Below are 115,343 nucleotides of genomic sequence, written 5' to 3' on the forward strand. Positions count from 1 at the left end.
TATTTGATTATAGTTTTATTTAAGAATACCTTGCCGCATATTTTTTACTCCTTTTCTGGATTAAATCATTGTATCACATCAGTTTTAGGAAAGCAAGTACCTAAAAGAAATTTTTCTTCCCCTTATATGTAACAATCATACCGGCTTCCTAGCGTTCAGAATGTTTTCTGCTGTCTGCTGTGGTGTTTGGTTGGAATTGTCCAACCAAAAGCCGATCCGTGGTGTTGTCTGCATTTTACTAAATACAAATTCATTGTATCACATCAGTTTTAGGAAAGCAAGTACCTAAAAGAAATTTTTCTTCCCCTTATATGTAACAATCATACCGGCTTCCTAGCGTTCAGAATGTTTTCTGCTGTCTGCTGTGGTGTTTGGTTGGAATTGTCCAACCAAAAGCCGATCCGTGGTGTTGTCTGCATTTTACTAAATACAAATTCAATGTATACAGAAAGATATAAGGAGTGGGAGGGATTCCGCCGTAGTTGGCATTGTAGGAAAATCCAAAAGTTTAGATTTTCCCACAATGCTTATCTTTTGGTCTTTGGTTCGGAATAGTGTAGTGCTGGCGGTCTATCTCTTGTTTTCGGTTGCTTGCTTCCTTACCGTACATGAGCATTGCGTCAGGGCTTCTCGGTTACATCGGCGGTACTGTGAAGTCCGCCGTTCATCAGAAAGGAGAAGAAAAATCATGAAAGTATTCCTGAATCCCGGTCATGCGCCGGGCGGCTATCCCGACCCGGGAGCTGTCAATAGTGAAAGCGGTCTGCGTGAGTGCGATGTCGCTTTGGCAGTCGGTCAATCTGCGGAAAGTTACCTGAATGCGGCAGGAGTAGCAACAGAACTGCTCCAGTCTGACAGCCTGGAGGAAATCTGCGAAGCCGCCAATGCCAGTGATGCCGACATCTTCGTGTCCATCCACTGCAATGCCGCCGAAGCCGAAGAAGCCAACGGCACGGAAACCTGGGCCTGTGCCGGCAGTTACCGTGGCAGCATGCTGGCGAGTTGCATCCAGAACCAGATTGTCGATGCCCTGGATACGACAGACCGGGGCGTGAAGATTGCCACGCCCGGCGTCAACGGCCTGTATGTCCTCACGAACACGGACATGCCCGCTGTCCTGGTCGAACTGGCCTTCATCACCAATCCTAGTGATGAAGAAATCCTGGCCAATGCCCAGGATGCCCTGGCCAGAGCCGTGGCCAGGGGCGTGACAGATTATGAACAGCTGATTTTAGGAGGTGAATGACCATGAACCGTGAAGAAATCAGAAAAGCTGTCGCCGATGCCGTCGTATCCTTTGCCAGGAGCGAAGCCGAAGCAGCCATCAAGTCCATCGACCTGGATGACGTCCAGAAGATGGTGGAAGCCCAGATGAAGAACCTCACAGACCCGCTGGAAGCGGAAATCCAGACCACTACCAGCTGGTGGGTGAAGATTCGGAACAGGCTGTATATCACCCTGATGCAGCAGGCGGTCAAAGCTATCGTGGCTGATGTAAAACAGAAGATTGCATGAGAAAAGCCGGTATGGAGCATCGGGGAGATGTTCCATACCGGCTTTTTGTGTTATACTAAAGTCATATTATAAGAATCATTAGATAGGAGATTAGCATATGCTCGATAGAAAGTATTTAAGAGATGTCTTATTACCGGAAAACTTAACAAAAGAAAGCATTTTTTTAGCAATGAAAGATACTCAGAATTTTTTTAAGACAATAAATAGTAAGACCGGAATAAAATTATCCCAACTAATACAAAAAAATAATTTTAGTGGCGTAGTTTCAAATCTATTTACTCATTACATGGGTGAACATAGTCTTTACAAGCCATATAGTGACCAAGAATATCCAGATTTAATGTACGCAGAAAAAAATATAGGACTTGAAGTGAAGGCATGTATTAATTATAAAAAAGGTGGAGAAAGCCACAATGGACATACAGGATGGCATATTATAGTTTGCTATACAATCCTGGACGATGGGAACATTGAATTTATACAGGCTTTGATTGCAAATATTAATGGATATGAAATGGGAGAGGGTATTTCAGATTGGGTGTATTGCAAGAGTAAAAGAAATAGTAATAATAGTCAGCGTACCGAAACTTATGTTACTAATTCAATTGGAACTAATAAATTACGCGATGGAGCTGTCTACATAAATACTGACATAATTCAATATAGTAAGCAACTAAAAAGTGCACGTAATAAACTTAAAGACATTTTGCCGATACCCCCGTACTCACCCTTCTTCGAATAATAACTTTTCGCTTTGTGGATAAAGTTGAGATAATTTAGGTACAGCATTCTTAGCCATTTGATAGAAGTCTTTGTCTTGCTCGACGCCTATGCTATTAAAGCCAAGTGCTTCCGCTGCCGCGATAGTGGAGCCCCCACCGCAGAATGGATCTAATATGATCCCTTCTTGCAAAGGTAAAGCAGCCGATACAAGAATCCTCATAAAATCTTGCGGTTTTAAACTAGGATGATTTGAAATTTTACGTTCACATTGGGGAGTCTTTCCACTTTCAATCAAATCACAAAATGGCGTATCAATTGATTTTCGATGTAAAGCGCCAGCCTTCCACCGTTTTAAGTTTTTTGCAACAGTCCTTTCGGAAAGCGGTTTCCTGTAAAGCCCCCACGGTTCCCAACAACCACGAGGAATAACTGTTGTCATAGAAAACTCTTTTTCTGCGCCTTTGGGGCGATCTCCACCTCGAAAAGTTTTTACGACTCTGACAATCTCTCCGCGTCGTTCTAAACCAGCATCTCGTAAAGCCCGACTAACTATGTCAGATAATAAAGGTGTAGATGCAATAAAAATATGTCCACCAGGAACGAGAACCTTAAAGGCAAGCCTGCCCCAATCAATAAAAAAATTATATACATTGTCTCTTTCCAATGGACTGTCATTGATAACAGAAAATCTTGGCAATGGACTTCTTTTTCGGCCATCAAAGGCTGGAGGAATTCGCCATATACCTCCAGATGCATTTCTCTTTTTTTTCAACTCTTCTTCCGTGTATTCTTTTACACCGTATGGCGGGTCTGTAACTATTGCAGTAATAGAATTTTCTTCTCGATTCTTCATCCAATCGAAACAATTATCATTGATTAATTTATAAGTCATTTTTACCATCCTGTTCCATTCGTTTAATTTTTTCGTATATGGCCATATTGATAAAATGATTCAGGCTAGATTTAATATCTAGCCTTTTTATTTTTTCTTTTGTTCCTTTTGGAAGTATGATAGATACTCTATCATACTTTTCCTTATTATGGATTAATAGATAATTTTTTCTTTTTTGCGTATTTTTGTAACGATTATATGACATAGTATAATCTCCCTTTCTGAGGTAGGTTTATTATAGTCATCATATGACTATAATGTCAAGCTTTAGATAAAACTGAAAAGACTATATCTAAAAATAGATAAGTCCTGTTGAATCTTCTTTTGAAGTACTTAACGATAGCTGTTCTGTCCTATTACTCCTGAAAGCTAAATTTTCAGGAGGTGTCCATCATGACGGACGAACAGAAACAACAGATCATTGCCATGCGCCGGGATGGGGCAGGATATGGCAGGATAGCGGCGCGGCTCCAGATTTCCATCAATACAGTGAAGTCGTTCTGCCGGCGGCACAGCCTGGCGGCGAAGTCGGCAGCCTCAGTTTGCGAGCAGTGCGGAAAGCCGATTGAGCAGAATACGGGACGGAAGCGGAAACGGTTCTGCTGCGATGCCTGCCGGAATAAGTGGTGGAACGCACATCTGGAGCTGGTGAAGCGGAAGGCAGTCTACAACTATACCTGTCCGGCTTGCGGGAAGAAATTCACTGTCTACGGCAACAGCCATCGGAAGTTCTGCTCCCACGCATGCTATATTGCATACCGGTTCGGAGGTGTCCGCCATGGATAAGAGGTCGTTTCAAAATGAAACAGCCTTCCAGATGGCGATGTATCTGGCAAGGCGGATGCTGGCCGAAAAGCTCATCACCGGGAAGGAGTACCGGGACTTCGAGCAGGAGATGCTTCGCCGCTATCAGCCTTTTTCCGGGGACTTATACACTTGATAATTGTATCAAACAGAGTGATATATAGTGTCGAAAGGAGCTGATTCTATGCGGACTATCCGTAAGATTGAACGACGCATACCAAATTTGAAGCAAAGAAAGAAAGTCGCAGCCTATGCCCGCGTATCCATGGAATCGGAGCGGATGCACCATTCCCTTTCGGCGCAGGTCAGTTATTACAGCAGCCTCATCCAGAAGAACCCGGACTGGGAATACGCCGGGGTCTATGCCGACTATGGCATCTCTGGGACGGGGATGAAGAAGAGGCAGGAATTCCTGCGGATGCTGGAAGATGCCGAAGCCGGGAAGATAGACATCATCCTGACCAAGTCCATCCAGCGCTTCGCACGCAACACCGTAGACCTTCTGCGTACCGTCCGGCATCTGAAAGAGCTGGGCATCGAAGTTTGGTTTGAAAAAGAGAATATCCATACCATGAGCGGGGACGGCGAGCTTATGATGACCATCCTGGCATCTTTTGCCCAGGAGGAAAGCCGTTCCATTAGTGAAAATATCCGGTGGCGCATCAAGAAACAATTTGAGCAGGGGAATCCTAACGGGCGGTTCCGTGTTTACGGGTATCGCTGGGAAGGGGATAACCTGGTGGTAGTTCCCGAGGAAGCAGCTGTTGTCAGGCGCATCTTCCAGAATTTCCTTGATGGCAAGTCACGTCTTGAAACCGAACGGGAATTTGCTGCCGAAGGCATCACGACCCGGAATGGCTGCCGCTGGATGGATTCCAACATCAGGGTTGTCCTGACCAATGTTACCTATACTGGCAATATGCTTTTCCAGAAGGAATATGTGACGGATCCAATCCTCAAGAAGCGGAAGAAGAACCGGGGCGAACTTCCTAGGTATTATGTTGAAAATACGCATGAGCCTATCATCGACAAGGAAACCTTTGATTACGTGCAGCAGGAGATGGCGCGGCGAAAGGAACTGGGGGCGCTGGCCAATAAGTCCTTGAACACGACCTGCTTCACGGGAAAAATCAAATGCGGCATCTGCGGTCGGAGTTATATGCACAATCGCCGCACAGACCGGGGCTTTGAAGAATTCTGGGATTGCGGCTCCCATAAACTGAAAGGCCGGAATTGCGGCGCAAAAGGCAGTATCCCGCATGCAGTCCTCGTGAAGGAGAGTACAGAAGTCCTAGGCCTGGATGATTTCGATGAGCAGGCGTTTCTTGACCGGGTCGAAAAGATAGTAGTGCCAGAATACCATGTGATGGTTTTCTGTATGAAAAACGGACAGAAACTTATCCGGCACTGGGTATCAACGGCGAAGAAGGATTGCTGGACCGATGAGTATAAGGATCGTCAGAGGGCATGGATGAAAAACTACATGGCCAATGGCAAGGGAACACGGTTCTCCGTCTTTACGACCCGCATCCGGTGCGCCTTGTGCGGATCCTCTTTCCGGCGGTGTAAAACGAAGCATGACAGGCCTGTTTATTGGCGATGCAGCAAAGGCGGCAAATGTGAATCGGTCAGCATCCGGGAAGATGACCTGAAGCGTGTGGCCGCAGAGACCATGGGGTTAGAGGACTTTGATGAGGATAGATTCCGGGGGAAAGTGGAATCTATCGAAGCCGGAAAGCCAGACTGCCTGACTGTCCATTTCAAGAGTGGGAGAACAGAAGAGATTTCTTATACGCCTACGCCATCCAAGCGGCGTCCCAAGGCACGGAGAAAGGAGAGCGGAGAAAAGTGGCAAAGACAGTAAGGGCCATCCCGGCCACCATCAGCCGTTATACGGCGGCTCCGATTAACAGCCGGAAGAAGCGGAGAGTAGCGGGCTATGCCAGGGTTTCCACGGACCATGATGACCAGATCAGCAGCTATGAAGCACAGGTCGATTATTATACGAACTATATCAGGGAACGGGATGACTGGGAATTTGTCGGCATCTACACCGATGAAGGCATCTCGGCGACCAACACGCGTCACCGCAATGGTTTCAAGCGGATGGTCAGGGATGCCATGGATGGGAAAATCGACCTCATCGTCACAAAATCAGTCAGCCGCTTTGCCAGAAATACCGTAGACAGCCTGACAACGGTACGCAAGCTCAAGGATAAGGGCATCGAGATTTATTTCGAGAAGGAAAACATCTGGACGCTCGATGCCAAGGGCGAACTCCTCATCACCATCATGAGTTCCCTGGCGCAGGAAGAAAGCCGGAGCATTTCGGAAAACGTCACCTGGGGTCATCGGAAGCGGTTCGCTGATGGCAAGGTGAGTGTTCCCTACAGGCATTTTCTCGGCTATGACAAAGGGCCTGACGGGAATCTGGCCGTCAACAAGGAACAGGCCAGGACGGTGAAACTGATTTACCGTTTGTTCCTGGACGGGTATACCTTCCACTCCATTGCCAGGGAGCTGACTGCCAGAGGGCTGGAAACCCCGGCGAAAAAGAAACGCTGGTATCCGCGGACGGTAGAGAGCATTCTGACGAATGAGAAATACAAGGGCGATGCCCTGCTGCAGAAGCGGTTCACCGTCAACTTCCTGACCAAAGAAACGAAAGCGAATGAAGGGGAAGTGCCACAGTACTATGTGGAAAATAACCATGAAGCCATTATCAGCCCGCAGGTCTTCGACTGGGTGCAGGAAGAAATCAAGCGGCGGCGTAAAGGCAGGGGACGTTACAGCGGCGTATCCATCTTCTCCAGCAAAATCAAGTGCGGCCAGTGCGGAGGCTGGTACGGGGCCAAGGTCTGGCATTCGACCGACAAGTACCGCAGAACCATCTACCGATGCAACGACAAGTTCAAGAGCCATTGCAAGACACCGCATCTGACAGAGGATGATATCAAGGAAGCCTTCGTCCGGGCCTCCAACCGGCTCATCGAAAACAAAGCGGACGTACTTGACAGCATCACCCTGCTGAAGGAACGGCTCATTGACACAGAAGCCCTGGAAGAGGAGCGGGACAGGCTCAGCACAGATTTGAACCTGCTGGCCGATAAGGTACAGCAACTCATAGCCGAGAATGCGCGGGTGGCACAGAATCAGGATGATTACGACCAGAACTACAACGAACTGGTCAGCCTGTATGAAGCGGTGAAGACGCAGTACGACAAGACCTGTGAAGCTATCCAGTATCGCAAGGCCCGGAGCCGCCAGATGGACAGCTTTATCAAGGAGCTTCGGGAGCAGGAACTCATCAAGGGGTTCGATGCCCGGCTGTGGGGCAGCCTGGTGGACTTCATCACGGTATACAGCAAAGACGATATTCGGGTGACCTTCAAGGACGGGACGGAAATCAGAGCATAAAAAAGTCAGGGCAGTTTGCCAACTGAATGGCAGCTGCCCTGACTTTTTTATATTGCTTTTAACTGGGCGCGCAGTCTGGCTTCCGCTTTGTGATAAATGGTATCCAGAATATCCGCGTCATCTAAGCCCATGATATCAGCTTCTTGTTGTAGATTCCTTTTGTTCCAGTATACTATGATGGCGCAGATTTGTAAGGAAAAGAGTGAACCTGCCTATGCACACGGGGGTGTTCAAAATCCCTGCTATCGTTCGATTGTATCAAATACAGACACCTTTGAGAGGCTGCATGATGCGCTTCATCAATAATGATTACATCAAAACTATCAGGTTTAAACTGAGTATGCCAATCTTCTTTAGAAATAGTTTGTACAGTAGCAAAGAGAAAGTCTGGATCTATATTGTGGCTTGTACCTGATAATAAGCCCATATGACGAGATGTACCGAATACATTCTTATAGGTAGTCATTGCCTGCTTGGCAATTTGCTCGCGATGTACAATAAATAAAATACGCTTAGGCTGTAATTGCTGTACGCCAAATGCTGAGGCGTAAGTTTTGCCTGTACCTGTAGCAGACACTAGTAAGGCTCTACTTTCACCTTCATCAACTAAGTCCTTTAAGCGCCCCATAAATTCTGTTTGCATAGGATTTGGCGTAAGTGGTGGTTTATAGGTAGAGATTTTATTCCATAAATCTTGAGTATAGTTTTGTTTTGATGCTTGATTTAAAGATTTAAATAACTTAAATGTTTCGGTGTATTCTTTAATGTATGTATCATAGGGTTTTGCTGCTGGGTGGGTCCAGAGATCTTCAAATTCTCTTACAATTTGCTTGGCATAGGCGCCTTCAGATGTCGATACAATCTTTGTATTCCATTCTCGGTTTACAGATAATGCTTTTTGTGTCAAATTGGCACTGCCTACAATGATGCGGAGCATTTCATTGTCATGGAAAATATATCCCTTGGTATGGAACCCATTTGCATCTGATTCAGAGGTTTTATATATTTTTAGCTCAATATTTTCAAGAGAGTGAAGTTGTTTGAGTGCTGCTGGTTCGGTAAAAAATAAATAGTCGGTCGTAAGGATTTGTCCTTTTATGCCCTTATTATTTAGCTCCTGTAAAACGCCAGCTAAACCTGCCAGGCCACTTTTGGTAATGAAGGCAACACTAAATTTGAACGATTCACATTTATTTAGCTCATGTTTTAGTGTTTCAATAATTTTTAAATTTTCTTTGGGATTATTAAAAACAAATTGGGGTTGAAAATTAATATCAGACTCTGAATTAGCTTCTATAAAAGCTGTTTCGAGACCTGAACGCAGCTGTGTATGAATCTCTTTTATTTTATCCTCAAACATAAGTGGCTCCCTTGTTATTAATACGGTGGTGCATTTATATGCTCTTTGAATGGCATAATATATAATCATTGTAGCAGCAATAGAAGGGGATGACCAGAGGCGTAAGAAAAATGAAAAAGAACTAGCTATGTAATTAGAAATTTACATAGCTAGTGGTATTGTTTTATATTTGTTCTTATATAGTAGGCGTATGTTGTAAATGTAACTATTTTAATAGGTCGTATGTCTGTATAGCAGTTGCAGCCCATTCTTTATCAATAGTAGGCTTTTGCAGCTCTTCTTTTGGTAGTAAATTAACTATTTGGGAGATTTCCGAATACATTTCCATTGATAGTGTTATGGCAAAATCATCGTGATTTTCACAGACAAAATACAAGGAAGGGCCATGTGTGGACTCATTGATAAAACGAATGTCTGTAAAGTTGATGTTAGGCTGTTCAGCTTCTTGCATGACAGCGTAGATAATTTTTACGATTTCCATAGTACAATCATCAAAGCCAGCATCAAAGATAGTTGCTTTTTCGCGTAATTCTTGGTGAGAGGTTACGATACGTACTTTATAGCCTTGGGTGTCCATAAATTCCTTCACAAATTCATGTCCTTCAAATAAAGAGCGCAAGGCTTCTTCAATATCAGTTGTATCTGTAATGTATCTAACCATTAGGTTATGAGTCATATCATGATAGAGCAAAGGATAGTCTAAGTTACCTGATGTTTTGCAATGAGGGCAGGTAAAGGCAAATAAATGACCATCTATTAATTTATGCTTAGCTTGAGGATCGAGGTCTGCATTCAGACTATCCCAGGCCATGACTTCAAACTCTTTTTGACAGACAGGACAAAAAGAGTGCTTTGATTGGCAAATAGACATAGTAGCCTCCTTGGTAATTAGGGGAGATTCTTCGATAGTTTTATTATAACATGGTGGATAAACACTATGTTGAGGTGCTTGCTGATTAATTTTATATTAAGTGGGGTTTGCTCTAGACCTTCAAAAAACTATAGGAAGGGCGAGCATTGTCTGTTGAAAGTTGTAAAGTTATTATGGAGTAAATTATTTTAATAATTAAGAGCAAATAAAAAGAACGATGGCATAAGGCCATCGTTCTTTGCATATTAGGTATGAGGATGTGCATGTTATACATGCGCCTAATAATAATTTACTTTGTATGCTGTTTTATACGATTAGAAAGTTTTAGACACATTGTCTTTAATCAAACGTTCTTCTACAGCTTTTTTGTCTTCATCTTGAGCTACTGGTGTAGTTGCATCAGTGTTTTCGATGATAACGTCAGTTTTCTTTACTTCAGCATTGCTTTGTTGTTTAGCACCTTGCCAAGTAGCTGCGATTTTAGCATCTTCAGCTTTCTTTTCTTGTTCTTGAGCTGGTGTTAAAACAGTATCAGGTTTTTCTTTAAAACGTTGGTTACGGTCAACCAAGTTAGCTACTACATTGCGAAGAGCAGCGTCAGCTGTGTTAGCTTGGATTACATGACCAGCACCATTAGCTGTGCTTACACTTGTAGCTTGTTCACCATTGTTAGGGTATACAGCTTTGTCAAAAGTGTAAAGTGTATTGTTAGCAAAGTTTAATTTGTAGTTAACTACGTCTGTGAAACCAGTATTTGGGTTTACATAAGCACTTTGCAAATCAGCTGTGTCTGTATTTACATCATATTTTACAGATTCTAAGTTTACGCGGCCAGTTTGCTCAGCGTCGGAATAGAACCAGTACCATTGATTGTCTGGTAAAGTTTTAGCAGATGCTACGCCTGCGATTGTAGAGAAAGCAACACCTAAAATTAATAATTTTTTTAAATTCATAGTAAGCAACTCCCTTTTTTAAAGTTAAATCGAATAATATCAATCTATGTCTATATAATACCACACACTGGGTAGGAATTGCAAGGGTTAAATAAAATTAAGTTGCTTGTGATTTAATTAAGCATGTTTATATTGGGGCTATAAAGTTAGGTGGTAAGGGGCTGATGGAGTTTTGGTGGAGTACAAAAAAATTTTTCTGTATGACACATATTTTAGAGTATATACTACTTGCAAATTTATAGTTATTGAAAGTATTGCATTGATATATACACGTTCATATAGGCCAATATTGTTAAATTTAGATCCTATTCCTGAAGATCAGTTTTTTTTAAAGATAAATGTGTTTCTAAAATAAAACTTGAAGTTTACTATGTATTATTTATTATTAAAAGGATTCATATATTGAGGTGTTTTATGTTAATTAATATGAGAAGCCTCTTGAATGTATCAATTTTTCGATTATTGTTGAGTATTTATTAAGTGCACTTTTTATATTTTTAACATGGTCGTGTGAACTGTTAAATACTAAAAAGCTAACACTGATAGCAGCAATAATTCTCCCATTTAATCTTAATGGCTTAGCAATACATCGTGCATGATTTGTTATTTCTTCTTTCTCATATGTAAAATTATTAATTCCATCTTTATGAATATCTTTATATAAAGCCTCAACTTTAGTAATCGTGTTTTTAGTTAGTGGCATATAAGTTCTTCCTAGAACTATTTCAAGCTCCTGTTGATTATGATCAAATAAAAGTGCTTTTCCTAAAGCTGTAGCATATGCGGGGAGCTTCTTCCCTATGGAAGAGATAAATTGAATAGGTTGAGTCCCTGAGACTTTTTGTATATACATAATTTTGTTTCCTGATAGAATTCCAAGGTGACAAGTTTCATTACAATCATCAACTATATGCATCATTTGTTCTTTTATTAACTCTAATGATGTACTAGTTTCATTATATGTATTTCCTAAGATAAATAATTGACGATCAATGTTATATGTTAAAGTATCTGGATTACAGGATAAATAAGATCTGTTAGTTAGAGTTTTTAAGATTGGCATTAAAGTGCTACGAGGATAGTTTAGCTTTTCTGCGATTTGAGATAGTGTAAGACCTTTAGGTGAACTAGCTATAATTTCAAGTATTTCTATAACTCTAACAGTGGGCATATGCTCCTGTGTATGTGGCATGACTAAATCACGATCCTTTTTTGTCTGTATATACGTAAAAAATCAGCGTTTCGTATATACGGAAATTTAAAGATGACGAAAAGGTTTTATATATTTCTAACTATACGCTTGCCAATTAGATAAGTCAAACTATGCCGGTAAATTTGACCGATGAGAAAGAGTAAGGGTTAATTTAAAAATAATAAATAAGTATTCGTATATACGCAATTTATTGAAGGTAGAATATAGAAGTGATACTATCAAGGCAAGATACGGATATTCGTAATAAAATAATTTAAGTAATGCAAAACTATGCAAGAATAGGAGCGAGTTATGAAGGCGATTCATGTTGGAAGTAGAGACAATGTAGCGACTGCTATTGAACCTTTACATGTAGGCGATATAGTAATGGGGATTAAAATTCTTGAAGAGATTCCTAAAGGACATAAATTTGCTACAGAATCGTTAAAAAAAGGTGAACCTGTTATTAAATATGAAGCTCACATTGGAATAGCATCACAAGATATACCAGTAGGTTCATGGGTACATACACATAATATTGAAGGCGAACGTGGTCGTGGTGATACAGATAATTTAGTTCGTAATATAGAACAAGAGGTAAATCGAGATGTAAAGCCAGCAACTAGTGACTTTCATTATAAATTAAAAGGGTATCGCAGAGCTGATGGTAAATTGGGTTTTAGAAATCATGTTATTGTTATTCCTAGTGTACATTGTGCAAATAAAGTAGTTGAGCGTATTGCACAGACAGTATTGAGAAATATGGACGCATATAGAGAAGATACAAAGCCTATTTATATAACACATCAACATGGATGCAGTGAATTAAGTTATGATGCAGAACAAACTCGTCGTGTTTTGGCGGGCACGGGAGCTAATCCTAATGTGTATGGTGTACTAGTTGTTGGGCTAGGTTGTGAAGTTATTCAAGCTAAGAGCATTGTTGAAGAGATTAAAAAAATTGCACCATATAAAGTAGTAGAATATTTTAATATTCAAGATGAAGGCGGCACATCTAATAGTGTTAAAAAAGGCGTTGGAATTGTTCAAACGATGCTTAAGGAAGCTATGAAAGAAACGAAGAGTGAAGGAACTTTAGCTGACGTTGTTTTAGGCACGGAATGTGGCGGTAGTGATAGCTTTTCTGGGTTGACGGGTAATCCTTCTTTAGGTGTAGTTTCTGATATAGTTGTTCAACAAGGAGGCTCTGTTATTTTAGCAGAAACAACAGAGTTAATTGGTGCTGAACATATTTTAGCAAAGCGAGGGTTAAATCCAGCTGTAAGTCAGCAGATTATTGATACTATAAAAGGGTTCGAACAAACTGTAATAGATTCTCATTCTGATATCCGTGGTGCCAATCCAAGTCCAGGAAATATGGCTGGAGGGCTAAGTTCAATTGAAGAAAAGTCTTTGGGCTGTGTGTATAAAGCAGGAAATACCACAGTAGTAGCGGTTAAAGAATATGCTGAGCAAATTACAGATAAAGGACTAACATTAATGAATACACCTGGTAATGATATTGAACAATTAAGTGGGATGGTTGCTGGTGGCTGTAATGTTTGTGTATTTACTACTGGGTTAGGAACTCCTACAGGCAGTCCAATTACACCAACTATTAAAGTTGCTACTAATACACGGTTGTTTAATAATATGCATGGGGATATTGATGTTAATGCTGGTGCAATTATTGATTTTGGTAGAACGAAATATGATATTGGGATTGAGATCCTTGAACTAATAGTAAAAGCCAGTGAAGGGGAGTTAACAAAGGCTGAAAAAAATGAACAAAATGATTTCTCTATTTGGCGTTTAGCGACAACGGTATAAATCAGAAGTTTAGGTAATAGGTAAGGAGGATATATTATGTCTAATGAGGTTATTAATAGTAATGCAGATAAAATGCAAGAAAAAAATATCTTTAGGCGCAGTGTTGATAAGGTAATAGAATTACTGTCTTCTGTTTTTTTGCCATTTATAGCACTAATGGTATCAGCAGGGATTTTAAAGGGCATTTTTATATTATTAACAACTAATGAATTAGTGAATGCGGATTCAAGTACATATCACATTTTAAATGCCATGAGTGATGCGTTTTTTTACTTTATACCAATTTTCTTAGCATATACTGCTGCGAAACGATTTGAAGTAGAACCATTCACTTCAATTCTGATAGCATGTATTATTCTACATCCCGATATTTCGAGTATTATGCAGCTAGATAGTGGAATTGACTTCTTTGGTATTCCTGTTACACCTGTAATTTACTCTGCATCTGTAATTCCTATCCTATTAACTATTTACTTTATGAAGTTTGTTCAAAAAGCTTGCTATAAGGTAATTCCTGAAACATTTAAAGGATTATTTACACCTCCTATATGTGTTCTTATTATTGTACCTCTTACACTACTTATATTCGGTCCGTTGGGGAAAATTGTAGGGGGGTGGCTAGCTGATGGATATGAATTTCTATATGGCCTAAGCCCGCTTGTAGCAGGTGCATTTATTGGTGCCGTTCAACCATTTATGGTTATATTTGGACTACACTGGGGATTATTTCCAATAGCTTTAAATAATGTAGCTGTATATGGATATGACACGATTATGGCTCTATTTGGTGGAGCTATATTTGCACAAGGCGGTGCTGCTTTAGGCGTTGCTGTTAAAACAAAAAATAAGCGATTTAGATCAGAGGCAATATCTGCTTCATTGACTACATTATTAGGTATAACAGAGCCAGCTATGTTTGGTGTGAATCTTCGATTGAAAAAACCTATGTTTTGTGCGTGTATAGCTGGGGGAATTGGTAGTTCTATTGCTGGATTCTTTGGGGCGCGAGCAATTTCATTTGCCTTACCAGCGCTAACTACTTTACCGGTTTTTATGACTTATTCTTTTATTCCATTTGTCTTATCTTTGGTGGTTGCTTTTGGTTTAGGATTTCTTTTTACTTTGCTTGTTAAATTTGATGATGTAGAAGATGAATCTGAAGCTGTAATTAAATAAATATTTATAGTTTAGAGTAAGAATTAATAAAATTAGATATAATAGGGGGAATGTCAAGATTTACTTTAATAAAATTATTTATAATATTTTTTTGTGAGATTTTGAAAGGCTAGGTAAGTATTATGAAAAAGATTGATGCACATGCCCATATTTTTGAACGTATTTCTAGTTTTGGTAAAGCGGGGGAGTTACGTCCAATTGGAGGGGGCGTTTGTAGATGGGCTAATGGTGATGAAATGGCGATTATACCTAAAGGATATGGTGATAAAGAATTTTTAGCCGAAACACTTTTAGGATTAATGGATGATGAGAAAATTGAAAAGGCCATTTTGCTTCAAGGCAGTTTATATGGGTTTCAAAATGAATATGCTATTGAAATGGCTGAAAAATATCCAGATAAGTTTAAAGCAGCCGTAACACTCGATCCACATTGTAAAGAAGTAGATAGTATTTTAGAGCATTTTATAAATCATTTGAAAGCTAAAATATTTAAGTTTGAAATAAGTGTAGGTGGAGGAATGATGGGGTATCATAATGATTTTATTATTGATGGCCCTATGATGACAAAGATATATGACCGCATTTCAAAAGAAAAAAATATTACTTTAGTTTTAGATATTGGCAGTCCTCATATGGCAAGTTGTCAGCCAGAAGCAGTTGATCGCATAGCTAGAAAATATCCTAATTTAAATATAGTAGTTTGTCACTTGTTAGCGCCATCAGTAAAAGATGGTGATGTATTAAAAAGGGCTTTACCGTATTTGGCTCATGAAAATGTTTGGGTAGATTTATCGGCACTTCCTTGGAATGTTGCACCTGAACAGTATCCTTATCCAACAGCATTAACATATATTAAAATGGCTAAAGAAATAATGGGGGCAGATAAAATTCTTTGGGGAACTGATGCCCCATGCGTTTTAACCAAATTTAAGTTTGCCGATTTCTATAATTTTATTATTGAGTCAGATATATTTAATAAAGATGAATTGCAAGATGTTTTTTATAATAATGCATGTAAAGCATATCATTTAAAGTAGTTTTATGGTAATAGACTCAAGGGGGTTGATTATGTTTACCGGTGTATTTTCACCAGTCATTACCATTATGACCGATGAAGGAAAAATCGATTACATTAATTTCGAGAAGCACATAAATTATCTAGCTGATTCTGGGTTAAATGGCTTATTGTTTTTGGGGAGTATTGGCGAATTTTACGCATTGACTTTTGAAGAAAAAAAAGAACTAATTAAATTCGCTGTAAATACGGTAAATAAGCGTTGTTCTGTTATCATAGGTATCGGTGGTAATAATTTTACAGAAGTAAAAGAGTTGGCGAAATTTAGTGAATCAGTGGGGGCAGATGCTCTTAATATCGTATCACCATATTATTTTGGTATTACTGATATAGCTGCTGAAAGTTATTTTGGTGGTGTGGCGGAGTCAACTACATTACCTATAATGCTTTATAACTTCCCGGATCGTGTAGGAAAAGATTTGACACCTGAATTAGTTTCAAGATTAGCTAAAATGTACAAGAACATTGTGGCTATTAAAGATACTGTTGACACAATTAGTCATACTCGAAAGATGATTACAGCAGTAAGAAGTGTGAAACCTATTTTTAGCGTACTTTCTGGCTATGATGAATATTATATGGTTAACAGATTATCTGGCGGTAATGGTGTTCTTTGTGGATTAACTAATGTGGTGCCAGAATGGTTTGTAGAGCTTCATAAGGCATATGAGGCGGATGATATAATAAATGTAAAATTGTATGGTGAAAAAATATCGAAACTTATGGTTTTATACGATATCACGGATGTTTTTATCGTTGCTATTAAGGAAGCTGTAAAGGCTAAAGGCTTACCTATTTCTAGCTATGCAAGAATTCCAGGAACTCCAATTACTTCTGTAGAGAGTGAGCGAATTCGAAGTATATTAAAACAATTTAATATTATTTAACTCAGTTAAGAACTCTATGCATAAAAAGCTACTAGTTTCCCTTCTTCTATGATAGGGAAACTAGTAGCTTTTTGGCATGGGAGAATAATGCATTGGGCTTTTAAGTGGATTATAAGAGCCAAAATTAATATTAGTTCTTTCCTAGGCGTTATCTCTCCCACTGTGCTAAAATAAACATACTTAGTAAGATAATATTATTTACTACTTATTTGTAAGGTAGTTTTTATTTTAGTGTAGGAGTTTTCTATGTCTAATACAGCATTTATATGGATAAAGCGCCAAGGTACTAATTTGATGGAGCTTTTGTCTTCTTTATTTCTACCGATTATTGCACTTCTTGTATCTACAGGGATTTTAAAAGGTATTTTTATCCTATTAACTGTTAATCATTGGGTGACGGTGGATTCGAGTACGTATATTATTTTAAATGCCATGAGCGATGGTTTTTTCTACTTTATTCCTGTATTCTTGGCTTATACTGCAGCAAAGCGGTTTCAGGTGGATCCATTTACATCGATGCTCTTAGCTTGTGTTATTTTATATCCTGATGTGACTAATATGCTAAAAGGCGAAGGTACTGTGGACTTCTTTGGGATTCCCTTGCTATCTGTATTATATCCTTCCTCAGTAATTCCCATTTTGTTGGCTGTATATGGTATGAAATATGTGGAAAGGCTTTGTTATAAAATATTTCCAGAGTCTTTAAAAGGCTTATTTACACCACCAGTTTGTATTATCGTGATGGCTCCCATTACATTGCTCGTTTTGGGACCTTTGGGGAAGGCTATTGGGGGCTATTTAGGGGCAGGCTACGAAGTGATTTATAACATAAGTCCTTTTATAGCAGGTATCATTGTAGGTATTGTGCAGCCGTTTATTGGCATTCTAGGCCTTCAATGGGGATTTTTCCCTATCGCTATTAATAATGTAGCTGTTTATGGTTTTGATACATTAATGCCTTTATTTGGCAGTGCTATGTTTGCTCAAGCTGGCGCCGCTTTAGCTGTGGCTGTGCGAAGTAAAGATAAATTATTTAAATCAGAAGCGTTGTCTGCTTCCATAACGGCACTTTTGGGTGTAACAGAGCCAGCAGTTTTTGGTGTGACTTTGCGTTTGAAGAAGCCGCTAGTCTGTGCCTGTGTGGCTGGTGGTATAGGCGGTGCTATTGCAGGATTCTTTAAAGTAAGTGCCGCTGCATTTGCCATTCCTGCAGTAACAACTTTGCCCGTGTTTATGGGCCCTTCCTTTACTTGGTATGTTACAGCCTTGGGCGTGAGCTTTACATTAAGTTTTATCTTTACACTCGTTGTTGGGTTTAAGGATGTAGTTAGTAGTGAAGATAATAGCCTCTCAACAGATTAAATACAAGAGCAAAGTATGCAGATAGGACATTATGTGTATTATTATATTGGCTTAATCGAGCAGAGTTTACTTGTATATTACAAGCTGGTATTTCAATGATACAGATATCTGCTTGAATATAACAAAAGGGTAGAACCTAGGTTCTACCCTTTTTTCATGCCCCTTTACACATCAATTGTATGTTCAAAAAATCAATTTCATATAAATAGGCTATATTTATGAATTTGTCACTATATTAAACACCGCGGTTAGCCATGATGATTTCGATTTCATCTTCGTTAATGCCGACCATTGCTTCGCCGAGATCTTCGGAAACCTTGGCGATAATTTCAGGATTCGTATAATTTTTTACTGCTTCTACAACAGCTTTGGCTCGTTTTTGTGGATTGCCAGATTTGAAAATGCCACTGCCTACGAATACTCCATCAGCACCAAGGCGTCTCATTAAAGCAGCATCAGCTGGTGTAGCTACACCGCCAGCAGAGAAGTTTGGCACGGGAAGTTTACCATGGTCATGCACATATTTAACTAAGTCATAAGGAACTTGAAGATCTTTAGCCATTACATAGAGTTCGTCTTCGCGAAGGGCTGTAACAATATTCATCTCCTTGATGATTTGTCGCATGTGAGAGACTGCTTGCACCACATCGCCAGTGCCAGCTTCTCCTTTTGTGCGAATCATCTTAGCACCTTCATTGATGCGGCGAAGGGCTTCGCCTAGATTGCGTGCACCGCACACAAAAGGCGTTTTGAAATCGCGTTTATTTACATGGTAAATAGAGTCAGCAGGGGATAATACTTCAGACTCATCGATAAAATCGACCCCAATAGCCTCTAAAATTTCAGCTTCTACAAAATGGCCTATACGGACTTTGGCCATAACAGGAATTTTGACTGCTTTCATAATTTCGCGAATCATTTTAGGGTCGCTCATGCGTGATACACCACCAGCTGCACGAATATCAGCAGGTACGCGTTCTAGTGCCATCACTGCTACAGCACCGGCTTCTTCTGCAATTTTAGCTTGTTCCACATTGGTTACGTCCATGATTACGCCACCATTAAATTGTAATGCATCCATTATAATAGCCTCCTCTATTAATTTGAATTTGTTGACTTGCTAATAGTATAACTTGTATACTGTCATTAGAAAAAGAGTCAGAAATTATAAAAGTGATGAGGTCAGTTGGGGCTTGATTAGTTGAAGCTTAATTAGTTGGAAGCTTTATCAGTTGAAGATTGGTCGGTTAGAAGCTTAATCAGTTGAAGTGTAATCAGGTAAGGTTTGATTAGATGAATGTTATAACTTTAATAGAAATTATAATATTTGAAATGTTAGACATTTGAAGCATTAGAGTATTAGAAATATTAGGGATATTTAGGGTGAATATATGGAGTTAATCGCATTACAGAGTAAGTCGCAAGAGCCTTTATATATACAATTATATGAAGGAATTAAAGAACGTATCATTACTGGACAAATGAAGGCGAATAGTAAATTGCCATCAAAACGTGAGTTGATGAAAACGTACAATTTGAGTCAAAATACAGTAGAAAATGCGTTGTTTTTACTGCAAGAGGAAGGTTATATTGAGTCACAAGCTCGTCGTGGCTATTATGTGGCTGATAAGGAATTGTTATATAAGGAATCCAGCAAGAAGCGAGCTGTAATGAAAGCAGCTCGAACAGATTTTTTGTATGATTTTACATATTCTGGTGTCGATGTAGACTCTCTTCCAACAAAAATATTACAAAAGCTGGCTAAGGAAGCCTATGAAGAAGATAGTTTTGACTTTGCCCATTCAGGCTCCGTGCAAGGTTACGAGCCGTTACGGGAGAGTATTTGTCAATATTTAGCACAGTCACGAGGCGTTATAGCGCGGCCAGATCAGATTATCATTAGTGCAGGGACTGAGTATTTATTTCACCTTGTATTTAAATTATTGCCTCATCAGTTATATGGCATTGAAAATCCTGGCTATAAAATGTTGCAGCAGCTTTTTACTACAAATGAAGTAAAATATTGCCCGATAGGACTTGATGAGCATGGGATTATGGTCAGAGACTTAGAAGCGCAAGCGGTGCAGGTAGCTTGTATAACGCCATCCCACCAATTTCCTACTGGCCGTATTATGCCAGCTGGGAGACGGCAAGCGTTACTTAATTGGGTCAATGGCGCAGATGATCGGTATATTATAGAGGACGATTATGATAGCGAGTTTAAATACCAAGGCAGGCCAATTCTTGCTTTAAAAGCGCGAGACCATTCTCATGAGTCCGGGCGTATTATTTACATGGGGAGTTTTTCTAAATCCATTAGTCCAGCGTTGCGCGTGAGTTATATGGTATTGCCCGATCGATTGCTTCGAGTATATAAAGAAAAAATGCCTTATTTTGGTTGTGCCGTAGGCATGATAAGTCAAAAAGTATTGCATAAATTCCTGGATAAGGGCCATTTTGTAAAGCATCTTAATCGTATGCGCACTGTATATAAGGAGAAAAGGGCCGCCTTAGTTACTGCCCTTCATGAGGAATCTTATAGTAGGCTTGGTCAGACAGTACAGATAGAAGGGGCTGAAGCAGGACTTCATTTGGTGATTACTATGCCGCAAGCAATGGATGAAGACAAATTTTTAGCGGCTTGTCATAAGGCATCTATTAAAATATATTCTATGCGAAACTACTTTTTGCCCTCTCACGATTCTAATTTACAAGATAATTTGAATTCGGAAGCTTCTCATAGCCATATGGGGCCTACTTTTGTTTTAGGCTATGCGAGTTTGACTCATAGTGACATACGAGACGGTGTAGCTTTGTTGATGAAATGTGCGGCATCGGCTATGTTATAGAGGCGAAGTATAGGTAGGCGAATACGTGTAAGTAGCAAGTAATGAGTAATGAGCAGTGAGTAATAATTAATGATAAATAAATAATTAAGCAAGTAATTAGTAATAAACAATTAAGTAAGTAATGAGTAATGGACTCCTGTTTAATCTTTTATACATAAAAAATAAGTAGAGAGAGCAGACAATATAAAGGGGATAGATAAGATAAAGAGGAATAGATAAAAAAAGGAAAAAGAAATAGGACAAAGAAACAGATAATAAAAGAAATAAATAAATAATAAAAGAAATAAATAATAAAAAGAGGCCTGACCAAAAGTCAGACCTCTTTTTGTTAAATTTAGATATCTTGTATAGAGTTGCCTATCCTATATAGAGCAGTTCGAATCACCTTTAATATATTAGTACCAAATGTAACGAATCAATACGATGATGGCTAATGGGTACATAATCCAATGTACTTCTTTGGAGCGACCAGCGATGATTTTTAAAAGTGGGTACATAATAAGGCCAGCAGCTACGCCATTAGCGATGCTGTAAGTGAAAGGCATAAGAGCGATAACTACAAAGCTAGGGAAGGCTTCTGTCCAATCGGAGAAGTCGATGTCGCGGATTGGTTCCATCATGAGTGCCCCTACAAGGATTAGAATTGGTGCAGTTGCACAGTTTGGCACTAAAGTGATTAATGGTGCAAAGAATAAAGACAAGATAAATAACACACCACAAGTTACAGCTGTTAAACCAGTACGTCCGCCAGCACCAACACCAGCAGCACTTTCTACGAATGCTGTAATGGTGCTCGCCCCGAGTACAGCACCAAAGCTTACGCCTAAGGCATCTACTGTCATGGCTTTGCCAAGACCAGGGAATTTGCCTTCTTTAGGATTGGCAATACCTGCTTTAGTGGCAGTACCGATTAAAGTGCCCATAGAGTCAAATAATTCCACGAAGGTAAAGGAGAAAATAATCGTTACTAGACCTAAATGCATGGCGCTACCAATATCGAGTTGGAAGAAAGCAGCCTTGCTAAAATCAGGAATAGACATAATAGTAAAATGCTCAGGTAATTGGGCATTACCAGTGATATAAGCTAAAATAGTTGTTACTACGGCACCGATAATAAAAGAACCTTGAATATTGCGCGCCATAAGTACAGCAGTAAATAAAAGACCAAATAAAGCAAGGGCTACTTGTGGATCCATGAGATTACCTAAGGTTAAGATAGTCTCGGAGGCACCAGGAGCGCCATGACCATTTGCTTCCACAACTTTAGCTAATGTATCAGGTTGCAATGATAACGCCACGGTCATTAGGCCGGATAATTTTAAACCAATAATAGTAATAAATAAGCCGATACCTACAGTGATGGCAATTTTCATGGATGCAGGAATACCCTCTACAATGTGTTGGCGGACCGTCGTTAATGTTAAAATTAAGAAAACAATACCAGAAATAAATACGGCGCCTAATGCGACTTGCCAAGGAATGCCCATGCCGAGTACAACGGTGAAGGCATAAAAGGCTAAGAGACCTACACCAGGAGCTAAACAGATAGGATAATTAACATATAGCCCCATTACAATGGTTACGATACCGCCGCCAAGAGCAGTGGCGATTAACACGGCGTCTTTATCCATTCCCGCAATGCCTAAGAGATTAGGTGCGAGGAAGAGAATATAGGCCATGGTGATAAAGGTAGTAAGACCAGCGATGATCTCTCCTTTAACAGTTGTGTTCCGCTCTTTGAGAGCGAACAGCTTTTCTAACATATGAACCTCCTCAATTCAAATACAGTTCCCAATTACTTGGATTTGAACTACTTTTTGTAAGGCTAAATGGCTAGTTTACTGCCATCTGCCCTATATATAAAATGACATAAAAATAAGTTCAACCCTATTTTATCATGTAGAATTATAAAAGGGGAGAGCCAAGGGCTCGAAGTTGAATGAATTTTATGCAATCTATAGTTGAAAATTAAGAAAGGACAAAACTTCAGATGTGAAATTCCCCTCTATGATGTGCTTGCCACCTATGTTATAATAACTTTAAGGTAATTCCTACTGTGAAAGAGGTATATGAAAAATGAAGATTTCAACTAAGGGCCGTTATGCTTTGCGCGTATTAGTTGACTTAGCGGAAAACGGTAATAATAAAAATGTGTCAATTCGAGAAATTGCCGAGCGGCAACGAATTTCAGACAAATATTTAGAAGGCATTGTAGCGCGTTTAAGTGCTGCAGGTTATGTAAAAAGTGTGCGCGGCAAATATGGTGGCTATCGCTTAACAAAAGATCCTAAAGACTATACAGTGTACGATATTTTAAGTGCTGCAGAAGATTCCATAGCACTCGTAGCTTGTCTTGAAGATGAAGTTAACCAATGCCCTCGCAGCAAAACCTGTATGACTTTACCTTTGTGGGAGCATATGCAAGCACAGTTTAAAGAATACATGACAGGTGTTACATTACAAGATGTGTTAGACAAAAAGTTTGATATGTAATTATTAATCTTGCATGAGACGCATTATAGAGCTTTTTGCTTATGATGCGTCTTTATTTTCACAAATATATTGTAAACAAATTAATAGCATGTATTGGTTTTTTGTTTATTTTATAGTAAAATTAAAGTCTTAGTAAATAGTTTAGAGAGGAGACGGACGATGAACGATATTACTAATAGAGATGATTTAGCTCTACGCAATCAATTATGTTTTCCTCTATATGCCTGCGCCAAAGAAATTGTACGGGCGTATCAAACATTATTGGATCCTGTGAATCTAACCTATACACAATACATTGTGATGATGGTTATGTGGGAACATAAGGAAATGAATGTAAAATCCTTGGGTGAGTATTTATATCTCGACTCAGGAACATTAACACCTTTACTCCGCAAAATGGAGGCTAAAGGATTTTTAACACGCACTCGTTCGAAAGAGGATGAACGAACTGTGATTATTTCCCTTACAAAAACAGGGGAAGCCTTAAAGGAGCAAGTAGCTCATGTGCCAGGTGAAATGGCAAATATTGTAGAAATTACTGAAGATGAGTATCAAGTGATGTACAAATTATTGTATAAAATGCTCGCGCGTTTAACTGGGCGTGCACAAAAAGTTTAGGGACTTAGGAACTCTCTTCGATTGTAAGAAAGAAGGTATAGAGTGACAACGACTAATACGATGGGTGGTATGAGGAATGTATGGATTCTAACAGCCTGTATGACATCCTTAGCGATTTGTTATACCATGTTAGTACCATTCTTACCTTTGTACTTATTAGAATTAGGTGTAAGTGAAGACAATGTCGCTATGTGGTCGGGGGTAGTATTCTCCATTACCTTTTTAGTGGCTGGGATAATGGCTCCTATTTGGGGCCGTATGGCTGACACGAAGGGCAAGAAAATCATGGCCATTCGGGCCGGTATTTTCATCGGTATTGCCTATGCTTTGACTGGCTTTGTAGAGACTCCTTGGGAGCTCTTTGCAACGCGGGCACTCATGGGCTTTGCCAATGGTTTTATGCCAGCGGCCATGACGATGGTATCTTTAAGTGTGCCAAAGGAAAAAACGGGCACTGCGTTGGGTATTTTCCAGACAGGCCTTATTATCGGCAATGTTATTGGGCCATCCTTAGGTGGCATGATCGAAGCTGTAGTGGGCATGCGTCCTGTATTTGTTATTGCCGGCGTGGTACTATTTATTGCCAGTGCGGTGGTCTATTTCTTTGTTAAAGAGCCTGAAATCCAGGATGCACCATCAGTGGAAACATCGTCCTTTAAGGAGGATTGGGCCTTTGTAAAATCACGTCCTGTATTAGTAGATTTGCTTTGGTTATATTTTATTATGCAGGCCGCGATCTTAATGTTACAGCCAATTTTGGCTCTCTATGTAGGCCATATGCAAGGCACTATGGAAGGGGCTGCCCTATTATCCGGTATGATTCTTAGTATTGGTGGTATAGCCGGTGCTATTACTACTAATATTTGGTCTTTCTTCGGACAGAAAAAAGGCTATTTTAGAGCGGTGTTTTTCGCGCTTTGCGGTACAGGTTTATTCTTATTGATGCAAAGCTTCCCGCTTGGCATTATGTGGTTTGGTAGCTTACAAGTACTAGTAGGCTGCTTTATTGTAGGGGTAAATCCTTTGTTAAGTGCCGCCGTAGCACATTATACAGAGCCATCATTTAGAGGCCGCGTCTTTGGGATGACGACTACGGCCAACCAGTTTGGCTGTATGGTAGGACCATTATTTGCTAGTGGTGTTACTACGATGTTCGGTATTCGCTATGTATTTTTAATTACTGGCGTTTTATTGATGGTAGTGGCTTGGCTAGTGTATAAGCGCCGGGTTCGTACTAGTAGTGAAGCTGTAGCATAGAGCTAAAAGAGCAAATTAAATGAGTAAAAAAAGAGAAATAATTTGAGAGCATAAGGAGGTTTCAAATGAATATTTTATCCGTTGTACCTAATGAAAAAACGATATATGTAGCAGGCGGTTGCTTTTGGGGTGTAGAAGCATATTTTAAACAAATCGCTGGTATTTTGAGCACAGAGGTGGGCTATGCAAATGGTAAAACTGAGCGCCCTACTTATGAGCAAGTATGTCATGAAGATACGGGCCATGCAGAAACAGTGAAGCTTGTATACGATAGTCATCGCATTTCGCTAGAAGAAATTGTACTTCACTTGCTTCGCATTATTGACCCTACATCCTTAAATAAACAAGGTGGCGATGTAGGCACACAATATCGCACTGGTGTATACTATGTAGACGAAGCTGATAAAGCAAAGGTAGAGCGTCTATTTAAAGCAGTTGATCCTAATAATACATTTGTAGTAGAAATCTTGCCATTGGATCAATTCTTTGATGCGGAAACATATCATCAAGATTATTTAGATAAAAATCCGACAGGGTATTGCCATGTGCAACTTCATAAAGCTAAGGAACCATTACTTGGTGTTCCTGCGTATGTGAAAGAAGATGCAGAAGCTCTTAGACAACGCATTGGCGATGAAGCCTATGAAATTACTCAAAATGAAGATACAGAGCGCCCATTTACGGGAGAATATGATGATCATTTTGAACGCGGCATCTATGTAGATATAGTATCTGGTGAACCATTGTTCTTATCTACTCATAAATACAATTCTGGCTGTGGCTGGCCTGCATTTTCTCGCCCTATTGTGGCCAATGCAGTAACTTATGAAAAAGATAATTCCCTTAGCCGTGAACGCATCGAAGTGCGCAGTGCACATGGTGACTCGCATTTAGGTCATGTATTCCCAGACGGCCGTCCTGATATGGGTGGCTTACGCTATTGTATTAATAGTAAATCACTTCGCTTCGTAAAAGCTGAGGATATGGAAAAAGAAGGCTATGGCCATTTGATTCCATTACTTGATGAAGAAGCGTAATGTATTTTTCTAGAGCTTCGCTTGTATAATGAGTTTTATCTTCGCAAAGTAGGCTCGATTTAAGTTAGTTGTGGATACTGGCATTAGCTGTATAGCAAATGACTGATAATGAATATACATACCGAGTTCAGTTATGCGAACTTAGAAATAGCGTAAAATTAATGAAATTTGGTATCTATACCAAAAATGCATATGTTACAAAGAACAAAGTACAAATGTAATTTGTAAAGAGACAAAGAGAAGCCTCTCCAATAAAGCCTTTTGTGGCCTAGTTGGAGAGGCTTTTTATATATTTCAAGTATACTGATTTGGCATGAATACAAAATACTTAGGGTAATTTGATTGATAAATTTTACCAAAGAGCGTATACTCTTATTCATAGGATATAGAAAAATCTCGAACTAGTAATGTAACTAGCTATATAGGCTATACCTATTTTAGAGTATGACTCACAAATAAGAGAAAATGAAGGCTTAAAGATAGCACAATGGGCTGTTACTTTGAGCAAGAACATGCTATTAACCGAAGTATTTTACAGGAGGTAACACTATGGCATTACAATTGAAAGAAAAATACGGCTTACTAATTAACAATGAATGGCGTCCAGCAAGTGATGGACAAGAATATAATGCATATAATCCTGCCACTGGCGATGTACTCGCTATTTGCGCAGAAGCGACTAAAGACGATGTAGATGCAGCAGTAGAAGCAGCGACTGAAGCGTTTAAAACTTGGAAGAAAACTTCCATTCAAGAACGCTCCAGCTATTTATTGAAAATCGCTGATGCACTAGAAGCAAAATTAGAGCATTTTGCTCAAGTAGAAACGTATGACAATGGTAAACCAATTCGCGAAACTCGCGGTATTGATATTCCATTTGCCATCGACCATTTCCGTTATTTTGCAGGCGTAATTCGCGCTGAAGAAGGCTCTGCACAACAATTAGACGGAGATACTTTATCTTTAATTCTCCATGAGCCAATCGGCGTAGTAGGCCAAGTTATTCCTTGGAACTTCCCATTCTTAATGGCTGCTTGGAAATTAGCACCAGCATTAGCAGCAGGCTGTACTGTAGTTATTAAACCATCTAGCCATACGTCCTTAAGCTTACTTGAGTTTGGCGATATTTTAAAAGATATTCTACCAGCTGGCGTAGTTAATATTATTACTGGTAAGGGCTCCAAGTCTGGTCAATTCATTCTTGATCATCCTGGTTTTGCTAAATTAGCTTTCACTGGTTCTACTGATGTAGGTCTTAATGTATATAAAGCAGCAGCTAAACATTTGATTCCAGCTACATTAGAACTTGGTGGTAAATCTGCTAATATCTTCTTTGAAGATGCTAAATGGGATATGGCTATGGAAGGTGCTATGCTTGGTATCTTGTTCAACCAAGGTCAAGTATGTTGTGCTGGTTCCCGTATTTTCGTACAAGATACAATTTATGACAAATTCGTAGCTGATCTTGCGAAACATTTTGAAAAAGTAAAAGTTGGCCTTCCTTGGGAAGATGATACTCAATTAGGGGCTCAAATTTACGAAGGTCAAACTGCTAAAGTATTAGAATATGTAGATATTGCTGAAAAAGAAGGCGCTCGTGTTCTAGCTGGCGGTAAACGCATTACTGAAGGCGAACTTGGTAAAGGCTGCTTCGTACGTCCAACTCTTATTGTAGATGCTACTAACGATATGCGTGTGGCACAAGAGGAAATCTTTGGCCCTGTAGCTGTAGTTATTAAATTCCACAGCGAAGAAGAAGTCATTAAAATGGCTAATGACAGCGAATTCGGTCTTGGCGGCGGCGTATGGACTCGCGATATTAATCGCGCTATCCGCGTGGCTGAAGGCGTTGAAACTGGTCGTATGTGGGTTAACTGCTACAACCAAATCCCAGCAGGGGCTCCATTTGGCGGCGTAAAACAGTCTGGTATTGGCCGTGAAACACACAAAGTGATTCTTGAACATTACAGCCAAAAGAAAAACATCATTATCAACCTTAGCGAAAAACCAACTGGTTTATATGATGTAAAAGACTAATTATATAAGTATTTCTTTTGAAATATAGTATAATAGAGGCAATGAGGATGAAAGTCCTCTTGCCTCTTTTGTATTTAGTCATATTTTAATATAGTTAAAGGAGATTAGGTCATGGCGAATCAACATATAAAACAATTAGTGCGTGTAGCATTAGGAGCCTCTTTGTTGGGGGCGCTTGTAGTAGGCCATACATTAGCAGCCACTGAGTTCACAGAGCTACCTGAGCGTGGACAGATGACGCGGATTATTAAGGCTTATGAGGAACCAGTGACACATGGGACAGCTCAGCTTACACATCCACGAGCTACACAATATAAGGATATTACCCTTAAGATTTTATTCCCTATGAATAATCCTAAAGATTATGATAAAATGCCACAATATGATGGTTTTCCTGTAGAAATTCCTAGTTTTGCTAAGGATGTACAGATTTACTATGTGCCTCAATACTTAAAATCTGGTGCTGTAGGCGAAGTTAGCTTTAGTGGCAGTCGTCAAGATATGGCACCGTATGTAGCAGAAGCTAAGGCTTTGGCCATTGATTCAATGACACTAGGAGAAAGTCGCCACGTATATATTCAATTAGAGCCAGAATCTAATATGGATTATGCTTTAAGCGCACGCGAGTTAGTGTTAGACTATGACATACGCCGCACAGATAGTCTTAAAAATTTAGGTACTGTACCAGAATTTGTAGCGCCATTGACTGAAAAGTTGAGTGCTATGCGGCTTAAAAATGGTGAAGCTTCAGGAACCACTCTTGCTTTATCAGAGAAAGAAAATAGAAAATTGCAAAAACAAGTGTTAGGCTACTACTCCTATGAGTTTAATTCTGTAAAAGTTCCTGATGACTACAATTTGTATATTTTCAATGTCGGTGGTGTGACTGATCATCAAGTCATGACTGGTGCGTTAGTGAGCCCTGACGAAACAAAAATTATTTATTTTTATAATCAGCGCTAAGGCCGCTTTATATGGTTAGCAAGTATAAAATTAAAATAAATATAAATTTAATCAAATACAAAGCTAAGGTAAAGTTAGAGTGTGTCTGAATTGAGCTCTTGTACACAAGAGTTATTGCATACAAGAGTTGCTGCACATAATTAAAAAAAGCGCCTAAGCCATATCTAGAGAACTAGTCTTTAGATAGGCTTAGGCGCCTTTTATTATGGAAACTATTATACACCCTTTGTGTCAGGGTCCCAAATAAATTTGTGAATTTGTAATTGAAGTCGAATCATTTGTAATTGATTCTTCAACAGATAATCGACAATATATTTTGGATCAATTTTGCCGAACACAGGGGATACAAAAATATGTCCCTTTGGCTGCTTGGCTAGGACTAATTGCTTCATTTTATCTAGGTCTTTAGGTGAAGACACAACAAATTTTAGCACATCTTGAGGCTCGATTTGCTCCAATAAGCGCGGATGCATATCTTCCTCGGCAAGTGAATCAGGACATTTGTAATCGAATGTATAGATTACATTATCATAGCGAAAGGGAGCTAAAATAGAGCCATTAGTTTCAATATTAAACTCGTATGGTCCCCACGGCGTTCTATGCTGACTCATTGTTGTAATTAATTCTTCTACGGCTTGTGCTTGTAATAAAGGCTCGCCACCAGTAATGGTAATGTAGCGATTGTTGAAGGCTTTGAGCTGTGTAATTACCTCGTCTAAGCTCATGGTGTCATAGCTTACATCATCGCCGTAGCTATAAGTTGTATCGCAGTATACGCAGCGCAAATTGCAATCATAGAGCCGTAAAAAAGAGCAAGGGAATCCTTGACGAATTCCCTCTCCTTCGATGGAGCTAAATAGCTCAATCACGTTCATAAATAGCCACATTCCCTTCTGACTCTTGCACAACTACTTTGAAACATTTTTCGCCTAATTCGTCAGCAATCCATTTAGCCATATTCTCCGCTGTAGGATTAATATCGCCCATAATATCATTAATGTGACGATGGTCTAAGCGCCCATGGATAGCTTCTTTGATGTGACCGAAGTCAATAACCATGCCATTGTGGTTAAGCTCTTTAGCGCGGGCGTAAATATGCACAATCCAGTTGTGTCCATGAAGGCGTTGACATTTGCTTTCATAGTCGAGTTTTAATTGGTGAGATGCGCTGATTTCTAATTTTTTAACTACTGTAAACATGTATACCTCTTTTATCTTATGAAATAGTATATTATCTTAATTTCATAGTTGTATTCGGTCTTTATAGGCTAGATAGCCCAACCTAATATAACTATAATAATTGCATTGAATACTAAAATCATACCATGTTATAGGGTAGTGGGACAAGAGTTTGAGGTTAACTATATTGAAAAATTTATATATAGATATTGTAGTAGCTTTGTAAACGCTTATACACTAAATATAAACATTGCTTTGTAAAAAGATGTTTTGATAATTACTTGTGTGCTACTAGGTTATCAAGCTATTAAGTTATTAGACTATTAGGCTTGAAACAGAGGCATTAGTGTATTAGAATTGTAGACTTTTTATGCGTTCAATGGCTTTGACAGTGTTTTCACGACTTCCAAAGGCAGTAAGTCTTAAGTAGCCTTCGCCGCAAGGGCCAAAACCAGAGCCTGGAGTACTTACGATGTGAATTTTTTCTAAGAGTAGGTCGAAAAATTCCCAGCTCGTATAACTAGCAGGTACTTTAAGCCAAATATAAGGCGCATCAGTGCCACCAAATACGGTAAGGCCAATAGATTCTAATCCTTCGCGAATGAGGCGCGCATTTTCTTTGTAGTAGGCAATAGCCTCTTTAGTTTGAGTCTGCCCTTCTGGCGTATAAACGGCAGCCGCAGCGCGTTGTACGACATAAGGTACGCCATTAAACTTAGTACTTTGGCGGCGATTCCAAAGTGGATTGAGGGCTACTTGTTCACCAGCTGAATTTTTAATTTTTAACTCTTTAGGAATTACTGTATAGGCGCAGCGAGTGCCAGTAAAGCCTGCCGTTTTAGAGAAGGAGCGAAACTCTAGGGCTACTTCCTTAGCGCCTTCGATTTCAAAGATTGAATGAACTGTATCTTCACTGCTAATAAAGGCCTCATAAGCTGAGTCGAAGAGAAGAACTGCTTCATTAGCTTTGCACCAATCAACCCACTCTTTTAGGCGTGCTTTACTTAATACAGTACCAGTCGGATTATTAGGGCAGCAAAGATATACTAGATCAACTGGCTTAGACGGAAACTCAGGGGAAAAATTATTTTCTGCATGGGTTGGCAAATATACGATGTTTTCAAAAATACCATCTACGGCCTGTCCAGAACGCCCACCCATTACATTGCTGTCTAAATAGACTGGATATACAGGATCTGTAATAGCCACCGTATTTTCAGGGCTGAAGAGCTCTTGGATATTGCCACAGTCGGACTTAGCTCCATCTGAGATAAAGACTTCGTCTAAGTCGATTTGTATGCCACGTGTTTTATAATCATGGTCAACAACGGCTTGGCGTAAAAAATCATAGCCTTGTTCAGGACCATAGCCGCGGAAGGTTTCAATGTGGCCCATTTCGTCCACCGCTTTGTGCATAGCATCAATAACAGCTGGCGCTAATGGCAAGGTAACATCGCCGATGCCTAAGCGAATTATGTCAGCTTGGGGATTGGCCTGTTGGAAATCACTTACTTTGCGAGCGATAGTGGCAAATAAATAGGAACTTTGTAAATTAGAATAATTTTCATTAACTAAGGCCATAGTTATATCCTCCTTTGATTTATGAGAGTATTTTTTAAAAATAAAATAAATATTAATTAATTGATTTTAATGGTCTTGTAGTACCACTTGATTATAGTTTGAATTTGCAGTGATTTTGCTCGTAAAATTCAAGATTGATCTCATTTATATCTAGATGTAGCCTATAATCTATCAATATAAATATTCTATAGAATTTTAACTGTAAATACAATAAAAAGTTTAGCTACATGCATATCAATTTATGATGTTCGTCTTTTTATTTTTGCATAATACTATAGAATTTATAGGCTTAAATAAAAAGAAAAACAGGAATCCGGGGAGGGATTCCTGTTTTTCTTGTAAGGGGAGTGTTAGTGTTAATCAAATGAAAAAATTGACTACCTATATCAGCTGAACAGGGAGAGCTCAGGATTGATATAGTTCCCTGTAATCAATAATAAGAGGTATGCTGAATGGGGTATCAGCGATACCATTCATTTGATAATATCAATATAATCCATCAAGATGAATTCAAAATGAATTACAGGGTAAATTATAAATTATTTTTTTTAAATGGAAAATCGCTAAGAATACAGTTAGTATAATGCTTTATTAAATGCCCTATACAATTAATATACATTAGATTTTATAATATGACCATTAACTCCATCAATAATTAACTCATAGGTTAGGCCGCTGCTTTTTGCGAATATATGATATAAAGGATGCTTTTTAAACTCCCCTGGTGGAGTGCGACTAAAATCATTTTCCGGTAAATGTGGTGGTGGTCCTAAATGGATTTCACCACTAGCCGATGTAGCCCCCGTTTCTTGTTCACTAGCATTTGCCGTGGAGGACATATTATTAGCTTCAGTCGCAGCTGATGTATCGCCAGATGTGGTAGCATCCTTACTGGCCGCCATTTTATGCTGTGCACTTCGACGTATATTTTGTGCGTCTGGCGGCATTTGGATAGGCGGTAAGGATGTATCGCTATTCTTATCTTCTGGCAGATTACTTTGTCCCATATTCTCTGCTGTAGTAGCTTTGTCCTTATTTATAGGCGGTTTGTTAGTAAACATAGGGGGCATTGGTAGGTCTTCAAAGGTGATGAGACCAATTTTAGTAAAGCGTAATTCTTCTAGTGGCACACCCGTATTAATGGCGGCAATTTCTTTGATTTTATCTTCACTAAGTATTGTTAATTGATTATTTTTAGCCTGTGCTCTTACCATTTCGGTCCGCGCATTGACGATGCGCAAGCGCTCTTGGGCTTGGTAATAAGTATATACATTGTATATAGCAACACCAATTAACACAATCACTAATCCAATGCCGATAAGACGATAAAATGGCTTCTTAGGCGAAGTCTCATCATCATGGGGGCGAGAAAAGGGATTAAAGCGAAAAAAAGTCATGTAATATCCTTTCTGTTATTTATGCATCGGCCGCAGGAAAATCTAGGATAAAGCTAGTAGATTCACCTGGAATACTCGTAGCAGTGGCTTTGGCATTGTGTAATTTAACAATATTATGGACGAAGTATAAACCAAGTCCTAAGCCTTGCTCAGAGCTTTTAGTACGGGATGGATCTACTTGGTATAGTCGATCCCAAATCTTATTTAAATCGTCTTGGCTAATACCGGCACCATTATCTGTAACAAGCACTTTGATTCGATCATCTTCTTTTACTAATTGCAAGGAAATGCTATCGTTAGTAAATTTAATGGCATTGTCGATTAAGTTGCCGACGGCGCGTTTTAAAAATGGTAAATTGCCTATTAAGGATAGATTAGGCTCAATATTAGTGGTGAGTTTAATGTTTTTGTCTTCGCAAATACGGACATAGCTTTTGGCTACATCTTCCATAAGCTGACTCATGGAGAGAGGCTCTTTCTTTATGCTCTCCATATTATCTAAGCGGGCAATATCTAAGAGCTGTGTTACCATGGCAGTCATAAAGCGACTTTGCTGGAAAATATGCTCAAAGCTTTCCTTCGCTTCTTCAATAGATGCTATATAAGAGCGGCCATAATCGCTTTCTGCTTGAATGACCGCAATTGGCGTGCGAAGCTCATGAGATACGTCAGAGCTGAACTGTTTCTCTCGTACTGATGAATTTTCTAAGCTAGCCAGCATAGAGTTAAAGGTGCGTGCTAAGGAAGAAATTTCATCATAAGTTTCTATCGGTGGCTTAATGCGCTTCGATAAGTCTTGCTCCTTGCCTATATCAGACGCAGTTTTTGTGAGCAAGCGTATTGGGCCTAAGCCGCGCTTAATAAGCCAATAACCACCAACGGCTCCGACGATGAGGAAGGTCATACCACCTAGTAAGAGGGATATGAGCATAATATTGGTGGTGCGACTCACAGAGGTGGCAGGAAGTACACCGCGTACCCAACCATGGAAGGCAGGATCACTAATAGGTGAGTCATAATAATAGAATGTGGAATTGCGTACGGTCACCTCCGAAATATGATGTGGTGACAGCATGCTTTCTGGCGGGAATCCGTCAGGAATAGCCCCTTTTACAGCGACCCCATTTTCCGTGTAAATAACAGTAAATACACCATCTTGGAAGGGCCTAAAGCGAGATAGATTATCGGCTGAATTGATTACACGAGATTGCAAGGTGCTGCGCATTTCCGAATCCTCCCAAAGTTGAGTGAATTGCAGAATAAATACGCTGAGCATGAGCAACATGAGTAATAAAAAGATAGAATACCAACCGGTAATTTTGATAGATAAAGGCAATCGTTTAAATGGATTAGAATAATTGCCTTTTTCATCCTTGCTAAAAAAAGCTTTGTAAAGCGCTGAATAAGCTGTTTGATGAGGCGCGTCGGATTTTGATTGATTACTCTTCTTCTTCAACTTTGAAAACATAGCCTACGCCTCGAACTGTTTGAATTAGCTTGGACTCATTGGCTACGTCTAACTTTTTACGCAAATCTTTAATGTATACGTCGATCAAGTTGGAATAGCTTTCGTAATCATACTCCCATACATGGTCTAAAATCTGTTGACGTGATAGCACAATGTTTACATTGCTCGCTAAATAATAAAGTAGAGCAAACTCTTTAGCAGTTAAAGTCAATTTGTGACCAGCTAATGTGGCAGTATGACTTTGGCTGTTGATGGTCAATGGACCGGCTACTAAGTCATTGTGTGCGTGATTATTGCTACGGCGAGATAAGGCGTAGATGCGGGCTACTAATTCTTCAAACTCAAATGGTTTTACTAAATAGTCGTCACCGCCAAGATTGAAGCCTTTTAATTTATCTTGAAGGGCATCTTTGGCTGTTAAGAATAAAACAGGCGTTTTATTGCCTTCGTTGCGAAGATGTTTTACTACAGTGAAGCCATCCATCTTTGGCATCATTACGTCCATAACGACTACATCATAGCTAGAGGTATTTAAATAGTCTAATGCTTGCTCCCCATTATAGCAACAGTCAACTGTCATCGCTTCCACGCGAAGGCGTTTGGCGATGATATTATTCAGCATTTCTTCGTCTTCAACAAGTAAAATTTTCATAGAACCACTCCTTAGGAACTCATAATAATGTACATTATACAATAGGGCTATAAACGAATATAACAAATAGATATAGGGGCATATGTACTAATTTTATTTTAGTAATATAAAACCTATATCTACACGTTACTTTATTACTATTATAATATTACGCAAAAAAGTAATAAAGTAGTATCATTAAATTTGTGAGCAAAGTATAACTTAAGGGTATGAACTATATGTGAAGAGATAACTTAAGGGTATTAAAAATTCGATAACTGAATAATTTCAGATGCAAAAAGGGTATACTGGACAAAGAATCTTCGATATAGTTCGGTACTATGAATTAGAATATTGAAATGAATTATCGTTTAAATAGAAGAGACAAATGTATAAATCCTGACAAAAATATTTTCACTTAAGATTATTCATAGAAACTAAGGGGATTTGTCATAAATAATGAATTAAAACCTCCTTCAAAATAGGGGGATTTAGAAAATGATAAAAATTATCAATTATGAACAAACTCTCTAATTATGCAAAATAGATTTTGGACAAAAACCTTATAAAAACGTTATAATTACTGTAACAACTATGGACTTGGTGCTTGTAGGTATAGGCATCAATAATAAGACTGTAGGTAGTAGGTACAATTTTTAGGAGGTAAGTATGGAACAATTTGATGTTCTAGTAATAGGCAGTGGCGGAGCTGGCCAACGTGCAGCTCTTTATGCAGCTCAACAAGAAGGCTTACGTGTCGCTCTTATTACAAAGATTTTCCCAAGTCGTTCGGCTACAGCTATGGCACAGGGCGGTATTAATGGGGCACTTAAAAACGTAGCTAAAGATGATACTGTTGAAGATCATATCTTCGATACCATCAAAGGTAGTGACTATTTAGCTGACCAAGATGCTGTTGAATTCTTCATCAGCCGTTGCCCTGAATGTATTCGTGAACTCGATTACTTTGGCGTACCTTTCTCTCGTACTGAAGAAGGTAAAATTGCACAACGTAATTTCGGCGGCCAAGCGTATCCACGTACTTGTTACAGTGCTGACAAAACAGGCCATGTAATTTTGCATACTTTATACGAACAATGCTTGAAAGAAAATGTATACTTCCTTCAAGATTGGTACTTATTAGACATTGTAAAAGCTGATGATGGTTCTGTAGGCGGCGTTGTAGCGTGGAACATGAAAGAAGGCCGTGTAGAAAAAATCGCAGCTACTGCAGTAGTTATTGCTACTGGTGGGGCTGGTCGTATGTACTGGACTCGTACATCAAATCCATATCTTTCCACTGGTGATGGTATGGCTGCTAGCTTCCGTGCAGGTTGTGCCTTAAAAGACCCTGAAATGGTACAATTCCATCCAACTGGTCTTGGTAAGAGCGGTATTCTTATGTCTGAAGCGGTTCGTGGTGAAGGTGGTTACCTTCTTAACAATAAAGGCGAACGTTTTATGAAAAACTATGCACCTAGCAAAATGGAACTTGCTCCTCGTGACGTAGTAGCAAAAGCTATTGAAACGGAAATCGCTGAAGGCCGTGGCTTCGGTACTGGTCTTGACGCATATGTAGTAGCTGATGTTCGTCATTTATCTAAAGAAACAATTCTTGAAAAACTTCATGGTATCCGCGACTTGGCGATTACATTCGAGCATGCGGATCCATTAAAAGAACCAATTCCAATTCGTCCAACTTGTCACTATTCCATGGGCGGTATTGATGTAACTGACTATAAAACTTGTGGTACTGTAGTACCAGGTTTATTTGCAGCTGGTGAAGCAGCTTGTGTATCTGTGCATGGTGCTAACCGCCTTGGTGGTAACTCCCTTGCAGACGCTGTGGTATTCGGTAAAATCGCTGGTGAAGGTGCTGTTGACTATGTTCAAAATAACAGCGCTAAAGATGCTCAAAAAGCTCTTGATGAAGCTGCCGCAAGCTGGGAAGCTCGCTTCTCAGAAGTAACTGGTCGCAAAACTGGTCGTCCAATTGCTGAAATCCGCGATGAAATGGCTCTTTCCATGTGGAATAATGTAGGTATTTTCCGCGAAGAAGCTAAAATGGAAGTAGCTCTTGAAACCTTGAATCGCTTGATTGAAGAATACAAAACTTGCTATGTTGGTGATACTAGCCGTACGTTCAATATGGCCTTCGTAAACTATCTTGAAGTAGGTAGTTTATTGACAGTAGCTAAAGCGGTAGCGCTTGGTGCTATTCGTCGTAAAGAAAGCCGTGGTAGCCATCTTCGTGAAGACTATACAAAACGTGATGATGCTAACTTCTTAAATCACACTCTTGTAACTTTAAAAGAAGACGGAGAATACGAAGTGGGTCAAAGTGAAGTTGTAATTACCCGCTACGAACCAAAAGAAAGGACGTACTAAGATGAGACAGATTACTTATAAAATCCATCGTTATAACGAAGGTCGCTCCTATGTACAGACCTATTCCTTTGATTATGAACCAGATCGTACAATTCTTTGGGGCCTTCAAAAAATAAAAGATACTATTGATCCAACTTTGACTTTCATCGCTGCTTGCCGTAGTGCTGTATGTGGTGCTTGCTCCATTAAAGTTAATGGTCAAGCTATGCTTGGTTGTGAAAGCAAAATTGACGATATTACAGAACGTTTTGGTAGCGATACAATTGAAATTGCGCCAATTGGCAATTTTGATGTTATCCGCGACCTTGCTGTTGACTGGGAATCTAAAGTAAATCGCCTTAAATCTGTGGCACCTTGGATTTTCATGAAACCTGAATTCAACCGTGAAAGTGGTGCTCGTCAAACTCCAGCTGATTTCAAAAAATTCGTTATGAACACAGAATGTATCCTCTGCGGTTGCTGTGCTTCTGAATGTAATAAATTATCTGCTAATCGCGAAGACTTCCTTGATCCATATGTGTATACTAAAGCGAATCGCTTCGTTGAAGATTCCCGCGATGCAGCACCTATGGCGCATGTGAATCCTGCATTTGAAAATGGCCTTTGGAAATGCGTTCACTGCATGAACTGTATTTCTCGTTGTCCTAAACATTTAAAACCAGCGAAGGATATTTCTGAACTTCGTGCTGTAGCAACTCGCGCTGGTCTTGTTAATAAAGGGACTCGCCATGCCATTGCGTTCAAACAAGATCTTGAAAAAACTGGTCGCTTGAATGAAGTAACAATGAGTTTAAAAACAGATGGTGTAGTGGATTCTGCAAAACAAGCTTTCTACGCAATGCGTTTATTTGCTCATGGCAAAATCAATCCAATGGATATTCTAATCCCTCACAAACCAGTCGATGGTATTAAGGATGTTCGCACCATTATTAAGGCAGCAGAGGAGGCAGAACGATAATGAAATACGCATTTTTCCCTGGTTGCGTACTTGAAGGTGCAGCCAAAGAAGATTTTATAGCCACTGTTGCGGTTGCTAAAAAGTTAGGCATTCAAATTGAAGAATTAGAAGGTTGGACATGCTGCGGTGCATCTCATGTACAAGACATCGATCCGCTCGTAATATTATCTACCAATGCTCGTAATATTGCATTAGCTGAAGCACAAGGTGTGCAGTTAATGACTGTATGTAACACTTGTACTTTAATGCTCCGCGAAGCTAAAAATGAACTTGATCAAGACGAAGTGCAACGCGCACGTGTTAACAATATTTTAGGTCAAGCTGGTTTGCGCTACAAAGGCACTAGCGAAGTAACTCATTTCTTATGGGTATTGATTCGCGATTATGGTTTGAACAACTTAAAAGCTAAAGTTGTTAAACCTCTTCATGGCCTTCGCGTAGCTGAATACTATGGTTGTCATTTACTTCGCCCTGCTGAAGAGCTCGGCTTTGAAGATTTCCAAATTCCAACTAGCCTTGCTGATGTAATTAAAGCTATTGGTGCGACTCCAATCGACTTCTCTCGCAAGCTTGATTGCTGTGGTTTCCATGCTGTATATCCAGCTCATGACTCCGTTATGAAAATGACCGGTACTATCAATGCTGATGCAGCTAAAGAAGGGGCAGATTGCGTAGTAACACCTTGCCCACTTTGCCAAATGCAATTAGATATGTTCCAAAAAGAAGCTAAACAATATGTGCCTAGCGACAAAGATATGCCTATTATTCATATGAGCCAATTAATTGGCCTTGCTTTAGGCATTAGCCCAGACGAACTTGGATTGAATAAACGTCATATGACTAGCACAAAAGAATTAACACGTTTTATCGGCGCTTAATATTTATTTCGCTTACCTAATGGCCCGAAACGTAGTAATTTGTACTGCATAGCTTTATGAGGAGCTGCAATGATTTAGGACTACTACCTATATCGTTGTAGCTCCTTTTTTTGAAAATTAAATACTAATGAAAAAACTGTGGTTCTTAATGTAGTTTTTATACTCATATGATTTAATAGAAGAGTATAGGGGACCATAGTTTTTTTATGAAAGGATGTTTTAATTGATAATGAATTTCAATGATAGAAAAATATAAACATTCATGTTATAATAAATTTGTTATACATAAGCAACTAAAATGCTTTAATTGAGGAGGTTATGTATGAAATTCTCACGTTTATTAATTGCTACTTGTTTTTGTGCCGCATCGTTTATGACTACACAAGCGGCTGGAGATATTTGGGCCGACGTAACACCTAAAGATTGGTCTTATCAGGCATTACAAACTTTAGTTAAGCATGGTGCTATTGAAGACACTAAGGGTATTAGTTTAAATGGACATACTTATACGAAGTATGAATTAACTCCATTAGTAGCGCATGTGGTAGAAAAAAGAGAGTCTATGAATGAGACCGATAAGAATTTAGCAATTCGTCTATATAGTGAGTGGCGTGACGAATTGATGGCTTATAATCGAGACCAAGAGATTCGCGAAAAAGGGCATTCTAAAGAAGATGGAAAGGCATTGTCTGAAGAAGAAATTGCTAAGAAAATTGAAAATTTCACCATTGATGATCGCCGTGTCGCCGTTGGAGGTGACGTACGTGTTCGCACATCTAATCGCGATGGCTCTGATTATAGAACACGTGTTGGCGTCGTATTCTCTTCTAATGGCACAGCAGCGCCAGATGCTTTATACGATAAAGTGGGCCGCCTAGAGATTAAAAAGGCAGATGAAGAAGCCGCTAAATCACGTGAAAAATTTAAGAAAATAAAAGAGCAGCGTGATAAAGAAGATGCTGAAGCGATTGCTAAAGCACAAAAAGAAGCCGCTAAGAAGGATGCTAAGGCGGCTAAAGAGTCAGAGCAACAAGCTGCTGAAGCTAAGCAGGATCCTAAATCAGCTAAAGCAGTAGAACAACAAGCTGAAACGCCTAAGCAAGATGGTAAAACAGCTAAAGAAATAGAACGTCAAAAAGTTGAGGCAGCAATTCAAGCCGCTAGAATGACGACAGATGATGAAACTGGAGAGCCAGCTAATGAGAAGGGAACACAATCTATCTAGTAATGAGAAACAGTAAAGTTTGAATGGCTTTCATTACAGCGTCTAATGCAGATGCTACTGAATCCGTTAAGACAGATGTGCAAACTTCCACTAGTGGCCAATAATTTTTAAAACCCTACAGAAATAAATAGGAGCTTACACAAGGTTGTGTAAATTGTAAAGGGGAATGTAGGGCTCTAAAGATGGGAATGGTGAAGGGAATGTGGCTTACACGTTTGAAAAATAAACTGGATACAGTACACCAAAATAGTCGACAAGTGTCGGAGGTGTTTCGGTATATTGGTCCAGGGATTATTGTTACCGTAGGGTTTATTGACCCTGGTAACTGGGCGGCGAATCTCGCTGCAGGGGCCATGTTTGGCTATGATTTGTTGTGGGTAGTAACATTATCTACCATTATGTTGATTTTATTACAGCACAATGTGGCGCATCTTGGTATTGTAACAGGGCGATGCCTCTCGGAATGTGCTTACGATGCGTTGCCTCGTTGGTTGTCTAGTATTTTATTGAGTACAGCAGGCTTAGCGGCGGCAGCCACTGCCCTAGCAGAGTTTATAGGAGCTGCTATTGCATTAAAGATGCTATTTGGCATTCCTTTATTTATAGGCTCTGTTCTAACTGCTATTATCTGTACTATTATGTTATTGACTAATTCTTACAATAAATTAGAAAAAGTAATTGCCGGGTTTGTTTCGTTAATTGCATTGGCGTATTTATTAGAATTGTCTATGGTGGATGTAAACTGGGCTGAAGCAGGCCTTGGTTGGGTGAATCCGACTTTGCCAAATGAGTCCATGTTAGTCGTACTCAGTATTTTAGGGGCGGTTATTATGCCTCATAATCTATTCCTTCATTCGGAGATTATTCAAAGTCGTGAGTTTAATAAGCAAGATCCGGCGGTAATGAAAAAACGCCTACGCTATGAATTTTTGGACACTATATTCTCCATGGGGATTGGCTGGGCGATTAACTCGGCTATGATTATTTTGGCTGCGGCAACTTTCTTTAACGAAGGCATTATGGTGGAAGAGTTGGAGCAAGCAAAAGAGCTTCTAGTACCACTGATTGGCCCTTCAGCAGGCTTATTATTTGCCTTGGCCTTGCTATTTGCTGGCTTTGCATCGTCCGCTACGGCTGGTATGGCTGGGGCTAGTATATTTGCGGGCATGTTTGGTGAATCTTATGATATGAAGGACATGCATAGTCAAATTGGCTTGGCGTTAACATATATTCCAGCCGTTGTTATGATTTTATTCGTAGAAGACTCCTTCCAGGCATTGTTGATTTCACAAATGTTTTTGAGCCTGCAATTGCCATTTACTATATTCTTGCAATTATATTTAACTGGCTCGGAGAAGGTTATGGGGATTTATAAAAATCGCCCTTCTACCGCTGTTATGTTGTGGGTTATTGGCATTATTGTAACGGCTATGAATTTATATTTACTAGCTGTAGCATAAGTTCTATAGTTAGAGCAGAAGTTTTGCAGTTGGGTATAGGCGTTCAAAGTTGTACAGAAAAGTGTGCACCAAGTATAGTAAATAGTCAAATCAATTTAGAATTAATAAAATTTGGGCATTAATAGATTTAGATATTAATGGATTTAGGCATTAATAGATTGTGCCGTTAATAGATTTAGGAGTTATTATATGAAAATCCTTTTGTCACCTAGTAAGACTAAGGTGTTATATGGCAGTCCTAGTGAGGCTGTTTTCCATGAGCCTACGACTGCGGCTATTGTGGAGCACATTCAAAGTCTCGATGAAGCAACCTTTGCCAAAGCTCTTAAATTAAAGGGAGACAAAGGCGCTGAATGGTACTCCTTTTATCAATCCTTTGCCACTCAGCCTGTGGGGGCTGCAGTGCAGTCTTATTCTGGTTTGGCATTTAAAAATCTTGATTGGGCTGGATTAAATGATGATGCTAAACTCTTTGGGGAAGCACATCTCTGTATTCTTTCTGCTCTTTATGGTTTAGTTCATCCTATGAGCCCTATTGCTGATTATCGCTTAGATTTTGTAGATTCTATTTATAAGGGCTATGATACATCTTTGTATGACTTATGGCGTGAGCGTGTTAATGAGGCTTTAGCGAGTGAAGATTGGCTACTTAATTTAGCATCAAAAGAGTATTCCAAGCTCATTGATCATCCGCGGATGGTGACAGTGGAATTTTTGGAACATAAAAATGATGTATGGAAGCAATTGAGCACCTCGTCTAAGCAAATGCGTGGTCGTTTAGCTCATTATATGCTAAGTAGTCAAGCTGAAAGCTGGAAACAGTTACCTCAAGAGATTGATGAGTTTCATTTAGAGGGTGAAATTCCTAGCTCTATAACTGAAGCTTGTACGATTGTATATAAACGTCAGGCCTGAGAGAAAACAATATATACTAATAAATAAAATATAGATTGATAAAATCGGTGAAAATAGGTAAAAAAGAGTCGCGTGGGCGACTCTTTTTTGTTTTTCTGCTGAATCCTATCAATTTATTCTATATGAATAAATATTGACCTAAAGGGTGCTATATGCTACTATAATAAAAATACAAACAGTTGTACATTCTATAAGGACATAGTGTTTATGCTATATATGGCATCTTTAACTTTGTATTGATAGTACTAGCTTTGAATATGTGTTAGTTGGTAGTGCCAATTTTGTGAAGTCTTAGCTGGAAATATCAGCTTTGAGTGCTTTTATATAGTACTGTCCCATTTGGGAAGGCTAAGTCGATACTTGTTTGACTGTTGTATTACGTGGTTTAATTTGGTGGGAAAACCACAGGAGAGAGAATTGTTGAGAGCTATGTTATTGAGAGAGAAAAGGGGTTTTTCATATGGAGATGTTTATCTCATCACAGATGGGTTTATTAACTATTTTAGTTCTTATGCTATTTATTGGGGAAGTTATATCGATTCGCACTAAAGCGTGGATTCCTTCCGTATTTATTACAGCCGTATTATTTTTATTAGCTTATTGGACTTTCTTACCTAAGGACGCTATTGCTAAGGCAGGGATTCCAGCGGCTACAGCTACGATGCTGATGGGCTTATTAATTACTAATATGGGAACGCTTTTATCGGTTAAAGAGTTGATGAAGCAGTGGAAGATTATTCTTATTGCTCTTGGTGGGATTGCTGGTATTACAGCCTTCTTACTATTCATCGCCGTTCATTTCCTCGATTGGAATACAGTTGTCGTAGCTACACCACCATTGGTAGGGGGCATTGTGTCCTCTATTATTATGAGTAATGGGGCAAAGGAACTAGGTCTTACTAGTTTATCTGTATTGGCCGTGTTGATTTATGTAATACAAGGTTTTGCTGGATATCCTTTGACTTCCGTTATGCTTAAGCGAGAAGGACTGCGCGTCATTAAAGAGTATCGGGCTGGAAAAATAAATAAAGATGCAGACTCTGTTGATCCTACCAATGTATCTGATGAGAAACCAGCACGCATGTTCCAACGGGCGCCACATATTTACAATACAGCGTATTTTAAATTTTTACGCCTCGCTTTCTGTGCTGCCTTAGCCTTTGTTGCGTCATCAGGTTTTGCGCTTATCGGTTTAAAAGTAAATGCCTTTGTTCTATGTTTGCTCTTTGGTATTATTGGTAAATCAGTAGGGTTCTTGGAGACGCATTGCTTGAAGTCAGCTGGGGGCTTTGGTTTTTGTCTATTAGGTTTGATGTTATTTATTTTTGATACATTAAAAGAAGCTACACCAGACATGATTTTAAGCCTTTTATATCCTTTAGTAGTGATTATCGTTATAGGGGTTATTGGCATGTTTGTGTTCTCCATCATTATTGGTCGCTTAGTGGGTGTGTCTAAGGAATTAGCCTTTGCTACTTCTTTAACTGCTTTATATGGTTTCCCAGCAGATTATGTTATTACCATGGAAGTTATTACATCCCTTACTGATGATCAGGATGAGCGCGCTGTATTAACACAGCATATGTTACCGCCTATGTTAGTGGCTGGTTTTATTACAGTTACCATTGTATCTGTAGTATTAGCGGGGATTATGGTTAACTGGTTACAATAAGATAATTTATTGTATGGGGATGTGCTAGTGCCGATATGAGTGTAGAGTCATTGCTCTACAGAGATGAGAAAAAAGTTAGGAGTCTTTTACATGAAACAAAGTGAAGTAAAACAATTAATTTTAGAAAAAGAGCAAGAATTAATTGCTCATCGTCGTTATTTCCATGAAAATCCAGAATTATCCTTGGAAGAATTTGAGACGACTAAAGTATTAGCCAAAGAGCTTGATGCATTGGGGATTTCCTATCGTTTAACGGAGCCAACTGGTATTATTGCTGATATTCCTGGTAAAGGACCAGGCAAGACGGTGGCTTTGCGTGCCGATATGGATGCACTACCAGTAGAAGAGATTACGGAGAATTTACCATATAAATCAAAAGTGCCTGGCAAAATGCATGCCTGTGGTCATGATAGCCATATTGCCATGTTGCTTACAGCCGTAAAAGTGTTGCATTCCTTGCGCGATCAATTTAATGGTACGGTGCGTATCATATTCCAACCAGCAGAAGAAGCTGCTGCTGGCGCTAAATTGATGATGGAGCAAGGCGCTTTAGATGGCGTGGATAGCATCTTTGGGGAACATATTTGGTCGCCTCTACCAGCGGGCTTAGTATCCTGTATTGACGGCCCTTGTATGGCCGCATGCGATGTGTTCTATGCTACCTTTACTGGCAAGGGTGGGCATGGTGCTATGCCTGAAACAGCTGTAGATGCTACTGTAATGGCCGGTAGCTTTGTAGCAAATGTACAGACAATCGTATCTCGTAATATTAATCCATTGGATACGGCAGTGGTAACGGTAGGTAAATTAGAGTCTGGCACGCGTTTCAATGTTATTTCTGGAGAAGCCAAACTAGAAGGTACTGTGCGCACATTTACAGCTCATGACCGCGAATTAGTGGAAACTAAGCTTCGCCGTTTTGCAGAGGATACAGCTCACATGTTTGGAGGCTCTGTAGAATTTACTTATGTATATGGCACTGATGTGGTGGATAATAATCCGACTGAAGCTGCTCGCGTGCGTAAACTGGCTGGTAAAGCCTTTGGTGAAGATAAAGTATTTAGCGAACCTAAGCGTTGCATCGGGGAAGATTTTGCCGCCTATATGACTAAAGTACCAGGTGCTTTTGCTTATGTAGGGGCTGAAAATGAAGCTAAAGGCGCTTGTTGGCCACATCATAATGGACATTTTAATATTGATGAAGAATCTTTAAAAATCGGTGCTGAATTATACGCACTATATGCCTTAGATTTTCTTGGTGCATTAGAAGATTAATACTTAGCTAGCCGGCTCAATCCATGGCTAGAAAACAAATTGTTTTTAGTCATGGATTTATGAGTTTAGGCTAGCTTTTTTCTATTAAATATGTCAAATTATAGGTGAATTTAGGCTTTTTACTAGGAAAAAAGGACCTTTATGATATATAATAATATATATTGGAAACATTAGATGTATAGTGATTAATTATTTGGTTTTGCCTTATAGAGGCTTATTTAATCATTATTTTATAGAGTATTATTGAGTAAAGGCACAAGGGTAGCTATGACAGTACAAGATATTTTAAAGAAAGATTTAGTTGGCGATGAATGGCTCACTGTTGAAGAATTGCGTACGCTTATGCATGTCACTGATGAGGATACGCTGCAGGCGATTTATAAGAAAGCCTATGAAGTTAAGGCTAAATATGTAGATAAGGTTGCGTATTATCGTGGGCTAATTGAGTTCTCTAATCGCTGTATTAAGAATTGTGAATACTGTGGTATTCGCCGTGATAATACAAAAACAGAGCGCTTTGATATGAGCCGTGAAGATATTTTAATGATGGCTAAATGGGCCTATGATCATGAATATGGTTCCATTACTTTGCAATCAGGGGAGCGTAATGATCCAGCGTTCGTAGATTATGTGGTGGATTTAATTCGCGACATAAAAGCCATTGGTGATGGTTCCTTAGGTATTACTATGTGCGTTGGGGAGCAGACCGAAGAGTCCTACCGCCGCATGGTAGAAGCGGGGGCTAGCCGTTATTTACTTCGTATTGAGACGACTAATGGGGAATTATTCCACAAGATTCATCCTAATGATGAATTACATTCCTTTAAAACTCGCGTAGAATGCTTAAAAGCATTGCGTCGCGTAGGCTTCCAAGTTGGCACGGGCGTGATGATTGGTTTACCTGGTCAAACGGAAGATGATTTAGTTAATGATATTTTATTTTATCGCGATATGGATATTGATATGATTGGCATGGGGCCTTATGTAGTGCATCATGATACGCCATTAGGGCAAGAAGCCTTAGCTCTAGGTATCGATAGTGAAGAAGGTAAAAATCGCCGCATTCAGTTGGGCTTAAAAATGATTGCCCTCACTCGATTATTCTTGAAGGATGTAAATATTGCGGCCACTACAGCCTTGCAAGCGTTAGATAAATTAGGACGTGAAAAAGGATTGGCAGCAGGGGCTAATATTTTGATGCCTATTATTACAGTGCCAGAGCATCGCGCTAAGTACTTGCTTTATGATAATAAACCTTGCGTGGATGATAATGCCGATAAATGTAAAGATTGCTTGACGCGCCGCGTTATGTCAATTGGCGATATGGTAGGTTGGAAGCAAAATGGTGATTCCAAGCATTATGGCAAGCGCACAGGCTTGTTTTAAATCGTAAAAATCTTTGGTAATAAAGCTATTAACTAGCTAGAGCAAGCATAAGTTACATTGTTTATAAGAGCAAAAAACGGTTGGAAATATTTCCAACCGTTTCTTTTTATGTTTTTATTTAATTTATGCTGTTTTTGTTTCTGGTTCAATTACAGAAGTACAATGTGGGCAACGAGTTGCATCATCAGCCACTTCTTGTTTACAGAATGGGCATTTACGAGGATCTACTGCAGGCTCTTCTTTTTTAGGAAATAGGCGATTCACTTGTTTGATTACAAGGTAGATAGCAAAGGCAACGATTAAGAATTGAATTAAGGAATTCAAGAAGCTACCATAGGCAATAACAGGAATACCAGCTGCTTTAGCTTCAGCTAAGGAATTAGCTTGTTCGCCATTTAAGCTAATAAAGAAGTCAGTGAAGTCGATACCACCTAATACCATACCAATTGGTGGCATAATGATATCGCTTACTAAGGAAGCAACGATTTTGCCAAAAGCAGCACCAATAACAACGCCGACAGCTAAGTCAATTACATTACCGCGTAGGGCGAATTCTTTAAAGCCCTTTAAAAAATCTTTCATAAATAAGTCCCTCCAATTATGTTGTCATAATTTTATAAAATTTCTTTGGCCCTTATGGCCCGTGATTTTCATAGATAGTATAGCATAGAGAGAAAGAGATGTATACAATTATTTTTAAATAAATCGATATAGATAATTTGCATTGCTAGTCTATCTTAGTCGCCATACGACCGACTATATAGCTTAATAAAGTAATGCAAATCATAACGGGGAAGGTAGTGCCAATCGGAGTTTCAAAAGTAAGTACACTGCGATAGAGCACGAAACCGATAAGCCATAGTATTAAATTACGGATACTAAAGGCTTGTTCAGACACATCTTGTTTTAGCAAGAAATACTGACTAAATAAAATGGCAATCATAGGTGTAAATACAGAGCCAATTAAGAATAGGAACTCTTCATATTCTGTCATAGGGATTACAATGGCTAAGCCTACACTTAAGATAGTGGCACCGATGGAAACGATTTTTTCTGGCGCTTTCGGTACAAGGCTAACTACGCTAACACCTGAAGAATAAGCATCTAAATAGGTTGTAGCAACGGTAGAGAAGATAATGATGAGTAAGGGGAAGAGACCAATTTCAGCTTTTGACATAACCGCTACAATATCGTTTTCACCAGTGTAGAGCGCACAGCTAAGTCCCAAGGTATACATCCAGGCGCTTACTGTACAATATGTTAAGGTGCTAACGCCAGCGGCAGCCACAGGGCGCTTCGCTTTGCGTGTATAGTCTGAAATCAGTGCTAAATAGGAAATAGGCATGGCGGCTGCAAGTTCTACAGCGGCCCCAAAACTTAGATCTTCATTAAAGAAATTGGCGCCTATAGGGCTTGCTAAGGAACTGGCAGGTGTAATAATGATGGAGCTAAGCCAGAGGGCTAATAAAAAGAGCAAGGACATAGCTACAGAATTGAGCTTAGTTAGCGTTTGGGGGCTTACGAAAAGCCAAAGAATGATGATGCATCCCATAATACTGGCCCATAGGGCGGTGCCTAAAGGATAGATACTTTGGGCTGCGGCAGATCCTGCAATGAGGACGACTGTGGCCCAGCCGATGAGCTGCATAATATTCGTTACGGCAAAGAAGGAGGCACCGCGTTTGCCAAAGGCAATGCGAACGGATTCCATAGCGCTACGTCGCGTTTGACCGCCAATTACGCCAGCTAAAAATAAGAGAAAACCACCAATAATATGGCCTAAGATAATAGCTGTAAATGCTTTAGTAAAACCTAGGGGTGCAAAAAGTGTACCTGTAAAAATTTCAGCCATGGAGAGGGCAGCCCCAAACCATATAAGGGAGCAAGAAAATAAACTAGTCTGTTTTTTATCCATAATATATCCTTTCTAAGAAAGCTTAATTTTTTTAGGTTTAATACCATTAATATTATAAATACTATGCTAAGGGTTGAATGCATTAATTTTTTAGCATTCCTTATAAAGTATACGTTAAAATCTTGAAAAAGGGAATAAATAAAGCAGGAATTACAAGTAATTCCTGCTTTATTAGTTATTTTTTATAATATATTGTATTTTATGCTTTGGACTTTGAAGTTAGGCGCCCTACAATATAGGTTAGGCCTGCAATACAAATCATAACAGGCACTGTGGATCCTAAAGGGGTATCCCAAGTTAATAAATTTCTATATAAGATAAAACCGATGATCCAAAGAATCAGGTTAGTATAGTTAAATTTACGCCCAGATGCATCCTGCTTAAGGAGAAAGTATTGGGTAAATAGAATCGCAATCATGGGCGTGAATATAGAACCAATAATATATAAAAATTCTTCATACTGAGTCATAGGCACGAAAATGGCTAGGATAATGCCCAGTATAGTGATGCCAATAGCTGTAGGCTTTTCCGGTAGCTTTGATATGAGACTGGTCGCACTTACACCAGCTGAATAGGCATCTAAATAAGTGGTAGTTACTGTAGAGAAAATTATAATGAGCAAAGGCCATAATCCAAGGCCTGCTTTGAGCATAACGAGGGCAATATCTCCTTCCCCTGTATAGAGCGCTGTGCCTAGGCCGATGAGGTACATCCAGGTACTAATGAGACAATACGTAAAGGTGCTTACCACGGTAGCTGCTAATGGGCGCTTGGCGGTGCGTGTATAGTCTGCCACTAGGGGCAACCAAGATAGGGGCATGACCGTAGCCAATTCGACTGCCGCACCGAAGGAGAGGCTTTGCTCATTCAGGGCCAGGTTACTTAAGTCTGCTGTAGGATTAAAGATTAAGGCACTAAGCCAAAGGGTAAGTAAGAATAAAAGCGCCATAGCCACTAAATTGAGTTTAGTTAGCTGGCTTGGGCCTACTAAAAGCCAGAGGATGATTAAGGCACCAATAATGATAGACCAAAGGGCAGACCCTAAAGGCATGATTGCATCTGCTGCGGCTGCGCCAGTAATGATCATAACCGTAGTCCAGCCTATGAGCTGTAGTACATTGGCTAGGGCGAAAAAGGACGCTCCTTGAGAGCCAAAACCAATGCGCACAGTTTGCATTGCACTTTGTTTAGTATTAGCGCCGATGAGACCGGCCAAGAAGAACAGGCAACCGCCAATGATGTGACCTAAAATAATGGCTAATAGGCCTTGTTCAAAGCCTAGCGGCGCAAATAAGGTGCCTGTAAAAATTTCTGCAATAGATACGGCAGCACCAAACCAAAGAAGACCATGAGATAGTAAATTAGTTTCGTTTGTTTTCATAATAACTCCCCCAACAGCTATCTCTAGGGCTTGCTCAGTTCATTTAGGTAATTGGCACATAGGTATTGGCGAATAGGCTTATGTGCATGTAGACTTCAATTCGCTATACACATAGGTGTATGGACTGATGACCTGGTCTTAGAGATTCTGTTGTATATGAGATAAGGCTCCTGAAGTGCGTAATGCGTATAATAACATTCCTGCCAATAGCGAGCCACCTATGGTAGAAACTAAGAAAGGAATAACATACACATAAAAGGCTGCTTGTCCCGCTGATTGTCCTAAGAATATAACCGCTATGGGATAGGCTGTGAGGCCACCGAGAATTCCTGTGCCGAATACTTCTCCTAGGAGTGTGTAGAAGATATTGTGAGTACGTTTGTAGATATAGGCACTTAAAAAGGCACCCCACATGCTACCAGGAAAGGCGAGTACACTGCCAAGACCTAAGAGATTACGCAGTAGACTCGCTGAGAACGCTGCGCCGACGCCATAATATGAAGAAAGCAGCACAGCGCAGAGCACATTCACCATATGTTGCACTGGTGCACATTTACTAGCGCCTACAGGAAATGAAACGGTGCTACCCACAACAGCTACGGCTACAAGTAGACTTGTGATAGTTAATTTTCTTACATTACTGAATGATGAGTTCATTACAAATACCTTTGCGGTCGAGACTTAATGGTCTCCTCTCACGCCGGAACACGGCTTCCCTTCGCTGTAATGACAAATGTCGGGCGCTCCCCCGCCATTTGGTCTGTTAAGACGGCATAAAAAAACAGAGATACCTAGTACGGTACCTCTGAAAGGTGTTAGAACAATATATAACATCTTCCTACGACGGCATTATCCGCATCAGGTATAAGGGTCGAAGTTAGATGAACTTCCTCTCAGCAATAAGCTCCCCTGAATTTTCTACCGTGATTATAGCACAGTGATACACTAAGTGCAAGGTAAATGAATGAGCGTTAGCGGCAAAATCTGCTCGAAAATAGTGGTTGAGTACATCTTTTATATTAATAAGTGAAGTAATATTTGGCGGCTAGACTAATAATTAAGGCCTATATATACGCTTTACAAGGCAGTAGGGGTGATGCTATGATAAGAAAAGAATTTTATATAGACTATCACGGTTACTTGTGATTGGCATGTTGTGAACATCGTCTATTCTTTGAAGATGTACATAAGATGCTTATTTTTTCGATATGTGTATGTAAGAGAGAGTTAAATGTATAGAGGGGGATTTTATGACATATACAGGTACGAACGAAAAGCCTAAGATTGCAGTCAAACCTATTGCGTTGGAGGATATTCAAGTTCTAAGAGACTTAGCTATAGAGACTTTTAGAGAAACCTTTGGTCATCATAATACAGAGGAAGAGTTACAAGATTATTTTCACACAGCCTATTCCTTAGATACTTTGAAGGCAGAACTTCAGAATCAGGAATCTCAACATGTATTTGTTTTTGTGGACGATGTGTTGGCAGGCTTTTTAAAAGTCAATGTAGGTCAAGCACAGACAGAGCAAGAGTTAGACAATGCGTTCGAAGTGCAACGAATTTATATTTTACGTCAATTCCAAGGTTTGGGGCTGGGGAAGTATTTATTTGAATACGCCCTTTCTTTAGCGGCTAAGACTTCCTGCGATTGGGTCTGGCTTGGTGTATGGGAACATAATGAGAAAGCGCAGCGCTTTTATAGTCACTATGGCTTTGAACGCTTTAGTGAACATCGCTTTGATGTAGGTGGCAAGGTAGATTGTGACTTTTTGCTAAAATGCTCCATGGATACAGTGCGTACTATATTAGCGAGATAATAAAAATAAGAGTGTTTAACTAATTTGTTATCGCGGTGATTTAAAATTTAATAGGCTAGAGATAAAAAATATTTCATATAATAACGAATAAAGCCCATTCCTGAGAAGTGTATGCTAATGCATAACCTTGGGAATGGGCTCTATTTTTTGTTAGCTTGTTGGTTAAATTATGTATTTAGTTTGTTTATTATTGCTCTTTAATTGGCTTTTTCAACACAGCTAAGAGCAAGCAAGTAATGATGGAACCAACTAAAATAGAAAGTAAATACATAAGTGGGTTACCAATGGTTGGCACTACGAAGATGCCGCCATGCGGGGCGCGTAAGGTGCAGTCAAAAATCATGCTCAATGCCCCAGAGGTAGCAGCACCCACTACACAGGCTGGAATAACGCGAAGTGGGTCAGCAGCTGCAAATGGAATAGCTCCTTCAGTGATAAAGGAGAAGCCCATAACATAGTTAGTAATACCGGATTTGCGTTCATTAGCTGTAAAGCGATTGCCGAAGAATGTTGTGCAAAGGGCAATTGCTAATGGCGGTACCATACCACCAGCCATAACAGCGGCCATAACGCCATACTCACCGCTAGCTAGCAAAGCTGTGCCTGTTACATAAGCGGCTTTATTTACAGGGCCACCCATATCTACGGCCATCATGCCAGCAAAGATGAGACCGATTAAGACACGGCTACTGGTGCCCATATTTTGTAAAGAAGAAGTAAGCGCTTCATTGATAGCACCTACTGGTGGGTTAATAGCAAAGGTAATGAGTACACCCATTAGTAATACACCTAGTACAGGATAGAGGAGTACAGGTTTAATACCTTCTAAGGAATCAGGGAGAACGGAGAATACTCGTTTTAGTAATAGCATTAAATACCCTGCTACAAAGCCTGCAATTAAAGCGCCAAGGAAACCAGAACCACCGGTATTTGCTAAATAACCGCCGACGAAACCAACGGCAAGACCTGGGCGATCCGCAATACTCATAGCAATAAAGCCGGCTAGGACTGGCAACATAAAGCTAAAGGAAGCGCCACCAATTTGCATAAAGAACGCAGCTAGTGGTGTACCAGAACCAAATTTACTAGGGTTAGCTGGGTCAAATACATCTAGTAAGAAGGCAATGGCAATTAAGATGCCACCACCAATAACAAATGGAAGCATATGGGATACACCATTCATTAAGTGCTTGTAGATTTGACGACCTAGGCTGTCTTGGGAACTTGCTTCTTGCACTTTACTTTCAGACTGGGAGGATTCATAGCGCGGTACTTGGCCTGAAATGGCTTCAGTTAATAATTCCTTTGCCTTGTTGATGCCAGCGGATACTTTTACTTGGATCACTGGCTTGCCATTAAAACGCGCCATAGGCACATTTTTATCAGCCGCTACAATGATGCATTCAGCGGCTTCAATTTCATGGGTTTGCAAAGGATCCTTTACACCGCTTTGGCCATTTTTTTCTACCTTAATAGAAATTCCCATATCTTGCGCGGTTCGCTCTAGACTTTCGGCGGCCATATAGGTGTGAGCAATTCCCGTAGGGCAAGCTGTAACAGCGAGCACGCGATATGTAGGGGCTACACCCGATGCAGCATTGGCTGCTGTTGTAGTACTAGAGTCCTCTGTTGGGGCTGGATTTTTAGTACTGTTTTCATCATTGGAATTTGCTTGAGCATTAAGTGCGTTAGCTTGCTCTATAGCATCAGCTTCGGTCATGCCTGGCGCAAATTGATTGGCATCTTTTACATCGATAAGAGCTAAGAATCCTTCCACGGTTTGAGCTTTTAGTAAGGCGGCTCTAAAATCGGCATCCATAACTATGGTGGCAAGGCGACTTAATAATTCAATATGAGTATCAGCACCTCCATCAGGAGCAGCAATCATAAAGAATAGATTGGCTGGCTGTCCATCGAGACTTTCAAAGTCCATGCCATTAGGCACTACCATAGCGGCTAAGCCGGCTGTTTTTACGCCAGCACTTTTGGCATGAGGTGTGGCGATGCCATCACTAAGGCCCGTTGTACCAGTGGCTTCGCGAGCTAGTACATCATTTACATATTGTTCTTTATTGCTTAAATGACCGCCTGCTTCCATTAAATCACCGAGTAAGAGGATGGCATCTTTTTTGGTGGCAGGGGCGGCTTGAAGTAAAATAGATTGTTCTTTTAATAAATCAGTGATCTTCATGGAATGACTCCTTTTCTAATAATGATTCAACTTGCTCGCGTGTAGCTAGCCATTCGGTGAATGCAGACGCAGAACCAGCAGCTATGCCAAGGGCTAAGGCTTTTTTGTAATTGCCTTCCGTTTCTAGATAACCAGCAAGAAAACCAGCTACCATAGAATCACCAGCGCCCACTGAATTGACTACCGTTCCTTGTGGGACGTCATGAGTGTGAACAGCTCCATTAGCATCTACTAAAATGGCGCCATCGCCGGCGAGGGATACGAGTACATTCTGAGCACCTTGCGCTTGAAGTTGGCGCGCACCCTCTATGATATCATTCTGGGAGTGTAAGTCCCGTTGGAGCATAGCGGCGAGTTCATGATTATTAGGTTTAACTAAGAAGGGTTTATAGGGGAGGACATTGAGTAACAAATCATTTGTAGCATCTACGATGATGCGGATGGAGCGATTGGCTAGGCGACTCATAATATCCTTATACATAGTATTAGGTAATGTATTAGGAATACTGCCGGAGAGAATTAATGTATCGCCCACTTTTAATTGGTCCAGTTGAAGAAAGAGGGATTCTACCTCTTCTTTACTAATTTTAGGACCTTGCGCATTAATTTCTATTTCGCTTTCGCTCTTTAGTTTTACATTGATGCGAGAGTTGCCTTCTTTTAGGCGAATGAATCGTTCTTCACAGCCTTCAGCTCGTACTTGGCGCACAATTTCGTCGCCTGTAAAGCCGCCGATAAAACCTAGCGCTGTATTGGGATGGCCTAAATGTTGGAGCATAATAGACACATTGATGCCTTTGCCGCCGGCTAAAATGGCGTCTTCATAGGTACGGTTAACTGCTGTAGGGCTAAATTCTTTGAGTCGCATTATATAGTCTAATGATGGATTTACCGTTACCGTGTAAATCATGGTAACACCTCCTTAATCGTTGTTTGGGTGAAATACGCCTTATTAGGTACTTTGGTAGTAATAATAGTAGCGTCTTCTAAATTGGCGAATGTTATAGGTGTAATCGTATCGAATTTTGATGGGTCAGCTACGATATAGGGATGGTGACAGCGATGTAAGGCATTGCGCTTTATGGCTGCCTCCGTTGGATCTGGCGTAGTGAAACCACTTTTTAAGCTAATGCCATTGGTACCAAAGAAGCCTTTTGTAAAGTTAAATGACTCTAGTTGTTGTAGTGCTGTATCGCCTACAATAGCACCTGTAATAGCCTTTACTCTTCCACCCAATAGAATGACTGATGCACTATGGCTAGCTAACCAAGCTGCATGAGCTGTTCCATTTGTTACAAAGGTTACATGCCGAGCAGTAACGAAAGGTAAGATTAATTCCGTGCTAGTACCAGCGTCGATGAATACAAAGTCATTGTCCTCGATTAAGGTCGCCGCATAGCGCGCGATGGATTCTTTTTCAGCTCTAAATAAAGCCGCTTTAGTGGGCAGGTCAGGTTCTGTTGTGAAATAGTGACTGTCATTGCTTACAGCGCCGCCATGGACCTTTTGCAATAAGCCTTGGTTGTGTAATTCGTTGAGGTCGCGGCGAATTGTGGCAGCTGAAGAGTGGAGTGATTCAGTTAAACCTTGTACAGTCACTGATCGTTGCTCTTTTAGCAAATCTAAGATTTGTGCTTGACGTTCTTCTGATAACATAAGCATCCCCTCATTAAAAAATGTGCATTTTCTATGCATTTCTGTATTTATATTTATAATATACGCATTATAAAGAAAGAAGTCAATCATAATCAATCAAAATCAATCAAATATAATCAAAGTGTGAAATATATGGGTAAAATGCTATTTAAGTATGCAGAATTAAAACTTGTCAGGAGTAAAAAATAAGAGTATCCTTTATATAGAAAAATATCAATATAATAATGAGTCTCATTAATAAAGTATATACTTTATTATGATTAGAAAAGGTGTGCTGTGATTTCACATGGCATGGTAGTTTCATCTGTCGCGATAAGTTTATATGGCGTTGTAAGTTTGCTTGTCACGCAAGTTTCATTTGTCATGGTAAGTTCATATGGCGTTGTAAGCTTGCTTATCACTGCAATTTTCACATGTCATTATAAGCTCATATAGGACAGTAATTTATATATTGGTATTTATATTACTATGCATTGGGGCTTAGGCCTTAGTCTTATAAAGAGGAGGTGTCTTATGAAGGACACTCATGTAACAAATGTAACAGAAGAGATTGCTACTTGGTTGGAGGAGCAAAAATCTTGGAATGATCGTTCTGGATTTTTTGTAGAGCTTCATGACCGAGACGATCGACGCGCGCAGGTAGTTCATTTTTTAGCGTATTTAAAAGAACATAAACTATTGCCTGCCTTGCCAGCTAAGACCTTGGATATTGGTTGTGGCGTAGGCGATTATGCACTAGGGCTAGTTAAAGAGGGCTATGATGCGACTGGCATTGACTTATCTGATGGCATGATTGAAGGTGCACGCAGCTTAGCTGTAAAAGAGCATTTGCCTTTAGATTTATATGTGGGGCCATGGAATGAAATTACGCGACTTTCCCTAGGCTGGGATCGTGAGTTTGACTTGGCATATAGTTTCTTCTGTCCCGTTATGTTTGAACCTGACAATATTCGCGCCATGTCTCAAACAAGTAAAGGACACTGCTTATTGGTGGCTTTTGCAGGGCGCAAAGATACTATTGTGGAAGCATTGACTAATCATTTTTATGGACCAGATGATTTTGATTGGCAAGCCAATATTGATGGCGCTTTAGCTGTTGTAAACGAAGTGGGCGAAGCTGTCAATGTAGATTATATTACAACTCCAGAAGAAGAATATTTTACTGAAGAAGAAGCATTGCGCTATTTTACAATGCGTTTGCACAGTGAAACTTGGGGCACAGTCGAGGATATGAAAGCGGAAATTAAACCGCTCTTAGAGCCTTATAGAGAGGCTGATGGACGCATTAAAAACACTACTGAGGATAAAGTAGCGTGGATTTCCTGGGCGCCTAAGCAGTAAAATATACCCTTTTCTTTTTGTTCTCAATACGGTAATATACATAAGTAAATAAAGTCTTATGTATAGATTATGTGTAGAGAGAAGGGTCGTTGTATGGTTTGGCATATATTTTTGACCACGATTATGCCTATTTTATTGCTCGTTTTGTTGGGATATAGTATGGATCGAAAGTTCGGCATGAATCTCGATACGTTGAGTAAGCTGAACTTTTATGTAGTAGCACCAGCCTTTTTATTTTTAAATACCTATAAATATAGGTTTACAGGGGAAAGCTCTCAAATCATTTGGCTCACGCTTATTAGCTTCGTTGTTTTGTGGCTAGGCAGCTTTATTCTTGAACGAGGACTTTCCTTTGAGCCCAGCAAACGTGGAATTTTCCGCAATGCAGTGCTCTTTAATAACTGTGGTAATATTGGGGTGCCATTAATTGTATTCATTTATTCTAATGAGCCCTTTTTAGAGCAAGGTGCGCCTATCTGGCTAGAAGCGGCCATTGCAGTGCAGATTGTAGTATATATTTTTCAGAGTATTGTAACGAATAGTCTAGGCTTTTATTTTGCTGGTGCTGGTAAAATGAGTCGCCAAGATGCGATTTTATTAGTTTTAAAAATGCCCATTATTTATGCTGTAGTAGGAGCGGCCTTACTCAATGTAGGTGAAATCCCCTTGGAGGCTACATTTTTCTGGCCTGTCTTGACGAACATAAGTAATGCGTTGGTACTAGTGGCTTTGTTTACTTTAGGGGTGCAATTAGCGCGCACACCATTTAATTTCTTTACCGGTCAAGTCATGTGGGGAACAGTAACTCGCTTGCTGTTTAGTCCACTGTTAACTTGGTTTTGCATTTTACTCTATGAATTATTTGTGGAGCCTGTAGCACCTTTAGTGAGCCAAGTGCTCATCATTTCTGCAGCTGTCCCTAGTGGCGTGACAACAGCGCTCATTGCAGCCGCTTTGAAGTCTCACTCTGACTATGCGACGCAGGTGGTTGTCAGTACTACTGTATTTTCGGCTATTACCTTACCTTTAGTCATTATGGCTGTTAAAATGATTTGATTCCTTTACTTGTTAGTGTAGGGTATTAATAAATAAATGAGTGATGAAGGTAAACCAGTGAAATAGATTAAACGTTTGGTAGTTTTAAAACGATAGAATAACAATAGATACAATGACAATAAAAGTTAATAAAAATTTAATGACAATAAAAGTTAAAGAATAATAAAAAAACTGAGGTCTCCCTCGTATATGAGAGGAGACCTCAGTTTTTTATAGCTATTTCGTTAGTACCGTAGAAAGTCTACCAAGTCCACGTTGCCATCCAAGTAATCAAGATAGCATTAACAAAGTCGATGAGGAATGCACCAACTAAGGATACAACTAGCCAAGCTTTTGGTGATGGACCATATTTTTCAGCTAAGGATTGCATGTTTGCTAGACCATTGGCTGTAGCACCCATAGCAAAGCCGATACCGCCTACGCCAAGCATTACGCCATCGTAGTTTTTGCCGAATAATAAGAAGTATCCAAGCCAAGCAAAGATAATCATCAAGATAGTTTGAGCAATCAAAATAACTAAAAGTGGTAAAGCAAGATGGATTAATTCATAGAGTTTTAAGCTGTTAATAGCCATAGTAACATATACAGTTAAGGCTACTTCGGACACTACGTTTAATCCGCCCCCTTGCACGCGAGCTATTTTAGTGAAGTCACAGAAGTTACGAACTACTGCAGCTACTAGCATGGAGCCGATATAGGCTGGCAAGGTAATAAATTGATTTAAATAGTCACTCAAGATGGAGCCAAGACCAACTGCTACGAAAACGAAGCCAGCCGCTTTTAATACGCCATCTACATTAGTATGCTCTTCTTCTTCAAGAATAGACATATCATATACATGTGGCTCTAATGGATCGGCGTCAGCTACATGACCTGGAGTGGCAATTTTATAGCGTTTAATTAAGAATTCGCCGAATGGGCCACCAAGAACTAGGGCAATAACCATGCCGAAGGTAGCTGCTGTAATCGCTACTGTTTTAGCACCCATAATGCCATACTGAGTTTCAAATTGTGGGCCGAAGGCTGCTGATGTACCAAGACCACCCATTAAGGATACGGCACCAGCTAAGATACCATAGTGGAAGTCAATACCCATGGCGGTAGCGATGGACATGCCTAGCAAGTTTTGGAAGAAGCCAAGTACAGTGGAGACAACTAGATAAAAAATAAGTGCAAGACCACCATAGCGGACTAATTTAAGACTCGCCATCATACCAATGGTAGTAAAGAATACTAGTAAAGCAACTGTTGACAATGTATTGTCGAAGGTAACTTGAACAATACCCATGTCATATAAACCAGATACAATAAAGGCAAATGGTAGACCGCCGATTACTGCTGCTGGTAAACTAAGTTTTTGTAAAATGCCTACGCGGTTTTTTACGAATAAACCAATGTAGTAAGTTACAAATGCTAGCGCTACAGCTTGAACGCTATTGATATTTATGGTCAACATTTCATTACCCATAAATAACACCCTCCTTTTGATAAAATTAGTGCTAAAAATAAGCTCTATTTGACTTTTTTATTATACTATGACGGTGGTTAATAATACAATATATTTTTCGAAAAATTTCTATGTATACAAAATTCATATAAGTACAAAATCCCTATAAATTGGTTGTAAAGCGGTACTTATAGGGCGAATTCTTTGTGGATACAATATTCTATATATTGAGAAAAGATTCAGTTTATAAGAAATAAATATAAACTTTATAGACTATGATATATTTTGAAAAATAGGAACAAAAAGTAGACATAAGTTGAGCGGTTATTTAGTACATAGGATATTGATTTATGACTGGTATAAAAATATTCTTGTTTGCGTAATTCACATAATTTATATATAATTAAATCATAATTAAAGGTTTTTATATAGTACGACTAGGGCGTATTATTTTTTACATGATGGTTAGAGGCATTAATTATGAATATACTTTGTTGGGATGTGGACGGCACTCTGATTGATACGGGCATAGCAGGCCGGGCTGCATTAGATTCTGTTTTTGACAAGCGCATAGGCATGGAGCGACCAGCCCTAACCATGACTAATGGGGGACGTACTGATCGATATGTAGCGTGGCAGTTTTATATTGCTGCTCATAAAGCGGCACCTACAGAAGCACAATTAAATGATTTTATTAGTGCTTATGAGGATGAACTTTGCCAAGCCCTCAAACGTTATAATAGACAGGTGCTTCCTAATGTTAAAGACATTTTAGAAGCTGTATCTGCTAGTAATCAGTGGGAGAACCGACTCTTCACCGGTAATCGCGAACGAGGAGCAAAAAAGAAGTTGAATTTATATGGTCTTGATGGCTATTTTAATTGGTCACAGAGCGTATTGGCAGATAATTATGTCACAAAATTAGAAGTGGCAAAAGCGATAAAGGGCAAATTAGGACTTTCTTATGCAGACTATATCGAAAAAATTATTTTTATTGGTGATACAATGGCAGATATCAATTTTGCGAACTCTGTAGGTGTTAAATCCATTGCAGTAGCTACTGGTGCATGTTCTAAAAATGCCCTAGAAAAGGCTATTCCCACTATTTTGCTAGATAGTTTGCCTCCAGCAGACGAATTTTTACACTTGATAAACAGTCTGTAAGTTAGTTATATAGTTTTAAGTTTAAATAATATCTATTCATAATAAAAACATGTTTTTCAATAGAAAAATCCCAGGAATCATATCAAATTTGTATAGCAATTTAATTAAATATTAATGATATAGGGCTTATGAATGTGTTATAGTTATCATGTTAAATGGTAATGATGTTTGAATAGATATGTTAAATACATGCAGTACATGAGATAGATTGCATTGTTTAACTAGTAATAAAATTGAAGTTTTATATCAGTAAAAGTGATAACTTAATTGCGTAAAAAGTAGAATTAATTTGCTGGTATATAAGAAAGTATATAAATTAATATAGAGAGTATGTAAAAGTTGTATATGTCTTTTATGTAGAAAAAGTAGTAAGTCACTTATAGGGATTACGAAGAGTAATATGTTACACCATAGTTGCTTTTACTTAGAATAGTTAAATGTAGTAGCCCCGATGTGCTTGCTTTTTTTTAACCAAAAATAAGGCGCATAGTTAATATAACTTTTGGTTATGGTTGAGTTGTTAGGCGTTTATTAGAAGCGAAAACAACCTAATCTATATATTCTGAATATATCGTAAATTTAGCCTAATATATAAGAGGTATTTGAGGAGGGATATGAGTGGAACAATTTAAGTTTACCGGTCAAGTTTTTAGTGGCGATGATAGCTTGTCAGTATTAAATAATCTAAATTGTAAAAGCGCATTAATCGTTACTGACAAATTTATGGTTGAATTTGGATATTTGAAGCCAATCAATGAATTATTAAGTCAAAAAGGGGTGCAAACAACTTGCTTTGATGGTGTATTGCCAGATCCAAGTACAGCAGTTATTGCTGAAGGGGTTAAGGTATATGCAGCCGCAAAACCTGACTTAGTAATCGCTGTAGGCGGTGGCTCCGTTATCGATGCCGCTAAAGGCATCATGTACTTTGAACGAGAAGTGGAAGGTCATGGCAATTGGAAGAAGCCAACCTTTGTAGCAGTGCCAACAACAAGCGGTACAGGTTCTGAATGTACATCCTTTGCTGTTATTACTTCAGAAAAAGGAAAAATTTGTATTATTGAAGACTGGTTAGTGCCTGATATTGCCATTCTTGATGCAAATTACACTATGGGTGTGCCAGAAAAAATTACGTATGATACTGGGATGGACGTTCTCACACATGCTTTAGAGGCTTATGTATCAACAAGTGCTACATCATTTACTGATGGCTTAGCTGAAAAAGCAACTCGCATGGTGCTAGAAAACTTACCTAAATTAAAACGAAATTTAAAAGATAAAGAAGCGCGCAATGAAATGCATAAAGCATCCTGTATTGCAGGGATTGCGTTCTCACAAGCTGGTTTAGGCTTAAATCACAGCTTAGCTCATGCCTTAGGTGGTCGATTCCACGTACCACATGGTCGTGCTAATACAGTTATGATTGAAACGATTATGGATTATAACGTAGGTGAAGGCCAACTTGAGCAAAACTGTGTAGCAAAAAAATATGCTGAACTAGCTAAAGCGGTAGGCTTATCGGCTAGAACAGTGCGCGAAGGGTATATGAACTTAAGAGCGGCTATCGTTGATTTAAAACAAACTTTAGGCGTTCCTAAGAATGTACAAGCCTTAGACATTGATGAAGCTGAATTCACAGCAGCTATCGCTGATATGGCTAAAAATGCACTCGAAGATAGATGTACACCAACAGCACCGCGTCAACCACAGCTAGAAGATATTGTGGGACTCTATAAAATTGCTTATACACAACGATTTTAGGACAAAGTGATTTTGTATAGCGGTGAGACGAAGTTAATCATTAGATAAAACACAGAATGTAACACGCTAGTCAAGCTCTTACGTTACAGATAGATGGGACGTGCTTGGATGAAAAATTTATTTTATGGAAATGGCACTGGCAATGACAAAGCCCGCATAATTCAAGAAATGGTGCCGGGCAAGCAAATTAGTTTAGCACATATCATTGCTTCGCCAAGTCCTGATTTGTATGAACGCCTAGGGATTGACCCTTGTGGGGCCATAGGAATTTTTACAGTCACACCAAAAGAAGCAGCCATTATTTCTGCTGATATTGCTACAAAGGCAGCGAATGTAGAAATTGGCTTCCTCGATAGATTCACAGGATCTTTAGTGATTTATGGTGATGTGTCCAGTGTTGAAGCCGCTTCAGTAGCCATTTTAGATGTGCTGGAAAAAATGCTTGGATTCCCACCAGCTGAGATTACGAGAGCGTAGGTCATATGATAAAGAAACGCATTATGATTGTAGGGCCAGGGCGCAGCGGTAAATCGACATTAGCTAATATTTTTAATGATGTGAATCGGCTGGCGCGACGCACTCAAGACGTAATTTATGGAAAGTATACGATTGATACACCGAGTGTGTATTTAGAAATGCCTTTCAACTATAAATACTTAGTAGCCACTTCGCAAGAAGCTAATGTATTGGTATGTGTAATCGATCCTTTAACGGGAACGACGACCTATCCGCCATTATTTGCTACCTCCTTTAACTGTATTCCAGTAGGGGTGATTTCAAAGGCTGATTTAGCTAATGAAAAGCAAATTGCTAATGCTAAGAAGTATTTATTGGAACTGGGCATTGAAGAAGAGAATATATTTACACTTAATCTGTTGCAGGCCTTAGAAGGTGTTAAGACTGATGAGTTAGAAGCCTTGCTAAGCTTTAGACAGCACTGCCGGATTTAGATGTGTAGGAGGACAGTTTGAAACAGAATATAACTGATTTTTCGTATTGTGATCAATTGGTGGATACCTTTGAAAAAGTAGTAAAGAAGCCAATTAAAAAGAAATCATCAACTTATTATGTAGGGGTGGACCTTGGGACAGCCTTCATAGTGATTGCAGTACTTGATGAAAATAGAGAACCAGTAGCTGGAGCCTATCAATTTGCCAATGTTGTAAAAGATGGCATGGTAGTTGACTATGTAGGCGCTGTGCAGATGGTTCGAGAAATGAAAGAAAAATTAGAAGCTACGCTTGGCACCGAGTTAATCTATGCGGCAGCAGCGATTCCACCAGGCACTGAAGGTGTTGATGGCGGCGCTGTAAAGCATGTGGTGCAAGGGGCTGGCTTTGAAATTACTAAACTATTAGATGAGCCAACAGCCGCTAATGCGGTACTTAAGATAACGAATGGTGCCATTGTAGATATTGGTGGCGGTACTACAGGGATTTCCATCTTCAAAGATGGAAAACAAGTATATGTAGCCGATGAACCTACCGGTGGTACACATTTCTCCTTAGTTATTGCTGGAGCGTATCAAATGGAATTCGATAAGGCGGAAAGCTTTAAGCGCGACCCTAAAAAACATCGCGAATTATTGCCAATCTTAACGCCAGTTATTGATAAAGTAGGCTCTATTATTGAAAAACATATTGCCGGCTATGATATTGATACAATTTATTTAGTTGGCGGTACTTGTTGTTTAACAGGTATTGAAAGTGCATTGGAACGCAAGCTGGGATTGAAAGTAGTAAAACCTAAGAATCCTATGTTTGTTACCCCACTAGGGATTGCCCTAGAATGTACTGATGAAATAATGCCTTAATATGCTAGACAGGGCATGAAGTGATTCTTGTAAATTCGAGCGTTTTGAGGCACGAGGAGTAAATTATGATTGCAGCAAAAGTAATTGACAATATTTGGTCTACACGTAAAGCCGAATCCTTACGAGGCCTCAAGCTTATGATTGTAGAAGTGCTGGATGATAAGGCCGCTGTATCTCGCTTGATTGCAGCCGATGTAATCGGCGCGGGCATCGGTGAACGAGTACTCGTTACGACGGGCTCGGCAGCACGACGTATGGTAGGGGATGACAATATTCCCGTTGATGCAGTTATCGTCGGTATTATCGACGAAGACTGTACCTTCTAATTGGTTTTTCTTAAAACATATATAAATATTATAAGAAAGGAGAAACATCATGGATGCATTAGGGATGATTGAGACAAAGGGCTTAATCGCCGCCATTGAAGCTTGTGACGTAATGTTGAAAACAGCGAATGTATCGCTTGTTGGTAAACGCAAGTCTACAGCTACTTTGGTAACGATTTTGATCACTGGTGATGTGGGTGCTGTTAAGGCTTCAGTAGAAGCTGGGGCAGCAGCGGCTGAAAAAGTGACACCTGGCTCACTTCTATCTGCTCATGTTATTCCAAGGCCTATTCAAAATATTGAAAAAGCTTTTGGACCAGGGGATACACCTAAAAAGCCTTCTGGATCAGGGGAAAAAAGCGTAGAAGAAGTAAGTCCAGAGAGTGAGCTAGATAGTACATCTGAGGAATCATCAGATGAAGTGTTAGAGTCATCTAACTCTGCGTCTGAACCAACTGAATCTACTGCTGAGGCAAAAGCTCAAGTAGAATCCGTTGATGAATCCGAAGGCGAAATATCATTTGATAGCTTACAAAAAATGTCTGTGTCGGAACTTCGCAAATTAGCAAGACGACAACCAGACTTAGGGATTTCTGGTCGAAAGATTTCATCGGCCAATAAACAAATTTTGCTTAGTTATTTACAACCACATTATAAACATTAATCTTTTATAAGGACATTGGAGGAACATGTTATGAAAAACGAAGCACTAGGTTTAGTAGAAACAAAAGGTTTAGTAGGTTCTATCGAAGCAGCTGACGCAATGGTAAAAGCAGCTAATGTGTATTTAATTGGTAAAGAAACTATCGGTGGTGGTTTCGTAACAGTTATGGTTCGTGGTGATGTAGGCGCAGTTAAAGCAGCTACTGATGCTGGTGCAGCAGCAGCGCAACGCGTTGGTGAATTAGTATCCGTACACGTAATTCCTCGCCCACATACTGATGTAGAATTAATCCTTCCTAACACTAAAGCGTAATAAGGACCTATTACTATGAGTATAATGGAGCAAATCAAGGCCGAAGCAAAACCGTGGCGCAAAAATATTGCCATGCTTATTGATGCAGATGCACGTATGCTTCAAGGGGCAGTACAAGTTATGGATGCCGGATTTGCCACGGTTACCTTAATAGGTAAAAAAAGTGAAATTTGCCAGTTAGCGGCCGCTAATAATATCTCTTTACAACACATGCCTATCGTTGATGTGGCTACAGACTATCGCTTACGTCGACTCGTTACTTGCTGCTTAAACAATAAAAGTCAAAGCCAAGCGACCAGTTATGACCGAGCTGTTGAAGTATTGACCACGAATCCAACGATTTTTGCCATGATGTTTGTAGCAGCTGGATATGCGGACGGGCTAATTGTAGGCAATTCGTATCAATATGCAACGATTGCTGAAGTAGCAGCTCAATTGATTGGCCTTAAAAAAGGCAGCAGTGTAGTTGCTTCTACAACAATTATGCATACTAAAACACCGGAATATGGACAGCAAGGCACATTATTCTTTAGTGATTGTGAAATCGTTAAGAATCCAACCGCTGAAGAATTGGCAGACATTGCTGTAAATACTGCTGATTTAGCAGATAAAGTATTTGGAATTGGAGTACCACGGGTCTCCTTACTATCTTTCTCCAGTAAAGGTAGTGCAAAGGATCCGCTTGTAGACAAAGTGGTAGCAGCGTACAATTTGGTAAAAGAAAAACATGTTGTACATAAAATTGATGGTGAGTTGCAGTTAGATGCTTCTATCGTTCCATCAGTTGCTAAAAGTAAGGCGCCACAATCTGACGTAGCAGGGAAAGCAAATGTGTTGATTTTCCCAGATCTTAATGCAGCAAATATTGGGTGTAACTTAGTCAATCTCTTTGGTAGCGCCCAAGCATTTGGACCATTGCTCCTCGGAGTAGCGAAGCCAGTGCAACGCGTACCAGATGAGTATTCAGTAGACGATCTTGTGAACTTAATAGCAATTACTGCTGTTGAGAGTACATTGTAGTATGTATGAGCAGGAGGAAAATATATGAAGTACCAAGGTGATGCGCTTGGTTTAGTAGAAACTCGCGGAATGGTACCAGCTATTGCAGCGGCCGATGTAATGTGTAAAGCGGCTGATGTTGAACTAATCTCTTATGAAAACGTTGGTTCTGGCTTAGTAACTGTTTTAGTATGTGGTGATGTTGCGGCTGTAACAACTGCTGTTGAAGCAGGTGCAAGAGCGGCGGCAGCATGCGGCGAGATGACAGCTAAAAATGTAATGCCTAGACCAATTGGCAAAATTAAACATATTGTAGACGCACATGAGCTTGATGCGGAGGATTAGGAGGTTAGTATGCGACACAATGCATTAGGTTTTATAGAAACATTTGGCCTTGTATCGGTCCTCGAAGCGGCTGATGCAATGTGTAAAGCTGCTGACGTTGAGTTGATCGGTTACGAAAACGTAGCGTCAGGGCTCATTTCCGTAATCATTAGTGGTGATGTGGGCGCTGTACAATCTGCCGTAGAAGCAGGTGTAGCGCGTGCAAAAGAAGTGGGCGAAGTATATTGCCACTTAGTACTTCCAAATCCACATCCAGATATTGAAAAAATTGCAAGAAAATATTCTTTTACACTGTAATTGTCAGTGAATAAGAAGAAGGGAGGTGCACTGTGATACGAATTGATACAGATTTGATGTCGACTCAAGAAGCGCGAATATTGATCGAAAACGCTCGCGAAGGACAGAAAATATTTAGTACATATACGCAAGAACGAATTGATAAAATCGTTGAAGGTATGGCTAAAGATGTAGCCTTACACGCTGAAGAACTTGCTCAATTAGCCGTAGAAGAAACCGGCTTTGGCGTAGTTCATGACAAATGTGTAAAAAACAAATTTGCTTCTGAGTTTTTATACTCTTACATTAAAGATATGAAAACCGTGGGGATTATTAAAGAAGACCCAGTAGCAAAGACTATGGATATTGGCGTTCCTGTAGGGGTTATCGTGGCATTACTGCCATCTACCAATCCAACTTCAACAGCGATTTGTACGACCTTAATTGCAATCAAATCCGGTAATGCCATTGTGTTCTCGCCACATCCAAAAGCGAAGAACTCAATTATCCGCACACTCGATATTTTGATTGAATCTGCTAAGCGACATGGCGCTCCTGAAGATATCATTTCTTATTTGACAGTGCTTTCGCCGCAAGGAACAAAGGCATTAATGTCTCATAAAGATACTTCACTTATTATTTCTAATACCGCAAGACAAATGGCCGATGTAGCCCACTATGCAGGTAAACCTACCATCAACGGTGGTCCGAGCAATGGACCAGCCTTTATTGAGCGTAGTGCAGATGTAAAAAAAGCGATTCATGAAATAGTGAGCAGTAAGACATTTGATAATGGTTTACTTTGCTCTTCGGAACAGTCCATTGTAGCTGAAGAATGTATTGTAGATCAGGTAAAACAAGAATTACTCAATAATGGTGCTTATTTCATGACACAGGCTGAATCGGATATGTTAAGCCCTCTATTTTATACTGTAGATGGCCGTCATAATCCAGAAATCGTAGGCCGCTCTGCTTATGAGATTGCAGCAAAAGCAGGATTTACAGTGCCAAAAGAAACTACTGTATTAATCTCTGAGCAACAATATGTGTCAGGCACTAATCCATATTGTAGAGAAAAATTATGCCCAGTATTGGCATTTTTCGTTGAAAAGAACTGGATGTTCGCTTGTGAAAAATGTATTGAGCTTCTCATTACAGAAGGTAAGGGTCACACCTTAGTGATTCATTCACAAGACGAAGCAGTTATTCGAGAATTTGCGTTAAAGAAACCAGTATCTCGTATGCTAGTTAATACCTCTGGTGCCCTTGGCGGTATCGGTTTAACTACACATTTACCACCAGCTTTAATTTTAAGTACTGGTAGCGTAGGTGGCGGTTTTACATCGGATAATATTTCTCCAACTAATCTAATCAATATTAGAAAAGTTGGTTATGGTGTACGCAAAATTGAAGATGCGTTAGAAAATCCAGGTGCTTGTAGAACAGAACAAGCAGCGCGAATGGCTGCACAAAGTACAGCACAGCCTAGCGTTCCTAGTCCAGTGGCTACAGAGCCGCAGGTAGGGGCTAGCACAACACAACCACAGCGTTGTAAATTAGGCCATTCACTCTTAGAAGGTCAAGACTATAATCTTGAAAACGCTTTAAATGTATTATTGAAGAATTTACAATCCTAACATTCGTAAGGAATCGTCACAATAAATTAACTCGATGAAGGAGGATTTATTTATGAACATTCAGGAATTTACTGATAAATTTTCTGAGGCTACGAAAAACCTATCCAAAGAAGAATCAATTGCATTATTAAAGTTATTCCAAAATTTATCTCAAGATATTAAGACAAATGGTGGAAGCACAACTAGCTATAAAGATTACAAAGCACCTCATTTCGATGGTGATATCAATGAATTAACTCCACGTATGAAACGCCTTCGCGAAGCATACTTAAAAGTTCGTCCTAGCGTAAGCATTCACCGCGCATTAGCTTTTACAGAAGTAACAAAAGCAAATGCAGGCTTACCTAAGAAAGTACTTCGTGCTAAATGTTTCCGTCGCGCTTGTGAAACTGCACCATTATTAATTCAACCTGATGAATTAATCGTAGGTCATCCAGGCGGTAAACCACGTGCTGGTTCCGTATCTCCTGATATTGCATGGCGCTGGGTTCGCGATGAGTTGGACACTATGGCTACTCGCCCTCAAGATCCATTCTTCATTAGCGAAGAAGACAAACGCATTTTACGCGAACAAGTATTCCCATTCTGGGAAAACCGCAGCTTGGACGAAATTTGTGAACAACAATATCGTGATGCTGGCGTGTGGAGCATTTCCGGCGAAAGCGGCGTAAGTGATATGTCCTATCACCAAATCAATGGTGGTGGCGATACTTGCCCTGGTTATGACGTAGTGCTTATTAAAAAAGGTATCAATGGTGTTAAGAAAGAAGCTGAAGAACATTTAGCTAAACTTTCCATGGAACGTCCTGATGACATCGAAAAGATTTACTTCTACAAAGCTTGTATCGAAACTTGTGAAGGTATCTTAACATATGCACGTCGTTTATCCGACTATGCTCGTGAAATGGCTGGTTATGAGTCTGATGCTCAACGTAAACAAGAGTTAATGAAGATTTCTGAAATCTTAACTCGCGTACCTGCTAACCCACCAGAAACATTCCATGAAGCATTACAATCCATCTGGACTGTAGAATCCTTATTCATGGTAGAGGAAAACCAAACTGGTATTTCTTTAGGTCGTCTTGACCAATATATTTACCCAATGTTCAAAGCTGATATGGACGCTGGCCGCATGAACAAATTAGAAGCATTCGAATTATTGAGCTGCTTCATCATTAAATGTTCTGAATTCATGTGGTTATCCTCCGAAGGTGGTTCCACATACTTCGCAGGTTACCAACCATTCATCAACTGTACAATTGGCGGTCAATTACGTAAAGGTGGCGACGCTACTAATGATTTAACATACTTAATCATGGACGCAGTTCGCTTAACTCGTATGTACCAACCATCCTTGGCAGCACGTATTCACAACCGTTCTCCACAAAAATACATGCAAAAAATCGTAGAAGTAGTTAAAGCTGGTCTTGGTTTCCCTGCTTGTCACTTCGATGATTGCCATATTAAGATGATGCTTGCTAAAGGCTTCAGCTTAGAAGATTCCCGCGACTACTGCTTAATGGGTTGCGTAGAGCCTCAAAAATCTGGTCGTATTTACCAATGGACTTCTACTGCGTATACACAATGGCCAATCGCTATTGAGTTCGTATTGAACCGTGGTGTAATGCAACTTAACAATCGTAAAGAAGGCATTGACACTGGCGATATTGAAGCATTCAAAACATATGAAGAATTTGAAGCAGCAGTTAAAGAACAAGTTGCTTACATCATTCGTCAATCCGCTATCGGTACAGTAGTAAGCCAACGCGTACACCGCGATGTAGCTCCAAAACCATTGATGTCCATCATGGTTGAAGGTTGTATGGAATCTGGTAAAGACGTTATGGAAGGCGGCGCTATGGTTAACAGTGGCCCTGGTATCGTATTCTCCGGTCTTGCTACATATGCTGACTCCATGGCAGCGATTAAGAAATTAGTATTTGATGATCGTAAATATACATTGACTCAAATGCGCGATGCTCTTAATGCTAACTTTGAAGGTTTCCAAAGCATTCATACAGATTGTGTAAATGCACCTAAATATGGTAACGATGATCCATATGCAGATAATATTTGCCGCGATATCGTTAACTGGACTGAAGATGAATGTCAAAAATACGACATGTTATACGCTAAGTTCAGCCATGGTACATTATCCATTTCCAATAATACACCAATCGGTGCCTTAACTGCAGCAACAGCTAATGGTCGTAAGGCTTGGACTCCATTGTCTGACGGCATTAGCCCAACTCAAGGGGATGACAAATTAGGACCTACAGCTATTATTAAATCTGTAAGTAAAATGGGTAACGAAGATATGACTATCGGTATGGTTCATAACTTCAAATTACTCAAAGGTATCCTTGAAACTCCAGAAGGTGAAAACGGCTTGATTACATTACTTCGTACAGCATCTATCTTAGGTAACGGGGAAATGCAGTTCAGCTATGTAGACAACGAAGTATTGAAAAAAGCCCAGGTAGAACCTGACAAATATCGTGATTTAATTATCCGCGTGGCTGGTTATAGTGCTTACTTCGTAGAACTTTGTAAAGAAGTACAGGACGAAATTATTAGCCGTACTATGTTAGATCATTTCTAAAAATAGTGCCGATAAGGTGACACGATAGGGGTGGATTTTTTGGAACAAACAATACAGCAACGAGCGCTTGCCCTCAAGGCAAAGCAAGATTCAAAGTTTAATCAAATAGGCCTCTTTATAGGTGTAGGTAGTGGTTTTTTATGGGGCTTAAATAATCTGTTATTCTCCTTGGGATATGGTTTTATACCAGAAGGTACAATAACTAGTATGATGGGAGCAAGTGCAGCGTTATATGCTATACCGCTTGCTTGTGCCGCTATTAATGATATTTGTGCGGCTATTGCAGTACTTTTCTACAATATCATTAATGGTATGGGACAAGAAGTATGGCGTACGTTTAAAACAAAGCCAGGTTTAATTGTGTGTTTGGCTGCTTTATTAGGGGGACCTATTGGACAGTCTACATACTTTATGGGATCGGCCATGGCCGGACCGGCTTATGCGCTTACCATTACCGCATTATATCCTATCTTAGGTTGCTTATTCTCAAGAATTTTCTTGAAACAGCCAATTAATGCGCGTATGTGGGTTGGCATATTTATGTCAGTAATTGGCGCCATCATCGTAAGTTATGCACCACCAGATGGAGATGCTCCTAACTTTACATTAGGGCTTATTATGGCAGGTATAGCAGCATTTTGTTGGGGTACAGAAATCGTACTAGCAACATTTGGTATGTCTATGGTTGACCCTAACATTGCAATTACATTACGCGAAATTACATCGGGTACTGTATTGGCTCTTATAGTCCTTCCTATCGTTGGTGGCTGGACCGCAGTTAGCGTTATTGCAGGGGAAACATCTGCAATTACAACACTTGCCGCAGCAGGTGCTGTTGGTGGTTTCTCTTACTTGTTATGGTATAGTGCTAATAACAAAGTAGGCTGCGCAAAGGGCATGGCAATGAACTCCACATTCGTTGTATGGGGTGTATTATTGAACATTATCTTCGGTAATATTACAGAAATTACAACAAATATGGTAGTAGGATGTATTAGTGTAACTATTGGTGTAATTTTAGTTTCCATGAACCCATTAGATTTCTTTAGAAAAAAATAGGAGGCACATACTTATGGCTCAAGTTTTACCATTACGATTCCGTTTGCTTCACTTTTTTTCTACAGTAGAGAAAGCTAATGTGGATCAAATGATGGAAGGTTTACGCGCTGAATATGGTACAGAAAGCCAATTTAAGCGCAGTAAATTTAAAGATCATGCCTTATCAATGATGGCCAATGGCGTTATTGATGAAGCAGAGCTCGGTATCACTGAAGATGGCGAGTTAGATGTATACTATTGTATTAGCGAAGAAGGTCGTAGATTGTTGAAAAACTATTTGCCAAAATCTTTCCGCTAATAGTCGATACTTATTAAGCACAGTAGGGAGGGCGTTATGTCTGAACAGCTTTGTATAGAGCGTAAGGCACGAATATTTAACGTCCAAAAGTACTCGATTTATGACGGCCCTGGCATACGGACGCTGATATTCTTCAAAGGATGTCCGCTCCGTTGCCGGTGGTGTGCGAATCCAGAGGGATTGGAACGTAAATATCAAGTGATGTTTCAAGATAATTTATGTACACGCTGTGGTCATTGCGTTCCAGTTTGCCCTATGGATATTCACTCCTTAGTGCAAAATGGCGACAAGATTGACCATGTAGTCAATCGGGAAACAAATTGCATCGGTTGTCGTAAATGTGAAAGCGTATGTCCAAGAAAAGCGATACATATTGTAGGGCAAGATAAAACTGTTACTGAACTAGTTGAGACAGTTCAAGAAGACTCCCTCTTCTATCTCAGTTCCGGTGGCGGTGTAACTCTTGGCGGAGGGGAAGTATCTACTCAGCCAGAAGCAGCCACTGATATTTTGCGCGAATGTCAAGCACTTGGAATTCATACAGCAATTGAAACTTGTGGGTATGCAAAATTAGAAAATCTCTTGATGATGGCAGAGCATCTCGATTTGTTCTTGTTTGATATTAAGCAGATTGATTCTGATACACATGCAGAGCTCACAGGGGTGCGCAATGAACTGATTTTAACGAATATCCAAGAGCTCTTAAAGCGTGGATATAATGTTAAAGTTCGTATGCCTCTCATTCGAGGCCTCAATAGTCAGGATGAGACGATTCGAAAGACGATGGAATTCTTATTGCCGTATAAAGATTTACCAAACTTTAAAGGCATTGATATTTTGCCATATCACAAGCTAGGCGTTAACAAATATGCCCAACTTGATAAGGAATACACAATTAAAGAAGATTTGTCTTTCAAACCAGAAGAGCTAGATCATATTGAAGCGATTGTTAAAGAATATGATATGGATGTAAAAGTCGTTAAACACTAGCATTTAGAAAGAGGTTTTCCAATGGATAGATTAAATCAAATACTAACTGAAATAGATAACCTCGGTCGTCAAGGGCGCGACGTAGAAATGTTGCCTTTGTTCGAAGATGCCATTGAAGAAACACGCAGTCGCAATGATAAAGGTTTGCTAGCTCGCATTCTAAATGACTATGGTGGGGTACTGCGAAACACAGGGCAGTACGGTAAAGCGCAAGAGATTTTGAATGAAGCAAAATCATTGGTTGCGAGTACAAGTGGTGTTAAAAGCCAAGCTTATGTAACTACCTTACTTAATGCAGGGACGAATCAGTTAGATTCAAAGAATTTTGATGAAGCTGAAAAGGATTTTACCACGGCATTAAATATAGCGAATCAATTGAATATTCGCAATATTGTGTACGTGTCCTTGTGCAATAATTTAGGTAATTTGCATTTGCAACGCAAAGAATTTGATAAAGCCTATACGTATCAAAAAGAAGCGTTAGGCCTTCTTAGAACTCAAGAAAATAGTCGCGTAAAGCTCGCTATTTCTTGTAGTAATTTTGCAGAGACTTGTCGACTCATGGGCAAGACTGATGAGTACCAAGACTTAATGAATGAGTCGGTAGACTTATTATCTCAAGCTGTAGGGGAGAATCATCCTTTATATGCTACGGTAGTCAATAATATTGCGACTATGTTCTACAATGAAGGTAGCTATGAAAAAGCTTGCTCTTTAATGGAAGATGTGTTGCCGATTATGGAACGCACCTATGGAACAGATAGTAAAGGCTATCGCTTATTAACTCAAAATTTAAAAATAGTTAAAGAAAAACTAGGACAAACTAGTTACAATCCACCGGCTAGCCAGAATTTTCAAGCTCAGCAGACATCAGAGGTAGTACTCGGCAGTGAGGAGTCACTAGATGACTTATTAGCAAAGGCTGGAGCTGCATTGATGGGCGAGAGCAGTGTAGGTAGTGCACCTAACCCTACTGTAGGGGGAGGCAGTACACGCTTGCAAGAAGATTTCTTGACACAAAACTATTGGCCTGGATCAGGGCTTGCCTTATCTCATAGCCTTTTAAAAGAGGAAGTATATCCTATTTTAAAACAATCCTTCCCAGAACTCTTGCCACGTATGGCAGCAGGCTTAGTAGGGAAAGGGTCGGAATGCTTAGGCTATGATGATGAACTTTCTAAAGACCATGACTTCGAGAGTAAAGTACTTTTATTCTTGAGTACAGCTGATTATTTAGCGCATCATGAAGCCTTAGAGAAGGCATTAAGCCATCTAGCTAAGGGCCATGCCTATGTGGTACCAACGCAAGATTTTTATCAAAAATATACCCGCACATCTAAGGGGCCACAGACGCTTAGCGAGTGGCGCGATATACCGGAAGATTTCTTAGCTACGGCTACGACGGGCGAAATATTCTTTGATAATCTTGGCGAATTTACTCAGATTAGAAATCATTTATTAGCCTACTATCCAAAGGATTTATGGCTGAAATACTTAGCTTATGAATGCATTAAGCTCGCGCAATCAGGGCAATATAATTATCCGCGCTGTTTAAAACGCAATGAAATTGTAGCGGCTAATTTAGCCTTAAGTGAAGCGATGAATCATGCCATGGCTATTGTATATATTTTAAATAAAGTGTATATGCCATTTTATAAATGGCGGCATAGAAAGCTTCAATCTTTGCCAATCTTAGGGGCAGAAATTGGACAAATTATCGAGTCAATGGTAAAAACAACTACGATTGACGAGGAAAATACAAATCGTGTAGAACGAATTTGTGAGTATATTATCGATCGGCTTCGCGAAGTAGGCTTAAGTCATTCGCAGGACACATTCTTAGTGGCACATGGGTATGAAATTTTTAAACAGATTTCAGATCCAGCCTTACAGAATGAAAGTCCTTGGTCTAGATAGAGAGGTATATATGCAGGTTATTGATAAGATTGCAAATTATGAATGGGATATGTTGCTAGCAACGCGCAGCAATCAAAAACATTTAGAATGCAAAAATAATAAATATATGTTTCTTCTTATGAGACGAAGTCAATGGAATGTATATCCTTTAGATATTCAAGCTTCCTATCTCAGAGACATTCACAAAGCTCTTAGTGAACGACGCAATCTGATGATTGAAAAGTATGGGTATATGATGGAAGATACAGCGCCAGCGGCGTATGATCAGATTAAGAATGAACTACCTGCAAAAACGCCTAATAAGATAGCTTTAGTAACGGAACTGTTAACATATCATAAGGCATGGTATGAAGAGGCAAAAACGATAGTACCTAAGACGGTAACATTAGGCCGCTCTGTAAGTGCAGATGGCACTAATGATACGTCCATAGATACATATCTAAAAGGTGAGTTCTTTACCTATAGTGAAGATACCTTGCAGCGTTTAGTCGCCTATGCTAAGGAGATGAATCAGGCAGGTATAAATCTTATAGTAGAGACATATAAGCAGTATATAGAGTTACAGTAGTGAGGGAAACTATGGATGTATTAGATACGAATAAGCAACGAATAATTCAAGAACTAGTCCCAGGTAAACAAGTTACGATGGCTCATATTATTGCTTCACCTGATGAAGAGGTGTATCAACGAATCGGTGTTGACCCCGTAGGAGCTATTGGAGTATTGACGATTTCACCAGCTGAAGGCGCTATTATAGCAGGCGATATAGCACGGAAGGCCGCCAATGTACACTTGGGCTTTCTCGATCGGTTTACAGGGTCTTTAGTTATCACTGGTGATGTATCCAGTGTGGAAACAAGTGTTAATGCTATTAATGATACCCTTCATACGCTCTTAGGATTTACACCAGCTACGGTTACAAAGGCTTAATATGAGACTTAAGATTATGATTATTGGCCCTAGGCAGTCTGGTAAGACGACCCTAGCTAATGTAATTGAAGATAAAGTCAACGAACTTAAAGCTACATCAGATATTCGATATGGTGAATATACTATTGATATGCCTAGTGGATATTTGGAAAGTCCGTGGATGTATGATTGTTTAATCGCATCGAATCAAGATGCTAGTGTAGTGTTTTTCCTCGTAGATCCACTACAGCAAAAGCAGGAATATCCGCCTTCTTTCTCGAAATCTTTTCATGGGACGATTTGTGGTATTATTACCAAATGTGATTTAGCTAATGAAGCTCAAATTCAAAAAGCCTACGATACTTTACAGTGGATTGGAATTACTGAACCAGTGATTGAATGGTCTAGTAAAACTGAACAAGGTAAAGAAGACATTTTAGCCTATAAAGAGTTTTGTAAGCTTCTATATTAATACATGGGAGCCAATGTATGAAATTTATTACAGAAGATACGTTGCGATGGCAATATCGGCAAGCACCGTTTGAGTCATTTCACGTAGGCAAGGACACGCGCCTGACGCCAGAAGCGTATCAGTTCCTCGTAGACCGCCGGATAGTAGTCCACTATGAGGATCAAAAGCTTCAACCAAAAACAGGGAACAATAAAATATCTTCTGCAGAGGCATCTCCAAAAGCAACCTCTTTTAATATGGGAGCTCAAGTCGGAGTTTCTATTGAATGGGCCTTAGCACATTTATTTGTGGCTCAAACGACGGTTGCTACCATGTGTCATCGCAGTCTTAGTGATAAACTAAAGAGCATACACGATACATTAGTGGCTGCTCAAGCGGCGATAAAAACACAAAAAGAGATTAGTTTAGCAGCATTAGAGTCTATAAAACATATGGCACCTGATGAAGAATTTGCTATACATCAAATTGCTGTGGAAGCACCTTATGCATTGTTTGTAGGACAGTTAAACTTGGTTAGAGTGAGCTGTTTAACAGCAATTCAGCAGATGAATGCAGATAGAACCTGTTTAACTAGTTATAAACAAGTGATGGCGGCTTGTGTCTGTCAAATAGAAGAAATTATTAAAGAATTAGCGGAGGTTTAATATGGACTACAGAATTATTAAAGCACCAACTTCCGGTGTTAGCTCCATCTTACAGCGCCGCATTGATGCATCTACAAAGCTTGCTGTAAAAGACTATGAAGCGATTGGTCTTATGCAAGGTAAGCTCTGTGATATGGTGTTTGCTGCCGATGTAGCGGAGAAGGCATCAGGTGTTACCGTTGTTGACGTACGAGGGAATTGCCCTCAGAACTTAGTTATGATTGCCGTTTTTGGTGATACTTCTAGCGTTGAGACGGCTATGAAAAAGATAAGTGAAGAAATTGAACAGCAAAAAGTTCTTTTTAGAGCGAATCCAAAGTAAAAGGTGGTGAGACGTGTTGAAAAAATTGATTACTATGTCTGATGTGGAAAGCGCATTGTCAAATAAGCAGACTACAATTGCTATAGATGATAATACACTAATCACACCAGCTGCAAAGGATTTGGCGAAAGCTAAAGGTATTACTTTTACGGAACAAATTTCTTTAAGTGCTACCCCAGTAGGTAGTCAAGCTATAGAAGCAGTAGCAGGCACAGCTCCTTCTACAGGAAATCAAGTGCTGGATTTATTGCAATCTATCTTAATCAATAAAGTGGGCGGCACAGTGGCATCCGATGGTCTCGTTAGGGATAAGGACGCATCGGGCTTACAAATTGTACGCACACAAGATGTTGATTTTGAAGTGTTTGATACAGGCGTGCCTGGCGCGAATGTACAATATAAAGAATTAATTGGTTATAGCGACTCGCCTAATATTAGTGCAGGTCTTTTAAAAATCGTAGGGTCAAAATTCCCTTGGAAATTGCTTTACGATGAAATTGACATTGTCTTAGAAGGCGAATTGAATGTAACTATTAATGGGGTTAAACGCACCGCAAAAGCAGGCGACGTTTTATACGTGCCAAAGAACTCTGATGTTATTTGGGGCGCAGATGAATACGCAAAGGTTTTTTATGTAACCTACCCAGCTAACTGGGCAGAAACGATGGCATAATTAGGTATGGGAAAGGAGGATGTAGAACATTGGAAACTACTTTCGATAAAGATCTACAATCCATACAAGAAGCTCGCTGCTGTGCACGTCGAGCAAAAAAAGCACAACAAGAATTTGCTAATTTTACAGATGAACAAGTGGACCGCATTTTACAAAATATGGTTCGTGTTGCCGAAGAAAATGCTGAGCGCTTAGCTCGCATGGCAGTTGAAGAAACTGGCTTTGGTAAAGTGGTTGATAAAATCACTAAGAACAAACTTGCTTCTACTATCTTATATCGTGATATTAAGGATATGAAAGTAAGTGGGATTATCAATAACGATACAGCTAAACGCGTTATTGAAATCGGTGTACCAGTTGGTTTATTATTTGGTATCATCCCTTCAACAAATCCTACTTCAACAGTTATTTACAAAGCGATTATCGCTTTAAAAGCTAGAAATGGTATTGTGTTCTCCCCGCATCCATCTGCTAAACATGCGACTGGCGAAGCCGCTCGTTTAATGGCTGAAGCAGCTGAAATGGCAGGAGCACCTAAGGATATTATTACTTGGGTAACAATGCCTTCTATGGCAGCAACAAAAGAACTTCTTCATGCGCCAGAAGTTAATATGATTATTGCTACTGGTGGTGAAGCGATGGTTCGCGCTGCCTATAGCTCTGGTAAACCAGCTTTAGGCGTAGGCCCTGGTAACGGTCCATGCTTTATTGAACGCACGGCTGACATTCCAAATGCAGTTCGCCGCATTATTGCTAGTAAAACATTTGACTATGGTACAGTTTGTGCATCTGAACAAAGCATCGTAGTTGAAGAATGCATTAAAGATCAAGTGGAAGCTGAATTTACTCGCCAAGGTTGCTACTTCATGAGCGAAGATGAAACTAAGAAAATCTGCAAGATTCTCTTCAAAAAAGGCTTTGCTATGAATGCGCAATTCGTAGGTCGTCCGCCACAAGTATTAGCTGATGCGGCTGGAATTACAATTCCTGCAGGCACTAAGATTTTAATCGGCAAACAAACTGGTGTAGGTAAAGATAGCCCATTATCCTATGAAAAATTGACAACTGTACTTGGCTACTATGTAGTTAAAGATTGGCATGAAGGCTGTGAACTTTGTATCGAAATCTTAAACAATTGCGGTACAGGTCACACTATGACTCTTCATACTAGCAATCCAGAAATTGCTATGGCCTTCTCGATTAAACCAGTTAACCGTATCCTTGTAAACACTTCTGGTTCTCAAGGTGGTACTGGTGCATGTACTGGTTTATTACCAGCCTTCACACTAGGTTGTGGTACACAAGGTGGCAGCGCTACTTCTGATAACGTATCTCCACTTAACTTAATTAATATTAAGCGTGTGGCTTATGGTTTAGAAGAATGCTACCCAACTGATGAAATCACTGGTGTTAACTGTGGTTGCAGCGCATCTGCTCAAGGTGCTAGCCAAAGTGCTGGTTCTGTAACTACTGATGAAAGCTTGCGTAATGCAGTTGCAGAAGTACTTGCTTTCTTACAAAAACAACAATAATATTATGATAGGGCTATAAGTCCTCACAATAGTTGTTTAGCTCATTTCAATAGTTAAATCGCACCTACAGAAGGCAGAATATAACTATTACAACCGTGAAGTCGGAAAGTTGGTTTGTAGGTAGGATTAGGTGCAAGTTTAATACTTTATATTACTATGTATTGTTAAATTTAGTTTTATGTAATTAGTACATAATTGGAGGTATTCATTATGAAAAACGAAGCATTAGGTTTAGTTGAAACTAAAGGTTTAGTAGGTTCTATCGAAGCAGCTGACGCAATGGTAAAAGCAGCTAATGTATATTTAATCGGTAAAGAAACTATCGGTGGTGGTTTCGTAACAGTTATGGTTCGCGGTGACGTAGGTGCTGTTAAAGCAGCTACTGACGCTGGTGCAGCAGCAGCTCAACGCGTTGGCGAATTAGTATCCGTACACGTAATTCCTCGTCCTCATTCTGACGTGGAAATCATTCTTCCTCAAGTAGATAACCAATAATCTGCCTAGCAAACTGCTACAAACCTGCTTGAATTTGAATAAATAAAAAAGTGGCTTTGCGATTTTATATCTGCAAAGCCCTTTTTTTATATGACTTTATCTGTGAATAATGAGCTTTTATCAATAAACTACGGTATACAATTATTTTAAAGGAGTTTTGTATGAAGAAGAGAATGAATACTAAACGAATGGCGATACTGTTAGCCGCATGTGCCTGCTTATCTTTACCTTATGTTAATGGTGCTGAACCAGTAGAGGTAGTAAAAGGAATCTATGTACAAGAAGGGGCTACTCCCATAGTAAATGGCATGGCCAACCATGAAGATGATTTTACAGTTATTAACAATAAGATTGCAGTATCTTTTGCTGCAGGCTCTAATAATTATTGGAATATGACTAAAGGAAGCATCTTAGATATAGCAGTAGTTGATAAGTCTGGGACAGTAGGAATTGATTTAATAAATGACATTGAGTTTTTAAATAATATGTGGTCTGCCTCTGGTAGTTATGAAGGTAAAGACTTATTGCATCCAGATAGAGAACATATAACATATCGTAAAGATGGAGAGAATGTTATTGTACAAGCTGATACACAGTATTATTCTGAGGGGCATGATAAGCCTTTAGATGTGACCATAGAGTACACAATTAAGCCAGATAGTAATTATATTCCAGTGAAAACAACAGTTACTAATCCGGGAGCTGATGACTATAAGAATATGTATTCGGGATATTCTATTAGTACTTTAGCAGATAGTATGTATGGTCCATTTGGATATTATCCAGATAAAAAAATCACTGGCATCCGAGTAGGCAATGATTCACGTTTAAATGAAGAGCTAGGTAATTATATAGTTAGCTATGGCAAGAATTATGCTATTTCAGTACAGCAAGATGGTGCAGATGCTTATAAGGGATCATCAGGCTATAAGGATTTATACACATTACGAGATATAAAAGCAAAGGAAAGTTATGTATATACAGGTGAAATCCTTATCAACAATAATGGAAGTACTACGCCAATTTTAGAGCGTTACTTACAAAAAAATCAGGCAGCTGAAGTAATTCATATTAAGGGACAAGTAGTAGATAGAGTTGGTAAGCCTGTGGCAGGTGCCTATGTTATTGTATCCAAAGATGGTGCTTATGTAAGAACTCCTAAATCAGATGAAAGCTTAAATGAGGATGTAGTAATACGAAATATGCAGCCTTTAGTATGGCATGTGACCAATGAAAATGGAGAATATGACTTCTCCTTACCTAAAGGTATGTATAATATCCATGCAGAAGCTGAGGGAATGACGCCATCTGCAGCAGTGAATGTAAATAATAATTCGCTAGGAAACCTAAATTTAGTATTGAACGAAGGAGCGTATTTGAATATTCAGCCTGTAGATGAGCAAGGTCGTTCCATCCCAGCGCGAATTACATTCCCAGAAGCTACTATGGGGGTTAAAACGATTGGCAGTACAGTGTACTTTACTAATCCAGAAAATAATATAGCTGAATTTACTTTCCAAGCAGTGGAAGGAAACACAGTTATAGAGTTCGATTATGGGAAAGATTATTTTGCACGTACTACACGAATTGAAGTACCGTTAAAATCTGGTGAACCGTATAGCACGCAAGTTGTAATTCCTACATTGATTGATATTAATTCGAAAAATTGGTACTCTGTCGATAATCATCAGCATTCTAATATTGGCGATGGTGCAACTAGCCCACAAGCCTTATTTAATGCACAAGTAGCAGCTAAATTAGACTTACATGTTATATCTGATCATGACTCTATTAATAATAATGCGGAAATGTATGCTATTACTAATAAAGCTGGTCATAAGTTTTTATCTAGCTTGGAAGTATCGCCAGGTTGGGGACATTGGGGAATCTTAAATGTACCTTATAAGGGTTTAAAGGAGACTCCTATAGCGCCTACTTCAACGCCAAAGGAAATTAATGAATTAGCTCATAAAATGGGCGCAACAGTAGTTTTAAATCATCCATATACTGACTATGGTTTCTATTTAAATCGAGCTGGTGTTATTGGTGGTCAGGAAGATGGCGCTGATGACTATGATTTAGTTGAATTACAAAAGACTATTAATTTGTATGGCAACAACAATGAAAAGAATTGGGATAAACGCACTTTAGATGAAGTGATGACTAAATTCTGGAATAAGGGTGAAAAGAAATATTTATCTGCTGGATCTGATCAACATGATGTAACATCTGCTTTATATCCAGGAATTATTCGGATGATTGCCTATGTACCAGGTGAATTTAACCATGAGTCTTATTTAGCCGCATTAAAAGAAGGACATGCTTATATGTCCATGGGGCCAATTATTTTCCCTGATGTAGATAATGTATTTGGGAATACAGTAGTGGCTAATAAAGATGGTAAGATACATTTAGGCTTTGATCTTCAATCTGTTAATGGATTGGCTTTAGTAAATGTAATAAAAAATGGCGAAATAGTTAAAACAATGCAATTTGACGCGAGTCCTGTGAGCCAATATCGTTTAGACTTTGAGGATATAATTGAAAATAATGGATGGTATAATTTAGTTGTTATGGATGCAAATGATAATTATGCTGTTACTAACCCAATTTGGGTGCAGATTGATAAAAAATAAATAACTTAATATATGTGCAATGTGAGTACATAATAAAAGGATATGCCCAATAGGATTAACCCCATTGGGCATATCTTTTTTATTTTATAAAGAAATGTATTTATTATAAGGTGCTAGATAAAATAAAATTTATAGCCACTCTAAAAAACTTGCATGATAATTTAGTATTTTTAATAGTAATAAAAGTCATAATAATGTAAAATGTTGAGTAAGGTATTAGTGTAAAGATTCTACACTAATGAGGAGGTGAGGCCATGGATGAGGAGCAGAAAATAATAGAAGCTATTGATTCACTACAATGTGAATTGAAAGACATGAGTGACTATATTTTTGATCATCCAGAGTTAGGTCATGAGGAAGTCAAAGCACATAGATTGCTATGTGATTATTTAGAACGACATGGCTTTTCAGTACAAAGAGAGGTAAGTGGTTTAGCTACTGCCTTTAAAGCAGAATATCATATTGACGGTGGAGGTCCTAGGGTTGGATTGCTTTGCGAATATGACGCCTTAGAAGGTTTAGGCCATGCTTGTGGACATCATATGCAAGGACCAGCCATAGTTGGTGCAGCCATAGCATTAAAAAATATTTTAGTTAAGCCTGTGACTCTTTTAGTATATGGAACACCAGCTGAAGAGACCGCAAGTGGCAAGCTTACGATGACTGCAGAGGGAATATTTGATGATTTAGATGTAGTCTTTATGATGCATGGTAGTGATTCGACTACAGTAGATGGTAAGTCCTTAGCATTACATATGATTGATTTTAATTTCTATGGAAAGGCCGCCCATGCAGCGATTGCACCAGAACAGGGGATTAGCGCTTTGGATGGAGTATTGTCATTTTTCAATGGCATGGAGTTTTTAAGAGAGCATGTCCCTGATGACGTACGAATGCATGGAATTATTACTGATGGAGGTAAAGCAGCTAATATTGTGCCAGAATTCGCCTCTACACAGTGGTATATTAGAGCGAATACAAGGGCCGCGCTAGATAAAGTATTAGAACGTGTTAAACAAGTGGCAGAAGGTGCTGCATTACAAACTGGTACGCGTGTTGAGCTAGTGACTAAAAAAGCATATGATAATAAGTTTAATGTGCCGTCCCTAAACGAATTATTGCTTACATATGCAGCTAAAATTGATGCACCTGATATTTCGCCTCCTAGAAAAAAGACGGGGTCTACAGATTTCTCTAGTGTCACTTATAGAGTCCCTGGCGCTTGTATAAGGGTAAAGTATGTTGATCGTGGTGTATCAAGTCATTCGCAAGGTTGGCTGGATTTAGGAAAAAGTAGTCAAGCAAGTGAGACTATAGTAAATGGTGCAAAAATTTTAGCCTTAACAGTACAACATTTAGTCACTCATCCTGAGGTATTAGAACATATTAAAGCTGAATTTAATGCTGAAAGGAGTGGTGAAATTTAGTAACTAAATAAAAAGCATTGCAGGCAAGTACTAGTAAATATATTAAATCTAAGAGTTAAGAGCAGTAAGGAAATATCTTATGTAAGGTGTTAAGAATTTAATTCAAGGGAGGTTATGAGTATGGCAAGTTCAGGAGGTTTACTGGGTACAATTATTGCATTAGTAGTTACATGTTTTACAGGCTATTTTATTTTTAAGAAATACAAGGCACAAGCTGTATTGATTTGCGGTGGCTTTGTTATGATGGCCATTGCCCTTATGATGGGCTTAGGGCCTTTGTTGCCAGCTAAAGAAACGACGGGCAATTTATGGTTTGATATGTTCCGCTTTGTAGATGTATTAGCGAATACGCGTACTGGTAGTTTAGGTCTTATGATTATGGTGTGTGCGGGCTTTGCTAAGTACATGAATGTAATTGGTGCCAGTGAAGCGATGGTAGAAGTAGCAGCTAAGCCTTTACATTTAATTCGCTCTCCTTATGTAGTACTCGGCGCTGGTTTCTTGATTGGGCAGTGTTTGCACCCATTTATTCCTAGTGCTTCAGGCTTTGGGTTATTGTTGATGGTTACTATGTATCCGCTTTATATTTCCCTCGGCGTTAGTCGCACTACCGCAACAGCAGTAATTGCTACGAATGGTTGCTTAGACTTAGGTCCTTCGTCAGGTAATACCATTTTAGCGGCTAAATACTCTGGATTAACACCTGTTGATTACTTTGTTAGTTACCAATTACCAGTGGCTATTGCGATTAGTTTAGTTATGGTAGTAGCGCATTATTTTGTAGGGCAATATTTTGACAAAAAACGCAAGCTTGGATTATTACCTGATGGTGAAACTGTAGTAGAGACTACTGCTAAAGAAGGAAAATCAGTTCCTAAGTTCTATGCTATTTTACCAGCAGTGCCAGTTATTTTAGTACTTCTCTTTGGTTTCTTTAAAGTAGGCGGTATTAAAATGGGTATCAATGTAGCTCTCTATATTGGCTTTGCTGTAGCTTTACTATGTGAATTTATTCGCAGTCGCAATTTAAAAGCTGTATTTAGCAGCATGCAGGGCTTCTTTGATGGCATGGGTGTACAATTTGCTACAGTAGTAACTCTTATTATTGCTGGTGAAACATTTGCTAAAGGGTTGCAACAATTGGGTGCTATTGACTATCTTATTGGTTTAGCTGAAAATGCAGGTTTTGGTACGACTGCCATGATCTTAGTTATGTGTACTATTATCGGTACTGCCACTATCGTTATGGGCTCAGGTAATGCGCCATTCTTTGCATTCTCTGCCTTTGCACCTAATGTAGCCAATAAAGTTGGGATTGAAGCGGTTAATATGTTATTGCCAATGCAGTTAACAGCTGGTATATTCCGCTCCACTTCACCAATTGCAGCCGTTGTAGTAGCCGTATCTGGCGTGGCTGGTGTATCTCCATTTGAAGTGGTTAAACAAACAGCTATTCCATTGATTTTAGGGGCTATTACGATTCAAGTTATGACCTTCTTAATGTTCTAAGCAATACAGTATGTCTATTGCTCTAATGAAACATGCCGTATTGTATACTTAGACGGTGGGCAAGCAATACAGTATGTCTATTATTCTAATAAAAAAACCTTGGACTCTCAAGATAAGAGTCCAAGGTTTTATTTTTATTAATCTTCAATTTCTTGATGTAGCTTGTTTTTGAACTTTAATGTAAAGGTGGTGCCTTCACCAGGTTCACTAGCCACGCTAACAGTGCCTTCATGGATTTCCATAATATGTTTTACTAGTGACAGGCCTAGGCCGCTACCTTCACGTTTGCTATTGCGACTAGGATCGGCTTGATAGAAGCGTTCGAAGATACGAGCTTGCTTGTCTTTTGGAATACCAACGCCTTCGTCGGTCACTGTTACAAGTGTATACATATCATTTGGAATGATTTTAACCGTAATATGATTATCGATCCCACGGCTAAATTTAATGGCATTGTCGAAGAGATTGATGAATACTTCTTCTACTAATTTAGTGCAAAGCGTTAAATTGGCTTCAGGACCAACCACTGAAATTGTTATATTTTTGTTCTGTCGCTTACCTTCTAATAATTGCCAGGCCGTATGGATGATGCGGCGAAGGGCTGCTGTTTCAAAGGTAATTTCAGAATGCTCATCCTCGATGCGGGATAATTTTAAAATCGTATTAATTAAGTCCTGCATATGAAGCGCTGCTGCATGGATATAACCGCCCAGCACAGTGGCTTCCTCTTTTGATGGATGCATACCATTGGCGAGAATTTCAGCATAACCACTGATGGTAGTCAGTGGGGTTTTTAATTCATGACTTACATTCGATGTAAATTCATGGCGTCGTTGCTGTTCAAGATAAGACTGTGTAATGTCTGAAATGATGATGAGCAAACGCCCTTTGTAGCGATCGTCCTCGGTAATGTGGAAGACAATGTGAAAATGCTGCCCATCGCGATGATATATGTAGTCGCCGCCTTGATGCTTTTTGAGGGCATTGATGACATGGCGACGCCATTCAATATCATCAGATAAGAGGAGCAGTGGCTCACCATGTAAAGAGGACTTTGTATTTAAAAAATCTGTCGCATGATTATTATATACAATGATAGTACCATCTAGTTCAGCTAACAGGAGGCCATCATTCATTTCTTCCATGATGGAACGCAAGGTGTTTTTCTCGCCGCGGAGGCGGAAAATCATGGTCTCAAGCTCTTGCCTTTGAAAGGAAAGGCGCGATAAGAGCGGTGTAATTTCATTGTAAGCTTCGTCAATAACCGGCTGTGTGTCAGTATTAGAGGTCCAGGCTTTCACAATTTCCTCAATAGGGTAAATAGCCTCAGAGGTCCAACGACGGGCTACTAAATAGCAGCCACCAGTTAGAATTAAGAATAGGGCCACAAAGCCAGGAGCTGCATCTAAAATTACTTTATAGACGGTCGAACCCGTGCGAGATACGCGCAAAATAGAATTATCTGGCAAGCGTAGCGCCTCGTAATAACTAATTGTATTTAATGTAGAGGAATCGCGAATATCACTACCTTCACCATGTAAAATAGCTTCTTTAATCTCTGGGCGCTGTAGGTGATTGTCCATTTCCTCAGGGTCACTAGCATTGTCATAGAGGACTTTGCCTTCGTAGGAAATCCAGGTAATGCGCAGCGCATTATCTGTAGCCTTGCTAATCGTATCTAGATGGCTCTTAGTTAGTTTTCCCTCAGCTGCTATGATGCGAGTTTCCGTATACAGTACATTTTTAAAGTCTTCTTTCCAGCTATTGTAAAACAGATAGCTCAAGATGATAGTGCTAAAGAGCAAGCTCAGCATGCCAAGCCCAAAGAGGGCTCTAAAAAACTTCTTTCTCATACTTTAGTCTCCCAGCGATAGCCGATGCCGCGCACAGTTTTTAAATGCTTGCCAGCTGCGCCTAATTGCTGTCTAAGGGTTACTATATGCATGTCTACAGTACGAGACTCACCTTCATAGGAAAAGCCCCATACAACTTCCATAATGCGTTCGCGTGATAGGGCGATGCCAGGATTCTCCATAAAGAAGAGGAGTAGTTCATATTCCTTTAGCGTTAAAGGAATCACTGTATCTCCTAAGGTCACGAGGCGACTGCTTTGATCTAGGGATAAATTGTCACATACTAGCACATCAGATTTAGCAGTACTAGGTCCATTGGCCCGGCGGAGGACTGCTTTGATGCGAGAGACGAGTTCTACTACGCCAAAAGGCTTAGAGATGTAGTCATCGGCACCATTGTCTAGGCCTTGGACGATATCAATCTCTGAAGTTTTGGCAGTTAACATAATAATAGGCAGGTCCTTGGTTGCTGGATTATTGCGTAATTTTTGAAGGATGGCCAGTCCATCTTCGCCTTCGAGCATAATATCCAGTAATACAAGTTGAGGCCGGCGCTCTTCGATAGCCTCCCAGAAGGGCTCGCTTGATTCGAAGGTGCCGACCTCAAATCCCTGCCCTTTGAGTACGTATGAGATGAGACCGCGAATGCTGTCCTCATCTTCAACGCAATAAACTAAGGGTGGGGTGGATTTCATGGTTCTCTCCTTTAACTATTCAGTGATGAATAGACTTAATGAGTATCCAATTAACCAAAACGACCGTTGATGTAGTCCGCTGTTTTTGGTTGATGTGGATCGCTGAAAATAACCTTTGTCTTATTATATTCTATCAAATCTCCCATTAAGAAGAAAGCTGTTTTATCAGAAATACGTGCTGCTTGTTGCATATTATGTGTAACGATAACAATAGTGTATTTCTCTTTTAATTCTAAAGCTAATTCTTCAATTTTGGCTGTAGAGATAGGGTCTAGTGCGCTAGTAGGCTCGTCCATTAGGATAACTTCAGGTTTAGTAGCTAAGGTGCGAGCGATGCACAAGCGTTGTTGTTGACCACCGGAGAGACTTACAGCACTTTTTTTGAGGCGATCTTTTACTTCATTCCAAAGGGAGGCGCGTTGTAAGCTTTCCTCAACGATTTGGTCTAAATCAGTTTTGTTAGTGATGCCTTGTAGGCGAGGGCCGAAGGCTACATTGTCATATAAGCTTTGAGGGAATGGATTTGGCTGTTGGAATACCATGCCTACACGGTGGCGAAGCACGATAGGTTCGATATCTTTATAAATATCTTCTCCTTCAAGACAAATGCGACCTTTTACAGTAATATCACCTTCTAAGTCATTCATGCGATTTAAGATACGTAAAAAAGTAGATTTACCACAACCAGAAGGGCCAATGAGTGCAGTGATTTCATTCTTTTTAATTTCCATATTAATGTTTTTTAAGGCATGAAATGAGCCATAAAAGAAGTTTAAATCTTCCACTGTAAAAGCATTGGCGATTGCTTCTTGAGCGGCTACCATACTTTGGACTGCGCTGATAGATTGTGGATTTGTAGATAAAGCCATATTAGACATTTCCATTATTTTGTATCTCCTAAATTTTTACGATTTAAATAACGACTAAGAGCTCGTGCTCCAATACTAAACATAAATACTAAGGCTAAGAGTAGTAAGGCGCTTAAGTTGGCCATAGCACTTGCATGTGGGTCTAAGGATTCACTGCGGGAAGCCCAGATTTGTAAGGATAAGGTTTCACCAGAGCGGAATGGGTTGAACGCATTTGTAGGTGATGTAATATCCGTGCTGTTCCAGTTAATATCGGTACTCATACCGGCGGTGAACATAAGCGCTGCGGCTTCACCGAATACACGACCAGCAGCTAAGATAATCCCCGTAATAATAGCTGGGAAGGCCGCTGGAATTAATACGCGACTGATTGTCTGCCATTTAGTGGCTCCAAGACCATAACTACCTTTAGCATAGGATGCAGGTAGAGCGCGAAGCGCATCTTCTGTAATTGTTGCGATTAAAGGTAGAGTTAAAATAGATACGGTTAAAGCACCAGCAAAGAGATTCCATTGGGAATTTGTCATGATGATGAACACTAAGTAACCGAAGAGACCAACTACGATAGATGGCAATGAAGACAATGTTTCAATGGCGATACGCAATACTTTTTGAATGCGGCCATGAGTGGCATATTCTGCCATGTAGATACCAGCGCCAATGCCAAGCGGCACGCTGATAATTAAAGATAGGAACACGAGATAGACTGTGTTGAATAATTGATTACCAATACCAGTAGGGGAGAACTCCAATAAAGAAGGCTGAAAATCAATCAGCGCAGAGTAGGCGATGTAGCCTACAAAGGAGAGGAGTAATAATAGCGTAGCCCCTGCTAGCACATGAAGTGACAAGGTAACGATTCGATCACTAGTGAGTGCACGACGGCGTGGAGCCGGGATAGCTTTACTTGCTTGCAAGGGACGCGCCTCCTTTACTTGAAATGTAGCGAATCAATAAGATAAAGAATAAGGAAATAATAAAGAGTAAAAGAGCCATGGACCAAAGTGCGAAATTATATTCACTACCTTCCATCGTACCACCCATATCAGCGGCGATAGCGCCTGTTAAGTTAACTGTAGGGGATAGAAGGGACGTTGGTAAGGCTTTCATTTTACCGATTACCATGGCGACTGCTAAGGCTTCGCCGAAGGCACGAGCGAGACCTAAGATAATGCCAGCTAAAATACCATGTTTAGCTACTGGTAAAACGATTTTGTAAATTACTTCCCAGCGAGTAGCTCCTAAGCCGTAAGCGCCTTGGCGATATGTTTTAGGAACACTATTGAGAGCATTCATTGTAACAGATGTAATAGTTGGGAAAATCATAATAGCTAGTACAATAGAAGCTGCTAATATAGAGAAGCCACTATCAGAGCTAGTGTTTCGTTGGATAAATGGAACTAAGATTGTAAGACCTAACCACCCATAAATGATAGATGGAATACCTACGAAAATTTCAATAACTGGTTGCCAGAAACGACGGCCCATGGAAGGGGTAATTTCTGCCATGTAAATAGCAAGACCAATACTTACTGGTGTAGCCATAAGTAAGGCAAGACCACAAGTGATTAAAGAACCAATGATGAAGATGGCAGCGCCTACTTGGCCACCACCATTTAAGGTGTCTTCAGGTTTAAATGTAGTGCTAAATAAGAATTCTGAAATACTATGTCCATATGTTGTGAAGGTGCCAGTACCTCGATAGATTAGGAATACACCTATCGCTATGGTAAGAAGGAGCAGGCAAAAGCCTGCTCCTTGGATCACATGGCGCCAGATTCGATCGTTTCGAAGTGTGCTTTCAATGTTCATCCTTTATTTCCCCGTTTTTACTTTAGCAGCGATACCATAGCCTTTGCCTTCAAGGATTTTACCGAATTCGTCGGACATGATGAAGTCAAGGTATGCTTTTTGAACTGCGTCTGGTTGGCCTTTAGTGTACATGTGTTCGTAGCCCCATACTTTGTAAGTGCCATTGTAAGTGTTTTCTAAGGAAGGTGCTACACCATCAATGGAGATTGGAGTTACGCTTGTGTTGTTTAACAAGTAAGGTAAAGCTACATAACCGATAGCACCTGGTGTGTTAGAGATGCTTTGGATAAGTGCGCCGGAATCATCTGTTTCAAGAGATTTGTTGGACACTTCTTGGTTGTTGTTAAGTGCGAATTCTGTGAAGAGTGCACGTGTACCAGATGTGGAAGGACGAGTTACAAGAACTACGTTTACATCAGGACCGCCAACTTCTTTCCAGTTAGTTACCTTACCAGTGAAGATGTCGATTAATTGTTGTTGTGTAAGACTTGATACAGCGGCGCCAACTTCTTTATTGGCTACAGCTGCTACTGTAACTACAGCTACTTTGTGGTCTACTAGTTCAGCGGCTTTTTCTTTAGGTAATTTTGTTTCTGCTGCTACGTCGGAGTTACCGATGTTTACAGTACCGTCAGAAACTTGTTTTAAACCTGTGCCGGAACCACCACCGTTAAGTACGATAGATACATCAGGGTGTTTCTTTTTAAACTCGGCTGCTGCTTCTTTAGCCAATGGAAGTAAAGCAGAAGAACCGGAAGAAGTAATTGTTCCTTTTAATGCTTGTGCTGCTCCTTGCTTAGCGGAGTCGCCGCTGTTGCCGCAACCCATTAGACCTAAGGTTAATACACCTGCCATGGCTAAGACTGATAATGCTTTCAAGTTGAATTTCATTTGTTGCCTCCTGTAAAATTGAGTGATGTCTTACATTCTTAACTTGTGCATTCAGTATACACAAAGTTTGTAAAGTTTCTACTCCATACTTTGTAAAGCTTTTGTAAAATAATGAAATATCTATAAAAAATAAGGTGCGTATGAGTTTAAGTCATAGATGGTGCTATATATATAATAGGTTAAAATATGATAGGTAATATGGTAGATGTTGTAAATGACTCTTTACAGTATCTTCACAAAGTGCAAAATATACACTGTAGGCGTACATGAAAAGGGCTACCTATGACAAATTGGCAGAAGTATAAAAAAAGAGTTGAGTATTTAATCCTTAGAGGTATACAATAGGAAGGTACGAATAGTTTTAATTAGAGGTGACTTATGAGACCGACTCATTTACGAATAGATACGGCAATTTTGCGCGAGAATTTACGGCGTATAAAAGATAGTTTACCTGAGTGGAGCTCTGCAACAGCCGTAATAAAAGCCAATGGTTATGGCCATGGCAGTGTTATGGTAGGTCGTATTGCAGTGGAAGAAGGCTATGAATCTTTGGCAGTAGCCTTTCCTGAGGAAGCCTTGCCGCTTCGTCGGGCAGGCATTAATTTGCCGATTTACTTGCTGGGGATTACTTTACCTCAATCCTATGATTTAATTGTAGAAGGTCAATCGATTCCGGCAGTTTGTGATTCTACTGATTTAGAGGCGTTAGAAGCTTGTGCGGCGCGTCATGATGTGATTATTGAGTGTTGCATTGCTGTTGATACGGGGATGCATCGCATTGGTATTCACCCAGATAGTGCGTTAGACTTTATGGCTAAAATAGAGAGCTTTCCGCATTTGCGTGTAGATGGATTTTTCTCTCATATGGCAAATGCTGATAGTGCGGATAAAACAAGTGCTCATAAACAAACAGAGGCGTTCCGTCATATGGTGGAAATGGTTAGGGCTCATCGAAGCGAGCCATTTCGTTTCTCCATGGCGAATAGCGCAGGGCTACTTGATGTAAAAGATAGCTTGTTCACGGATGCTAGACCTGGCATCATTCAATATGGTATTATGCCATCTCTTGATGTGCCTAATCGCTTGGGATTAAGGCCAGCCTTGAGTTTTCATAGCAAGGTCGTTCATGTGCAACATTTAAAATCCGGTGAACGCATTGGCTATGGCGGAACCTATATGACTAATCGAGTGACTACGGTGGCTACTGTGCCGGTTGGTTATGGTGATGGCTATCCGAGAAGCTTGTCTAATCGTGGGGCCGTATTAATTAATGGATATCGCTGTCCTATTGTGGGGCGCGTTTGCATGGATCAGCTCATGGTGGCTATGCCTGAGGGCGTGTCGGTGCATCCGGGCGACGAAGTAGTGCTCTTGGGGAAACAAGGGGAAGAAAGTATTACAGCCCTTGAAATTGCTACCTTAGTGGGGACTATACCATATGAAATATTCTGTGGATTCTCTGAACGAGTGCCGCGGATTTATGTGTAACTATAGATAGAATGAATAGCAACTTGTAAAATAGGTGCTATAGTGAAATAAGGCCTATAAAAGAATATGAATTAGTAGGAAAATAAAAAAACTACCTCATCATTGATGGGGTAGTTTTTTTATGGAATATTGAGATAGTTTTTGTATATTGAGAGCTTTTTTATATTGAGAGCTTTTTATAGAATAGTTACATAATTAATTTAGAGGGACTTAGTAATTACCCGTTACCAAGCAAGATAATCATTCTATCTAGTAGTTGAAATTTTTAGTAGCCATTAATTTCTCGATGATTGTACCATAGTGACGAAGATTTGTTTTGATTGTATCAATATGCTCAGGAGAGCCATCAAATATAAGGAAACTAATACTTAAGGCGGCTACAATTTTTTTATTTACTCGTAAAGGCCTTGCAATACAACGGGCGTATTTTGTAATTTCTTCTTCTTCATAAGTGAACTCATCCTGTTTATAAGTGAACTCATCCTGTTTATTCTGATGAATGTTTTGATATAGGGCATTTACTGTAGGTAGAGTTTTCTCTGTTAAGCTAGGCAATGGATCAACAAATAATTGGTGTAATTCTGATTCTGTATGGTCCATTAATAGAGATTTTCCTAGTGCCGTTGCATAGGCTGGAAGTCGCTTGCCTACCGATGAAATAAGCTGCAATGGCTTGGGACTTGTCACTTTTTGTAAGTACATAATTTGATTGCCTTCAAGTACACCTAGATGGACTGTTTCTTTGCAATTTGAAGACATAATTTCCATTTGTTCTTTAATTAAGTCTAATGTATCGGCTTGGTGTTCGTAGGTGTTACCGATGATGAAAGCTTGTTTTCCCATTGTGTAAATTAAACTTTCCTCTTCACAAGCTAAATAATTAGTATCTACTAATGTCTTCAATATAGGTGTTAAGGTACTTTTGGGACACTCAAGAATATCGGCTATTTGTGATAATGTTAAGCCATGGCTGCTAGCTACCGCTTCTAATACTTTGATGACCCGTAGCGTTGGCTTGTGTTGGTTGCTAGTATGTATCAATTTCATAAAATCTCCTAATTCGACTGTACGAAAAATATTCATAAATTCGCATATACGTAAATTTGTTATTATTTTAACATAATAAATTGATTATGCCTACTAGTATGTAAAAAGTGCAAAATCTAAGCTGATATTGATATATATATGCAATATTAGCATTACGCATATACGTATCTTGTTGACTTATACGTATGATAAGTATAATATAAGCTCATAAGATGTTCGAAAAGAAAGTTGTTTTACTTATATACGAAACGTTGTACAGTTTAAATGGAGGTGTAAGTATGAAGGGCATTCATGTGGGTGCAATAGATAATGTAGCAACAGCTATACAACCGCTACATAAAGGCGATGTTGTACTTGATGTAACGATTCAAGAAGATATCCCTAAAGGGCATAAGTTTGCTACAGCACAGATTCCTAAGGGGAGTCCAGTTATTAAGTATGATTCACATATTGGTATTGCTGAGGTCGATATTGAGCCAGGTCAATGGGTTCATGTTCATAATATTGAAGGTGAACGAGGCCGTGGTGATGTAGACTCCTTGGTTCGTAATATTGAACAAGATGGCAGCCGCAATAAAGCGGTGGAACATGTGGATACAAAATATTCACTAACAGGCTATCGCAGAGCTGATGGAAGTTTTGGATTTCGCAATCACATCTTAGTTATTCCGAGTGTACACTGTGCTAATAAAGTAGTAGAGCGCATAGCTAATGGCGTTATGTATAGTGATGCAAATCGTCGTGAGGATACTAAGGTAGTATATGTAAGCCACCAGCATGGCTGTAGTGAATTATCCTATGATGCGGATCAAACTACCGATGTTATCGTAGGTACAGCAGCTAATCCTAATGTGTATGCAGTGTTACTTGTAGGCCTTGGTTGTGAAGTAGTACAAGCTGAAGAGACGGCAAAAAAAATAAAAGCGAGAGCACCATATAAACGAGTTGAATTCTTTAATATTCAAGATTGTGGTGGCACTGATAAAAGCATTAAAAAAGGGATGGAATTAGTAAAAGAAATGCTAGCAGAGGCACTTAAAGAAGAGCGAAGTGCAGGGGACTTAACTGATGTAGTCTTAGGCACTGAGTGTGGTGGCAGTGATAGCTTCTCCGGTCTAAGTGCTAATCCGGCCTTAGGTGTTGCATCTGACATTGTAGTAAGCCAAGGTGGGGCCGTTATACTGGCGGAAACAACAGAACTTATTGGGGCAGAGCATATCTTAGCACAACGAGGTATTAATACTGAGGTAAAACAAGCGATTTTAGATACGATTAAAGGCTATGAAAAAGTTGTACTTGACTCTCATGCCGATATTCGTGGTGCCAATCCAAGTCCAGGTAATATTGAAGGCGGACTTAGCAGTATTGAAGAAAAATCCCTAGGATGTATTTATAAAGCAGGTAACTCAGCGGTAGTAGCAGTTAAACCATATGCAGCACCTATTACTGATAAAGGTCTTACATTTATGAATACACCAGGTAATGATATTGAGCAATTGAGTGGTATGGTAGCAGGGGGTTGTAATATTTGTGTATTTACAACAGGTCGTGGTACACCAACGGGTAGCCCGATTACGCCAACCATTAAAATCGCATCTAACACCTATACATTTGAGAATATGAATGATTCCATTGATCTAAATGGTGGCACCATCATAGATGGTAGCAAAACAATTAAAGATGTAGGTGTTGAAATTGTAGAAGCCATCGTTACATATGGTAATGGCGAGATGACTAAGGCTGAACTTAATGAGCAAAATGACTTCTCAATTTGGCGTTTAGCGACGACTGTTTAAGGCATATATCTTAAGGCTTGAATCTCTAAGTTTCGTGAAAATATTTTGTGAATTTAAAAGAAATTTAAAGATAATAGTTTTAAAATAAGGCAATTTGAAATGTAAGTATTTAATTTATGCGGTTGGTTTTAAATAGTACTTTAGGAGGAATGAATTATGGATTTGCAATTAAAAGGGAAAGTTGTATTTGTTACTGGTGGCAGTAAAGGTATTGGTAGTGGGATTACTCTTTCACTAGCTAGAGAAGGCGCTATTCCTGTAATTTTGACTCGTTCTGCTCTTGATGATGAATTTAAAAGTCAATTAGAAGCTATTACTACAGACTATGATTTTTATCAAGTTGACTTAAATGAAACTGATAAAATCAAAGGCATTGTTGATGAAGTAGCTAAACGTCGCGGTAGCATTTATGGCATTGTAAATAATGCCGGAGCTAATGACAATAAAGATTTAGACTCTACTTCCTGGCGTGAATTTGAAGAGAGCCTTCACGGCAATTTAACTCACTATTATGAATTAGTTCATGCGTCCATAGATTATTTACGTGAGTCCAAAGGTTCCATTTTAAATATTGGCTCTAAAACAGCTTTAACTGGCCAAGGTAAAACAAGTGCTTATGCAGCTGCTAAAGGTGCTATTTTAGGTCTTACTCGCGAATGGGCTGCTGCTCTGTTAGATGATGGTGTGCGAAGCAACTGCATTATTGTAAGTGAATGTTGGACCCCATTATATGCGAACTGGATTAAAACTTTCGATGATCCTGAAGCGCGCAAAAAAGTTATTACCGACAAGATTCCATTTGAACGTCGTTTTACTAGCGTAGAAGAAATTGCTGATACGGCTGTATTTGTTCTTTCTCCAAAATCTTCTCATACTACAGGACAATGGATTTATGTTGATGGTGGTTATGTTCATTTAGATCGTGCCTTAAGCTAGGAGGTAGCACATATGAAGGATGCTAATGTAGCTAATAAATTAGTTACTAGTAGAAATATAAAAATTGCATTTTGGCTAGTAACATCACTTTTCTTCCTCTGGGGTTTTAGTTATGGTCTATTGGACGTAATGAATAAGAACTTCCAAAACCACTTAGGTATTACTAAAGCTGTATCCGGCCTATTGCAGGCAGCTTATTTCGGCGGATACTTTGTTATTGCGATTCCAGCCTCTATGATTGCCACTAAGTTTGGTTATAAAGGCGGGATTATTATGGGGCTTGCTCTCTATGCGATAGGGGCACTATTGATTATTCCGGCAAGTAATGCGCAAAGTTTCAATTTATTCTTGCTAGCCTTCTTTATTATTGCCTGTGGTTTAGGTAGTTTGGAAACCAATGCCAATCCATATATTACTAAACTTGGTAGTGATGATGATGCGGCGTTTCGCATTAACATGGCACAAAGTTTCAATGGTGTAGGCCAGTTCTTAGGACCTATCGTTGGTGGTGCCTTATTCCTATCTTTATCGCATGGTGACGTGGATCAAAACATGTCTAATGTGCAAATGGTTTATGTAGGTATTGCTGTAGTTGTACTGGCTGTATTAGTTCTCTTTGTTCTTGCAAAAATGCCAGAAGGTTCAGAAGTAAGCGAAGCATCTGGAGATAAGGCTGTTGCCGTTGCAGATGGAGACACAGGTTCTTATAGTACTTTATTTAAATATCGCCACTTCCGTTTAGGCGTTGTTGCTGAATTCTTATATATTGCAGCACAAGTAGGTGCAGGGGCATTCTTTATTAACTATTGCGTAGAGCATTGGCATGGTTTGGGAGACCATGAAGCGGCCTACTTCTTTAGTATCGCCTTAGTAGCATTCTTAATTGGCCGTGTAGTAACAACTCCAATTATGAAGAAAGTTAAGAGTAATGTTATTTTATCTGTTTACTCTTTGATTAATGCAGGTATTATGATTGTGTTACAATTTGTTCACGATTTACCAGCTGTTATTGTTTTATGGTTATCCTTCTTCTTTATGTCCATTAGTTTCCCAACAATTTTTGCCCTATCTGTTGTGAAAATTCCGGAAAACTGTGTAAAGAAAGCATCTAGCTTATTGATTATGAGTATCGTAGGTGGTGCATTTATGCCATTCTTCATGGGTTATATTGCTGACCATTGGGGAACAGGCGCGAGCTTCTTGCTCTTAACACCTTGCTTCTTGTATGTAGCGTGGTATGGACTAAAAGGGGTTCACCAAGGTGAGTAATTAGGATGAATCATATTTGATTCACTAGTAAAGGGGAACACCGAGTCGTATACCTCGGTGTGTCCCCTTATTCTATAAGTGGCTAACGAACTCTTGCTACATGAGCTCTACTTAGGTAGTGCTTATTGGTGAGGGAAAGGAGTTATAGCATATGTTAGAAATTGTGGATTCCCATTTTCATATTTGGGACTTAGATGTATTACATTTGCCTTGGCTAAATTCTTGCAAAGGGGTCATTAAACGCAGTTTTTCGATGGATGACCTAGTAAAAGAATATGCTAAGGTAGGTGTTGACTTTAAAGGTGGCATCTATGTTGAAGTAGATTGCGACAATGCGATTAAAGAAGATGAATATATTTTTAATTTAAATAGTCCATATATTTTAGCGAAAACTATGCGCGTACGCAATTTGAGTGGTCATGTACGTTTGCCTTCAGGCATTGTGGGTGTACGGGAACCACTTCATATTGATACATCCCCACGTGGGCGTTGTTTAGAGCGCAGTTTTATTGAAGGCCTTGAAGTCTTGGCAGAAAAAGGATTGATCTTTGAAAGTTGCAACCGCGTAGAGGAATTACTCGATATCTATCAAGCGGCAGCTGAAGTGCCAAGCTTAAAATTAGTAGTCAATCATTGCGGTAATGTGTCAGAATTGACGCCGGCCTATAAAGAGGCTATGACAAAGCTTGCTAGCTTGCCTAATGTGTACTGCAAGGTGTCTGGTTTTGCAACGGAAGATAAAGTATTTGTTAAAGAGCTTTTAGATTTTATCAGTGGAACTTTTGACCATGGTAAGTTGCTTTATGCATCAAATTATCCAGTGGTTGAATTGTATTCATCGTTTGAAGACCATTTGAATACAGTACGCGAATACTTCGGTGATGATCCTGATATTTTCTCAAAAAACACTAAAAAGCTATACAAACTTAATACGCCTCAAGTATTTGCTAGTGTTATTAAATTGCGTCCTGAAAAAGCTGAATATTATAAGGAACTTCATGCGAATCCATTTTCTAGTGTTAATAAAATGATTCGAGAGTGCGGCATTACTAAGTACCAGATTTTTAATCGTGATGATTTGCTGTTTTCTATTATGGTCTATGAAGGCGATGACTTTGCATATGATATGGCTAAAATGGCTAATGATCCAGAAACACAGCGCTGGTGGCGCGAAACAGATCCATGTCAAACAAGAATTGAAGGGGCTTACAAAGATGAGTGGTGGGCTTCCATGGATCTAGTGTATGATTTAAATAAAAAGTAAAAGGGAGTTAGAATAATGAAAGCTAAATATATATGTCCTATCTTGACTTCTATGAATCAAGATGAGTCAGTTAATTACGAGGAAATGCATGCCTTTTATGACCGTTTAATCGCTGATGGATTAGATGGCGTGTTAGTAGGTGGCAGTGCAGGTGAATTTTATGCCTTTTCATATGATGAAATAAAAGAATTTATTTTAGATGCCATTTCGTATACCAAAGGGAAATGGGAAATTATAGCCGGTACTGGGCGCATGGTTAAAGCTGAGACAATTCAATTGTCTAATGAGGTATTAGCTGCTGGTGCTGATGCGGTTATTATTGTAGGACCTTATTATAGTGCTTGTAATGAACAAGATGTACTAGCTTATTATGATGAAGTATTAAGTGCAATCAATGGGCCGGTATACTTGTACAATTATGGTGATCGCACCGGTTATGATGTAAGTGCTGAAATGTTGCTTTCCTTACGTGAAAAACATGATAATTTGGTAGGGGTAAAAGATACGCATCCAGTGCTTCGCCATACACAGCGTTATATTCAAATTGTGAAAGCTAAATTCCCTGATTTTAAAGTGTTCACAGGTTATGATAATAACTGTATTCCATCGGTAATTTCTGGCGGTGATGGTTGTATTGGAGCTCTTTCTAATGTTGATGCACCTATGTGTGCTAAGGTTGTTAAAGCGTTAGATTCAGAAAACCTAAGTGAACTTAAAGAATTGCAACGTCAGATTGATGCGTATTTTGCATTCTATGAAGTTCATACGCCATTTAATCCTGTTATGAAATGGGCTTTAAAAGAAAAAGGCTATCCAATGCAAGAGACATGCAGAGTGCCAATTAAGCCATTAACCGAGGCGGAGAAAAAAGCATTAGAGCCTGTGGCCAATGCATTATGGCGTGGTAAATAGTAGCTTTAAAGGAACTAAGAGTCTAAAAGAAAACATTAACTAGGCAGGGAAATGACGGGCTCAAGTCGAATACTTTATGTATGATGTAAGGGATACTACAAACGGTAATTTATCCAGGTGGTATAGTAAATTTGTGTTACGCAATAGGAGGCATAGCATTATGGTAAACCGTATGATTTTAAACGAAACATCTTATTTTGGTTTTGGTGCCATTCAAAAGATTGTAGGTGAGTTAAAAGCCAATAATTTGAAAAAAGTTCTTGTTACAACTGATAAGGATTTGATTAAATTTGGTGTAGCAACTAAAGTAACAGACTTACTTGATGAAGCTGGTGTAGCTTATGAAATTTTTGACGAACTAAAAGCAAATCCAACGATTAAAAACGTACAAGATGGCGTAGCTGCTTGTAAAAAGGCTGAAGCTGATTGCATCGTGGCTATCGGTGGTGGTAGTACTATTGATACAAGTAAAGCCATTGCAATTATCATGACAAATCCAGAATTTGCCGATGTACGTAGTCTTGAAGGGGTAGCAGACACTAAAAATAAATGCTTGCCAATTATTGCGGTAACTACTACTTCGGGTACAGCCGCAGAAGTAACAATTAACTATGTTATTACAGATGAAGAAAAGCATCGTAAGTTTGTATGTGCTGATCCTCATGATATTCCAATTGTAGCTATCGTTGACCCAGATATGTCTATGGGTATGCCTCGTGGCCTTTGTGCAGCTACTGGCATGGATGCATTAGTACATGCTGTAGAAGGCTTTATTACTAAAGGTGCCTGGGAAATGACAGACATGCTTCATTTGAAAGCGATTGAAATTATTTCTCGCTCCTTACGAGCTGCCGTAGAGGGAGACCCTAAGGCACGTGAACAAATGGCATTAGGTCAATATATTGCAGGCATGGGCTTCTCTAATGTAGGCCTTGGTATCGTTCACTCTATGGCGCATCCATTGAGTGCTTTATATGACATTCCTCATGGCAAAGCTTGCGCTATGATGTTGACGGCAGTACTTAAATTCAATGCGCCAGAAACTGGTGAAAAATATCGTGACTTAGCAAGAGCTATGGGAGTTAAAAATGTGGATGGTATGAGCAAAGAAGAATATCAAAAAGCAGCTATTGAAGCCATTCAACAATTGGCTGATGATGTGGATATTCCTAAGAGCTTACTTGAAGCAGGCGTAAAAGAAGAAGACATTCAATTCTTAGCTGAATCTGCAGCTAAAGATGCTTGTACACCTGGTAACCCTCGCGAAGTAACACAAGCTGAAATTGAAGGTATTTACCGTTCTATTTTATAAGATCTGTGTAATAGTTTTAGATAATTACACAATAATGAGAGCCCCTCGGGGCTCTCATTTAATTTTGTCTAAATTTTTATTACTTCGAGGTAAGTTATAAAATTAAAGGAAGTAAAAGTGTAAAAACTAAAATGTAAATAGAAATGAAAACAAAAAGAATGCAAAAGAAAATAAAGAATAAAGCAAAAATAAAACAAAAATGGAGTTAAATTCGGAAACAAAAAGAGACTGTGACGATTACAGCTTATATCGTCACAGTCTCTTTTTCAGTATTGTGAGGAAGGATTAACATGGCAAGTTAATTATCACAATAGAGTATATAAAATTTTTCTCAACAAAATTAGAGGAGAGTTTTTAATGTGCCCTAGGCTCCTATTGTAAGGTGGTGATACTAGGATTTGAAACGCTATCGTTAGGAATTTTTTGGCGATTTATGTAATGTAGTTAATTAGTATTAGCATGTTCAATCAACTATAAAATGTCTAACGTAACGGGCATGTGTCAAATACATTTTTACGTTAGACCAAAGAAGCCGTTCTATATTAATGAGCCTAACGTGTTAGTACATTAAAAACTCTCTTTGTAAGATTATTATAGCATATGTAATAAGAGAGTCAATTGTGAAGGGACTAAAATACATTACAGTTAAACAAAATGAAGAAAAGTAGTAAAAGAATACTAAGAAACTCTTTGTAAAAGTATATTTTAAGCGTATATTTTAAGAGCATATTAAGCGCATATATTAAACGGATGTTAAGGTGGTGGAGGACCGGAAGGTGGGAGGTCATATAACAGATATTAAGGGACTATAAGAGTATATAAGAAATGTTACATGGAGTTTACATCGAAAGCATGACTTTCAATTTTATATACTTTTTGAGAATAAACTTTCATAACTAAAAGCTATAAATCAAGTAAAACAAGGGCAATTACAAATTATCAATAAAATTAATAACAACCTTCGTCTTTTACTGTTTTACAGATTCAATTCCTATAGATATAATTAGCCACTGTAACAAGGTTTTATTAATAATATTTTATTGAGGAGATGTTATTAGCTATGGAGGCTAAAAAGGAAAAGCTTTGGACATTGCCGTTTATGCTTGATACGGTAATCAATTTGTTGGTGTTTTTGATTTATTATTTATTAATTGTAATTATTGCCGTCGTTGCAAAAGATACATTACATGCTACGTCTAGTCAGGCAGGTCTTGCCGTAGGGATTTATATTATTGGTACTGTAGTGGCGCGTATATTTGCAGGGCGTTTTGTTACCACCTTAGGCAGTCGTAAAGTGCTATATGCAGGACTTTTTATTTATCTTATATCCACAGCACTATATTTTTATATGCCTAATTTGATCGTGCTTGATACAGTTCGCTTTATTAATGGTTTTGCCTATGGTATTACTTCTACAGCGACAAGTACTATTGTAGCCAGTGTTATTCCTAAGTCTCGCCGTGGTGAAGGGATTAATTACTATGGCTTAAGTACAAGCTTAGCCGCTGCTATTGGGCCATTTTTAGGAATTTTCTTATTATCTACTACAAGCTTCAACTTTATTATTGGCCTTTGCGTTGTTTTAGTGGCACTTTGTGTAGTTGGTGCCTTTATGATGAAATACGATGAACCAGTATTTAGTGATGTAGTAATTAAAGAAGAATCGGGTCGTAAAATTTCCGATTATCTTGAACCACGCGTTAATTCCATTACCCTTGTTTCTATTTTAGTTGGTTTTTCTTATTCCGGTATTTTGGGCTTTATGGCTTCCTATACTCGTGAAATTGATATGGTGCAAGCTGGCACTTGGTTCTTCGTTGTGTATGCGGTGATTATTACATTAACTCGTCCATCTTTGGGACTCTTGTTTGACCGTAAAGGGGAAAACTATGTGCTTTACCCTTGCTTTATTTCACTAGCAATTGGCATTTTATTATTAGCCTATGCGACCGCAAGTTGGATGATTTTACTTTCAGCTTTATTTGTAGGTCTTGGTTATGGTACATATATGTCTAATGGTCAAGCTGTGGTTGTCAAAATGGTGCCATTCCATCGCATTGGGATTGCTACTTCCACGTATTTCATTGCCTTAGATTTAGGTCTTGGTTTTGGTCCTTATGCATTGGGCGGTATTAAAGAGCTAATTGGATTTACTAATATGTTCTTATTAACCGCGGCCATTGCTATCGTGGCATTTATATGCTATCACTTCTTATATGGTCGCTTGATTGGCACACCAAATGATCCAGCTCTTAAGGCGCAAAAAGAAGAAATGGAAATTCGCAATCAACAAGGTGAATTTGTTCCAGATATGGAAGTGTCCTCAGCGCATTAAGAAGCGCATTAAGTTTCTCATTAATTTGACATCGCGTGTGAACATTCATTGATTCTAGTCGCATTTATAATCATTTGTTAGCGTTGAGGAATTTGCGACAGAAATAAAAATAGAAAATTAGAATAAATAATTAAGTAAAAAATAAGAAGTCCTATTTACGGCTTTAGATGGCAACAGAAAACTGTATGTTAATCCTGAAAGAAGCCGTAGATAGGGCTTCTTTTCTTAATGATAATAAAAAATTTCACAGCCCTTGTAAGAGATTGTTCTTCTTTTATGAGGGCTATTTGTTTATTATAAAGACAAGGATATAAAAAGTGACATATAATTATGCGATTTAATCATAAAGGAGGGGCTATGAACCATAGACAAGTTCAAATACTGCAACGTATTTTAGTAGACCCACAATTTTATACGATTAAAAAGTTGGCTACCTTGATGGGGCGGACGGAACGCACTGTATATAATGATTTGCTTGAAATTAACGATTTCTTGACTTCCTATCAATTGGAACCTATCGAGCTTAGTGAAGATAAAAATATTTCGTTAGAGCAACGAGAGATTTTAGACAATTTTTTAAAAAATCAATTGAGCTATAAGGATTATGAATTAACTAGTGATGAGCGATTAGTCTTAGTGTTTTGGTCCCTTTTGGTGACGCCAGAAATTACTATAGACCGGCTAGCAGAAATCCTTTCTGTATCGCGCTCTACCTTGTTAAAAGATTTAAAAGTTTTACGGCAAAAATTAGAACCTTTTGAGATAGCTGTAGTATCTAAATCAGGTAAGGGCATTGCTGTTGAAGGTGATGAACTAGCCATACGAAAGGCTTTCTTTAATGCGTATAAGGAGCACCTATTTATTTCCCGGCTATTTATTCGTGATTGTTTGCCATTACTTCGAAGCGAAATATTGGAGCTAAGTCATCAAGTATATATCCATGTGGTAAATCTTATGATGGCGCAAAAATTTTTCTTTACAGAAGAATCGCTAGAAGCTTTGAGACAATATATTCTACTCATTGCCTATCGCGGGTCGGTGAATTCCGTGCCACTCACTACAGCGCAGGAAAAGCAGTCTAAAGTTCGTTACGATATGGCGAAAGCCATTTTAAAGGTCATAGAAAAAGATGGTTTAGTTTTAGAAGTACAACTGTTAGCGTACTTCTTAAATAGCTTGTATGTTGTACGAGACCGCAAGCCGGAATTTTCTTATTTGTCCATACAGTTTTTAGTTACTATTTTCTTAGAAAAAGTATCCGATATATTGGGTTACAATCTTATAAAAGATCGTGATTTAATTGCTAATCTGAGCAATCATATGACAGATATTGTAGAACATGGCGTGCCAGCCAATCTAGAAAATTCGTCCATTCGTATCTATATGGAAAAGAACATGGACATTATTGAAAAGATTAAGTCTGCTGTGAGTATATTTGAAAATTATTTAGGACGTAGCCTTAGTGATTTAGAAGTAGCGTACATGGCTTTACATGTATCAGCAGCCATTGAAAAGCTAACAACTTTAAGCGCTGATGTAAGAGCCTTGCTAGTCTGCAACAGCGGAATTGGGACAGTTCAACTATTAAAGGCGAAGCTGCTTCGCCAATATAAGATGAAGATTGTAGATACGATCCAAGTCTTTGAGCTCTATGAGTATGATTTGACGAATGTGGATTGTGTTATTGCTACAGTGCCGCTTCCTAGTTGGTTAGATAAGGAGCATATTACAGTCAGTGTAAATCTACCAAAAGGTGATTTTGATAAGATATCTGATTTGCTGCGCAAGGTAACGGCCAATCACATGGGCTTTAGACATGTGGCAGACAATCAGAAGCTAAAGAAACTACTTCATGAGCTAAGTGAAGCCACTAAAGAATACCCAGGCCTCTATGAGGCTATTGAAGTACCGGCTTTAACGTATTGGGAGCAGGTAGAAAATAAGAAAAAACGCTTAGTGTCAGACTTCATGGATGTGAATTGCATTGATTTAGCCAGTGAAGCAGACAATTGGCAAGAGGCGATTCAAAAAAGTTCAGATTTATTGCTTAAAGAAGGCTATGTAGATGTAACCTTTGCACATAATGCTGTTAAATCAGTCAATCTCTATGGTCCTTATATTGTAATCGGCCCAGGGATTGCCTTCCCTCATGGGGGCTTTGAACAAGGGGCTTTGAAAACAGGATTTTCCTTGTTGCGATTGGCTAAACCAGTGCCCGTTGAAGATGGCGGCGAGTGCGATATTTTCATCGGCCTTAGTGCCGCTGATAGCAGCAGCCACTTGAACGCATTGTATTCCTTGATGGAATTAGTAAGCAATGAAGAATATTTACAGAAAATACGCCAAGCAAAGACCGCTGAAGAGGCGTTACAAATAACTCGCTGGTATGAAACTCATGAGGAGGTATAAGGATGAAAGTACAAGATTTGAGTCCAGTCACTGTCATTTTAAGAGGCTACGGCTATGATGTAGTGCGCAATGTGTGCGAGGCAATTTTGCCTTCAAAATATATTAAGAACATAGAAATTACTATGAATACAGAAGGTGCCATTGAGTGCATAGAAAAGATTTGTGCTCAGTATGGTAATCGCCTCAATGTGGGCGCTGGTACAGTGACTACCTTAGAACAGGCCAAAGCGAGCATTGAAGCAGGCGCTCAGTTCTTATTGGCTCCAGTAGTGCTCAGCAAAGAGATTATAGACTATGCTAAATCTAAAGGCGTTGTCACTGTTAGTGGGGCCTATTCGCCAACAGAAATTTGGCAAGCCCTTCAAAATGGCTCTGATGTAATCAAGGTATTTCCTATATCTAATGTGTGCGACACATATTTTAAAGATGTAAAAGCACCATTAGGAGAGTTTCCGCTCATGGCTGTAGGTGGTGTAAAGCTTAGCAATGCAAAAGAATTACTACAGCGCGGCGCTAGTCACTTAGGATTAGGTGGAGTATTCTCCAAAGATGTATTAAAAGCAAATGATTTAGAGGCGATGAAAAAAGAAGCACTCGCTTTTGATCAAGTTGTTGAGGAGGCTTTAAAATAATGAGTTCAAAAATGTATGACAAAAGCTGTGTATTCTTAAATGTGGAAGCGAATAGCAATGAAGAAGCGGTTCGCTGGTTAGCAGAGCAGTTATATGAACAAGGTCGTGTAAAAGAAGGGTATTTAACTCGTATTATTGAACGCGAAGCAGAATATCCAACAGGCCTTCTCTGTGGAGCTATTAATGTAGCAGTTCCTCATACCGAGGTTGAGTTGGTTAATCAGAAGACTTTAGGCATTGCTGTGTTAAAGAAGCCAGTACAGTTTCATCGCATGGATGCACCAGAAGAATTAGTTGATGTAAGCGTACTCTTTATGTTTGCTTTAACTGAGGCTCATGCTCATGTGGAAATGCTTCAAAAAGTATTCGAGTTTATCCAAGGGGAAGGCAATTTGGAAGCCTTAACTAAGGCAGATACCTTAGAAGCAGCTTTACAAGTATTAGATGAGAAACTGTAGGCGTCTTAGGCTTTATAGTTTATAAAAATAATTTAAAATAAATGTTTTTTACGAGGAGGAATTTATTATGAAACGTGTATTAATCGCTTGTGGTAATGGTATTGCAACTTCTACTATGGTAGCTATGAAAGTTAGAGAAGCGCTAAAAGAAAAAGGCATCGAAGTAAAAGTTGAACAATGTAAATTATTAGAAGTGCCAGCTAAAGGTGCTGATTACGATGTAGTTGTGACAACTGGTCGCTATGACAATACGACTAATTTGCAAACTCCAATTGTGTCTGGCATGGCATTCTTAACAGGCATTAATAAAGCGGCTACAGTTGATGAAATTGTAAAAGCATTAGGTTAAATAGTGTATGAGGCGACCGCGAGTTAGGTCGTGGTTGCCTTTCGTTAAGCTTCTTGAAGAAGCTATTTTTATAGGAGGGTAATGTAATGCAATTCTTATATGATGCGTTTCAGGCGTTATTAAAAGCGGGCGCCTTTGTCATGTTGCCTGTAATTATTACTGTTGTTGGTCTTTGCTTAGGTATGAAAATCACCCGTGCATTCCGCTCTGGTTTGACTGTAGGGATTGGCTTTGTTGGTATTAAATTAGTTATCGACATGCTGGCAGCTAATATTGGACCAGCGTCAAAAGCGATGGTAGAAAACTTTGGCTTACAGCTTGATATTATTGACGTAGGTTGGGGCGCGATTGCGTCTGTTACATGGGCGTCACCAATTATTCCATTATTAATTTTAACGATTTTCCTTGTAAACGTAGTGCTCTTATCTTTAAAAGCCACCGATACATTAGACGTAGATATTTGGAATTATCATCATATGGCTATCGTAGGTGTACTAGTTTACTTTGTAACTAATAATATTTTCGTAGCTGTTGCATCTGCAGCTGTTATGGCGTTTATTACTTTTAAATTATCCGACTGGACATCACCTTTGGTAGAACGCTTCTTTGGTATTCCAAATGTGTCCTTGCCAACTATGTCCTTCTTGTCTTCTGTAGTGATTGCATATCCTATGAATTGGATCTTAGATCGAATTCCTGGGGTTAACAAAATTAGCATGGACCTTAACAAGGCTCAAAAATATTTAGGTATTTTTGGTGAATCCACTATGTTAGGCTTCATCCTTGGTTGTATTATTGGTGGTTTAGCTAAATACAGCGTGGGTGCTGCTTTCAACTTAGGTGTTCACATGGCCGCTGTTATGGTATTGATTCCTAAGATGACATCACTCTTCGTAGAAGGCTTAATGCCAATCTCTGAAGCAGCTACTGAGTTTACATCTAAACGCTTTAAAAACCGCAAGTTCTTAATCGGTCTTGATGCGGCCGTAGTTGTTGGCGATAGCCGTGTTATTACTACAGCCCTTGTATTGATTCCTTTGACAATTTTAATGGCTGCGATTTTACCTGGTAACCGCGTAATGCCATTCGCTGATTTAGCAGTTATTACATTCCGTATTGCCCTTGTGGTAGCTATTGCTCGCGGCAATGTGTTCAGAAGTATTTTAATGGGTTTAGTTGTTATGGCCGCTATCTTATATGCAGGAACATTAACATCTCCAGTACTTACTGCTGTAGCAACACAAACAGGACTTGATTTTAAAGGCCAAATGATTTCATCCTTCGCGTCTGTAAGTATGACTTTGAGCTTCTTAATCTATCAAGTATTCGTTAATAATTTGATGATTACAGTGCCAATTTTAGTTGTAGTACTTGGCGTTATTTACTACTTTGCTCAAAAAGCGTATAGAAAAGCTATTGCTGCTAACGAACAAGGTGAAATGTAATACATCTAGTTTCATATGATATTGTTTTGATACGGTACTACTTTGATACTGTAACTGTTCCAATAGTATGACTAATTGAATATAATAGGTGCTTAACAAAATAACTACTTTGGTGTAAAACTGTCTTAATGTAATGACTACTTTGGTGAAATAAGTATCTTAAGAAGCACGATTCATAAGGCTATAGTTACAGTATCAACTAAATAGGAATTAAGGAGGAGGTAATAAAATGAAGATTTCAAATATAGAATTATTTCAGGTAAAACCTAGATGGATTTTTGTGCGAGTAACAACTGATGAAGGTATTACTGGCTGGGGTGAAATGATCTCTGGTACTAAAACAGAAACAGTAATTGCTGGTGCCTATGAATGGGGCAATCGCATCTTACTAGGGCAAGATCCATTTGATATTGAGCGCTTATGGCAAAAGCTACATCGCTCTTTCTTCCGTGGTGGTCCTATTAGCGGTACTATTGTATCTGGCTTTGAAATGGCCCTATGGGATATTAAAGGTAAAGCTTTAGGTGTACCAGTATGGCAATTACTTGGCGGTAAAGCACGAGATCGCATTAAAGTATATTCCTGGATTGGCGGTGACCGCCCATCTGATGTAGTGGCTCAAGCACAAGATCGCGTAGATAAGGGCTTTGACTCCATTAAAATGAATGCGACAGAAGAGCTTCATTATATTGATAGCTTAGAAAAAGTGAATGCTGTGGTAGAACGCGTGGCATCTCTTCGCGAAGAATTTGGTAACAAATTAAATATTGGCGTAGACTTCCATGGTCGCGTACATAAAGCGATGGCAAAAGTATTAGCGCGCGCATTAGAACCATATCGTCCGATGTTCCTTGAAGAAGTAGTACTTCCTGAAAATGAAGAATCCTTCAAGGAGATTGCTAATCACACTTGTACGCCATTAGCAACAGGTGAGCGTCTTTACACTCGTTGGGCGTATAAAAACATTTTCCGCGATAATGTAATTGATATTATTCAACCAGATGTAGCTATGGTGGGTGGCATTTTAGAAACTCGTAAAATTGCTGCTATGGCAGAAGCCTATGATATTGCAGTAGCACCACATGCTCCATATGGACCGATTGCATTGGCAGCTACATTACAAGTGGACGTGTGTACTCCAAATGTGTTTATCCAAGAACAATCCTTGGGCATTCACTACAACAAAGGCTTTGACCTCTTAGACTTTGTTGATAATAAGGAAATATTCTACTATAAAGATGGCTATGTGGCGATTCCAGAAGGCCCAGGTCTTGGTATTAAACTCAATGAAGAATTCATTGAAGAACATGGCAAGGCAGCTATCAATTGGACCAATCCGCAGTGGGAAAACTACGATGGCACTGCTACTGAATGGTAATAGAAATAAAATAAGTGCAAAAACAACTTGGCTCTTGAGAAAGGGCCAAGTTGTTTTTGTAATAAAATCTTTTTCACTCAGACATCCCTCTGTCTAAGTCCTTATATATAATGTACTCAAGAAGTCAAGAGTGGCTTCAAGGATTTTTCATTTTTTCCTCCTTTGAAATATACAAAAGGCCCTTCACATACATATGAATCGTATGTGGAGGGCTTTTTGTATAGGGCATGTATCAGCTTGCGATGGAATTTTAGATGGTTGACATAACCTCTTAAATGATGGGGAGTTAGTGATTTTTATTTTAATGTGACATACCTATGTCTGATTGCTTTGCTATGCTACAACTATACAGGTACAAACCTACAGGTACAAGCCTACAGGAAAAAATATAAATGTAGCTATACAATTATCAGTCTGCGAATATGACTAGATATGTGCCACATCATTAGCACAACTAGATTAGGAGGGGTAGGATGAATGAAATAAATAGTTTGGCAGATGAAAAAATTAAGAAAGTATCGTTGTGTAAATTTTCTTTAAATTGGAAAGGGGCTTGTTTCATTAAGGATCCAACGCAAGGACCATTAAGGCCTCTTGTAGATTTGACAGAGTCGGTAATTATTCTATGGATGTTTCTATTTGGCTTTATAGCATTAGGGATAGGTTGGCTGCTAAATTATTGGCAAGTGCAAACAATTGCAGGCATTTTAGTACTGTTTTTAGGGCTTGTTTCTCCTATAGTTGGTTATTTTGTTTAATTGATATTTAAGCCCCATAGTACATGGACATTTGGCGTGTATTTTTTCTTGGCTGTATTAACAATGTATTTGGGTGCTACAGTGATTCGCCTGCCGCCGATGATATTACTTATTGCGATGTTTGTAGCAGGCACATTCAGTGTTTGGGCCTTACTCGTCTCTGAGTGTATAGAACAAAAGCCATATATATTTGAAGGCATAGGGCTTTTTGTAGCGCTTTTGTTGCTATTGGTATCGTATGTTACACCTATTTCTGATATTAGCTTAGCGCCTTTAGGAGATATTAACCTGGCACCTCTGTTGAAGCTATTTGTTAACATTGGTATCTTAACTCTTTTCTTTGGCTTATTAATTCGGCAATTTGTAAGAATTCGCATAGATACATTGGGGCGAGTTAGACGAAGTGCATTGGCTATTGTTCTGCATTGTTTAGATGTTGATGAGCTTAGTGTTGCGTCTAATACTGAAGCTAATAGTAGTGGTGTAGCTAATAATAACAACGAGGAGATTAATGGTAATGGGACTATAAATTGCCATGATGATATTGAGGGGCTAGCCCGATACAGTATTGCTAAATATGGGGTGCATTTAGATGCCCTTTCTAATAATTGGGAAGAAATAGAGGATTCAGGCAGGCGCATTTTGATGGGAAAAAGTTCCTATGAAGAGACTGTAGCTTTAGCTAATCCTAACATAAGTAAAAAGGTTGATGCTTTATTAAATGACGAGTTTATAGCCTCTCAATTATATAAATCGGCTCGATTATCTATGATTCGTTTAGTCGTGCCTTTATATGTTATTTTTACAGGGCTTTTCTTCAGCGTGTTGCGCTTAGTCGTGTCGGTTGTATTCCGTTAAGGAGTATTTGTAATTAGTAATTGGTGACCTCAAAATTTTATTGATTAAAGAATATTTGTAGTAGGGAATATTGTATATAAAGATATCGTGCAATTAATTAAGTCTTAGATCATTTTTCTTTGCTTTGTAATGATTAGTGTATGACAAAATTTATGGGCGTAAGGCTTAGTTTTAATCTTACTTTGGCGCTTTTTAGAGCTGATTTTGAATTGTTAAAATGATATAATGAACATAAGATGAATTTACGAACGTGAAGCATAAACCCGTGCAAAATTGAAAGAGTGTATAAGTAAGGCACTTTGCTATACCAAAGCGTATAAATTAAAATTGAGCGTATATACAATTTGATTTAACATTTAATGGGATTTAGCGTGAAAAGTATTTAATACGCAATGGAATTTAGCATAAAAGAGATTTAACACTCAACGGAATTTAGCGTAAAAGAGATTTAACACTCAACGGGATTTAGTGTGAAAAGTGTTTAATACTCAATGGGATTTAGTATTAAAGAAGTTTAGCATTAAAGAAATTTAACAGTAATAGGTATTTAATATATTGTATTATCGCTAAGGGAGTCGATGATATTGCGTATAGAAAAAGACCAGGTTATTAAACAAGTAATTAATTTAGACAATGGCCAAGCTATAGTTCCCTCTCAATTGGTTATTAATAGGGCCGATGATGTGACTTTAGAGCATTCGAGTATAGCACATAAATTGTCTAGCCTTGAAGAACGTGTTAATCATATAGACTCAGTGTCTCCAGAATTTAAGCAAATGTATCGACGCTTTGTGAGGGATATGCTTAATAATGGTGTAGATAAAAAACTAGGCATGATCGCGGTGGATTCGTCTGATGAGGTAGACTGGAATGCTGATGACTATATGGCACAAATCGCGCAGGTAAGTGCTAATCCTTTGCGCGCTCTCGGCGGCTCATTGCCAACGCTTACCCTGTCAATAGGAGATATAACGCTGATTGATAGTATGTTAGCTAAGAGACTTGTTAGACTCTGTGAGCGTATGAATGTGTTAAATCAGAAGGGGTTGTTCGAGAAAGCTCAAAGATTCGAGCCTTTAGTTGCTAAATATAAAAAAGTGCAAGGTGTTTTGAAGCAAGAAGTACCCAATATGGGAGACGGTATAGCGCATAATACTGTGCCAGGTGCTATCAACATGAGTCGCGTAGCTATGAGTACGTCTTTAAAAGAGACTCATATGGCTGGTATGAAAATGGCTAGTGGTACCGCTCAATATATTATCAT

Annotated in this window: 104 protein-coding genes, 1 pseudogene and 1 riboswitch (1 of these 106 running past the window's edge); of the genes and pseudogenes, 76 read left to right on the forward strand and 29 right to left on the reverse strand. The window is 39.3% G+C overall.

Features of this window, described 5'->3' with window-relative positions; all coding sequences use genetic code 11:
- Positions 1–688: 688 nt before the first annotated feature.
- The 3 genes from QZR90_RS01470 to QZR90_RS01480 all read left to right on the forward strand — a co-directional run bounded on the left by QZR90_RS01470 (position 689) and on the right by QZR90_RS01480 (position 2,257).
- Positions 689–1,246 (forward strand): N-acetylmuramoyl-L-alanine amidase, encoded by a 558-nt coding sequence (locus tag QZR90_RS01470; protein WP_170088100.1) that lies wholly within the window; start codon positions 689–691, stop codon positions 1,244–1,246.
- 2 nt (positions 1,247–1,248) lie between these two features.
- Positions 1,249–1,515, forward strand: a complete 267-nt coding sequence (locus QZR90_RS01475) for a hypothetical protein (protein WP_225723670.1) — start codon at positions 1,249–1,251, stop codon at positions 1,513–1,515.
- 97 nt (positions 1,516–1,612) lie between these two features.
- Entirely contained in the window at positions 1,613–2,257 is a 645-nt protein-coding gene (locus QZR90_RS01480; protein ID WP_127007580.1) for a hypothetical protein, read from the forward strand.
- Here the strand turns inward: QZR90_RS01480 and QZR90_RS01485 are convergent.
- Entirely contained in the window at positions 2,240–3,139 is a 900-nt protein-coding gene (locus QZR90_RS01485) for a DNA methyltransferase (RefSeq protein ID WP_295787989.1), read from the reverse strand. The two genes, QZR90_RS01480 and QZR90_RS01485, sit on opposite strands and share 18 nt — an antisense overlap.
- Positions 3,120–3,335 (reverse strand): hypothetical protein, encoded by a 216-nt coding sequence (locus QZR90_RS01490; RefSeq protein WP_127007576.1) that lies wholly within the window; start codon positions 3,333–3,335, stop codon positions 3,120–3,122. The genes QZR90_RS01485 and QZR90_RS01490 overlap by 20 nt, the downstream gene beginning before the upstream one ends.
- 188 nt (positions 3,336–3,523) lie before the next feature.
- On the opposite strand from QZR90_RS01490, the gene QZR90_RS01495 reads away from it, so the two are divergent.
- Genes QZR90_RS01495 through QZR90_RS01510 form a run of 4 tightly spaced genes read left to right on the forward strand, consistent with a single transcriptional unit; the run spans position 3,524 to position 7,351 of the window.
- Entirely contained in the window at positions 3,524–3,916 is a 393-nt protein-coding gene (locus tag QZR90_RS01495; RefSeq protein WP_009146350.1) for a hypothetical protein, read from the forward strand.
- Positions 3,909–4,070 (forward strand): SHOCT domain-containing protein, encoded by a 162-nt coding sequence (locus QZR90_RS01500; protein WP_009146349.1) that lies wholly within the window; start codon positions 3,909–3,911, stop codon positions 4,068–4,070. The genes QZR90_RS01495 and QZR90_RS01500 overlap by 8 nt, the downstream gene beginning before the upstream one ends.
- A gap of 48 nt (positions 4,071–4,118) precedes the next feature.
- Positions 4,119–5,798, forward strand: coding sequence for a recombinase family protein (locus QZR90_RS01505; RefSeq protein ID WP_295787993.1), 1,680 nt, complete (start codon positions 4,119–4,121; stop codon positions 5,796–5,798).
- The gene (locus QZR90_RS01510) at positions 5,783–7,351 is read left to right on the forward strand and encodes a recombinase family protein (protein WP_295787994.1); all 1,569 of its coding nucleotides are present in this window, start codon (positions 5,783–5,785) and stop codon (positions 7,349–7,351) included. Before QZR90_RS01505 ends, QZR90_RS01510 begins: the two co-directional genes overlap by 16 nt.
- A 172-nt stretch (positions 7,352–7,523) precedes the next feature.
- Here QZR90_RS01510 and QZR90_RS01515 read toward each other — a convergent pair whose 3' ends face one another.
- The 4 genes from QZR90_RS01515 to QZR90_RS01530 form a co-directional block, all read right to left on the reverse strand.
- Positions 7,524–8,711 carry a DEAD/DEAH box helicase family protein gene (locus QZR90_RS01515; protein WP_295787996.1) on the reverse strand — a complete coding sequence of 396 codons (1,188 nt, stop codon included), beginning with the start codon at positions 8,709–8,711 and terminating at the stop codon, positions 7,524–7,526.
- A 205-nt stretch (positions 8,712–8,916) separates the two neighbouring features.
- Positions 8,917–9,582, reverse strand: coding sequence for a CpXC domain-containing protein (locus QZR90_RS01520; RefSeq protein ID WP_295787998.1), 666 nt, complete (start codon positions 9,580–9,582; stop codon positions 8,917–8,919).
- 314 nt (positions 9,583–9,896) lie between these two features.
- Complete coding sequence (locus tag QZR90_RS01525) at positions 9,897–10,535, reverse strand: hypothetical protein (RefSeq protein WP_295788000.1); 639 nt, start codon at positions 10,533–10,535, stop codon at positions 9,897–9,899.
- A gap of 421 nt (positions 10,536–10,956) precedes the next feature.
- The gene (locus tag QZR90_RS01530; RefSeq protein ID WP_295788001.1) at positions 10,957–11,706 is read right to left on the reverse strand and encodes an IclR family transcriptional regulator; all 750 of its coding nucleotides are present in this window, start codon (positions 11,704–11,706) and stop codon (positions 10,957–10,959) included.
- A 333-nt stretch (positions 11,707–12,039) separates the two neighbouring features.
- On the opposite strand from QZR90_RS01530, the gene QZR90_RS01535 reads away from it, so the two are divergent.
- The 5 genes from QZR90_RS01535 to QZR90_RS01555 all read left to right on the forward strand — a co-directional run bounded on the left by QZR90_RS01535 (position 12,040) and on the right by QZR90_RS01555 (position 18,057).
- The gene (locus QZR90_RS01535) at positions 12,040–13,557 is read left to right on the forward strand and encodes a UxaA family hydrolase (protein WP_295788002.1); all 1,518 of its coding nucleotides are present in this window, start codon (positions 12,040–12,042) and stop codon (positions 13,555–13,557) included.
- A gap of 36 nt (positions 13,558–13,593) precedes the next feature.
- A complete protein-coding gene (locus QZR90_RS01540) occupies positions 13,594–14,733 on the forward strand; it encodes a PTS transporter subunit EIIC (RefSeq protein ID WP_295788004.1) in 1,140 nt (379 codons plus the stop codon).
- 122 nt (positions 14,734–14,855) lie between these two features.
- On the forward strand, positions 14,856–15,770 hold the full coding sequence (locus tag QZR90_RS01545) for an amidohydrolase family protein (protein ID WP_295788007.1): 915 nt from the start codon (positions 14,856–14,858) through the stop codon (positions 15,768–15,770).
- 31 nt (positions 15,771–15,801) lie between these two features.
- The gene (locus tag QZR90_RS01550) at positions 15,802–16,695 is read left to right on the forward strand and encodes a dihydrodipicolinate synthase family protein (RefSeq protein ID WP_295788008.1); all 894 of its coding nucleotides are present in this window, start codon (positions 15,802–15,804) and stop codon (positions 16,693–16,695) included.
- A 246-nt stretch (positions 16,696–16,941) separates the two neighbouring features.
- On the forward strand, positions 16,942–18,057 hold the full coding sequence (locus QZR90_RS01555) for a PTS transporter subunit EIIC (protein ID WP_295788011.1): 1,116 nt from the start codon (positions 16,942–16,944) through the stop codon (positions 18,055–18,057).
- A gap of 235 nt (positions 18,058–18,292) precedes the next feature.
- Here QZR90_RS01555 and pdxS read toward each other — a convergent pair whose 3' ends face one another.
- On the reverse strand, positions 18,293–19,138 hold the full coding sequence (gene pdxS, locus QZR90_RS01560; RefSeq protein ID WP_295788013.1) for a pyridoxal 5'-phosphate synthase lyase subunit PdxS: 846 nt from the start codon (positions 19,136–19,138) through the stop codon (positions 18,293–18,295).
- A 310-nt stretch (positions 19,139–19,448) separates the two neighbouring features.
- Between pdxS and QZR90_RS01565 the strand changes: the two genes are divergently transcribed.
- Entirely contained in the window at positions 19,449–20,906 is a 1,458-nt protein-coding gene (locus tag QZR90_RS01565; protein ID WP_295788016.1) for a PLP-dependent aminotransferase family protein, read from the forward strand.
- A gap of 395 nt (positions 20,907–21,301) precedes the next feature.
- On the opposite strand, the gene QZR90_RS01570 is transcribed toward QZR90_RS01565, so the two are convergent.
- Positions 21,302–22,669 carry an NCS2 family permease gene (locus QZR90_RS01570; RefSeq protein ID WP_295788018.1) on the reverse strand — a complete coding sequence of 456 codons (1,368 nt, stop codon included), beginning with the start codon at positions 22,667–22,669 and terminating at the stop codon, positions 21,302–21,304.
- Positions 22,670–22,982: 313 nt separating this feature from the next.
- Between QZR90_RS01570 and QZR90_RS01575 the strand changes: the two genes are divergently transcribed.
- The 6 genes from QZR90_RS01575 (at position 22,983) to QZR90_RS01600 (ending at position 29,311) form a co-directional block, all read left to right on the forward strand.
- Complete coding sequence (locus QZR90_RS01575; RefSeq protein WP_295788020.1) at positions 22,983–23,399, forward strand: Rrf2 family transcriptional regulator; 417 nt, start codon at positions 22,983–22,985, stop codon at positions 23,397–23,399.
- Positions 23,400–23,558: 159 nt separating this feature from the next.
- On the forward strand, positions 23,559–24,017 hold the full coding sequence (locus tag QZR90_RS01580) for a MarR family winged helix-turn-helix transcriptional regulator (protein WP_295788022.1): 459 nt from the start codon (positions 23,559–23,561) through the stop codon (positions 24,015–24,017).
- Between the two features lie 69 nt (positions 24,018–24,086).
- On the forward strand, positions 24,087–25,274 hold the full coding sequence (locus QZR90_RS01585) for an MFS transporter (RefSeq protein WP_295788300.1): 1,188 nt from the start codon (positions 24,087–24,089) through the stop codon (positions 25,272–25,274).
- A 65-nt stretch (positions 25,275–25,339) separates the two neighbouring features.
- Positions 25,340–26,311, forward strand: coding sequence for a peptide-methionine (R)-S-oxide reductase MsrB (gene msrB / locus QZR90_RS01590; RefSeq protein ID WP_295788023.1), 972 nt, complete (start codon positions 25,340–25,342; stop codon positions 26,309–26,311).
- 549 nt (positions 26,312–26,860) lie between these two features.
- A complete protein-coding gene (locus QZR90_RS01595; RefSeq protein ID WP_295788026.1) occupies positions 26,861–28,348 on the forward strand; it encodes an aldehyde dehydrogenase family protein in 1,488 nt (495 codons plus the stop codon).
- A gap of 111 nt (positions 28,349–28,459) precedes the next feature.
- The gene (locus QZR90_RS01600; protein ID WP_295788027.1) at positions 28,460–29,311 is read left to right on the forward strand and encodes a hypothetical protein; all 852 of its coding nucleotides are present in this window, start codon (positions 28,460–28,462) and stop codon (positions 29,309–29,311) included.
- A gap of 215 nt (positions 29,312–29,526) precedes the next feature.
- Here the strand turns inward: QZR90_RS01600 and QZR90_RS01605 are convergent, their stop codons facing one another.
- The 6 genes from QZR90_RS01605 to QZR90_RS01630 form a co-directional block, all read right to left on the reverse strand.
- The gene (locus QZR90_RS01605; protein ID WP_295788029.1) at positions 29,527–30,186 is read right to left on the reverse strand and encodes a radical SAM protein; all 660 of its coding nucleotides are present in this window, start codon (positions 30,184–30,186) and stop codon (positions 29,527–29,529) included.
- On the reverse strand, positions 30,173–30,511 hold the full coding sequence (gene queD, locus QZR90_RS01610) for a 6-carboxytetrahydropterin synthase QueD (RefSeq protein WP_295788033.1): 339 nt from the start codon (positions 30,509–30,511) through the stop codon (positions 30,173–30,175). Before queD ends, QZR90_RS01605 begins: the two co-directional genes overlap by 14 nt.
- 330 nt (positions 30,512–30,841) lie before the next feature.
- Complete coding sequence (locus QZR90_RS01615; protein WP_295788036.1) at positions 30,842–32,071, reverse strand: LL-diaminopimelate aminotransferase; 1,230 nt, start codon at positions 32,069–32,071, stop codon at positions 30,842–30,844.
- Positions 32,072–32,679: 608 nt separating this feature from the next.
- Positions 32,680–33,468, reverse strand: coding sequence for a hypothetical protein (locus tag QZR90_RS01620; RefSeq protein ID WP_295788039.1), 789 nt, complete (start codon positions 33,466–33,468; stop codon positions 32,680–32,682).
- 19 nt (positions 33,469–33,487) lie between these two features.
- Positions 33,488–34,936: a cell wall metabolism sensor histidine kinase WalK gene (locus QZR90_RS01625; RefSeq protein ID WP_295788042.1), complete on the reverse strand. Its 1,449-nt coding sequence runs from the start codon at positions 34,934–34,936 to the stop codon at positions 33,488–33,490.
- Positions 34,908–35,588, reverse strand: a complete 681-nt coding sequence (locus QZR90_RS01630; protein ID WP_295788044.1) for a response regulator transcription factor — start codon at positions 35,586–35,588, stop codon at positions 34,908–34,910. Before QZR90_RS01630 ends, QZR90_RS01625 begins: the two co-directional genes overlap by 29 nt.
- A gap of 648 nt (positions 35,589–36,236) precedes the next feature.
- On the opposite strand from QZR90_RS01630, the gene QZR90_RS01635 reads away from it, so the two are divergent.
- From QZR90_RS01635 to hydE, 9 genes are all read left to right on the forward strand, one after another.
- The gene (locus QZR90_RS01635) at positions 36,237–37,955 is read left to right on the forward strand and encodes an FAD-binding protein (RefSeq protein ID WP_295788048.1); all 1,719 of its coding nucleotides are present in this window, start codon (positions 36,237–36,239) and stop codon (positions 37,953–37,955) included.
- Position 37,956: 1 nt separating this feature from the next.
- Complete coding sequence (locus tag QZR90_RS01640; protein ID WP_295788050.1) at positions 37,957–38,913, forward strand: succinate dehydrogenase/fumarate reductase iron-sulfur subunit; 957 nt, start codon at positions 37,957–37,959, stop codon at positions 38,911–38,913.
- A complete protein-coding gene (locus QZR90_RS01645) occupies positions 38,913–39,791 on the forward strand; it encodes a CoB--CoM heterodisulfide reductase iron-sulfur subunit B family protein (RefSeq protein WP_295788053.1) in 879 nt (292 codons plus the stop codon). The genes QZR90_RS01640 and QZR90_RS01645 overlap by 1 nt, the downstream gene beginning before the upstream one ends.
- A 322-nt stretch (positions 39,792–40,113) precedes the next feature.
- Complete coding sequence (locus tag QZR90_RS01650; protein ID WP_295788057.1) at positions 40,114–41,016, forward strand: hypothetical protein; 903 nt, start codon at positions 40,114–40,116, stop codon at positions 41,014–41,016.
- A gap of 200 nt (positions 41,017–41,216) precedes the next feature.
- On the forward strand, positions 41,217–42,476 hold the full coding sequence (locus QZR90_RS01655; protein WP_295788060.1) for an Nramp family divalent metal transporter: 1,260 nt from the start codon (positions 41,217–41,219) through the stop codon (positions 42,474–42,476).
- A gap of 189 nt (positions 42,477–42,665) precedes the next feature.
- Positions 42,666–43,391 (forward strand): YaaA family protein, encoded by a 726-nt coding sequence (locus QZR90_RS01660; protein ID WP_295788062.1) that lies wholly within the window; start codon positions 42,666–42,668, stop codon positions 43,389–43,391.
- Between the two features lie 460 nt (positions 43,392–43,851).
- Positions 43,852–45,063, forward strand: a complete 1,212-nt coding sequence (locus QZR90_RS01665; protein ID WP_295788063.1) for a hypothetical protein — start codon at positions 43,852–43,854, stop codon at positions 45,061–45,063.
- 90 nt (positions 45,064–45,153) lie between these two features.
- Positions 45,154–46,338, forward strand: a complete 1,185-nt coding sequence (locus tag QZR90_RS01670; RefSeq protein ID WP_295788066.1) for an amidohydrolase — start codon at positions 45,154–45,156, stop codon at positions 46,336–46,338.
- Positions 46,339–46,605: 267 nt separating this feature from the next.
- Positions 46,606–47,724, forward strand: a complete 1,119-nt coding sequence (hydE, locus tag QZR90_RS01675; protein WP_295788068.1) for a [FeFe] hydrogenase H-cluster radical SAM maturase HydE — start codon at positions 46,606–46,608, stop codon at positions 47,722–47,724.
- A gap of 123 nt (positions 47,725–47,847) precedes the next feature.
- On the opposite strand, the gene mscL is transcribed toward hydE, so the two are convergent.
- From mscL to thiW, 4 genes are all read right to left on the reverse strand, one after another.
- On the reverse strand, positions 47,848–48,306 hold the full coding sequence (gene mscL / locus QZR90_RS01680; RefSeq protein ID WP_295788071.1) for a large conductance mechanosensitive channel protein MscL: 459 nt from the start codon (positions 48,304–48,306) through the stop codon (positions 47,848–47,850).
- A 145-nt stretch (positions 48,307–48,451) separates the two neighbouring features.
- Positions 48,452–49,639 (reverse strand): putative hydroxymethylpyrimidine transporter CytX, encoded by a 1,188-nt coding sequence (gene cytX, locus QZR90_RS01685; RefSeq protein WP_295788073.1) that lies wholly within the window; start codon positions 49,637–49,639, stop codon positions 48,452–48,454.
- Between the two features lie 199 nt (positions 49,640–49,838).
- Entirely contained in the window at positions 49,839–51,020 is a 1,182-nt protein-coding gene (cytX, locus tag QZR90_RS01690) for a putative hydroxymethylpyrimidine transporter CytX (protein ID WP_295788075.1), read from the reverse strand.
- A gap of 138 nt (positions 51,021–51,158) precedes the next feature.
- A complete protein-coding gene (thiW, locus tag QZR90_RS01695) occupies positions 51,159–51,677 on the reverse strand; it encodes an energy coupling factor transporter S component ThiW (RefSeq protein WP_295788077.1) in 519 nt (172 codons plus the stop codon).
- A gap of 161 nt (positions 51,678–51,838) precedes the next feature.
- A riboswitch (TPP riboswitch) is annotated at positions 51,839–51,941 on the reverse strand.
- Between the two features lie 329 nt (positions 51,942–52,270).
- Here thiW and QZR90_RS01700 point away from each other — a divergent pair.
- Complete coding sequence (locus tag QZR90_RS01700) at positions 52,271–52,840, forward strand: N-acetyltransferase (RefSeq protein WP_295788079.1); 570 nt, start codon at positions 52,271–52,273, stop codon at positions 52,838–52,840.
- Positions 52,841–53,027: 187 nt separating this feature from the next.
- Here the strand turns inward: QZR90_RS01700 and QZR90_RS01705 are convergent, their stop codons facing one another.
- Genes QZR90_RS01705 through QZR90_RS01715 form a run of 3 tightly spaced genes read right to left on the reverse strand, consistent with a single transcriptional unit; the run spans position 53,028 to position 56,687 of the window.
- The gene (locus tag QZR90_RS01705; RefSeq protein ID WP_295788081.1) at positions 53,028–55,031 is read right to left on the reverse strand and encodes a fructose-specific PTS transporter subunit EIIC; all 2,004 of its coding nucleotides are present in this window, start codon (positions 55,029–55,031) and stop codon (positions 53,028–53,030) included.
- The gene (gene pfkB / locus QZR90_RS01710; protein WP_295788083.1) at positions 55,018–55,941 is read right to left on the reverse strand and encodes a 1-phosphofructokinase; all 924 of its coding nucleotides are present in this window, start codon (positions 55,939–55,941) and stop codon (positions 55,018–55,020) included. Before pfkB ends, QZR90_RS01705 begins: the two co-directional genes overlap by 14 nt.
- The gene (locus QZR90_RS01715) at positions 55,938–56,687 is read right to left on the reverse strand and encodes a DeoR/GlpR family DNA-binding transcription regulator (protein ID WP_295788085.1); all 750 of its coding nucleotides are present in this window, start codon (positions 56,685–56,687) and stop codon (positions 55,938–55,940) included. Before QZR90_RS01715 ends, pfkB begins: the two co-directional genes overlap by 4 nt.
- Before the next feature lie 513 nt (positions 56,688–57,200).
- Here QZR90_RS01715 and QZR90_RS01720 point away from each other — a divergent pair.
- Positions 57,201–58,028 carry a class I SAM-dependent methyltransferase gene (locus tag QZR90_RS01720; RefSeq protein ID WP_295788087.1) on the forward strand — a complete coding sequence of 276 codons (828 nt, stop codon included), beginning with the start codon at positions 57,201–57,203 and terminating at the stop codon, positions 58,026–58,028.
- A 93-nt stretch (positions 58,029–58,121) separates the two neighbouring features.
- On the forward strand, positions 58,122–59,084 hold the full coding sequence (locus tag QZR90_RS01725) for an AEC family transporter (protein WP_295788090.1): 963 nt from the start codon (positions 58,122–58,124) through the stop codon (positions 59,082–59,084).
- A 241-nt stretch (positions 59,085–59,325) separates the two neighbouring features.
- Here the strand turns inward: QZR90_RS01725 and QZR90_RS01730 are convergent, their stop codons facing one another.
- Positions 59,326–60,552: a sodium/glutamate symporter gene (locus QZR90_RS01730; RefSeq protein ID WP_295788092.1), complete on the reverse strand. Its 1,227-nt coding sequence runs from the start codon at positions 60,550–60,552 to the stop codon at positions 59,326–59,328.
- 459 nt (positions 60,553–61,011) lie between these two features.
- Between QZR90_RS01730 and QZR90_RS01735 the strand changes: the two genes are divergently transcribed.
- The 28 genes and pseudogenes from QZR90_RS01735 (at position 61,012) to dcuC (ending at position 87,313) form a co-directional block, all read left to right on the forward strand.
- Positions 61,012–61,695, forward strand: a complete 684-nt coding sequence (locus QZR90_RS01735) for an HAD family hydrolase (protein WP_295788093.1) — start codon at positions 61,012–61,014, stop codon at positions 61,693–61,695.
- A gap of 618 nt (positions 61,696–62,313) precedes the next feature.
- Entirely contained in the window at positions 62,314–63,456 is a 1,143-nt protein-coding gene (locus tag QZR90_RS01740; protein WP_295788095.1) for a 1-propanol dehydrogenase PduQ, read from the forward strand.
- 93 nt (positions 63,457–63,549) lie between these two features.
- Positions 63,550–63,933, forward strand: coding sequence for a BMC domain-containing protein (locus tag QZR90_RS01745; RefSeq protein WP_295788097.1), 384 nt, complete (start codon positions 63,550–63,552; stop codon positions 63,931–63,933).
- Positions 63,934–63,938: 5 nt separating this feature from the next.
- Positions 63,939–64,406, forward strand: a complete 468-nt coding sequence (locus tag QZR90_RS01750) for a EutP/PduV family microcompartment system protein (protein ID WP_295788099.1) — start codon at positions 63,939–63,941, stop codon at positions 64,404–64,406.
- Positions 64,407–64,423: 17 nt separating this feature from the next.
- Positions 64,424–65,269, forward strand: a complete 846-nt coding sequence (gene eutJ / locus QZR90_RS01755; RefSeq protein ID WP_295788101.1) for an ethanolamine utilization protein EutJ — start codon at positions 64,424–64,426, stop codon at positions 65,267–65,269.
- A 65-nt stretch (positions 65,270–65,334) separates the two neighbouring features.
- The gene (locus QZR90_RS01760) at positions 65,335–65,595 is read left to right on the forward strand and encodes a EutN/CcmL family microcompartment protein (RefSeq protein WP_295788102.1); all 261 of its coding nucleotides are present in this window, start codon (positions 65,335–65,337) and stop codon (positions 65,593–65,595) included.
- Positions 65,596–65,644: 49 nt separating this feature from the next.
- Positions 65,645–65,899 (forward strand): annotated as a pseudogene (locus QZR90_RS01765) (BMC domain-containing protein); the annotation flags it as partial.
- A 390-nt stretch (positions 65,900–66,289) separates the two neighbouring features.
- Positions 66,290–66,571 carry an ethanolamine utilization microcompartment protein EutM gene (gene eutM, locus QZR90_RS01770; RefSeq protein ID WP_295788104.1) on the forward strand — a complete coding sequence of 94 codons (282 nt, stop codon included), beginning with the start codon at positions 66,290–66,292 and terminating at the stop codon, positions 66,569–66,571.
- 15 nt (positions 66,572–66,586) lie between these two features.
- Positions 66,587–67,591 carry a phosphate acyltransferase gene (locus QZR90_RS01775; RefSeq protein ID WP_295788106.1) on the forward strand — a complete coding sequence of 335 codons (1,005 nt, stop codon included), beginning with the start codon at positions 66,587–66,589 and terminating at the stop codon, positions 67,589–67,591.
- A 24-nt stretch (positions 67,592–67,615) separates the two neighbouring features.
- Positions 67,616–67,915: a BMC domain-containing protein gene (locus QZR90_RS01780; protein ID WP_295788109.1), complete on the forward strand. Its 300-nt coding sequence runs from the start codon at positions 67,616–67,618 to the stop codon at positions 67,913–67,915.
- 9 nt (positions 67,916–67,924) lie between these two features.
- Positions 67,925–68,212 carry a BMC domain-containing protein gene (locus tag QZR90_RS01785; RefSeq protein WP_295788111.1) on the forward strand — a complete coding sequence of 96 codons (288 nt, stop codon included), beginning with the start codon at positions 67,925–67,927 and terminating at the stop codon, positions 68,210–68,212.
- A gap of 32 nt (positions 68,213–68,244) precedes the next feature.
- Positions 68,245–69,828 (forward strand): acetaldehyde dehydrogenase (acetylating), encoded by a 1,584-nt coding sequence (locus QZR90_RS01790; protein ID WP_295788114.1) that lies wholly within the window; start codon positions 68,245–68,247, stop codon positions 69,826–69,828.
- 52 nt (positions 69,829–69,880) lie between these two features.
- Entirely contained in the window at positions 69,881–72,430 is a 2,550-nt protein-coding gene (cutC, locus tag QZR90_RS01795) for a choline trimethylamine-lyase (RefSeq protein WP_295788117.1), read from the forward strand.
- Positions 72,431–72,469: 39 nt separating this feature from the next.
- Entirely contained in the window at positions 72,470–73,489 is a 1,020-nt protein-coding gene (locus QZR90_RS01800) for a DMT family transporter (RefSeq protein ID WP_295788119.1), read from the forward strand.
- A 13-nt stretch (positions 73,490–73,502) separates the two neighbouring features.
- The gene (locus QZR90_RS01805) at positions 73,503–73,787 is read left to right on the forward strand and encodes a hypothetical protein (RefSeq protein WP_295788121.1); all 285 of its coding nucleotides are present in this window, start codon (positions 73,503–73,505) and stop codon (positions 73,785–73,787) included.
- A 36-nt stretch (positions 73,788–73,823) separates the two neighbouring features.
- Complete coding sequence (gene cutD, locus QZR90_RS01810) at positions 73,824–74,777, forward strand: choline TMA-lyase-activating enzyme (RefSeq protein WP_295788124.1); 954 nt, start codon at positions 73,824–73,826, stop codon at positions 74,775–74,777.
- 21 nt (positions 74,778–74,798) lie between these two features.
- Positions 74,799–76,694 carry a DUF4037 domain-containing protein gene (locus QZR90_RS01815; RefSeq protein ID WP_295788126.1) on the forward strand — a complete coding sequence of 632 codons (1,896 nt, stop codon included), beginning with the start codon at positions 74,799–74,801 and terminating at the stop codon, positions 76,692–76,694.
- A 10-nt stretch (positions 76,695–76,704) separates the two neighbouring features.
- Positions 76,705–77,262: a DUF4125 family protein gene (locus QZR90_RS01820; RefSeq protein ID WP_295788128.1), complete on the forward strand. Its 558-nt coding sequence runs from the start codon at positions 76,705–76,707 to the stop codon at positions 77,260–77,262.
- Between the two features lie 11 nt (positions 77,263–77,273).
- A complete protein-coding gene (locus QZR90_RS01825) occupies positions 77,274–77,624 on the forward strand; it encodes a BMC domain-containing protein (protein ID WP_295788129.1) in 351 nt (116 codons plus the stop codon).
- Between the two features lies 1 nt (position 77,625).
- Positions 77,626–78,075 carry a EutP/PduV family microcompartment system protein gene (locus tag QZR90_RS01830; RefSeq protein WP_295788131.1) on the forward strand — a complete coding sequence of 150 codons (450 nt, stop codon included), beginning with the start codon at positions 77,626–77,628 and terminating at the stop codon, positions 78,073–78,075.
- A gap of 17 nt (positions 78,076–78,092) precedes the next feature.
- Positions 78,093–78,719 carry a hypothetical protein gene (locus QZR90_RS01835; protein WP_295788132.1) on the forward strand — a complete coding sequence of 209 codons (627 nt, stop codon included), beginning with the start codon at positions 78,093–78,095 and terminating at the stop codon, positions 78,717–78,719.
- Between the two features lies 1 nt (position 78,720).
- Positions 78,721–79,041 (forward strand): BMC domain-containing protein, encoded by a 321-nt coding sequence (locus QZR90_RS01840; protein ID WP_295788134.1) that lies wholly within the window; start codon positions 78,721–78,723, stop codon positions 79,039–79,041.
- 13 nt (positions 79,042–79,054) lie between these two features.
- A complete protein-coding gene (locus QZR90_RS01845) occupies positions 79,055–79,714 on the forward strand; it encodes a cupin domain-containing protein (protein WP_295788136.1) in 660 nt (219 codons plus the stop codon).
- Between the two features lie 29 nt (positions 79,715–79,743).
- The gene (locus QZR90_RS01850; RefSeq protein WP_295788138.1) at positions 79,744–81,246 is read left to right on the forward strand and encodes an acetaldehyde dehydrogenase (acetylating); all 1,503 of its coding nucleotides are present in this window, start codon (positions 79,744–79,746) and stop codon (positions 81,244–81,246) included.
- A gap of 210 nt (positions 81,247–81,456) precedes the next feature.
- Complete coding sequence (eutM, locus tag QZR90_RS01855; RefSeq protein WP_295788140.1) at positions 81,457–81,741, forward strand: ethanolamine utilization microcompartment protein EutM; 285 nt, start codon at positions 81,457–81,459, stop codon at positions 81,739–81,741.
- A 161-nt stretch (positions 81,742–81,902) separates the two neighbouring features.
- The gene (locus QZR90_RS01860) at positions 81,903–84,377 is read left to right on the forward strand and encodes a CehA/McbA family metallohydrolase (RefSeq protein ID WP_295788143.1); all 2,475 of its coding nucleotides are present in this window, start codon (positions 81,903–81,905) and stop codon (positions 84,375–84,377) included.
- Positions 84,378–84,631: 254 nt separating this feature from the next.
- Positions 84,632–85,804, forward strand: a complete 1,173-nt coding sequence (locus tag QZR90_RS01865; protein ID WP_295788145.1) for a M20 family metallopeptidase — start codon at positions 84,632–84,634, stop codon at positions 85,802–85,804.
- Positions 85,805–85,924: 120 nt separating this feature from the next.
- Positions 85,925–87,313 carry a C4-dicarboxylate transporter DcuC gene (gene dcuC, locus QZR90_RS01870; protein WP_295788147.1) on the forward strand — a complete coding sequence of 463 codons (1,389 nt, stop codon included), beginning with the start codon at positions 85,925–85,927 and terminating at the stop codon, positions 87,311–87,313.
- A gap of 137 nt (positions 87,314–87,450) precedes the next feature.
- Here dcuC and QZR90_RS01875 read toward each other — a convergent pair whose 3' ends face one another.
- Genes QZR90_RS01875 through QZR90_RS01900 form a run of 6 tightly spaced genes read right to left on the reverse strand, consistent with a single transcriptional unit; the run spans position 87,451 to position 93,433 of the window.
- Positions 87,451–89,166 carry a cell wall metabolism sensor histidine kinase WalK gene (locus QZR90_RS01875; protein WP_295788149.1) on the reverse strand — a complete coding sequence of 572 codons (1,716 nt, stop codon included), beginning with the start codon at positions 89,164–89,166 and terminating at the stop codon, positions 87,451–87,453.
- On the reverse strand, positions 89,163–89,861 hold the full coding sequence (locus QZR90_RS01880) for a response regulator (protein ID WP_295788151.1): 699 nt from the start codon (positions 89,859–89,861) through the stop codon (positions 89,163–89,165). Before QZR90_RS01880 ends, QZR90_RS01875 begins: the two co-directional genes overlap by 4 nt.
- A gap of 50 nt (positions 89,862–89,911) precedes the next feature.
- The gene (gene pstB, locus QZR90_RS01885) at positions 89,912–90,685 is read right to left on the reverse strand and encodes a phosphate ABC transporter ATP-binding protein PstB (protein ID WP_295788302.1); all 774 of its coding nucleotides are present in this window, start codon (positions 90,683–90,685) and stop codon (positions 89,912–89,914) included.
- 59 nt (positions 90,686–90,744) lie between these two features.
- Positions 90,745–91,647 carry a phosphate ABC transporter permease PstA gene (gene pstA / locus QZR90_RS01890; RefSeq protein WP_295788153.1) on the reverse strand — a complete coding sequence of 301 codons (903 nt, stop codon included), beginning with the start codon at positions 91,645–91,647 and terminating at the stop codon, positions 90,745–90,747.
- The gene (gene pstC / locus QZR90_RS01895; RefSeq protein WP_295788155.1) at positions 91,634–92,542 is read right to left on the reverse strand and encodes a phosphate ABC transporter permease subunit PstC; all 909 of its coding nucleotides are present in this window, start codon (positions 92,540–92,542) and stop codon (positions 91,634–91,636) included. The genes pstA and pstC overlap by 14 nt, the downstream gene beginning before the upstream one ends.
- Before the next feature lie 3 nt (positions 92,543–92,545).
- The gene (locus QZR90_RS01900) at positions 92,546–93,433 is read right to left on the reverse strand and encodes a phosphate ABC transporter substrate-binding protein (protein ID WP_295788156.1); all 888 of its coding nucleotides are present in this window, start codon (positions 93,431–93,433) and stop codon (positions 92,546–92,548) included.
- 378 nt (positions 93,434–93,811) lie between these two features.
- On the opposite strand from QZR90_RS01900, the gene alr reads away from it, so the two are divergent.
- Entirely contained in the window at positions 93,812–94,921 is a 1,110-nt protein-coding gene (gene alr, locus QZR90_RS01905; protein ID WP_295788158.1) for an alanine racemase, read from the forward strand.
- Positions 94,922–95,170: 249 nt separating this feature from the next.
- Here alr and QZR90_RS01910 read toward each other — a convergent pair whose 3' ends face one another.
- A complete protein-coding gene (locus QZR90_RS01910) occupies positions 95,171–95,968 on the reverse strand; it encodes an IclR family transcriptional regulator (RefSeq protein WP_295788159.1) in 798 nt (265 codons plus the stop codon).
- Between the two features lie 278 nt (positions 95,969–96,246).
- Between QZR90_RS01910 and QZR90_RS01915 the strand changes: the two genes are divergently transcribed.
- From QZR90_RS01915 to QZR90_RS01990, 16 genes are all read left to right on the forward strand, one after another.
- Positions 96,247–97,764 (forward strand): UxaA family hydrolase, encoded by a 1,518-nt coding sequence (locus tag QZR90_RS01915; RefSeq protein WP_295788160.1) that lies wholly within the window; start codon positions 96,247–96,249, stop codon positions 97,762–97,764.
- Between the two features lie 156 nt (positions 97,765–97,920).
- Positions 97,921–98,700 carry an SDR family oxidoreductase gene (locus tag QZR90_RS01920; protein ID WP_295788179.1) on the forward strand — a complete coding sequence of 260 codons (780 nt, stop codon included), beginning with the start codon at positions 97,921–97,923 and terminating at the stop codon, positions 98,698–98,700.
- A 12-nt stretch (positions 98,701–98,712) separates the two neighbouring features.
- On the forward strand, positions 98,713–99,969 hold the full coding sequence (gene fucP / locus QZR90_RS01925) for an L-fucose:H+ symporter permease (protein ID WP_295788181.1): 1,257 nt from the start codon (positions 98,713–98,715) through the stop codon (positions 99,967–99,969).
- Positions 99,970–100,120: 151 nt separating this feature from the next.
- Positions 100,121–101,233 (forward strand): L-rhamnose mutarotase, encoded by a 1,113-nt coding sequence (locus QZR90_RS01930; protein WP_295788183.1) that lies wholly within the window; start codon positions 100,121–100,123, stop codon positions 101,231–101,233.
- Positions 101,234–101,248: 15 nt separating this feature from the next.
- A complete protein-coding gene (locus tag QZR90_RS01935; protein WP_295788185.1) occupies positions 101,249–102,145 on the forward strand; it encodes a dihydrodipicolinate synthase family protein in 897 nt (298 codons plus the stop codon).
- A 160-nt stretch (positions 102,146–102,305) separates the two neighbouring features.
- A complete protein-coding gene (gene fucO / locus QZR90_RS01940; RefSeq protein WP_295788186.1) occupies positions 102,306–103,457 on the forward strand; it encodes a lactaldehyde reductase in 1,152 nt (383 codons plus the stop codon).
- A 1,060-nt stretch (positions 103,458–104,517) separates the two neighbouring features.
- On the forward strand, positions 104,518–105,792 hold the full coding sequence (locus tag QZR90_RS01945) for an MFS transporter (protein WP_295788189.1): 1,275 nt from the start codon (positions 104,518–104,520) through the stop codon (positions 105,790–105,792).
- A 357-nt stretch (positions 105,793–106,149) separates the two neighbouring features.
- Positions 106,150–108,201: a PTS sugar transporter subunit IIA gene (locus QZR90_RS01950; RefSeq protein WP_295788191.1), complete on the forward strand. Its 2,052-nt coding sequence runs from the start codon at positions 106,150–106,152 to the stop codon at positions 108,199–108,201.
- A 2-nt stretch (positions 108,202–108,203) separates the two neighbouring features.
- Positions 108,204–108,833 (forward strand): bifunctional 4-hydroxy-2-oxoglutarate aldolase/2-dehydro-3-deoxy-phosphogluconate aldolase, encoded by a 630-nt coding sequence (locus QZR90_RS01955; RefSeq protein WP_295788193.1) that lies wholly within the window; start codon positions 108,204–108,206, stop codon positions 108,831–108,833.
- The gene (locus tag QZR90_RS01960) at positions 108,833–109,291 is read left to right on the forward strand and encodes a PTS sugar transporter subunit IIA (protein ID WP_295788195.1); all 459 of its coding nucleotides are present in this window, start codon (positions 108,833–108,835) and stop codon (positions 109,289–109,291) included. Before QZR90_RS01955 ends, QZR90_RS01960 begins: the two co-directional genes overlap by 1 nt.
- Before the next feature lie 67 nt (positions 109,292–109,358).
- A complete protein-coding gene (locus tag QZR90_RS01965) occupies positions 109,359–109,640 on the forward strand; it encodes a PTS sugar transporter subunit IIB (protein ID WP_295788198.1) in 282 nt (93 codons plus the stop codon).
- A gap of 86 nt (positions 109,641–109,726) precedes the next feature.
- Positions 109,727–111,085, forward strand: a complete 1,359-nt coding sequence (locus QZR90_RS01970; protein ID WP_295788199.1) for a PTS galactitol transporter subunit IIC — start codon at positions 109,727–109,729, stop codon at positions 111,083–111,085.
- Positions 111,086–111,314: 229 nt separating this feature from the next.
- The gene (dgoD, locus tag QZR90_RS01975; RefSeq protein WP_295788200.1) at positions 111,315–112,463 is read left to right on the forward strand and encodes a galactonate dehydratase; all 1,149 of its coding nucleotides are present in this window, start codon (positions 111,315–111,317) and stop codon (positions 112,461–112,463) included.
- A gap of 473 nt (positions 112,464–112,936) precedes the next feature.
- Complete coding sequence (locus QZR90_RS01980; protein ID WP_295788201.1) at positions 112,937–113,221, forward strand: hypothetical protein; 285 nt, start codon at positions 112,937–112,939, stop codon at positions 113,219–113,221.
- A gap of 48 nt (positions 113,222–113,269) precedes the next feature.
- Entirely contained in the window at positions 113,270–114,079 is an 810-nt protein-coding gene (locus tag QZR90_RS01985) for a hypothetical protein (RefSeq protein ID WP_295788202.1), read from the forward strand.
- A 584-nt stretch (positions 114,080–114,663) separates the two neighbouring features.
- On the forward strand, positions 114,664–115,343 hold the start of the coding sequence (locus QZR90_RS01990; RefSeq protein ID WP_295788203.1) for a hypothetical protein. It continues 751 nt past the right edge of the window; the window shows 680 of its 1,431 coding nt (coding positions 1–680); it begins with the start codon at positions 114,664–114,666; its stop codon lies beyond the right edge, outside the window.

The organism is uncultured Veillonella sp. (genome assembly GCF_900545795.1).
GTDB lineage: Bacteria > Bacillota > Negativicutes > Veillonellales > Veillonellaceae > Veillonella_A.

Coding starts and splice junctions, on each gene's coding strand:
- QZR90_RS01980 (WP_295788201.1), top strand. CDS start 112,937: ATGAATGAAATAAATAGTTTGGCAGATGAAAAAATTAAGAAAGTATCG.
- QZR90_RS01820 (WP_295788128.1), top strand. CDS start 76,705: ATGCAGGTTATTGATAAGATTGCAAATTATGAATGGGATATGTTGCTA.
- QZR90_RS01595 (WP_295788026.1), top strand. CDS start 26,861: ATGGCATTACAATTGAAAGAAAAATACGGCTTACTAATTAACAATGAA.
- QZR90_RS01805 (WP_295788121.1), top strand. CDS start 73,503: ATGGCTCAAGTTTTACCATTACGATTCCGTTTGCTTCACTTTTTTTCT.
- QZR90_RS01650 (WP_295788057.1), top strand. CDS start 40,114: ATGAAATTCTCACGTTTATTAATTGCTACTTGTTTTTGTGCCGCATCG.
- QZR90_RS01480 (WP_127007580.1), top strand. CDS start 1,613: ATGCTCGATAGAAAGTATTTAAGAGATGTCTTATTACCGGAAAACTTA.
- QZR90_RS01630 (WP_295788044.1), bottom strand. CDS start 35,588: ATGAAAATTTTACTTGTTGAAGACGAAGAAATGCTGAATAATATCATC.
- msrB (WP_295788023.1), top strand. CDS start 25,340: ATGAATATTTTATCCGTTGTACCTAATGAAAAAACGATATATGTAGCA.
- QZR90_RS01835 (WP_295788132.1), top strand. CDS start 78,093: ATGAAATTTATTACAGAAGATACGTTGCGATGGCAATATCGGCAAGCA.
- QZR90_RS01540 (WP_295788004.1), top strand. CDS start 13,594: ATGTCTAATGAGGTTATTAATAGTAATGCAGATAAAATGCAAGAAAAA.
- QZR90_RS01625 (WP_295788042.1), bottom strand. CDS start 34,936: ATGTTTTCAAAGTTGAAGAAGAAGAGTAATCAATCAAAATCCGACGCG.
- QZR90_RS01780 (WP_295788109.1), top strand. CDS start 67,616: ATGAAGTACCAAGGTGATGCGCTTGGTTTAGTAGAAACTCGCGGAATG.
- pstC (WP_295788155.1), bottom strand. CDS start 92,542: ATGAACATTGAAAGCACACTTCGAAACGATCGAATCTGGCGCCATGTG.
- cytX (WP_295788075.1), bottom strand. CDS start 51,020: ATGAAAACAAACGAAACTAATTTACTATCTCATGGTCTTCTTTGGTTT.
- QZR90_RS01640 (WP_295788050.1), top strand. CDS start 37,957: ATGAGACAGATTACTTATAAAATCCATCGTTATAACGAAGGTCGCTCC.
- QZR90_RS01915 (WP_295788160.1), top strand. CDS start 96,247: ATGAAGGGCATTCATGTGGGTGCAATAGATAATGTAGCAACAGCTATA.
- QZR90_RS01605 (WP_295788029.1), bottom strand. CDS start 30,186: ATGAACGTGATTGAGCTATTTAGCTCCATCGAAGGAGAGGGAATTCGT.
- QZR90_RS01920 (WP_295788179.1), top strand. CDS start 97,921: ATGGATTTGCAATTAAAAGGGAAAGTTGTATTTGTTACTGGTGGCAGT.
- QZR90_RS01875 (WP_295788149.1), bottom strand. CDS start 89,166: ATGAGAAAGAAGTTTTTTAGAGCCCTCTTTGGGCTTGGCATGCTGAGC.
- pstB (WP_295788302.1), bottom strand. CDS start 90,685: ATGGTAGCCGCTCAAGAAGCAATCGCCAATGCTTTTACAGTGGAAGAT.
- hydE (WP_295788068.1), top strand. CDS start 46,606: ATGACAGTACAAGATATTTTAAAGAAAGATTTAGTTGGCGATGAATGG.
- QZR90_RS01775 (WP_295788106.1), top strand. CDS start 66,587: ATGAGTATAATGGAGCAAATCAAGGCCGAAGCAAAACCGTGGCGCAAA.
- QZR90_RS01665 (WP_295788063.1), top strand. CDS start 43,852: ATGGAGATGTTTATCTCATCACAGATGGGTTTATTAACTATTTTAGTT.
- QZR90_RS01535 (WP_295788002.1), top strand. CDS start 12,040: ATGAAGGCGATTCATGTTGGAAGTAGAGACAATGTAGCGACTGCTATT.
- QZR90_RS01620 (WP_295788039.1), bottom strand. CDS start 33,468: ATGACTTTTTTTCGCTTTAATCCCTTTTCTCGCCCCCATGATGATGAG.
- QZR90_RS01525 (WP_295788000.1), bottom strand. CDS start 10,535: ATGAATTTAAAAAAATTATTAATTTTAGGTGTTGCTTTCTCTACAATC.
- QZR90_RS01705 (WP_295788081.1), bottom strand. CDS start 55,031: ATGAAGATCACTGATTTATTAAAAGAACAATCTATTTTACTTCAAGCC.
- fucP (WP_295788181.1), top strand. CDS start 98,713: ATGAAGGATGCTAATGTAGCTAATAAATTAGTTACTAGTAGAAATATA.
- QZR90_RS01725 (WP_295788090.1), top strand. CDS start 58,122: ATGGTTTGGCATATATTTTTGACCACGATTATGCCTATTTTATTGCTC.
- QZR90_RS01670 (WP_295788066.1), top strand. CDS start 45,154: ATGAAACAAAGTGAAGTAAAACAATTAATTTTAGAAAAAGAGCAAGAA.
- cytX (WP_295788073.1), bottom strand. CDS start 49,639: ATGGATAAAAAACAGACTAGTTTATTTTCTTGCTCCCTTATATGGTTT.
- cutC (WP_295788117.1), top strand. CDS start 69,881: ATGAACATTCAGGAATTTACTGATAAATTTTCTGAGGCTACGAAAAAC.
- QZR90_RS01485 (WP_295787989.1), bottom strand. CDS start 3,139: ATGGTAAAAATGACTTATAAATTAATCAATGATAATTGTTTCGATTGG.
- QZR90_RS01660 (WP_295788062.1), top strand. CDS start 42,666: ATGAAAATCCTTTTGTCACCTAGTAAGACTAAGGTGTTATATGGCAGT.
- QZR90_RS01730 (WP_295788092.1), bottom strand. CDS start 60,552: ATGGGTAATGAAATGTTGACCATAAATATCAATAGCGTTCAAGCTGTA.
- QZR90_RS01930 (WP_295788183.1), top strand. CDS start 100,121: ATGTTAGAAATTGTGGATTCCCATTTTCATATTTGGGACTTAGATGTA.
- eutM (WP_295788104.1), top strand. CDS start 66,290: ATGAAAAACGAAGCACTAGGTTTAGTAGAAACAAAAGGTTTAGTAGGT.
- mscL (WP_295788071.1), bottom strand. CDS start 48,306: ATGAAAGATTTTTTAAAGGGCTTTAAAGAATTCGCCCTACGCGGTAAT.
- QZR90_RS01490 (WP_127007576.1), bottom strand. CDS start 3,335: ATGTCATATAATCGTTACAAAAATACGCAAAAAAGAAAAAATTATCTA.
- QZR90_RS01955 (WP_295788193.1), top strand. CDS start 108,204: ATGAAAGTACAAGATTTGAGTCCAGTCACTGTCATTTTAAGAGGCTAC.
- QZR90_RS01750 (WP_295788099.1), top strand. CDS start 63,939: ATGATAAAGAAACGCATTATGATTGTAGGGCCAGGGCGCAGCGGTAAA.
- QZR90_RS01580 (WP_295788022.1), top strand. CDS start 23,559: ATGAACGATATTACTAATAGAGATGATTTAGCTCTACGCAATCAATTA.
- QZR90_RS01500 (WP_009146349.1), top strand. CDS start 3,909: ATGGATAAGAGGTCGTTTCAAAATGAAACAGCCTTCCAGATGGCGATG.
- QZR90_RS01965 (WP_295788198.1), top strand. CDS start 109,359: ATGAAACGTGTATTAATCGCTTGTGGTAATGGTATTGCAACTTCTACT.
- QZR90_RS01520 (WP_295787998.1), bottom strand. CDS start 9,582: ATGTCTATTTGCCAATCAAAGCACTCTTTTTGTCCTGTCTGTCAAAAA.
- QZR90_RS01880 (WP_295788151.1), bottom strand. CDS start 89,861: ATGAAATCCACCCCACCCTTAGTTTATTGCGTTGAAGATGAGGACAGC.
- QZR90_RS01645 (WP_295788053.1), top strand. CDS start 38,913: ATGAAATACGCATTTTTCCCTGGTTGCGTACTTGAAGGTGCAGCCAAA.
- QZR90_RS01550 (WP_295788008.1), top strand. CDS start 15,802: ATGTTTACCGGTGTATTTTCACCAGTCATTACCATTATGACCGATGAA.
- cutD (WP_295788124.1), top strand. CDS start 73,824: ATGTCTGAACAGCTTTGTATAGAGCGTAAGGCACGAATATTTAACGTC.
- QZR90_RS01950 (WP_295788191.1), top strand. CDS start 106,150: ATGAACCATAGACAAGTTCAAATACTGCAACGTATTTTAGTAGACCCA.
- QZR90_RS01840 (WP_295788134.1), top strand. CDS start 78,721: ATGGACTACAGAATTATTAAAGCACCAACTTCCGGTGTTAGCTCCATC.
- QZR90_RS01505 (WP_295787993.1), top strand. CDS start 4,119: ATGCGGACTATCCGTAAGATTGAACGACGCATACCAAATTTGAAGCAA.
- QZR90_RS01570 (WP_295788018.1), bottom strand. CDS start 22,669: ATGTTAGAAAAGCTGTTCGCTCTCAAAGAGCGGAACACAACTGTTAAA.
- QZR90_RS01760 (WP_295788102.1), top strand. CDS start 65,335: ATGATTGCAGCAAAAGTAATTGACAATATTTGGTCTACACGTAAAGCC.
- QZR90_RS01815 (WP_295788126.1), top strand. CDS start 74,799: ATGGATAGATTAAATCAAATACTAACTGAAATAGATAACCTCGGTCGT.
- pfkB (WP_295788083.1), bottom strand. CDS start 55,941: ATGATTTACACGGTAACGGTAAATCCATCATTAGACTATATAATGCGA.
- QZR90_RS01900 (WP_295788156.1), bottom strand. CDS start 93,433: ATGAAATTCAACTTGAAAGCATTATCAGTCTTAGCCATGGCAGGTGTA.
- QZR90_RS01865 (WP_295788145.1), top strand. CDS start 84,632: ATGGATGAGGAGCAGAAAATAATAGAAGCTATTGATTCACTACAATGT.
- QZR90_RS01555 (WP_295788011.1), top strand. CDS start 16,942: ATGTCTAATACAGCATTTATATGGATAAAGCGCCAAGGTACTAATTTG.
- QZR90_RS01735 (WP_295788093.1), top strand. CDS start 61,012: ATGAATATACTTTGTTGGGATGTGGACGGCACTCTGATTGATACGGGC.
- QZR90_RS01470 (WP_170088100.1), top strand. CDS start 689: ATGAAAGTATTCCTGAATCCCGGTCATGCGCCGGGCGGCTATCCCGAC.
- thiW (WP_295788077.1), bottom strand. CDS start 51,677: ATGAACTCATCATTCAGTAATGTAAGAAAATTAACTATCACAAGTCTA.
- QZR90_RS01715 (WP_295788085.1), bottom strand. CDS start 56,687: ATGTTATCAGAAGAACGTCAAGCACAAATCTTAGATTTGCTAAAAGAG.
- QZR90_RS01745 (WP_295788097.1), top strand. CDS start 63,550: ATGGGACGTGCTTGGATGAAAAATTTATTTTATGGAAATGGCACTGGC.
- QZR90_RS01860 (WP_295788143.1), top strand. CDS start 81,903: ATGAAGAAGAGAATGAATACTAAACGAATGGCGATACTGTTAGCCGCA.
- fucO (WP_295788186.1), top strand. CDS start 102,306: ATGGTAAACCGTATGATTTTAAACGAAACATCTTATTTTGGTTTTGGT.
- queD (WP_295788033.1), bottom strand. CDS start 30,511: ATGTTTACAGTAGTTAAAAAATTAGAAATCAGCGCATCTCACCAATTA.
- QZR90_RS01530 (WP_295788001.1), bottom strand. CDS start 11,706: ATGCCCACTGTTAGAGTTATAGAAATACTTGAAATTATAGCTAGTTCA.
- dgoD (WP_295788200.1), top strand. CDS start 111,315: ATGAAGATTTCAAATATAGAATTATTTCAGGTAAAACCTAGATGGATT.
- QZR90_RS01825 (WP_295788129.1), top strand. CDS start 77,274: ATGGATGTATTAGATACGAATAAGCAACGAATAATTCAAGAACTAGTC.
- QZR90_RS01635 (WP_295788048.1), top strand. CDS start 36,237: ATGGAACAATTTGATGTTCTAGTAATAGGCAGTGGCGGAGCTGGCCAA.
- QZR90_RS01600 (WP_295788027.1), top strand. CDS start 28,460: ATGGCGAATCAACATATAAAACAATTAGTGCGTGTAGCATTAGGAGCC.
- QZR90_RS01585 (WP_295788300.1), top strand. CDS start 24,087: ATGAGGAATGTATGGATTCTAACAGCCTGTATGACATCCTTAGCGATT.
- QZR90_RS01910 (WP_295788159.1), bottom strand. CDS start 95,968: ATGAAATTGATACATACTAGCAACCAACACAAGCCAACGCTACGGGTC.
- eutM (WP_295788140.1), top strand. CDS start 81,457: ATGAAAAACGAAGCATTAGGTTTAGTTGAAACTAAAGGTTTAGTAGGT.
- QZR90_RS01655 (WP_295788060.1), top strand. CDS start 41,217: ATGTGGCTTACACGTTTGAAAAATAAACTGGATACAGTACACCAAAAT.
- QZR90_RS01970 (WP_295788199.1), top strand. CDS start 109,727: ATGCAATTCTTATATGATGCGTTTCAGGCGTTATTAAAAGCGGGCGCC.
- QZR90_RS01960 (WP_295788195.1), top strand. CDS start 108,833: ATGAGTTCAAAAATGTATGACAAAAGCTGTGTATTCTTAAATGTGGAA.
- QZR90_RS01945 (WP_295788189.1), top strand. CDS start 104,518: ATGGAGGCTAAAAAGGAAAAGCTTTGGACATTGCCGTTTATGCTTGAT.
- pdxS (WP_295788013.1), bottom strand. CDS start 19,138: ATGGATGCATTACAATTTAATGGTGGCGTAATCATGGACGTAACCAAT.
- QZR90_RS01545 (WP_295788007.1), top strand. CDS start 14,856: ATGAAAAAGATTGATGCACATGCCCATATTTTTGAACGTATTTCTAGT.
- QZR90_RS01720 (WP_295788087.1), top strand. CDS start 57,201: ATGAAGGACACTCATGTAACAAATGTAACAGAAGAGATTGCTACTTGG.
- QZR90_RS01935 (WP_295788185.1), top strand. CDS start 101,249: ATGAAAGCTAAATATATATGTCCTATCTTGACTTCTATGAATCAAGAT.
- QZR90_RS01575 (WP_295788020.1), top strand. CDS start 22,983: ATGAAGATTTCAACTAAGGGCCGTTATGCTTTGCGCGTATTAGTTGAC.
- alr (WP_295788158.1), top strand. CDS start 93,812: ATGAGACCGACTCATTTACGAATAGATACGGCAATTTTGCGCGAGAAT.
- QZR90_RS01830 (WP_295788131.1), top strand. CDS start 77,626: ATGAGACTTAAGATTATGATTATTGGCCCTAGGCAGTCTGGTAAGACG.
- QZR90_RS01475 (WP_225723670.1), top strand. CDS start 1,249: ATGAACCGTGAAGAAATCAGAAAAGCTGTCGCCGATGCCGTCGTATCC.
- QZR90_RS01615 (WP_295788036.1), bottom strand. CDS start 32,071: ATGGCCTTAGTTAATGAAAATTATTCTAATTTACAAAGTTCCTATTTA.
- dcuC (WP_295788147.1), top strand. CDS start 85,925: ATGGCAAGTTCAGGAGGTTTACTGGGTACAATTATTGCATTAGTAGTT.
- QZR90_RS01785 (WP_295788111.1), top strand. CDS start 67,925: ATGCGACACAATGCATTAGGTTTTATAGAAACATTTGGCCTTGTATCG.
- QZR90_RS01565 (WP_295788016.1), top strand. CDS start 19,449: ATGGAGTTAATCGCATTACAGAGTAAGTCGCAAGAGCCTTTATATATA.
- QZR90_RS01700 (WP_295788079.1), top strand. CDS start 52,271: ATGACATATACAGGTACGAACGAAAAGCCTAAGATTGCAGTCAAACCT.
- QZR90_RS01515 (WP_295787996.1), bottom strand. CDS start 8,711: ATGTTTGAGGATAAAATAAAAGAGATTCATACACAGCTGCGTTCAGGT.
- QZR90_RS01495 (WP_009146350.1), top strand. CDS start 3,524: ATGACGGACGAACAGAAACAACAGATCATTGCCATGCGCCGGGATGGG.